Annotated in this window: 97 protein-coding genes and 5 pseudogenes (1 of these 102 running past the window's edge); 19 read left to right on the top strand and 83 right to left on the bottom strand. The window is 44.4% G+C overall.

The genetic code is table 11. The features are described 5' to 3' along the window. Window positions 1–253, bottom strand: the 5' portion of a protein-coding gene (locus Q0110_RS02130; protein ID WP_297901650.1) for a hypothetical protein. It extends 71 nt beyond the left edge of the window; 253 of the gene's 324 nt are visible here — the first part of the coding sequence; it begins with the start codon at window positions 251–253; the stop codon falls past the left edge of the window. Between the two features lie 435 nt (window positions 254–688). Between Q0110_RS02130 and Q0110_RS02125 the strand changes: the two genes are divergently transcribed. Next, window positions 689–1,783 carry a LacI family DNA-binding transcriptional regulator gene (locus Q0110_RS02125; RefSeq protein ID WP_297901647.1) on the top strand — a complete coding sequence of 365 codons (1,095 nt, stop codon included), beginning with the start codon at window positions 689–691 and terminating at the stop codon, window positions 1,781–1,783. Window positions 1,784–1,811: 28 nt separating this feature from the next. On the opposite strand, the gene Q0110_RS02120 is transcribed toward Q0110_RS02125, so the two are convergent. The 42 genes from Q0110_RS02120 to Q0110_RS01920 all read right to left on the bottom strand — a co-directional run bounded on the left by Q0110_RS02120 (window position 1,812) and on the right by Q0110_RS01920 (window position 54,755). Beyond that, window positions 1,812–3,446, bottom strand: a complete 1,635-nt coding sequence (locus tag Q0110_RS02120; RefSeq protein ID WP_297901644.1) for an ABC transporter ATP-binding protein — start codon at window positions 3,444–3,446, stop codon at window positions 1,812–1,814. Continuing rightward, window positions 3,447–4,568, bottom strand: coding sequence for a nucleotidyltransferase family protein (locus Q0110_RS02115; protein ID WP_297901641.1), 1,122 nt, complete (start codon window positions 4,566–4,568; stop codon window positions 3,447–3,449). Then, complete coding sequence (locus Q0110_RS02110) at window positions 4,565–4,834, bottom strand: PqqD family protein (protein WP_297901637.1); 270 nt, start codon at window positions 4,832–4,834, stop codon at window positions 4,565–4,567. The genes Q0110_RS02115 and Q0110_RS02110 overlap by 4 nt, the downstream gene beginning before the upstream one ends. Before the next feature lie 36 nt (window positions 4,835–4,870). Further along, window positions 4,871–5,308 (bottom strand): S24/S26 family peptidase, encoded by a 438-nt coding sequence (locus Q0110_RS02105; protein ID WP_297901634.1) that lies wholly within the window; start codon window positions 5,306–5,308, stop codon window positions 4,871–4,873. Next, entirely contained in the window at window positions 5,305–6,183 is an 879-nt protein-coding gene (locus Q0110_RS02100; RefSeq protein WP_297901631.1) for a hypothetical protein, read from the bottom strand. The genes Q0110_RS02105 and Q0110_RS02100 overlap by 4 nt, the downstream gene beginning before the upstream one ends. A gap of 137 nt (window positions 6,184–6,320) precedes the next feature. Then, on the bottom strand, window positions 6,321–8,405 hold the full coding sequence (locus Q0110_RS02095; protein WP_297901628.1) for a hypothetical protein: 2,085 nt from the start codon (window positions 8,403–8,405) through the stop codon (window positions 6,321–6,323). A gap of 20 nt (window positions 8,406–8,425) precedes the next feature. Next, entirely contained in the window at window positions 8,426–8,611 is a 186-nt protein-coding gene (locus Q0110_RS02090) for a hypothetical protein (RefSeq protein WP_297901625.1), read from the bottom strand. Between the two features lie 26 nt (window positions 8,612–8,637). Next, the gene (locus Q0110_RS02085) at window positions 8,638–9,849 is read right to left on the bottom strand and encodes a hypothetical protein (RefSeq protein ID WP_297901622.1); all 1,212 of its coding nucleotides are present in this window, start codon (window positions 9,847–9,849) and stop codon (window positions 8,638–8,640) included. A 5-nt stretch (window positions 9,850–9,854) separates the two neighbouring features. Beyond that, a complete protein-coding gene (locus Q0110_RS02080; protein WP_297901619.1) occupies window positions 9,855–11,096 on the bottom strand; it encodes an OmpA family protein in 1,242 nt (413 codons plus the stop codon). Between the two features lie 68 nt (window positions 11,097–11,164). Further along, window positions 11,165–12,109: a GDP-L-fucose synthase gene (locus Q0110_RS02075; RefSeq protein WP_297901616.1), complete on the bottom strand. Its 945-nt coding sequence runs from the start codon at window positions 12,107–12,109 to the stop codon at window positions 11,165–11,167. Between the two features lie 146 nt (window positions 12,110–12,255). Then, window positions 12,256–13,344: a GDP-mannose 4,6-dehydratase gene (gmd, locus tag Q0110_RS02070; protein ID WP_297901613.1), complete on the bottom strand. Its 1,089-nt coding sequence runs from the start codon at window positions 13,342–13,344 to the stop codon at window positions 12,256–12,258. Between the two features lie 12 nt (window positions 13,345–13,356). Continuing rightward, the gene (locus tag Q0110_RS02065; RefSeq protein WP_297901610.1) at window positions 13,357–14,130 is read right to left on the bottom strand and encodes a glycosyltransferase family 2 protein; all 774 of its coding nucleotides are present in this window, start codon (window positions 14,128–14,130) and stop codon (window positions 13,357–13,359) included. A 5-nt stretch (window positions 14,131–14,135) separates the two neighbouring features. Beyond that, entirely contained in the window at window positions 14,136–15,044 is a 909-nt protein-coding gene (locus tag Q0110_RS02060; protein WP_297901607.1) for a glycosyltransferase family 2 protein, read from the bottom strand. A gap of 84 nt (window positions 15,045–15,128) precedes the next feature. Beyond that, the gene (locus Q0110_RS02055) at window positions 15,129–15,686 is read right to left on the bottom strand and encodes a putative colanic acid biosynthesis acetyltransferase (RefSeq protein WP_297901604.1); all 558 of its coding nucleotides are present in this window, start codon (window positions 15,684–15,686) and stop codon (window positions 15,129–15,131) included. Further along, window positions 15,679–16,824, bottom strand: coding sequence for a glycosyltransferase (locus Q0110_RS02050; protein ID WP_297901600.1), 1,146 nt, complete (start codon window positions 16,822–16,824; stop codon window positions 15,679–15,681). Before Q0110_RS02050 ends, Q0110_RS02055 begins: the two co-directional genes overlap by 8 nt. Before the next feature lie 44 nt (window positions 16,825–16,868). Further along, on the bottom strand, window positions 16,869–17,699 hold the full coding sequence (locus Q0110_RS02045; protein WP_297901597.1) for a glycosyltransferase family 4 protein: 831 nt from the start codon (window positions 17,697–17,699) through the stop codon (window positions 16,869–16,871). A gap of 3 nt (window positions 17,700–17,702) precedes the next feature. Then, entirely contained in the window at window positions 17,703–17,981 is a 279-nt protein-coding gene (locus Q0110_RS02040; protein WP_297901594.1) for a hypothetical protein, read from the bottom strand. A gap of 66 nt (window positions 17,982–18,047) precedes the next feature. Beyond that, window positions 18,048–19,160, bottom strand: coding sequence for a glycosyltransferase family 4 protein (locus Q0110_RS02035; protein WP_297901590.1), 1,113 nt, complete (start codon window positions 19,158–19,160; stop codon window positions 18,048–18,050). Then, entirely contained in the window at window positions 19,157–20,242 is a 1,086-nt protein-coding gene (locus tag Q0110_RS02030; RefSeq protein WP_297901587.1) for a glycosyltransferase family 4 protein, read from the bottom strand. The genes Q0110_RS02035 and Q0110_RS02030 overlap by 4 nt, the downstream gene beginning before the upstream one ends. A gap of 20 nt (window positions 20,243–20,262) precedes the next feature. Further along, window positions 20,263–21,537, bottom strand: a complete 1,275-nt coding sequence (locus Q0110_RS02025) for an EpsG family protein (protein WP_297901584.1) — start codon at window positions 21,535–21,537, stop codon at window positions 20,263–20,265. A gap of 28 nt (window positions 21,538–21,565) precedes the next feature. Next, the gene (locus Q0110_RS02020) at window positions 21,566–22,747 is read right to left on the bottom strand and encodes a glycosyltransferase (protein ID WP_297901581.1); all 1,182 of its coding nucleotides are present in this window, start codon (window positions 22,745–22,747) and stop codon (window positions 21,566–21,568) included. A 2-nt stretch (window positions 22,748–22,749) separates the two neighbouring features. Continuing rightward, window positions 22,750–23,811 carry a polysaccharide pyruvyl transferase family protein gene (locus Q0110_RS02015; protein WP_297901578.1) on the bottom strand — a complete coding sequence of 354 codons (1,062 nt, stop codon included), beginning with the start codon at window positions 23,809–23,811 and terminating at the stop codon, window positions 22,750–22,752. Then, window positions 23,808–25,016: a Coenzyme F420 hydrogenase/dehydrogenase, beta subunit C-terminal domain gene (locus Q0110_RS02010; RefSeq protein ID WP_297901574.1), complete on the bottom strand. Its 1,209-nt coding sequence runs from the start codon at window positions 25,014–25,016 to the stop codon at window positions 23,808–23,810. The genes Q0110_RS02015 and Q0110_RS02010 overlap by 4 nt, the downstream gene beginning before the upstream one ends. Before the next feature lie 2 nt (window positions 25,017–25,018). Continuing rightward, the gene (locus Q0110_RS02005; protein WP_297901572.1) at window positions 25,019–25,747 is read right to left on the bottom strand and encodes a hypothetical protein; all 729 of its coding nucleotides are present in this window, start codon (window positions 25,745–25,747) and stop codon (window positions 25,019–25,021) included. Then, complete coding sequence (locus Q0110_RS02000) at window positions 25,737–27,275, bottom strand: lipopolysaccharide biosynthesis protein (protein ID WP_297901569.1); 1,539 nt, start codon at window positions 27,273–27,275, stop codon at window positions 25,737–25,739. Before Q0110_RS02000 ends, Q0110_RS02005 begins: the two co-directional genes overlap by 11 nt. A 28-nt stretch (window positions 27,276–27,303) precedes the next feature. After that, on the bottom strand, window positions 27,304–28,266 hold the full coding sequence (locus Q0110_RS18260) for an acyltransferase family protein (protein ID WP_366139631.1): 963 nt from the start codon (window positions 28,264–28,266) through the stop codon (window positions 27,304–27,306). 122 nt (window positions 28,267–28,388) lie between these two features. Continuing rightward, on the bottom strand, window positions 28,389–29,150 hold the full coding sequence (locus Q0110_RS01995) for a beta-1,6-N-acetylglucosaminyltransferase (RefSeq protein WP_297901567.1): 762 nt from the start codon (window positions 29,148–29,150) through the stop codon (window positions 28,389–28,391). 38 nt (window positions 29,151–29,188) lie between these two features. Then, window positions 29,189–29,857, bottom strand: coding sequence for a CpsB/CapC family capsule biosynthesis tyrosine phosphatase (locus Q0110_RS01990; RefSeq protein ID WP_297901564.1), 669 nt, complete (start codon window positions 29,855–29,857; stop codon window positions 29,189–29,191). 44 nt (window positions 29,858–29,901) lie between these two features. Next, window positions 29,902–32,298 carry a polysaccharide biosynthesis tyrosine autokinase gene (locus tag Q0110_RS01985; protein ID WP_297901561.1) on the bottom strand — a complete coding sequence of 799 codons (2,397 nt, stop codon included), beginning with the start codon at window positions 32,296–32,298 and terminating at the stop codon, window positions 29,902–29,904. Between the two features lie 68 nt (window positions 32,299–32,366). Continuing rightward, the gene (locus tag Q0110_RS01980; protein ID WP_297901558.1) at window positions 32,367–33,194 is read right to left on the bottom strand and encodes a polysaccharide biosynthesis/export family protein; all 828 of its coding nucleotides are present in this window, start codon (window positions 33,192–33,194) and stop codon (window positions 32,367–32,369) included. A 31-nt stretch (window positions 33,195–33,225) separates the two neighbouring features. After that, window positions 33,226–34,356: an MraY family glycosyltransferase gene (locus Q0110_RS01975; protein ID WP_297901554.1), complete on the bottom strand. Its 1,131-nt coding sequence runs from the start codon at window positions 34,354–34,356 to the stop codon at window positions 33,226–33,228. A gap of 117 nt (window positions 34,357–34,473) precedes the next feature. Beyond that, window positions 34,474–34,977 carry a UpxY family transcription antiterminator gene (locus tag Q0110_RS01970; RefSeq protein WP_297902449.1) on the bottom strand — a complete coding sequence of 168 codons (504 nt, stop codon included), beginning with the start codon at window positions 34,975–34,977 and terminating at the stop codon, window positions 34,474–34,476. Window positions 34,978–35,896: 919 nt separating this feature from the next. After that, a complete protein-coding gene (locus tag Q0110_RS01965) occupies window positions 35,897–37,105 on the bottom strand; it encodes a site-specific integrase (protein ID WP_297901551.1) in 1,209 nt (402 codons plus the stop codon). Between the two features lie 423 nt (window positions 37,106–37,528). Then, window positions 37,529–38,869 (bottom strand): FGGY family carbohydrate kinase, encoded by a 1,341-nt coding sequence (locus Q0110_RS01960; RefSeq protein ID WP_297901548.1) that lies wholly within the window; start codon window positions 38,867–38,869, stop codon window positions 37,529–37,531. Between the two features lie 35 nt (window positions 38,870–38,904). Beyond that, window positions 38,905–40,065, bottom strand: coding sequence for an MFS transporter (locus tag Q0110_RS01955; RefSeq protein ID WP_297901546.1), 1,161 nt, complete (start codon window positions 40,063–40,065; stop codon window positions 38,905–38,907). Window positions 40,066–40,090: 25 nt separating this feature from the next. After that, entirely contained in the window at window positions 40,091–41,569 is a 1,479-nt protein-coding gene (locus tag Q0110_RS01950) for a family 43 glycosylhydrolase (protein ID WP_297901543.1), read from the bottom strand. A 15-nt stretch (window positions 41,570–41,584) separates the two neighbouring features. Continuing rightward, on the bottom strand, window positions 41,585–43,111 hold the full coding sequence (locus tag Q0110_RS01945; RefSeq protein ID WP_297901540.1) for a glycoside hydrolase family 32 protein: 1,527 nt from the start codon (window positions 43,109–43,111) through the stop codon (window positions 41,585–41,587). A 52-nt stretch (window positions 43,112–43,163) separates the two neighbouring features. Then, on the bottom strand, window positions 43,164–44,894 hold the full coding sequence (locus Q0110_RS01940; protein ID WP_297901537.1) for a RagB/SusD family nutrient uptake outer membrane protein: 1,731 nt from the start codon (window positions 44,892–44,894) through the stop codon (window positions 43,164–43,166). 15 nt (window positions 44,895–44,909) lie between these two features. Then, on the bottom strand, window positions 44,910–48,089 hold the full coding sequence (locus tag Q0110_RS01935; RefSeq protein ID WP_297901533.1) for a TonB-dependent receptor: 3,180 nt from the start codon (window positions 48,087–48,089) through the stop codon (window positions 44,910–44,912). Window positions 48,090–48,533: 444 nt separating this feature from the next. Then, window positions 48,534–50,567, bottom strand: coding sequence for a hypothetical protein (locus tag Q0110_RS01930; RefSeq protein WP_297901530.1), 2,034 nt, complete (start codon window positions 50,565–50,567; stop codon window positions 48,534–48,536). A 470-nt stretch (window positions 50,568–51,037) separates the two neighbouring features. Beyond that, window positions 51,038–53,626, bottom strand: coding sequence for an ATP-dependent chaperone ClpB (gene clpB / locus Q0110_RS01925; RefSeq protein ID WP_297901527.1), 2,589 nt, complete (start codon window positions 53,624–53,626; stop codon window positions 51,038–51,040). Between the two features lie 496 nt (window positions 53,627–54,122). After that, the gene (locus tag Q0110_RS01920; protein WP_297901524.1) at window positions 54,123–54,755 is read right to left on the bottom strand and encodes a DUF4858 domain-containing protein; all 633 of its coding nucleotides are present in this window, start codon (window positions 54,753–54,755) and stop codon (window positions 54,123–54,125) included. A 151-nt stretch (window positions 54,756–54,906) separates the two neighbouring features. Here Q0110_RS01920 and yaaA point away from each other — a divergent pair, with 151 nt between their 5' ends. The 5 genes from yaaA to Q0110_RS01895 all read left to right on the top strand — a co-directional run bounded on the left by yaaA (window position 54,907) and on the right by Q0110_RS01895 (window position 60,869). Next, a complete protein-coding gene (yaaA, locus tag Q0110_RS01915; protein WP_297901523.1) occupies window positions 54,907–55,671 on the top strand; it encodes a peroxide stress protein YaaA in 765 nt (254 codons plus the stop codon). A gap of 97 nt (window positions 55,672–55,768) precedes the next feature. Next, a complete protein-coding gene (locus tag Q0110_RS01910; protein WP_297901521.1) occupies window positions 55,769–56,842 on the top strand; it encodes a 6-bladed beta-propeller in 1,074 nt (357 codons plus the stop codon). A gap of 52 nt (window positions 56,843–56,894) precedes the next feature. Continuing rightward, a complete protein-coding gene (locus Q0110_RS01905) occupies window positions 56,895–57,146 on the top strand; it encodes a DUF4160 domain-containing protein (RefSeq protein ID WP_297901519.1) in 252 nt (83 codons plus the stop codon). 12 nt (window positions 57,147–57,158) lie between these two features. Then, window positions 57,159–57,392 carry a DUF2442 domain-containing protein gene (locus Q0110_RS01900; RefSeq protein ID WP_297901517.1) on the top strand — a complete coding sequence of 78 codons (234 nt, stop codon included), beginning with the start codon at window positions 57,159–57,161 and terminating at the stop codon, window positions 57,390–57,392. A gap of 234 nt (window positions 57,393–57,626) precedes the next feature. Continuing rightward, on the top strand, window positions 57,627–60,869 hold the full coding sequence (locus Q0110_RS01895; protein ID WP_297901515.1) for a S41 family peptidase: 3,243 nt from the start codon (window positions 57,627–57,629) through the stop codon (window positions 60,867–60,869). 132 nt (window positions 60,870–61,001) lie between these two features. On the opposite strand, the gene Q0110_RS01890 is transcribed toward Q0110_RS01895, so the two are convergent. Next, complete coding sequence (locus Q0110_RS01890; protein WP_297901512.1) at window positions 61,002–61,223, bottom strand: hypothetical protein; 222 nt, start codon at window positions 61,221–61,223, stop codon at window positions 61,002–61,004. Window positions 61,224–61,529: 306 nt separating this feature from the next. Then, on the bottom strand, window positions 61,530–62,711 hold the full coding sequence (locus Q0110_RS01885) for a glycosyltransferase family 87 protein (RefSeq protein ID WP_297901509.1): 1,182 nt from the start codon (window positions 62,709–62,711) through the stop codon (window positions 61,530–61,532). 115 nt (window positions 62,712–62,826) lie between these two features. Here Q0110_RS01885 and Q0110_RS18255 point away from each other — a divergent pair. After that, window positions 62,827–62,907, top strand: a pseudogene (locus Q0110_RS18255) (IS3 family transposase); the annotation flags it as partial. 177 nt (window positions 62,908–63,084) lie between these two features. On the opposite strand, the gene Q0110_RS01880 reads toward Q0110_RS18255, so the two are convergent. From Q0110_RS01880 to pheT, 5 genes are all read right to left on the bottom strand, one after another. Then, entirely contained in the window at window positions 63,085–64,491 is a 1,407-nt protein-coding gene (locus Q0110_RS01880) for a DUF5723 family protein (protein WP_297901506.1), read from the bottom strand. 36 nt (window positions 64,492–64,527) lie between these two features. Beyond that, window positions 64,528–65,586, bottom strand: a complete 1,059-nt coding sequence (locus Q0110_RS01875; RefSeq protein WP_297901503.1) for a DUF4621 domain-containing protein — start codon at window positions 65,584–65,586, stop codon at window positions 64,528–64,530. Window positions 65,587–65,722: 136 nt separating this feature from the next. Continuing rightward, complete coding sequence (locus tag Q0110_RS01870) at window positions 65,723–66,481, bottom strand: hypothetical protein (protein WP_297901500.1); 759 nt, start codon at window positions 66,479–66,481, stop codon at window positions 65,723–65,725. Window positions 66,482–66,635: 154 nt separating this feature from the next. Further along, entirely contained in the window at window positions 66,636–67,367 is a 732-nt protein-coding gene (locus Q0110_RS01865) for a YebC/PmpR family DNA-binding transcriptional regulator (RefSeq protein WP_297901497.1), read from the bottom strand. A gap of 120 nt (window positions 67,368–67,487) precedes the next feature. Next, on the bottom strand, window positions 67,488–69,950 hold the full coding sequence (gene pheT / locus Q0110_RS01860) for a phenylalanine--tRNA ligase subunit beta (RefSeq protein WP_297901494.1): 2,463 nt from the start codon (window positions 69,948–69,950) through the stop codon (window positions 67,488–67,490). Window positions 69,951–70,222: 272 nt separating this feature from the next. Between pheT and trmD the strand changes: the two genes are divergently transcribed. After that, a complete protein-coding gene (gene trmD, locus Q0110_RS01855; protein ID WP_297901492.1) occupies window positions 70,223–70,930 on the top strand; it encodes a tRNA (guanosine(37)-N1)-methyltransferase TrmD in 708 nt (235 codons plus the stop codon). Window positions 70,931–71,173: 243 nt separating this feature from the next. On the opposite strand, the gene Q0110_RS01850 is transcribed toward trmD, so the two are convergent. Continuing rightward, entirely contained in the window at window positions 71,174–72,127 is a 954-nt protein-coding gene (locus Q0110_RS01850) for an NAD-dependent epimerase/dehydratase family protein (RefSeq protein WP_297901489.1), read from the bottom strand. Window positions 72,128–72,307: 180 nt separating this feature from the next. Between Q0110_RS01850 and kbl the strand changes: the two genes are divergently transcribed. Together kbl and Q0110_RS01840 are read left to right on the top strand one after the other, a co-directional pair. Further along, window positions 72,308–73,498, top strand: a complete 1,191-nt coding sequence (gene kbl, locus Q0110_RS01845; protein ID WP_297901486.1) for a glycine C-acetyltransferase — start codon at window positions 72,308–72,310, stop codon at window positions 73,496–73,498. A 365-nt stretch (window positions 73,499–73,863) separates the two neighbouring features. After that, complete coding sequence (locus tag Q0110_RS01840) at window positions 73,864–74,709, top strand: histidinol-phosphatase (protein ID WP_297901483.1); 846 nt, start codon at window positions 73,864–73,866, stop codon at window positions 74,707–74,709. Here Q0110_RS01840 and Q0110_RS01835 read toward each other — a convergent pair. From Q0110_RS01835 to Q0110_RS01825, 3 genes are all read right to left on the bottom strand, one after another. After that, on the bottom strand, window positions 74,706–75,278 hold the full coding sequence (locus Q0110_RS01835; RefSeq protein WP_297901480.1) for a cob(I)yrinic acid a,c-diamide adenosyltransferase: 573 nt from the start codon (window positions 75,276–75,278) through the stop codon (window positions 74,706–74,708). The two genes, Q0110_RS01840 and Q0110_RS01835, sit on opposite strands and share 4 nt — an antisense overlap. A gap of 74 nt (window positions 75,279–75,352) precedes the next feature. Then, entirely contained in the window at window positions 75,353–76,507 is a 1,155-nt protein-coding gene (gene dnaJ / locus Q0110_RS01830) for a molecular chaperone DnaJ (RefSeq protein ID WP_297901477.1), read from the bottom strand. 30 nt (window positions 76,508–76,537) lie between these two features. Beyond that, the gene (locus Q0110_RS01825) at window positions 76,538–77,122 is read right to left on the bottom strand and encodes a nucleotide exchange factor GrpE (protein WP_297901474.1); all 585 of its coding nucleotides are present in this window, start codon (window positions 77,120–77,122) and stop codon (window positions 76,538–76,540) included. Window positions 77,123–77,340: 218 nt separating this feature from the next. Here Q0110_RS01825 and Q0110_RS01820 point away from each other — a divergent pair, with 218 nt between their 5' ends. Then, a complete protein-coding gene (locus Q0110_RS01820) occupies window positions 77,341–78,774 on the top strand; it encodes a PDZ domain-containing protein (RefSeq protein ID WP_297901471.1) in 1,434 nt (477 codons plus the stop codon). 15 nt (window positions 78,775–78,789) lie between these two features. Continuing rightward, on the top strand, window positions 78,790–81,258 hold the full coding sequence (locus Q0110_RS01815; protein WP_297901468.1) for a Smr/MutS family protein: 2,469 nt from the start codon (window positions 78,790–78,792) through the stop codon (window positions 81,256–81,258). Window positions 81,259–81,311: 53 nt separating this feature from the next. Here Q0110_RS01815 and Q0110_RS01810 read toward each other — a convergent pair whose 3' ends face one another. Then, window positions 81,312–81,911 carry a recombinase family protein gene (locus Q0110_RS01810; protein WP_297901464.1) on the bottom strand — a complete coding sequence of 200 codons (600 nt, stop codon included), beginning with the start codon at window positions 81,909–81,911 and terminating at the stop codon, window positions 81,312–81,314. 111 nt (window positions 81,912–82,022) lie between these two features. Between Q0110_RS01810 and Q0110_RS01805 the strand changes: the two genes are divergently transcribed. Continuing rightward, window positions 82,023–83,081: a winged helix DNA-binding domain-containing protein gene (locus tag Q0110_RS01805; protein WP_297901462.1), complete on the top strand. Its 1,059-nt coding sequence runs from the start codon at window positions 82,023–82,025 to the stop codon at window positions 83,079–83,081. 62 nt (window positions 83,082–83,143) lie between these two features. Continuing rightward, window positions 83,144–84,418 carry a WG repeat-containing protein gene (locus Q0110_RS01800; RefSeq protein WP_297901460.1) on the top strand — a complete coding sequence of 425 codons (1,275 nt, stop codon included), beginning with the start codon at window positions 83,144–83,146 and terminating at the stop codon, window positions 84,416–84,418. A gap of 225 nt (window positions 84,419–84,643) precedes the next feature. On the opposite strand, the gene Q0110_RS01795 is transcribed toward Q0110_RS01800, so the two are convergent. From Q0110_RS01795 to Q0110_RS01720, 17 genes and pseudogenes are all read right to left on the bottom strand, one after another. After that, on the bottom strand, window positions 84,644–85,333 hold the full coding sequence (locus tag Q0110_RS01795; protein WP_297901456.1) for an SIMPL domain-containing protein: 690 nt from the start codon (window positions 85,331–85,333) through the stop codon (window positions 84,644–84,646). A 971-nt stretch (window positions 85,334–86,304) separates the two neighbouring features. After that, window positions 86,305–86,940, bottom strand: coding sequence for a vWA domain-containing protein (locus tag Q0110_RS01790; RefSeq protein WP_297901454.1), 636 nt, complete (start codon window positions 86,938–86,940; stop codon window positions 86,305–86,307). 313 nt (window positions 86,941–87,253) lie between these two features. Further along, the gene (locus Q0110_RS01785) at window positions 87,254–87,934 is read right to left on the bottom strand and encodes a protein phosphatase 2C domain-containing protein (protein WP_297901451.1); all 681 of its coding nucleotides are present in this window, start codon (window positions 87,932–87,934) and stop codon (window positions 87,254–87,256) included. Between the two features lie 98 nt (window positions 87,935–88,032). Further along, window positions 88,033–88,245: a hypothetical protein gene (locus Q0110_RS01780; RefSeq protein ID WP_297901448.1), complete on the bottom strand. Its 213-nt coding sequence runs from the start codon at window positions 88,243–88,245 to the stop codon at window positions 88,033–88,035. Window positions 88,246–88,356: 111 nt separating this feature from the next. After that, complete coding sequence (locus Q0110_RS01775) at window positions 88,357–88,923, bottom strand: hypothetical protein (RefSeq protein ID WP_297901445.1); 567 nt, start codon at window positions 88,921–88,923, stop codon at window positions 88,357–88,359. Then, complete coding sequence (locus Q0110_RS01770; RefSeq protein WP_297901442.1) at window positions 88,916–89,488, bottom strand: hypothetical protein; 573 nt, start codon at window positions 89,486–89,488, stop codon at window positions 88,916–88,918. The genes Q0110_RS01775 and Q0110_RS01770 overlap by 8 nt, the downstream gene beginning before the upstream one ends. Next, the gene (locus Q0110_RS01765; RefSeq protein ID WP_297901439.1) at window positions 89,469–90,365 is read right to left on the bottom strand and encodes a M48 family metallopeptidase; all 897 of its coding nucleotides are present in this window, start codon (window positions 90,363–90,365) and stop codon (window positions 89,469–89,471) included. Before Q0110_RS01765 ends, Q0110_RS01770 begins: the two co-directional genes overlap by 20 nt. Window positions 90,366–90,374: 9 nt before the next feature. Further along, window positions 90,375–91,343 (bottom strand): hypothetical protein, encoded by a 969-nt coding sequence (locus Q0110_RS01760; RefSeq protein WP_297901436.1) that lies wholly within the window; start codon window positions 91,341–91,343, stop codon window positions 90,375–90,377. A gap of 6 nt (window positions 91,344–91,349) precedes the next feature. Then, entirely contained in the window at window positions 91,350–92,666 is a 1,317-nt protein-coding gene (locus Q0110_RS01755; RefSeq protein WP_297901433.1) for a hypothetical protein, read from the bottom strand. 12 nt (window positions 92,667–92,678) lie between these two features. Next, window positions 92,679–93,725, bottom strand: a complete 1,047-nt coding sequence (locus Q0110_RS01750) for a hypothetical protein (RefSeq protein WP_297901430.1) — start codon at window positions 93,723–93,725, stop codon at window positions 92,679–92,681. A gap of 64 nt (window positions 93,726–93,789) precedes the next feature. Continuing rightward, entirely contained in the window at window positions 93,790–96,177 is a 2,388-nt protein-coding gene (locus Q0110_RS01745) for a hypothetical protein (protein ID WP_297901427.1), read from the bottom strand. Window positions 96,178–96,224: 47 nt separating this feature from the next. Beyond that, complete coding sequence (locus Q0110_RS01740; protein WP_297901424.1) at window positions 96,225–96,812, bottom strand: hypothetical protein; 588 nt, start codon at window positions 96,810–96,812, stop codon at window positions 96,225–96,227. Between the two features lie 5 nt (window positions 96,813–96,817). Further along, complete coding sequence (locus tag Q0110_RS01735) at window positions 96,818–97,393, bottom strand: hypothetical protein (RefSeq protein WP_297901421.1); 576 nt, start codon at window positions 97,391–97,393, stop codon at window positions 96,818–96,820. Between the two features lie 41 nt (window positions 97,394–97,434). Further along, window positions 97,435–98,418: a DUF445 family protein gene (locus Q0110_RS01730; protein ID WP_297901419.1), complete on the bottom strand. Its 984-nt coding sequence runs from the start codon at window positions 98,416–98,418 to the stop codon at window positions 97,435–97,437. 13 nt (window positions 98,419–98,431) lie between these two features. After that, window positions 98,432–99,484 carry an ADP-ribosylglycohydrolase family protein gene (locus Q0110_RS01725; protein ID WP_297901418.1) on the bottom strand — a complete coding sequence of 351 codons (1,053 nt, stop codon included), beginning with the start codon at window positions 99,482–99,484 and terminating at the stop codon, window positions 98,432–98,434. A 397-nt stretch (window positions 99,485–99,881) separates the two neighbouring features. After that, window positions 99,882–100,064 (bottom strand): annotated as a pseudogene (locus Q0110_RS18250) (transposase); the annotation flags it as partial. Window positions 100,065–100,245: 181 nt separating this feature from the next. Then, window positions 100,246–100,680 (bottom strand): annotated as a pseudogene (locus Q0110_RS01720) (recombinase family protein); the annotation flags it as partial. 271 nt (window positions 100,681–100,951) lie between these two features. Between Q0110_RS01720 and Q0110_RS01715 the strand changes: the two are divergent. Further along, window positions 100,952–101,098 (top strand): hypothetical protein, encoded by a 147-nt coding sequence (locus tag Q0110_RS01715; protein ID WP_297901416.1) that lies wholly within the window; start codon window positions 100,952–100,954, stop codon window positions 101,096–101,098. 93 nt (window positions 101,099–101,191) lie between these two features. On the opposite strand, the gene Q0110_RS01710 is transcribed toward Q0110_RS01715, so the two are convergent. From Q0110_RS01710 to Q0110_RS01660, 11 genes are all read right to left on the bottom strand, one after another. Beyond that, window positions 101,192–102,955 carry a RagB/SusD family nutrient uptake outer membrane protein gene (locus Q0110_RS01710; protein ID WP_297901412.1) on the bottom strand — a complete coding sequence of 588 codons (1,764 nt, stop codon included), beginning with the start codon at window positions 102,953–102,955 and terminating at the stop codon, window positions 101,192–101,194. A 19-nt stretch (window positions 102,956–102,974) separates the two neighbouring features. After that, on the bottom strand, window positions 102,975–106,226 hold the full coding sequence (locus Q0110_RS01705) for a TonB-dependent receptor (RefSeq protein WP_297901409.1): 3,252 nt from the start codon (window positions 106,224–106,226) through the stop codon (window positions 102,975–102,977). A 335-nt stretch (window positions 106,227–106,561) separates the two neighbouring features. Continuing rightward, entirely contained in the window at window positions 106,562–107,749 is a 1,188-nt protein-coding gene (locus Q0110_RS01700; RefSeq protein WP_297901407.1) for an aminotransferase class I/II-fold pyridoxal phosphate-dependent enzyme, read from the bottom strand. Between the two features lie 283 nt (window positions 107,750–108,032). Then, a complete protein-coding gene (locus Q0110_RS01695) occupies window positions 108,033–108,404 on the bottom strand; it encodes a hypothetical protein (RefSeq protein ID WP_297901404.1) in 372 nt (123 codons plus the stop codon). A 12-nt stretch (window positions 108,405–108,416) separates the two neighbouring features. Next, on the bottom strand, window positions 108,417–108,572 hold the full coding sequence (locus Q0110_RS01690) for a hypothetical protein (protein WP_297901401.1): 156 nt from the start codon (window positions 108,570–108,572) through the stop codon (window positions 108,417–108,419). Between the two features lie 192 nt (window positions 108,573–108,764). Further along, window positions 108,765–109,208, bottom strand: coding sequence for a DUF4313 domain-containing protein (locus Q0110_RS01685; RefSeq protein WP_297901398.1), 444 nt, complete (start codon window positions 109,206–109,208; stop codon window positions 108,765–108,767). Window positions 109,209–109,286: 78 nt separating this feature from the next. Then, window positions 109,287–109,715 (bottom strand): hypothetical protein, encoded by a 429-nt coding sequence (locus Q0110_RS01680; RefSeq protein ID WP_297901396.1) that lies wholly within the window; start codon window positions 109,713–109,715, stop codon window positions 109,287–109,289. A 109-nt stretch (window positions 109,716–109,824) separates the two neighbouring features. Continuing rightward, window positions 109,825–110,154, bottom strand: a complete 330-nt coding sequence (locus tag Q0110_RS01675; RefSeq protein WP_297901393.1) for a hypothetical protein — start codon at window positions 110,152–110,154, stop codon at window positions 109,825–109,827. Between the two features lies 1 nt (window position 110,155). Further along, the gene (locus tag Q0110_RS01670; protein ID WP_297901389.1) at window positions 110,156–111,331 is read right to left on the bottom strand and encodes a hypothetical protein; all 1,176 of its coding nucleotides are present in this window, start codon (window positions 111,329–111,331) and stop codon (window positions 110,156–110,158) included. Window positions 111,332–111,335: 4 nt separating this feature from the next. Further along, the gene (locus tag Q0110_RS01665) at window positions 111,336–111,605 is read right to left on the bottom strand and encodes a hypothetical protein (RefSeq protein ID WP_297901386.1); all 270 of its coding nucleotides are present in this window, start codon (window positions 111,603–111,605) and stop codon (window positions 111,336–111,338) included. Window positions 111,606–111,632: 27 nt separating this feature from the next. Then, entirely contained in the window at window positions 111,633–111,974 is a 342-nt protein-coding gene (locus Q0110_RS01660) for a tyrosine-type recombinase/integrase (protein WP_366139629.1), read from the bottom strand. 123 nt (window positions 111,975–112,097) lie between these two features. Here Q0110_RS01660 and Q0110_RS01655 point away from each other — a divergent pair. From Q0110_RS01655 to Q0110_RS01640, 4 genes and pseudogenes are all read left to right on the top strand, one after another. Then, a pseudogene (locus tag Q0110_RS01655) lies at window positions 112,098–113,309 on the top strand (site-specific integrase). Window positions 113,310–113,329: 20 nt separating this feature from the next. After that, window positions 113,330–114,395 (top strand): annotated as a pseudogene (locus tag Q0110_RS01650) (hypothetical protein); the annotation flags it as partial. 398 nt (window positions 114,396–114,793) lie between these two features. Further along, window positions 114,794–114,943: a hypothetical protein gene (locus Q0110_RS01645; protein ID WP_297901384.1), complete on the top strand. Its 150-nt coding sequence runs from the start codon at window positions 114,794–114,796 to the stop codon at window positions 114,941–114,943. Window positions 114,944–114,955: 12 nt separating this feature from the next. Beyond that, the coding region (locus tag Q0110_RS01640) for a phage integrase SAM-like domain-containing protein (RefSeq protein ID WP_297901381.1) at window positions 114,956–115,343 on the top strand (388 nt) is incomplete at its 3' end.

Genomic DNA, 115,343 nt, shown 5'->3' with positions numbered 1-115,343 from the left:
CGAACTTACCCACACCGTCTTTCCGGGCATTCTTGATTACATAATCTACAACTTCTTCCTCGTCTATCTCAATCTCATCATCGCCATCGTCTTCCAACATGCCATTGGATTCATAGAAGTCGTAGATTAAGTCTACGATATAATTGATATCGTCATTACTAAACTTTCCCTTCAGCTCTTGGGGAAGATAATTCTGGATAAATTTTACGGAATCATCCTCATCATAAAGTAACTCATCATTGTTCGTGCTCATAATTAATCTTGTTTTAATTAGTTTGAATGGCTACAAATGTACAGAAATATTTCCATGTTAAATCAGGATAGATGTTACTTTTAAATAATAACCCTGATTTATCCCGATAAAAAAGGGGGAAGCAACTGCTTGAAAAGAGCCAGCTCGGAGTATCAGAGATAGCTTATGAAATGAGACTCTCGCCTAAACAATTCGCCAAGTATTTCAAAGAGGCCTATGGGGAGTCTCCATCGTCATTTAAAAAGAAGGAGAACGAGCATAAAAAAGAATGATGTCTGCCGGTATCTGTAACTCCGCTTGATGTGAATATTGCGCAGCTGATCCTTCTCCGGCAGGAAAAGACATAGATAAAAGCAAATAATATTTTAACATAACATATATGCTATATAAAACAAATCAATTATATTTGTCATACAAAACAAAAACGCACCTGCCATGAATGACAAATATAATTATAAAACTATTTATACAACTGTAAAAGAAGATATTCAAAAAGGTATATATCCAACAGGTACACTTCTCCCTACCGAACTTACATTGGCTGACAGATATTCGGTCTCTCGTCCAACGATCTCTAAGGTGTATAACCAACTTCAGAAAGAAGGATATGTAAATAAAAAGAAAGGGCTCGGAACTCTTGTTCTTTTCAAAGGAAATGTAAAAAAAACATATACATTTGGATTATTACTCCCTGGCGCCGGAGAATCCGAGATATTTTCCATTATTAACGACCAGATATTAAAACAATCCGAGCTTATGCAATTTAATTGCCTTTGGGAAGGGGCGACCGCCAGTAACGCAGACATCCGAAGGAATCTCATCGAAACCTGTTGTGACAGTTACATCGGAAAAAATGTTGATGGTATCTTTTTCTCTCCCTTGGAACGAGTACCCGACGCAGACCGTATTAACGAAACAATATGCAATAAAATACAACAAGCCGGAATCCCCCTGATTCTTATTGACCGGGATATTGTTCCTATACCACAGAAAAGTCCTTTCGATGTCGTATGCCTTGATAATTACAGCGCAGGCGCAATAATGGCTCAACATCTGATCCAGGCGGGTTGTAAACATATTTATTTTTTCTATCGTCCGGACTCAGCTTATTCTGTCCATATCCGTTTTCTTGCGGTCAAAGACACGATACAGGAACAAGGCCTTACATTCAATGCGCAAAATGACTTTTGTGGTAATCCCGAGGATTTGGACTTTGTTAAAACAATTCCCGTGATAAAGGGAGAAACAGGCATTATCTGCGCAAACGATTCAACAGCAGCCGTCCTTATGTCATCATTAGAAGCTATCGGACATAAAATAACCTCGGATCTTCTGATTTGCGGATTCGACGACATGAAATACTCACAACATTTGAAATGCTCGCTCACTTCATTCATCCAGCCATGCAAAGAAATCGCCAACATCAGCATTGATTTAATGATGAGAAGGATCGAGTGCAATGACAGGTTACCCGTAAACGTCTACCTAAACGGTCAAATTATCAAAAGAGAATCTACCCGGTTCATCTAAAAAAACTCTTGGGAAAAGTATGATGATATCATCCTATGGTCAACATGTCATCACAATAGTCGGCAATACGTCGTCTGTGAGTAATAAAAAGCATGGTACTTCCCGGGAGGTTGGTAATGATATTTTGTATCAAAGATTCTTCAGTTTTTTCATCTAAAGAAGAACTCAGTTCATCAAACAGATAAATAGAACCTTTGCGCAACAAGGCTCGGGCTATGGCTATACGCTGCGCTTGCCCTTCACTTAAACCGCCGCCTTGTTCTGCGCAAAGGGTTTCCAATCCTTCCGGCAACTCAAACACAAACTCAGCGACAGCCGTTTTTAGCGCCCAATACATGTCTTTCTCTGTGGCATCAGGATTTCCCAACAAAAGGTTCTCCCGGATAGTGCCGCTCCATAAGGTATTCCCTTGCGGAACATATATCAGATTACAAAGAGTGGAAGATGAAACTTGTACTTCCCTACCCTCTTTATCATATAGCAGGATTTCCCCTTCTTGTGGACGCAACAATGATAATATCAACCGGAACAATGTCGTTTTGCCGGTTCCGGTCACGCCCGATATAGCTGTCCTAGAACCTGGTCTAAAATCATAATTGAATTGCTTCAAAATATATCGGGATGCTCCTGGATAGCAAAAAGAAACATGTCGGAAACGAATCCCTAATCTTCTGGATAAATGAAGCGGCACAAATTTCATTTCCACCACATCATCTTCTAGTTCCCTCAATCGGTCTATGGAGGCTGTAGCATGAACAAGAGCGGGCAATTGCCTCCCCAGATCGGCTAACGGATGTTGGATTTGTCCTATTAATTGTAAGAATGCCGTCAGCATCCCAAAGGTCACGGTTCCGGTATAAATCCCATGTACCCCCCACAAGAACGCAACGGCATAGCCTCCGGAAAAGGCACACATCACCATTAGCCCGGAAAAAACAGATATTCTACTACGTTTCATCTCCCAGCGGTAAAGATTTTCCTGAAGTATGTTTAACTGCTTTTTCATCCACTCTTTCCTTTCAAAGACTTGCAACAGAAACAAGTGTTGGAAACTTTCCTGCAAGAATGCCTGTACCTTGCTGTCATCCTGCCGGATGGAAAAGGTCAAGCGACGAATCTCCCTAACCGAGAACTTACTCAATAACAGGCAAACCGGTAGCACGGTAAGAATAATCCAAGCTAAACGGATATCCAAATAAAAAAGATACGCAAACGCCAAGGTAAACCGAGCACTGGATGACACGAATGCCGGAAAAGACCGGCTCAAAGTATAAGCCGTCACCCGCACATCTTCCGTCAAACGGCTCAGAATGTCTCCCGAATGGTAACGCATACGGCTTTCATAGCCCATACCAGACAGCCGGACAAACATACCGTACCGGAGAGCGTTTCTGATTCGTATATCATTTCGGGCAGACAGGTAACCTTTCCCAACTGATAAGATTATCAGAGAAATCACACAAAACACCATTACCCAAGCATATAGATGAAAGTCTAATAAAAGTCTTCCTGTCGCAATATCAACGAGTATTTTACATACATGGATAAAATACATAGAAAAACCTGCATGTAAAAGTACCGCTAGACAGCACAACAGAAGTCCACATCGGGTCTCCCGAGAAACTTTCCACAGCCAATCACCTAATAAAATCAACCGTTTCATTTACCGATGTAGTAAAGCCACCTTCAAACTATACAAAAAAGAATAAATAACCCAACGGATAAGTAGGCTGGGATTTAATGGAAAGACGGACAACCACCAACGAAACCGTTGTTTCATGCCATGTAGTTTACCTAGATAATAACCTTTGGGACGAAATGATTGGCTACGGAAATATGTACACTGGCCAAAATTTCCAGATTTGAATATTAAGGAAAGAAGATATTGTGATAATTTTTTCCTCTCCTTAAAAAAACCGGGGAATTCTTCTGGTGGCAACCCTAAATAATACACGGCTATACAACCAAATATTTCCCAAAAACGCCTCATACCCAAAAGATCAACCTCACACAGCAACCTTTCCCTGTCAATGTCATCAACATGGGCATGCAGATACAATGTCCAATCGCAAACTTGTCGTAACCCCACGCCCTCTTGAATAAAATGCCGGACAAAATGCAGGAACAAAAATAACGCATCAAAATTCACGGGTGGAAGTATAATGTCCGTTCCTTGCAACTTTTCACCAGAACAGGCCTCTTCTCGCAGATAGATATCCGAGATTACCTGTAAACGCTTATCAATTCGGGGAATTGTCAAACAACAAGCCTTTCTGTGTATTTCCACATCCACCCCACTGTAACAAAATTGTCGGTGAGAGGGATGTTTGTTCATAGTAACATTTTCTATCCCGCCACAACCAGACAAAATCTTACAAGCAAGATCATAGTATCTCACTCCGACATACAAATCAATATCCCCACACTGCCGTTGTTCGGGGTATAAGTAGTTCTGTGCCACTCCTTGTCCTTTCAATAAGACTGGACGGATGCCTGCATAGCTCAATTCCCCATAGACCTCTTTCAACACATGATTTAATACGGTATGCCCATGACGGATTCGTATCAGTTCCTTTTGCAAATCCCGAACCATACTTGTTGGAGGGCGCATGGACAACGGTAAACTCCCTATTCCATCACTCAGCACACCAACTACGGTTTGTTCTCTCGCCAAACTCAAGATGGCCGGCCAATCCACACCATCCTGGAAAAGTCGCTCGTCAACAGCCTTACCCCATAGCCCGGCACGAAGCAAAGACAAAAATTGTTCTTCAGTCTTTGTCATTCTTCCGCAATTCCCAACTTTTTCCAAGTCTCACACAAAGAAATGGTATCTTTCAGAGCCTGTTCTTTTGTTATGTCATATTTTTTTTCCAACAAGCCTGCCAACATTTCTTGATCAAATTCTTTCTCTCCTAAACATTCCCACAGATAAGCCGCAGAATCGTTTAATGTAATCAGTTTATTGAAATTTACCAGATCCAATCCATCTGCTGTCACCACATACTCTCCACACATTTTACGAAGTACAAATCCTTTTTTGATATGCATATTACTACGAATATTAAATTGTTTTAATAATACTATTTAAAACCGTCGGATAAATATCAGCAGGAAACGGCGTACCGGAAGAAGTTTTTGCCAAAGCCGGGATTTGCGACGAAAACCTAAACAACCACAGTCCTCATATTGCCCCTTATGAATAATTGCCTTCACCCTAGCGATAACATCCCTTGGCAAACACCATTCTTTTCCCCGAACATTACCATCTCCCATCAAGATTAAATACCGCCCTCTTATCTCCATCAGTCTATGCAGCACATATGTTCCCGGTGCCACTCTACATAAAAGAATGTCTCCCTTCACATATTCGCAAACCGATTCCAGCACTACATTATCACGTCCTCCCCGGATGAAAGGTAACATGCTACATCCTTTAGCAGTCATTACCACACATTTTCCTTCAGACAATATCCGTCTGATCTCCTCCACCAATATTTCCGTATTTTTTTCCTTTATATTCATAAAGCCGTCACAGTCCGAAAACAAAGTAAGGCAGCCATTTTATCAGGTAAACACTCCAATTGGTAATTCGAACAACGAAGAACCACCTGTTCGACCGTACGATAAACATTATCTGCCATCCGACGTTCCCACCTCATACACGAGCAAGAAGGAAGAAGAGAAGCATATGCTTTTAGATTTTCCAGTTCGATTATTCGGTTAAAGGGAGCTTGCGAGAGTCGCACGATAGCCTTCAGTTCCGCACGTCGATTCTTATAACAAGGAGTTTTTCCACTCCAAGGGGAACCATAAACATATACTTTTCCATCGTCCGACAATCGAATCACCGGATTATCATCATTTAATAACTCCGCCCCCTCAATATGAGTAAGCCAAAGATTCCCATGGGTACTTTTCCCGGTACCACTACGTCCTAGGAATAGATATCCCATACCTTCCTTCTCAATGGTAGATGCGTGGACTAATAATGTATCTTGTGAAGCAGTACTCAGAGCATAAAGAAGCATCAAACTATTATTTAAAGCAAAAGCGATTTGTTCCGGCGTATCTCTCGTATAAACATACAAAACAGCCGGTTGTCCGGATAGAGCAGGTAGAAGCAGAGCTTCTGGCTCCTGAAACGTGTTGGAAAAGCCAAAAGCATAACCTTCTTCTCTGCGATAAAGCCAAGTGCAAGGCATTTCCTCATGGAAACACTGAAGGCACTCTCCCACTTTCTCTATCGGAAGCCGCTCACTCCTCTTTATCACCAAAGTAAATATCGGCATCACGTCCTTATCCTCCCGGAAAAACGAGTAAGGACGTAATACTTCGGAAGAAAAACCCTCCGGCCACTCTAGCCCGAATGTATGGTGGGCTACGGTATAAAGTCTCATATTCTTACAAGTTCCATCAAAATTTACAGACGGGCATGTACGCAACACACCGTCACATCCGTGCCTCGCAACATAGCACAACGGATATGACGGTGCAGAACAGACTTGCCTACATTCCGGCAGCTTATGACATTTTATTATCTTTGCGGAATGGTCGCCTTATAAGGGAATCTCTGATTATCATCTCCACCATTCTCCTCATACTGATACGTAACACCATAAGTATAGTCTGAGTCAGAGGCTACATCATCAATCACTTTGTTCATTGAGTCTATCAGATCTTTGGTAAGGCTTTCCTTCACGGAACAATCCCGAATCAGCCCGTTTTCCTCACCTTTAGCAATAACAGGAGTACTCCCTTTAATCCAATAACAACCACTGAAAGTAGGTAGTACAACATCATCAGCATTGTTCATATTTTTCTTGACCTTGTAAATTAAAGCGGTAGCTTTTGCATTCGCATAACAACCAAAGATATCTCCATAACTTTCACCAGCCAAAGCACCGCTGAAATCCCCATTCATAGAACCGTTCGCGGCACAACCGATAATTGTGCCATTGTTGGCTCCGGCAATACCCCCTGCATAACGAGTATCCAGCCCTTCTCCGAAATCACCTTCAACTACCACATCTGCCGTACACGCCACAATACGTCCGGAGTTGTTCGTACCGACAATACCTCCCAAACGAGCCTCTGATGGCACATCGAAATGTGAGATGGCAGTTCCCGACTTCACATGACAATTCTCGACAACACCTTCTATATTTCCTACGATACCACCTACAAACATATGCCCAGACAACTTTCCTCCAGAAACCGTACATCCCTCGATGATATCACCACGTCCGTAACTCCGTCCTACAATACCTCCAACATTCTCGCTACCACTTACATCCGGATTAGTCACATGGCAATTTTTGATAGCCGCAGATGTATAATTGAATATGTCCGCACAATTCATCCGGGCTACTATCACTCCGGCATAACCATCATCAAAAGGATTAGTCGTATTTCCCACATACTTGGTAGATATCACAGGACTATCAAATGTCAGGTTCTCAACAGCCCCACCTTCACCCATGACCGCAATAAATCCCGCATAAGGAAAGTTCTCATCACCTTCAATATGGAAATTGGAAATCTTTTTCCCGTTTCCAATTACCTTTCCGGTAAAGGGCTTCTCATCTGTTCCAATTTGTGGCCATTTACGTACATCCCCTTCGAAATCTATGTCTGCAACCAAATAGCAGCCCAACCCAATTTCTCCATTTTCCACACGCTCTGCCCATTCATACAGGCAATCCAAGTTTGTCACTATGAAAAGTCCATCTTCTGTTATCGTTCCACATTCATCTCCGCTAAATTCAGCGTTTTCCACTTCAATCGTAACTATGTTGTTTTCCGTGAAACTGGTTGACTCATCATTTTTTATCGTAGCAATCTGTCCTTTTTCATTTACCAAAGTAAGTGTATAGCCTTTTACCATGTTTACCGGGGCCAATACAAAATAATAATCCTTACCGGGATAACAAATTTCTCCTCCCTGTACTTGATCTAGATAGATTGTCTGTGACGCTTGCTCATTATCAATCACCACAGCTGAAGTTTCATTCGGATCATATACGGATATGGTCACATCTCCAGCCAATAGTTCTCCATTATTCCCACTCAACCGCATAGAAGAGATAGCATCACCTTTGTAATCCGAGGATATGTGTACACGTAGGTAGGAAGCCGAGTTGTAAAACGCCAGATCCTGTGCATCCTCTTTGGTCGAGCGTGATACCGCAAGGTTCATTCCGGAAGCATAGCTACCGGGTTCCGCATACTGACGTATGTAAAGCTGTGTAGTAAAAGTATATGACGAAGGGTCAAATTCAGCACGGCTGTTATAGGGATAAAGTGCACAATACCAATCAGTGGTAGCAGATACCGTACCCCTAAAATCCGTCATGATACCTCCATCCTTCGTAATGAACGGATTATTTTGATTGTTACCATCGAAAACACTAATCCTGTCATTGGCTACCCACATGGTTTGATTACCTTCACGAACCAGTGTCCGAGTATTTACCTGATATTTCATTTCACTACTCAAGGCACTGAAAGTCAAATCTATTGGTCCAGAAGAGGCACTCCCCCCTTCCTGCATGATACTTTCCGAACAAGAGGTGGCCCCGAATAACAAGGCTACACTCAATAGCAAGATACTACTTTTCATAATGATGCAATATATTAAGTTTAAAAATACGTATCTTGTCCATCCTCGGTATGTCCTCCGTCACCATCACCCCAATCAGGCAAGCCGCCTCCACCACTCGCTCTCAGCAAAGCCCCCTCGCTCTGCAATTCCATCACCTCACATTTAGGAGATACATAAACACTTTGTTTTCTTTTTTGCTGAACATTTGTTTCCTCTGTTTTCATACTAAATCTTTTATATGGTTAATGATTTATTTAACTATCGTGAAATTCACAGATTGATCATAGCCCGTAACACCGTACTTATCATTCATATCATAAGCTTGTATCTCCATGCGTTCAGGGAAAATACCATATTTATTGACCAGCAAATCACGTACTTTTTCCGCACGTTGATGGGCCAAATGTTTATCCGTGCCACCCGTATTTCCCACAATGGCAATTTTCGCATCCTCATAGCGCATCATATAATGTGCGATATGAAAGATATTGACCATCTGGAGTTCTTCGTTGAATTCATTTCTTCCCGGATAAAAAACAACAGAAGGAGTCAGCAAACTACCTATATCCATACGTTTCTTTATCACCTCGATCGTATCACCAGCTATTGTCTGTTCGCTACGGATAAGCGTCACGGCATGATTCAATGCCGCAAGTTGTTCTTCAGGAACCAGACGCACGACTTTATACCCTTGGCGTCCGATACGGAAACTTATACCGACAGAACCACTCAGGATACCGGCGAACTTTCTCCCCTTACCCAGTTCGCCATCAAAGCTAGAATTGGTGATCTCACTTCCGAGGCTCATGTGTATCCCCCAACGGTTGGTGATATTATAATTTCCAATCAATCCAAAACGGAATCCAGTCTTTATATTATCTTCCATTCCATGATATTTGGCGGCACGAAGCATTCCTATACCTACATAACCTTGTGCTGTCCATTTACGATTCAGACGGTTGTTGGGAGTAAACACATTATATAGGTCAAAAAGAAAGTCCGCATTCAATTCATAGTATTTCAGGTCTTGTCTGTAACCGTTCTTCGTATCTCTCCCTTTACTATCCCAATATTCCCGGACTGGGTCAAAATCATCTATCCAACTATCTTTATAGGCATAAATACCTGTCGCACCACTATTCCAGCCTTTCAACCGGGAACCTCCGAAGTTTAACCGGACCCCGAAATCTGGATGTAACCATTTACCAACGGTTATACCAAATCCGGGTTTCAGACGTTTTCCGAAAGACAAGTGAGAATCATCCTCTCCCATCAACATCCTTCCCGCAAAATCAGCTTCAATATAGAAATTATCCCAAAATGAGGAAATATAACGGGTCTTGTAATCAACCTGTAACGTATCCGTGAGCACGGTTTTATTCACTTCCTTCTTGGGAGCTTGAGCCTGTACCGCAGAAAAACCGCCTAATATGATTGCTACTGCCATTATTATTTTTTTCATACGTCTTATTCTTTATTGTCATTTTCAATTATTTGCATTACCACAGCCCTGTTCCAACGATAATCTTCGTTATACGCACGCTTAGTGTCTCCTTTGGCATCTAATACAAGGCGTTCAGCAGATATACCACATTTTTTCACCAGATAATCACGCACAGCCTTTACACGACGTTCACTGAGTTTCATATTGTATGCGGGATAAGCAGTTTCTTTATCGGCGAAACCTACCAATTCTAATCGGGATTCGGGATGCCGCTTCATATAGCGAGCTATACGATCAATATTCAGTTTCTGGTCTTCCTCGATATTGTACTTGTCAATAAGGAAACGCACGGCAAAGGTAGTGACCACATCCTCTACAGATACAGGTTTCTCCACTCTTGTCGGTGGCAGGATGTAGCGTACCGACTCATAGGTTACCGGATGGACCTTAGCATAACGGGCAAATTTACGTCCACCGAACTTGTAGGAGATACCTACATTCAGCCCAGCATAACCCTCCACCGTGAAATTACGCTGTCCAGGTTGACCACCAATCTGTCCATCGAAAGTTTCATCAACAATGTTTCCTTGCAATTCCGCAAAAATATCCCAATTTTTATGCACACTAACATTCAGCATGATACCGGCATTAAAAGCGAATGAATTAGTCGCAGACAGCCCCTGCGAAGCGAATCCATGAGCAAATCCCGGACCAGCGGACAAAATCAGTCCGACAGGTTTCTTCTCCTTGGTAAACCAACGGACAGCATCAGTCATCAGATTAACAGACCAGTCCATATAAGTAAATTTACGGTGAAACCAAGTACGGCCATCCTTCTCCGATAAATAAGGGAGCATACCTTCTGGCATGACAGAGTGATCGGCTACCTGATCATACATATTATAATAGTTCAATAAAAAGGAATGTCCAGATAGTTTTCCAACCCCCATCTGTACACGGAATCCCCAAACCGGCGTGAACCATTTACCGGTACTTAACCGGAATGATAATCGTGCCCTATTGACAAAATTATCATAATCACGATTAGCTTCCGCAGCCAAGGAATTAACTCCTCCGGAAAGGCTGATAAACCAGTTTTTCGTGCCCTTACCCGCAACAACCAAATCGGTCGTGTCACCGAGTTCTTCCAAAAAGTCAGATCGCAGTTCCGTATGGATCGTGTCCGACTTCAAAGCTTCCTGTGCCACCGCACCTAAAGGCAGCGTGCCAAGAAGCACTCCAATCAAAATCACTTTTTTATTCATAAACTTATTTGATTAATAATTCTTACAATTATCCCATCGTTACCGGCCTGGCTAGATTCCTCGGATGGCTAACGTTCTGCCCGCATCGGGTTATTTAGGAAATCTTCATAGGCGAGACGTATTCCTTCTTCCAATTCAGTTTTGTAGGTCCATCCCAGTGATGTCGCTTTTGACACGTCTAGTAACTTGCGAGGCGTGCCGTTGGGGCGTGATATGTCCCAGCGAATTTCTCCGGTATAGCCGATTATCCTCGCAACTAATTCAGTAAGCTCCTTTATTGTCAATTCCTTACCCGTCCCAGCATTCACCGTCTCGTTACCGGAATAATGGTTCATCAAGAACACACATAAGTTGGCAAGATCATCCACATAAAGAAATTCCCTCAACGGGCTACCATCCCCCCAACAAGTCACAAATGGAAGGTTTTGTTCCTTTGCCTCATGGATACGACGGATCAGAGCAGGGAGCACGTGCGAGTGTTCCGGATGGTAATTATCGTTCGGGCCGTAGAGGTTGGTAGGCATGACACTGATATAATCCGTACCGTATTGCCGATTCAAGAACTCGCAGTATTTCAGTCCGGAAATTTTTGCCAAGGCATACGCTTCATTTGTCTTTTCCAGTTCCGAGGTCAGCAGACAGCTTTCTTTCATCGGCTGGGGTGCCATGCGAGGATAGATGCATGACGAGCCGAGGAACTCCAGCTTCTTGCATCCGTTCTGCCATGCGGAATGGATGACATTCATCTCCAGTATCATGTTGTCATACATGAAGTCGGCCAATGCTGTCTGGTTGGCGATGATACCGCCCACCTTGGCTGCTGCGAGAAAAACGTATTCCGGCTTTTCCTCGGCGAAAAAACGCTCCACGACATCCTGACGGGTCAGGTCAAGCTCTTTATGGGTACGGGTAATGATGTTCGTATACCCCTGCCGTTGTAATTCCCGGACAATAGCCGAACCGACCATACCCCGATGTCCGGCCACATATATTTTTGCGTTCTTTTCCATCATTTATATAATAAAGGAAAAGGTTTGGATACCTTTGTATCCTCAATCTTACAATTATCGGCAACAAGTTTGGACAAAGCTATCTTGTCCTCTTCCGGTAGATCGGATATTGTAATCCTTATTTCTTGCATAACCGTAGTTTTTATTGGTTATTTTACGATTCCTTTCTCGAGATATTCGGCAAGGTTAATTCTTACCTGTTGCGATGCACGTTCCACGGCCACTTTTGCCATATCGGCATCCACCATAATTTTCACAAGTTTCTCAAACGATGTTTTCTGCGGATTCCAACCCAGTTCACGTTTCGCTTTCGATGGATCTCCCCAAAGATTTACCACATCGGTCGGGCGGTAAAAATCGGGAGAAACTTCGACAAGTACTTTTCCGGTCTTGCAGTCAATACCTTTTTCGTTTTCACCTTCACCCTCGAAATGCAGTTCGATTCCGGCATAATGGAAAGCCAATCGGCAGAATTCACGTACCGAATGCTGCTCGCCGGTAGCAATGACAAAATCTTCTGGTTTATCATTTTGGAGAATCAGCCACATGCACTCCACATAATCCTTGGCATAGCCCCAGTCACGGAGAGATGACAAGTTACCGAGCAACAGCTTGTCTTGTTTGCCTTGAGCGATACGTGCAGCGGCTAAGGTTATCTTGCGGGTAACGAACGTTTCTCCGCGGCGTTCCGACTCATGATTGAACAGAATACCTGAACAGCAGAACATGTTGTATGCCTCGCGGTATTCCTTGGTAATCCAGAATCCATACTGTTTTGCCACGGCATAGGGAGAGTAAGGATGGAACGGGGTATTCTCGTTTTGTGGTACTTCTTCCACTTTCCCATACAGTTCGGAGGTAGAAGCCTGATAGATACGGCAGGTATCAACAAGGTCGCACTGGCGAACGGCTTCTAAAATGCGTAGTACGCCGGTGGCATCGATATCTGCGGTAAACTCCGGGGAGTCAAACGACACCTGTACATGACTCTGTGCGGCGAGGTTGTATATTTCGTTTGGCTTTACTTTTTTCACCACTTGTAAGATGCTCATCGAGTCGCCAAGGTCGGCATAGTGGAGGTGGAAGTGTTGGTGTCCCTCCAAGTGTGCGATACGTTCGCGGAAGTCCACCGACGAGCGGCGTATGGTGCCATGCACGTCATAACCTTTCTCCAATAGGAACTCGGCCAGGAACGACCCGTCCTGGCCCGTGACACCAGTAATTAAGACTGTTTTCATTTTTATTTACGATTAAATATGTTCTATTTTGGTTAATGCTATCTCGCAGATTTTGTAGGGATAGCGGAGGGCTAGGAACAGGAGGTTGGAATACACCCCGTTTTGCTGCAAGGCCCTCAGATGGTCATGCATGATTTGCCTGTGGCTGCGCAACCCCGAGGAGGATGCACCGCCTGTGCGCATCGTCACGAAGTCCTTGGCTATGTAACGTGTGCGGATGTGGTGGACAAAGATGAGTCTAAGCAGGTTCTCGAAATCGGCCGCCACCTTGTACGACAGATTGAATGTCCCGAATTGTTCATAGATGGAACGGCGGCAATAAAACGACGGATGCGCCGGCATGAAACCGAAACGCATCCAGCTCCTATGGAATAGCCGCGAACTGTAATAGCGGACGCAGTGTTCCAAGTCGCCTTCATTCACATAATGCACGTCGCCATACACGGCATCGAGGTTGGTATCGGTCAAAACATTGGCAACTTGTTCCAATACATCGGACGATGTGTAGAAATCATCGCTGTTGAGTATTCCCACCACATCGCCCGTAGCCATCGCAATACCCTTGTTCATGGCATCGTAAATGCCCCGGTCTCGCTCGCTGATGTAGCACATCCGCCCCTCAAACAGAGGCTCGTAACCGCACACAATATCCATCGTGTCGTCAGTCGAACCTCCGTCAATGACAAGGTACTCAATATCCTTGTGTGTCTGGCGCAACACGCTTTCCATTGTGTCACGCACCGACTTGCCGCTGTTGAAAGTGGCAGTGATTACAGAAATTTTCATCCTAATTACTTCAGGCTGATGCCGTATTCATCTTTGATGTATTGTGTGATTTTCTCCTTGTCGTTCCCGCACCGTTGTTTGATTTCAAACACCTTGGCATCGACCAGTGTACGGTACCACCAGCCTTGCAGGAATGTCCAGATGAAGCCGACTTTGCCGTCAAGGCAAGCCCCTTTCAGAAAATAGCGGTAGCAGAAGTAGGCAAAAGACCGCCAAAACAGCGGTTGCCGTGCATAGTGGTGTTTCTTCATCCGTTTTGCCAAGGCTTGCGGGCTGATTTCTTTTTGACTGTCCGTTTCTGCTGCACCGGTCAAATCCAGTTCGATGTCGAGCAAGTCAACTGCTTCGCGGATGGCATAATTCACATGTTTGTGGCAGAACCAAGACAGGTTGTTCAGGTTGTGGTCGCAGAAATCATGTTCAAATTCCACGGCTCGCCCTTCGGTCAGCTGTATATGCTCGTCCATCAACCGCTGCTCGCACATCCCCTTGCCGTAGCGGAACACCCTGAGCAGCTTGACCGGGTAGATGCCCCGCCGCATCCACATGCCCATGAAGATATGCCGCCGGTTGAAAATGCCCCCCGTCACATCATCGGGCAAAGTCGGCAATTTTTCCTGCAACTCCTGCACCAATTCAGGCAACAGATACTCGTCTGCATCAAGCCGCAACACCCATTGAGTCGTTATTCCAGCATTGGCCAAACCCCAATTAAATTGCTTGGCATAATTGTTTTCCCATTTGTTTTGCAAGATATGCACATTGAAAAAACCTTTGGCGATTTCAAGAGTGGTGTCTGTCGAAAAGCTGTCTATGATATAGACTGCCTTGGCAAACGGTGCTACATTCTCCAAGCATCGCCGGATGTGCATCTCCTCATTGTAGGTGAGGATGATAACTGAAAGGTCGAGCATAAAAAGTCAAAGAACTATGCGGTTGTATCTAATAGCAGTAAACACCCATTCCGATGCAACCTGATTGAAAATATAAAAAAGGATTTATTCCTTGATAATCCGCTTTTTGAGGAACTTGGCAGGATTGCCGCCTACGACAGTCCACGGTTCAACATCTTTATATACCGAGGCCGTTGCGCCCACTACTGCACCTTGCCTGATGGTTACGCCCATGCCGATGAACGCTTTTGCCCCAATCCACGCTTGGTCTGCAATGATAATCGGAGCGGTAATCAAGTGGTTGAGCGGGTCGGTGATGTCGTGGCTGGCGGTACACAGGTACGCCCCTTGTGACACCGTGGTATTTGCTCCAATATAGATAGGTGCAACGTTGTAACAGTCCACATCGGAGGCAAGGCAAGAATAGTCGTCCATCACGAGATTGGCCGGATAATACACCTTGGCCGACGAATAGACAACGGCTGTAGAAGCAATCTTAGCCCCAAACAGCCGCAACAGCCATCGCTTCCAGCCACTCCCCACCGAGCGCGGTAACGGTCGTGCAAGCCCCCCCCAAACGATAGACCAAATCAAACGTATGATTTGGTTTTTTCTGCTTAATGCGTTGTGGTACTGCGACAAATCAACGATTGTTTCACTCATACACAAATTCCGGCTTTTCGCCGCCATTTAACATCCACACGTATAATTGTTGCATCATTCGAGCCACTTGGGGGGCTGCATACTTTTCATTTACCAGTTGCCGCCCTCGTTCATCCATTGCAAGCAAATCTGCGACGGGCATTTCGATTACCTGCTGCATCACTTGGGCGATGTCTTCAGGTTTGCGGTCAATCCACCAGCCACACCCGATGGTGTTCAGTTCCTCCCACGGAGTACCAAGGCTTGCCATTACCGGAGTACCGACCGACAAGGCTTCGGTGACAATCATACCGAAGTTCTCGAAGTCGCTCGGCACAAACAGGCACGACAGCTGCGTCAGTTGCTCATATTTTTCTCTGCCGCTAACGAAACCGCTGAATGTCACGTTTGTCAGTCCTAGCCGCCGTACCTCGTTGCGTAGGAATTGCTCATAATTGTCGTCTCCCTTGCCCATAATCACGAGTTCGCACTCCTGCGGATGGGGCAGCATAGCCACCCCATAAAGAAGGTTCTCAACCTTCTTTCTGGGGTGTAACCGCCCGAGGAAGCCAAGCTTCCTCAGCCGGTTACACCCCAGAAAGATTGGCTTCTGTGAAGCCACTTCTTCTATATAATCAGGGAGGTTAGCCGGGTTAGGAATTATGGCAATCGGACCTTTGTAGCCGAAGGTTCGCACATGTTCCATCTCGGCCTTGCACGTAACGTGCAGGCAGTCGGCAAGGTTGATGTCCTTGCGGAAGTACATTTGGATCAGCGGCCACTTCTTCCAATACGAGCGATGCAATGCAGCGGGATATAGCATCCCATGCGGAGTGATGATATATGGCTTGCGCTTTTTGCGAGCCGTGGCACAGGTGACATGGTTGCAGTGCATCCACAATCCGTTGGTATGATAGAGGTCGTAGCCTGACTGCCGTAAGAATCGTCCAATGTTGCGTGAATAACCGTAAGGGGTAACGGCATCATTAGGTAATGCTTTTATCCAACTCTCACCCTTCCTCATCAAGTCGGGCGAAGAAAGTGTGAGTAAATCTACGGGGCAACCCACTTTGTACATGGCCGTAATAAGGTCGTAGGTGCAAGTGGAAGTACCTCCGCTATGCGACCCAAACCCAGAAATAGTTTGCAGTATATTCATTTATTAAAATCCTTATATATAGTGAATTCATTCCGATAGTATAATCATCGCCATGGAACAGTAGGCTTTGTTCTTGACTTGCCATTGTAGTATTCTACTATTTTTATGAAATACTCGGCTTCAGTCGCTGGACAGATATTTCGACTCCATTTTTTAATGCTCTCTTTTGCGGTTTTGACTTTTAGCTCCATAACCAAGCACTTTTCTAAATCCGCCCAATCACAATTTTTAAATACTTGCCCTCGTGTTCCCTCTTTGTCTATAAGAGCACGTGCGCCTACTACATCTGAAACAATCACTCTACATCCCGCCATCAGAGCCTCATTGACAACACATCCCCAACCTTCAAGTTTGCTCGGCAAGATTAATGTATCAGCTTGTTCTAAAACATCTCTCACCTCGCAAGGCATCATTTTTCCTAAAAAATGAATCTTATCATTCTCTTGGATTAACGCTTTTACATGTTGCATCATTAGCCCTTCACCAACTATATTAAACTCGTATTCTCCTTTAATCGAATTTAGGACCTTGATTAGTTCAATGATGGATTTCCTGTCAATTAATGAACCTACGAATACAAACTTTTTACCCCCCTGTGTAATATTTTTAACATTTGTATGGCTGTCATATTTAATCAAATATGAATCGGATGTTGGCACTGTATATATAAATTCAAACAATCTATTTTGAATAACCCATGCTTTTCTATGAGCCATTATGCCTGTACTACCACAACATCCTATTGCACGTATCTTCCGCGCATAGCCTATATTGAACAAGTAACCCCATTGTAACCGACACAATAATCCTTTGATACCCCAATAGTAGTATTGCTCCATATAAAGAGAGATGACAAAGTAATTCAGCTTCAACATCCTTCACAAGGCATAATTGAATATCCTGACACCATCGTCATCATATAGTTTGAACGTACTGTTTACGTGAATACAATCTTTGCTCTCATCGATTATCCGGTCCGCATCGTCCTTGGTTGATATTCGTTTTAAATTTAGGTACTTTATCGTCAAATCTCCATAGTTCCTGTTAGCTCTGCTATAATACAGTGCCATAACTTCTACTCCAAATTTGGCTAATTCCTCAAATGAACTCACTATGTGCATATTCAAGGTTTGTGCCCAAAATATAACTCGCTTCATAAAACTTTATGAGAAATGTGTGTTGTTATTGCTTTGCGTAGCAAAATTTCAAGTGCCAGTGGAAATTCACTCACTATGCACACTATTCATGCTATCCACGCTACTATTCGTTCTCTTTAAGTGGCTGAAAAAATCACAGAACCGATCCGCTACTGTCTCAGGAGCTTGTTCATGCGATATATTATGTCTCGCTGCTTCGCCTAATTTCTTCCTTTGATTCTCGTTCTTCAATAGAAAATCTATTGCATCAGCCATAGATTTGGCATCCTGAGGTGGAACAAGAATCCCATCTTCATTCTCAAAGACGATATCTGGTATTCCTCCTGTCTTACATGCCACGATAGGTAAACCAACGGCTTTTGCTTCAAGCAGATTGAATGGTGACATTTCTATAAAGGACGGAGATACATAAATGTCATACGATGGCAAAATATTGCGCAGTACCGAATTATCTATTCGGCCTTTTAATGAAATGTATTGACCTAGATTATGTTTTCGAATATATTCTTCCAACTGTTCCTTATAATCTTCATCTACAAAATCTCCCACTAAATCAATATGCAAGGGTTGTTGCCTCTCAACGAGTAATTTTACTGCTTCAGCCAAAACTATTTGCCCTTTTTTCGGATAAATCACGGCTGTATATATCAGTTGGGGTGTATCATTTAGTTCATAACTGCTTTTCACTGCGAATGTGTCGTATTCAACGGTATTGGGTTGTAACAATAAACGCTCTGACTTCAGCCCATTATTAATGAGATGCTGATACACGAACGAAGAAAGTGCCACATATCCATCCGTACACAGTTTTACAGCGATGGCAAATTGGTGAATTCGACTTGGATCCTCCCAACCATAAGAACTGTGAGATGTGGAAATTAGCAATGGCCTTCTCCTCTTAAGTATTGAAGCCAAACGCGCTGCTATCATAGAATACTTGTCATTGCTAAATACGATATCGGGCGACAAGTCTTTTATCCACTTTCTCAACTCCTTCACCCTTTTGGGGATGGAGTGAGCGCTACGGATGTCTGTCATACTTTCAATGACGGAGAAGTTGGCATTTTCACTATATTGGCGGTACGACTCTATATTTTTGTCTATCATCATTGTAACTGTCGCAAAACGGCAGAAAACATCTGCTAACTTTGAATTCTGCCCAATGATTAGGATTTTCATACGTTGATGTGATTGAAAAGAGATAAATGACTGTTAGCGCAATACGATATGGTGTATCTGTTAGCATCGGACAAAGCCTGTTCCCTAATCTCTGCTATCCTTTGTGTGGAGAAATGAAGCACCTTCTTTAAAGTATTGTATATGTCCTGCTGATTTTGTGTGGCTATGATAAAACCGTTTCGTTCGTTATCCACCACATCTGCGCATCCCCCTACAGGGGTGACAATGGGAATACACCCGACCGACACAGCTTCAAGCAAACTTATGGGCAAGCCCTCAAAATGTGAAGCCAACACGAAATAGTCCCCATGGTACATATAATCCACGGGATTTGTCACTTCACCTACATAGTGTATCCGTTGTGAGGTGATGTCTTTTAACTGTTGAGCGTACTGTTTGTCGGCATCTCTACCGGCGATTACAAGAACTATGTCTTCACCTTCATCAACCAATTGTTTGACAGCCAAAGCTACAGCCAGTTCATTTTTTACAGGAGTTACTGCCGCTGTCATAATGAATAATTGGGTGTCGGGTGTAGCTTTATATTGCTTCAATGAAAAACCGGATGTTGGATTGTATGTGGGTACTCCATTGTAAATCACAGTTGTAGGAACCGTATTCCCATACAATTGGTGGAACGAGACATCAGACTGATGGGAAATGGTAATAGGGCATACTTTCTTTGATTTAAAGAGAAAGCGGCGTATGAATAGGTGAACACCCGAAGCTTCACGATAGGCATCATTGTGGATGGTGGCATAGCAACGACACAGGTTCTTAATTGCAGGCAATATGGCGTAAGCTATGGCATTGACATGGAAATGAGCGATATCGTATCCTCCATCTTTAATGAAGTCACATATACTATACATTAGTTTAAAATCAAGACCTCTTGATTTTGGAATGTATGCAAATGTAATGGAGGGGTCGAGCTTCTTACGTAGAAAGCTGTATTCACTATCATAGAAAGTCAGTAATGTAATGTGCACTCCATTATGACGACACATTTCATTACAGAGGTTGACGAGGAAAACTTCCGCCCCACCTGCTTGAAGGCTGGGTATAATTTCTAAAATCTTCATTATGAACGTTCCTTGACAAATTACCAAAAAAGTCCCTTTCCCAAGAGGTAGGGCAATGGAGAATAAAACAAATCCGGATGTGTATTGACAGACAATGCCCCGCCAAGAATATAACCATATCGCACCATTATATTCCAGCTACTTACACCCAACAGGCATAATAATATTCTGGGGTTGTTGGGATATACAGCCTTGAACCATAGGAAAATAACAAAAATTTGGGTGAAGCAGAAATAACGTTCGCCTAATGCGGGTACTGAATGTAATACGTTGGTAACGAAGAAAATAAATAAAATAAACGGATATAACCGTTTAGATGTTTCATTGATTTCTTCATCCTCTTTCTTGAAGTATTTTATAATATATATTAGCATCACCCCATACATGATTCTCTTAGCAAGTGCAAAACTGGCTCCCAACCACCAAAAACCGCTTCTTCCTGCGCCAGCCAAATTAGCGTATGCTTCATCGGTATTATGGTAAGTTGACCACCGATATAATGAAGGCGGTAAGAATTGCGATAAATCAATCTGCCGGAAAATATCTGTAGTAAAGAACATAAGAGGCAGAGTGCATATTGCACACCACTTTAGTATGGTTACATTTTTGGGTATAAGCAAATAAATTACAATTACGATGGCATATAGCCATAATGCCGAATGGATGAGAGGTGCTAATAATATGGGCAACAAGAAAAGAATGCTTTTCCTGTTACTGCATAGGTAATACAACGTACAGGCAATGCACAACCAAAAGCCTGTCGTGAAACGCGGGTTTTGAACGGTGAATATATCGCGTGGAAATATGAAAAAGAAAACCACAATTAGCCCCATCCATGTTCCTGCCTCAAACTTGTTGTCATCAGTTATAAGTTTGAGCGACTTTAACTGGAAATATGCTACAGGAATTGAACAGACAAGGAAATAGAAGTGATAATTATTAGTGAATTGCTTGACTAACCATATTACGACTATCTCGTATATTTCTTTAGGGGCTTCTCTGCTAAATGTGAAGTAAGCATGAACTTGTCTGGCCATCTCGTCAGTTGTTATTTCAGTGTTCTGAAAACGCTGATAAATACCGATGAAGTCATCGTACATATCCGACAATGAAACAGGAGCCATGTGCCAACATATCAGCAGACTGAAAAGGAAAAATATGGCATAAGATTTCCTTTCATTGACGTACCGAAGGCAATATAACCAAGCACCGAATGGCCAGACAATGAAAAAGAAAAGAAAATGGGTAAATGGCTGATGTGAACCACTGCCTATTTTAAGATACTGCTCCCTCATAATATAAGAAAAAAAGTCAATCCAATTCTCAAATAGCAATAGATTGCCTAATTAAGTCTTCCCACTGGTCAACAATGTCCGTTACTGAAAACTTCTGAACCTTTATCTGCGCCTGTTGTGACAATGCAGAGTAATCGAACTTTCCATCAATGCATTGCTGAATGCACTGAGCCATCGCTGACGGTTTCTTGGTGACAATAAAACCATTCTTTTCATCATCAATTATATCATATACAGCCTCAAATGTGTCGTAAGAAACTGGTACACATCCGAGTTGCATCGCTTCCACCAGAACCATGGGCCACCCCTCGTAATTGGACGTACAGCATATAAACTTGGCTTTTGCACAGTATTCTCCCACATTCGCTTGGTTCCCCTTAAACGAAATGCGTTCCACTGCCAACTTTTGGGCAAACGCTTTCATTCGTTCCAAATCCGAGCCATCACCCACGACTACGGCTTCCCAATCTGGATTATGCTTCATTAACAGCTTCCATACACGGACAAAGTCGAAAACATTCTTAGAAGAATTTTCTATTCGTCCTACAAACAGCACTACATTTTCACGCTTGCATTCATTCGCTGTGCCAATATTGGAGAACGTATTAGGGTTGTTTATCGCCGTAAGCTTTGAAATAGGGGCATCGGGTAAAAAACGCTTGAATCGGTCTATATATGTTTCTGATAGCAAGCAAAGTTTATCCGTTGAATCAAGCAATCGCCTAAACACTCTCCTTGCCCCATTGATGTAATAATTCCTCACAAGAGCAGGAACAATAATACCGGTATACTTGAAGATGGTTCCTGCCAATGAATTTGTTTTCGTTAATCCTTGCAGTATGAATCTTTCTTTTTTATAAGTCGCGAAAGGCTGGCTATGAAATACTTGCACCTTAAATACGCATTGAGGAAATGCTCTTAATATCGGAACAGCCTCATTACTGAAAGACTGATTAATGACCATATCGATACTAAGTTTTTCTGCCAATTCTCTGACTTCGTGTGCGACATCCGATTTGCCGGAAAGGTAGTATTGCATACAAGGAGCATCTTCTATCTCACTTGTATCTTGGTGCCCGGTTATGGAGAGACACAAGAAAGAAACCTTGTGCCCACGCTTCACAAACTCCTTTGCCAAAACATCCGTGACTCGTTGTACACCTCCATTATGGGCAATGATTGGGAAATCGAACATAAACATAATATTCATAGCTACAACATTTTATTGAGGTAATCAATAGAAGCAGAACGCAACTCCAAAAGTTTATAAGAGACAGTATCGTAATCAATAGTTTGCTCCCATATCTTTATCGCTTTCGCTCGTTCAATTGAGTCGAAATACCTATCCGCCAAACCCAATTTGTCAAGCAAATCCGTCATGCGGACTTTCCGCTCTTGATTGATGTTGTTATTCACAATGATAAATTGCTTACGAAACAGCAGGCTGAACGCAAGTCCATGGAATGAAGGGGTTATGACCAGCGACGCCCTGGCAATGCCTTTGATCCATTGTTCCACACTGGGACGGTTCCATGCGATGGTGTTTGTAAGGTGCACTTTTCGGTTTATATTGTTGGGATATAGACCTAATTCATGAGCCAACTCCGTAGAGAACTTCGTCAATTCGTTGTTGTCTGAAAGCGGATAGTATGCCAATGTGCCATCTTCCGAGGCATTCTGACAATCCATCCCAAAATATTCATCAAAGAGCAGTGTCGGGTCAAGCACTTCGACGGCTTCGATGTTAAACTTTTCTTTTAGAATTCTGACCCCAGATGCTTCTCGGCAAGATACAGCAGTAAATTTATTCAGCATTTGCCTTGCCACAGAGGTCAGTTGCTCGTTTGCGTTCCATTCTCCCATTCCAAAGCTCGATGCATAAGACGCTCGTTTCACTTCATCTGTGCCAAATACTAGAAAGAACGCTTCGGCTTTTTCTGCGGTAATCTTGTAGTTCCACACTTGGTCGCTACCCACAAGGTATAAGTCTGCTTCCGGTGGATTGGCTTTCAATTCCTCATAACTGTGGTAATGACGAGTCTTGTTAGGAAAGTATTTTTTCCAAAAAGTCGAAAACTTGAAATGAGACAATGTGCATGAAGAAATACAGCGTGCCAATTTGCTCTTAAAAGATTCGTTCTGACTCTCGTTCTCTCGGAAATCAATAATTGTCACGTCATGCCCCAAATCCGTCAAGATACGGCAAGTAGCATAAGCCTGCAATTCAGCTCCATAATTCCCCACATGCCAAATAGTCAACAATGCGATTCTCATTTGTTCAAAAGTTTAATTTGGTCGGCAAAAGCCTTCTCTATTTTCCTTTGTGACAGCATCCCATATAACTGCATTTCGGTTGATAACCTTGATTCATAATCAACCAAAGGAGTGACATAACGGTAGAGTTCATTCCTAAGGAAGAAAAAGGCCAAATGGCGGCTAATCAATCTACGCACACCTTTAAAATTGCCATAGTACAGGTTCGGGTTACCCCTTGCCACTTTCTCTATCTCTACCTCGTTCACGGTGAGGTTTGCACTGTGAAGCAGTTTAAACATCCGCTCCGAATGGACTATAACGGATGATACTCCCTTACTATGTTGGGCGGCAAAATCCGTATCTCCCCAGAAATCTCCTATCGTAAGATCGCTTTGGCGATAAAAACCCACAAAACGACAATTCAAGCAAGAAGAACGCTTGGTTATTTTTGCGGAAAAGCATTTCAATGCGAGATTTTGATTGCCCAAATTCTTGATAGTGCCATCTGCCCCTTTCAGTTTTAAGGAGTATGCAAACCCCTTCGCTCTCCAACCATTAATTTTGTCCCGGAATGATATGATGCCCTTATATTTGCCTGACTTGGCAAGCGAAATCATCGGAAGCATAGACGACAGTCCTCCGCAGATAGTATCTACGGTAAAAAGATGGTCGTATTTCTGTTTATGGAGGAAGGCGTACAAAGCAACGACTTGGCATCCTAATCCTGAAAATAAGACTGTCTTACCGGCCTTTAAATCTTGTCTCACTAACTTGTAAATACCAGCAGTTATGCTATGTTGGTATTTTGAATTTTGCAATAAGTGCAGGTCTGCAACATCATCTATCCGTACATGTTTTATCTCAAATCCATCTATGGCAGCACCGTAAACGACTCCTCCACAGTTTAATACATAAGAGGCTAATGCCGCAAATACTCCACCAGAAGCACTCCCTTGTCGTTGGGTATCATCATTGCTCCATCCTGCGTATGCTTTTGCCATCATGCTCGTATTATATTCGATGTCATTGAGACCGGGACAAACCTTACGGCATGCGCCGCAATCGGTACAAATGTTGGCATCAACAGACATACGAGTGAATCCGTTTTTGTCAATTGTATGGCTAATAGCCTTATGAGGACACACGTCAAGGCATACCATGCAAGCCGTACAGTCGTTCGATTTGGCAAATCGAGAAATACTATTGCATCGATTGTTTGCCATATTTACTCGTCAGTATATTTTTCAATGGTGTCTTGACCGATTATGCGCATCACATTCCTGCTCAACACCCTCAGAGGCGAACCACCATGTACGCAATACGATTCAAATTGACATCCCCGAGTAACCACACTGCGGGCACCAAATATGCAGCGTTCAGGTGTCTTTACACCAGGCATAACCAAGCATTGTGAACCAAACCAGTTGTAATCTCCAATATCAATCTTACCATAGGCTCGTTTGAACCGCTTTTTCTCCATGTCGAATAAAGGGTGGAAATTGGAATCCATCAGCATGACATCGAAACCGACACGGGCGTGTTGCCCGAACCTAATCCCTATATATGCCATGATACGAGCCGATACCGTTGCAAGAAAATCATCACCAAATTCCAACTTTCCCTCTTTTCCTGTGATAATCGAGGAATTATTGCCTATTATACATCGCCCATGGAAAATAAGTTCTCCCTTATTCCAGATTTGAATGCCGTTGTTGGGATACATGTGTCCTCCCATAAATCCAAGGCGAATCATTCCCGGGCGGATTTCTTTACTATTTATCACTACTTTTCCACTAAAGCAATCGTAAAGTTTGGCTTTATACAACCAAATGGGAAATTTGATTGCCTGCTTGAAAGGCAGGTGGTAGAAATTAAAGAATAAAGTTTTGAAAAACACATGCGGGTTTAATAGATTTGCCGCAAATGAAATATACCCAATAAATTTATTTGCCATGAAATTTACTTATTAAGCCAAATACTTTTGAATATATATATGTGCGTTCTGATGCGGCCATTCCTATATAAAGTATAGAAAGTGATGTTGTCAGAATGCAAGTTATCACAACGATGACCATACGTTGTAATGAGGGTTCCAATAAATAGGTAATGATTAAAGGCAGCACCACCGAACTGCAAGCAACTACAATCACATTTATTACGACTTTACGAACGTAATGGAAGATGACCACGTTTGCTAAATGATTGGCAAACAGTAATCGGCACACCAAACATAAGACGTTTAATGATATAGAAACTATATAAGTTACTAAAACCGGAAAGCCTAAATACAACAATAGCCATGACAAGGGCATATTAAGCAAGTTTATGCCTCCTACCACTAATTGGTAGTTCCTTATTTTGCCAGTAGCCAACAGAACTATGACTAAAGTCTGGGACAGTGACACTACCACAGCATCAATTAGTTGTAGCCGGGCAAAAGTCGCTGTGTGAAGTGGCACGACTTTCAACCATAATTGCAGCAACGTATCCATTTCTAAAATCAGGGGGATAGTAAGGAAAAGCAATAGATACCCCGAAAATCGGGCTCCCTGTTCAACCAAAAAGTTCAAATGGGCTCCGTCGTTTGCTGCGTAGGTTTTTATAATCTGCGGTCTGAGTGCCGTGATAAAATTTTCAGAAAAATTTGTCACAGCGGAGTTTACTTGGAGAGCTATACCCCGTGCGGCATTTATGGCAACTCCTGTGAAGATATTCACAATAATATCTACACCTTGGTTTTTCAAAATACCGGCCGATGTCCCGATGAAATTCCAGCTGGCAAACCCTGCCATTTCTTTGAATAATTTTTTGTCAAATGTGGGTTTTGCCATCTGAGATAAGAATGCTCTTTTACAATATGTATATTGCATCGTCACGTATATTAAAACCACAACCGACAACAGAAAGCCATACATAATCAGTTTGTCTACCGGAAAAAGTTGCAAGACAAAAACAACTGCTAGCTGCAACAATACCTCGCCGATGCCGAAGTATGCATAAACTGACATCCGCTCATTTGATATGATTAATGCATTAAAAGGGACACTGAAAAGCTTGATTATAAAAATGGCAAGCGAAAACTGAAAGAGAATATTAGCTGCTTCCATTCGGCCTTGTGGAATATTCATCTGTGTGTTTAATAAATACAAGCCGACAATTTCTGCACAGACAATAATCAATGTACCGATGCAAAACTGTATAGTTACAGCTACACCGAATAACTTCCTTACTTTTTCTATATCCCCTTGACCTAATGAAAAGGTGATGAAACGGGATATTGCCCCAGACATTGCATTCGATAATATGGAGAACGACACGACGACGACGCCTACAATGCTATATATACCATAATCTTCCACACCAAGAACCCGTAGAACAACTCTGGATGTATATAGCGTGACAAGCATTACCAACAACATTCTGGCATATAGCATCAAAGTGTTTTTGGCTAAGCGTCGGTTGTTCGAAAAATAATCCATCATAAATGATATTCCTTGATATTGCCTGTTTTCAGAACCTCCCTATGAACCAAGGAAGTTTGGTGGTGAAGAATATGGATAATGGGTAACAAAGGATGATTATGATAAGAGAACCTAAATAGGGACCAACTCCTATTTCATACAAAACAGTTATCATCAGTCGGTGTAAGCATAATATAAGAATAGTGCTATTAGATAGTGTAACGAGTATTTTACCCCCTATTTTAACTTTATTAACATAATAAAAGAAGCATAAGCATCCACAAAGAGTTATTTGCAAATAAACAAGCACACTATAACCGAATTGGTATGAATATATACCCGTTCTCCCATTGAAATAAACGCCTGCTATATACATCAATAGGAATAGTATCGCAACAAAAGGCGAAATGTTAGATATTCGCAACATCCAATCTTGCTTTTTGGCATAATACCCAAGTGCGACAAATGGGAAGCTGGCGCAAAGTCGTTGTACATAAAACAACAAACCGAAATCATTTATACCTTCAAAAGTCCAAACGCAAGTAGCCACAACAGAGAGCAAACAAAAGATGAATACACTGCGGTGTCCTATCTTCAAGAAGGAATCAAGGAGGATTTGGCAGATAAACAAAATTTCTAAGAACCAGATAACCCCACACTGTGGAAAAGCGATATTCCTATCATAACAAACTATGCCTAACAATGGCCGAAGAACATTATCTTCAAGAGTAAGCGGCTGATGTTTTACGATTATTTCTATGGCTGTATAGAATCCCCAACAAACTAATGAGAACAAAAATGCAGGTACGAGCAATCGTTTTGTATTCTTCAAAAGGGAGTCCTTTATGTTAAGCGGTTTGTGTAAGTATCCCGATATAAGGAAAAAGGCTGGCATATGGAAATGGCAGATTAAACTATCTGCATAGTTACCAATGTTGCCATAGTGAGCCAGTACTACCAAGTAAATAAGTAGTACTTTGCTCCAATCTATCCAAGCTATTCTATTCGACATTATGACGTTTGATATTAATAGGTTCGTGAAGAAAATTACATAATTTTTCTACAATCTGTGGGTACGTAGTTATGTCAAACTTTCTTGCAAAAAATCTATACATTTTTATAATTATCTGAAAATCAACTAATTTTCTCTCCCCCCCAAGTATATAGACTGCCTCTATTCCAATCTATTAATCTCATACACCCATGAAACAAATCCTCTTTATCATAGATGTGTTCTTGAAAAGGGGAGTTCCAGACAATAGTTTGGACAAACACTTCATCACAACAATATGATCTTTTGAAAAATGATAATGCCCATTTCTCCTTGTCTAAAATTAAATTGAGGCAATTATGGGTAACGCTTATCCAGTTAGCTCCCTTTTTGAATTTAACTCCATCTGGTATCTTTTTGGGAAATAGATTGACAATCGGCTCAAAAATGATCCTTGCTAAATGGAAACTCCCTCTAATAAGCCTGCTTTTGTGTCTATAATACTTGGTAAACAGGTGATACTTAGTGCATCGCTCGGGTACATCTTTTCCATATCCTACAAATTCCTTCCCATTATTCTGTTTGAAGAAATCTTGTATGTAATCATTCGACTTTATGGGCAAATCATCCCCACTTATCAGATGATAGTAGTCGTAGGGGCCATTGTTGAAGGCCATCCTAAAGAGCCTATATTCTGCTTTAATTTGAGAAATATCTCCCCAAGTTACATTTACCCGATTCTCAACGCGATAAAGTTTCGACTTGACAGTATTAAGGGAAATTGTTCCTTTAACCTTCTTGTCAATGTGAACATATATATCATTTTCCACTTCGTCCAACATATTGAGTAATAGTTGGAGTTGTGAAAAATTATGATGTGCTAATATCAAATATGCGAATTTCATATAAACTTATTATATGGTTTGTTATCCTGCTTCTCTGTTTATATCTTTTCATGCAGCATTGCTTTCAATATTTTCAACCTATGCAGGTCTGTGCCCGCAAAGTCATACATTCCTTGCTTCTGCAACCTGTAGGCTTTCTTCTTTATCCTCGCACCGTATGCGCCGCCCAACGAGAAAAGGTTGAGCTGGAACTTCACGTTCAGCCCTTTCAGTTGGCGGTAGTCCGATTCTCCCATATAAACATATCGTTCCGGGTGAGCTAAGACGGGGTGATAACCTTTGGCTTTGATGCGGAGCAGGATGTTGCTCAATCCTATCGGTGGGCTGAAGTAGGAAGTTTCAACAAGGAGATGGTCACCGTTTTTTCCTATTGGAAGCAGGTCATTATGTCTCAGTCGTTCTTCAAACAAATTGTCCAGCATGTTCTCTGCCGCTAGATGCAATGTCACCCCCCCTGTATAATTTGCCTGTAATTCCTTGAAGCGTTCTTTTAAATGGGTCGTTGTATTCGGGTTATCCTCCATGATATGAGGCGTCAGCCATACCTCTTTTATACCCAACCTTTCATATTCCACAAGAATTCTCAAGGCTTCCTCCATCGTCTGTACCCCATCATCCACACCTGGTAAGATATGGCTGTGCCAATCAATGAATCCTTTGAAGAATCCACTGTTCTCCAATGAATAACGTTTTCTAAACGGCCACAAAATGAATGTAATTTTAATTATCTAATAAGAACTATTCACTATACTTATTTTCCATCAATGGAATAATGATATCCCGCCCCGTAACCATAACGATAGCCATACTTATATCCATTATATCCTCCGCTAGCTACAGTCCCGTTCAGAATCAAAGACATGTTTTTGTATTTCTTCTCAGTATAAATATTTTCCAGTTCAGCCAGCATGCTACGTTCAAGCAATCCCGCACGAATGACGAAGATAGTACGGTCGGCCAATTTTTCTATAATCAGGGTATCCGCTACCAAATCAATGGGGGGACAGTCAATAAATACATAATCATACTCATTCCTTGCGCTATCAATTACTAATTTTAATCGTTTGTTGAATAATAATTCCGTAGGATTTGGTGGTATAGTTCCCACAGGCAGGACATGTAGGTATTCATGTTTTTTGTCTGTTACGATAATATCACTGATTTTTTCAATGCTACCATTCAAAAAATCACTCAATCCTTTTTGTGGAGAATTCATGTAAAGGGAAATTGAGGCATGGCGCATGTCACCGTCGATCACCAGCACTTTTTTGTTTTTAATCGCCAAGCTCACTGCCATATTCATTGTCAAAAACGATTTACCGCTACCCGGGTTGAAAGAAGTGATGATTACAACATTCGACTTTTCACCTTTATCCGACATGAACTCCAGATTGGTGCGCAATACCCGAAAGGCCTCATTGATAATGTCGCGACAGCCTTCTTTCACGACCACAATTCCAGTTTCAGGAAGCGGCTTTCCGAACAGCCTCTTTTTTGTTGAAGGATAAAGAGGAATCTCACCTACAAAAGGCAAGGATAATTTTTCCAAATCCTTCCGACCGCGTACTTTAGTATTCATATTCTCACGGACAAAGATGAATACTGTCGGTATTAAAAGACCGAGAGCGAAAGCTACTAACATGATATTTTTTCTGACCGGAGAGGTCGGATTTATACTGCCTGTAGGAGGTGTGACAACCCGGGTGTTATAAGCGGTAAAGGCTTGTGAAAGTTCATTCTCCTCACGCTTCTGCAACAAGAACAAGTACAACGCTTCCTTTACTTTTTGTTGACGCTCTACAGAGAGAAGATATTTTGCCTGAGTAGGGTTAGCGGCGATACGTGCGGTAGTCTGCTGTTCGCTTCGCTGAAGGTCTCGAATCCGAGTGTTGAGCGTCACCTCCAGATTCTCTATAGACGAAAGAATCGCTCCTCGCATCGTAGCAAGCGAGTGGTCAATGTCCGCTACCAACGGATTCTGCTCGCTACTATTGGAAACCAAATTATTACGTTGTAATTGCATCGTGTTATACTCGGTTATCTGTTTCTCAATCCCAGCACTTTCCAGCCCCGAATTGGCAGGGATCAACTGATTACGACTCGTCGCTGTCGCCAAATAGTTACGGATGTAACGAGCCATGGATAACTGTGTGTTTAATGCAAGGATTTGAGCACTGGTCTGGCTGCTTTGCGCCATATACATATTAGAAGCCGCTTGCACATCGGGTAACAAATGTTCACTTTTGTAAGACGAGATATTCTCGTCTACATTACCCAACTCATTTTCGATCACAGCTAAGCGATCATTTATAAACATGCTGGTACTGACCGCTATCTGGTTCTTGTCATTCACCCAATTTTCGTTGTAAACGGCAATTATCGTATTTAGTATATCTTCGGCACGGGTTATCGAGACATCCCGGTACGACAAACTAAGGACAGTGGATTCTTCATCATTTAAAGCGACAGAAAAACGGGACGCATAGGAATTAACAGTTCCATATAAACCGGAACGTACAACACGAACCTCATATTCCTCACCTTGGGAATAACCTGGCATCACATCCAAGGTTATCTCACCTAAAGGGGTTTCCATCGTACCCGGCAATTTTCCTTTTACGAGACTTACTTCTTTAATGGGTTCACCTTTACCGATAAAATCAGATAATGTCACGCTACCATCTTTATGGATATTTACAGTAAATCTGACAGTCTCGTTTTCTTGCAAGCTGGCAATCTTTACTTTAAAAGGTAAGGCTGTTCCATAAAGAACTTTATCGTAAAACTTTCCCGGCATATAATAGTTCATATCCAAGTGCAGGCGTTTTACAACCTCCGTCATAACCGCAGGCGACTGTAAAGCTATCATTTCATTATTGACATTCGTATTGGAACGAACAAGCCCGAAATTCTCAAACCCCTCAATATCCGACGATATCGATCTTCCTCTTGAGTCCCTTTTGACAAGAAGCTCTGCAGTGCGTGTATAAACAGGAGGAGTTTTCAGCAAATAAAAGGTCGCTACTCCAAATGTCGCTACCAAGGATAAGACAAACCATCTCCAATGTTTCACGCATAAATAAAGCAGGTCTTGTAAACGTATGAAGTCATCACCTTGCCCTAGTCTTGTATTGTTTTGAACTACCATATAGTAATATAAAGTAACTGATTAATTAGATATTATCATTTCAAATTTTTGCCCCAAATCTTCAATTTTTACTTGACAATCAATACAGCGACACTAGTCAGGAGTGAAGCAAGCGATATCCAAAAGGACGTACTACGCACATTGTTCCCGTTTACGGTTGACTGCCTCGCTTTTGTGCCATTAGGTTCCACATAGACCACATCGTTCTGCCGCAAGTTATAGGCCGGAGAGGAATACACCTGTTCCCCGGAGGTTAAATCTATGCCATAAACCCGCTGTTTTCCCTCTTCCTGCCGCAAGACAAGGACTTTCTCACGACATCCATAAACAGTGAGGTCTCCCGCCATACTTAATGCATCCAAAATGGTAATATGGTCCCTGTCGATGCTGAAACGTCCGGGATTATTAACCTCTCCCAAGACAGAAATACAAAGATTCATAAATTCCACCGTCACCACAGGATCTTTGACCAAATTACTATCAATTAACTTATTCTTAATATATGAGGCAATTTCTGTACGTTTCATTCCTGCCACATGAATTTTCCCTAATACTGGAAAGTCTATCTCCCCACTACTATCTACCGTATAACCAGCTATGCCTTGACTACTACCCGCACTTGATAAACCGTTACGCAATGATACGCCTATCTGCCTAGATACGATAGGTAAATTAAAAAGATCGGTCAACTTAGGATCGCGACTATTGACCAAGATAGATATTTTATCTTCCGGCTGGACAGTAATATCCAAGGAACGGGTTATTTCCATCTCACTTTCTCCGGGGCGCAAATCTTGGAAATAAACAACTTTTTTTGCCGTAGAGCAGGAACTTAATAAACACATCACTATAAATAGTAATAGAAATGTGATTTCAGAAAAATACTTAAATCTCATACAAATAGGATTTTGTTTATACGAATTTTTTCTATCCGAACACATCTTTATCATGTTTTTCGTGGATACGGATGGCCCGATTAATACCCAACTGCATCCCTATCCATAAAATAATGTCAATCAGTAATAGCAAGGTTATATCTATCTTGTTTATCAGCAGCCAATTCAACCCGACAAAAAAAAGTGAAACACATAAAATGGTAATCATAACCATACGGGTACGCATTCCTGTACGGAGCAGTTTGTGGTGGAAATGATTCTTGTCTGGCAAGAACGGATTTCTCTTTTCCCGCAAACGGTGTAACACAACTCGTACGACATCAAATAACGGTACGATAAGTGTTGAAAAAGCCAATACCAGATTGGGGTATGTAGCATGGTCGGAAGCCATGTCTGCACGACTCAAATGTATGACCAGCAAACTGATGATATAACCTAACGTAAGACTTCCCGTATCCCCCATAAACAACTTGCGCCCACGTTGGGCGTTACCGAACACGTTGTAACCCCAAAACGGAACAATAACACCGAACGTAACGAACGCAAGCAACGCAAAAATGTATTCGCCTTGCATGGCACATATACTTCCTAATATAACCAAAGCAATACAACTCAACCCGGAGGCCAAGCCATCAATACCATCTATCAGGTTAATCGCATTAGTGATATACACTACGGTAAATAAGGTAAAAGGCACTCCGATATAGAACGGCAACTCATAAAAGCCAAACAACCCACCCAATGAGTTGAACCATTCTCCGGACCAGACAAGCAACAGCGCCGCCACTATCTGAACCAGAAATTTATACCTGTATCCAACACCGATCAAATCATCGACAATTCCCACTAAAAAAAGAGCCATGCACCCTACGGCAAAAAGAAGAAACTCATAAAGCACTTTATCGTTAAAAAGCCCTGCCAAAGGAATTCCCAAATAATAACGCATGCCCAGCATAAAACACAAAGAAATAAGTATCACAGGGAAAAACGAAAGTCCTCCAAGCCGTGGTACAGGTGTAGTATGTACCTTGCGGTCATCAGGCAAATCAAATAGTTTCTTTTTATACGAGATCACCAATATCTTGGGGATTATCACCATACCCAGCATCACAGACAATAGGCAGCTACCCAATAAGAAGAGATGATTTATAAAATCTTCCATAATTTTCCTCTTAAATTAATACGTACCACCATAATTAGAATAACCAGGCAAGCCTATACGCCAACTTTACCATTCATTCTTCTTTTTCCAATATCCCCACGCACTACTATGCCGCGGTTATAACAACTGAATATATTCCGGTTTCACTTCCACTGATACGGCAATCAGCATAGGCAATTCTACTAATAACCGCTTGACTTTCGAACCTCGTGTCGTTAACAAGACACCTATATAACCATCAAACGATCCACCGATAATACGTATCTTGCGCTTACACATTTCGGGAGTAACTTCATTGGGTTTATAGAAAAGGGGATGTTCCGACTTCTCTGCAGCCTTGATGAATTGTTCCATTTCCCTCTTTCTTATGGTCATAGGGGTACGGCTCGTATTGCGGAGAAAACGATACTGTAACGTATTTATTTGATCAACAATGGAATCTACCTTTTTACGGGTATCATAAATAAACAATAGATCATGAATGAACGGAACCTCTCTCAGTTCCCGCTTACCACGCACGACAAACAATTTCTTCGTCTTCGGTGTAAAACATTCTACCCCCATTTCTTCTAGAACCAAGTAAGCCGGTCGCTTGATGTTGGCACGAGTTAAGTCACGCATCACGAACCAAATCTTGTTATCTCCATTGTCAAGAACCTCTTCCTCTGCCTTCAGTACTTCGCACGCCTTCGAATGGGGCGATAGAATCTCTCTCATTTCAATAAAGGACATATTTTCTAATCCTGCCTGTTTATATATTTAACTAAATAACAGGAAGTTACGATATTTCACTTTAAAAGTTCGATACAGATACCATTATTTTATTTCTCCATATCAACATTACAATACACCTTCTATACAAAGAAATCTTATGATCTTACTTAGTATATCTCTTCATAAGAGAAGTATTCGAGTACAAATTTAGGGAAAAATCAGACAATAACAATAAAAAAGGATGGAAAAAACATTGCTTGGATGTGAATTGGAATAGATTTGTATAACAAATGATAAACAAAAAACACTTCTGAAAAACATTTAAAAATCCGAAAATCAATAGATTATATACTTTACTTATTTCAGGTACATCTCTTATGAAGAGAGAATAAATCTTATTATATTTTCAAAATACATTCTTCCCTAAGGTCTCTACGATCACATTAAAATGTATTTAGGATAAAAGAATTCGGATAGTTTTTTCTAGATTGTAGAACCTTTAGTATTATTGATAACGATCTCCAAATAATAACCGAACCGTTATTTCTTATAGGCTCATCATTTAATTTAGTATTAATACACTATGTCTTTATTTGATAGTAGATCTTTATTTATACCTAAAATATTCAGACTTATAGCTTTAATAATTTTGAGTATGTGAATAAAAAGTATTGGTTGAAAATTATTTTTACATGCCAGAATCTTATACAATAATAGAATCTGTTTGGTCGTAAATCACGATATATATTTGAAATGAAAATGATTTATTCTCCAAACAGACACTATATATTTTCACAGGCAAAATATGCCTATAACGAACACGGCCTCACAAAGATTTAATTACCAACATATTAGCTTTATCCACCACAGAAGAATCCAAAGAGGTAAGATAAATCCGTGTAGTATTCTCCGAGTCGTGCCCCATAGCCTCACTGATGACCGATAAGGAGACGTTCTTGCTTTTAGCGATACTGGCCCAGGCATGGCGGGCAACATATGTGGTTAAAGCGATTTGGAGACCTAACTGCTTTCCTATCAATTTTAATTTTTTGTTTACAAGATGGGAAGCGTTTTTATATTGCCGCCTTACGTCGTCGTCACAATTCTTTATAATAGGCAATAAGTAAGGAGTTCCCCCTGTATCGTATTTGTCTACGATCTCTTGCATAGGCGATTCCCATTTTATAAGCAATTGCTGGTTCGTCTTTTGACGGCGATATGACAAAACTCCGTTTTTGAGGTCTTTCTTTTTTAAGAAAGCCATATCGATAAATGACATTCCACGCGTATAAAAACTGAACATAAAAATATCCCGGGCATAATCCAACGTGGGTGACGATTTCAAATCCAAATCCCTTATCTGACGGATGACGTTCGACGTAACAGCCCGCTTGACAGTTTTATCTATACCGGTGTATACATGTTTAAACGGATTTCTCTGTAGCGTCAGCTCTTTTTCTACCGCACGGTTGTAAATTGCCCGTAGGTTGCGCATATAAAAGGAAACGGTATTTAGGCATATCCCTTCGGATTTCAGATAAGTCTCATACTCTACCATCAAGCTGGAATCTAGCTTATGTATGGGAATATCTCCGTTTCCACCACGAAAGCGGATGAAACTATTAAGCGCGGTCGTATAGGTCTCCGCCGTACGACTGCGACCGATTTGTTTCAACTGTATTATGGTCTCTTTCGAAAATGCCAAAAAGCCGTCTTTATTTATGGGTAACGAATATGCTTCCACTACTTTGTCGGATGTGTAACTCTCTCCCAAACTTTCAAAATTTGAGATAATACCTTGTAAACGTTCAACATCCAACTCTATGCGTTTTTTTAAGGATATAAGATAGTCATACCGGGGAGCGCCTTCCTCGGGAAGTATAATTTCATGAGATGGGCGGTCCCACTCCGAAGGAAACAGTTTGTATCCCGTATTTATCTGCCTTACCAATCGTAAATGAATTATTTGGTAAAATAATGTCCCTTCTTTTAATTCAACAGAAGATGGACGAAATTTAACTTTTATCGTAGCCATATAATTATTTTTTAGTTTATGTATATACGTCCAGTTGTTATCCGTCTATTACATCCCCAACACTTCCCAACTGAATTTGTTTGTTAAGGAAGCATCTATTTATCGACGAGGTATATAAATATCAGGACTAATCGGAAGGCGTCGGAGTAAAAATTTACAATCAGGGGGGTTCTTAAAAAAATTCTTACCGAGGATTCATAGTTAAAAATCAAGGTAGAGGTTATACACACCACTCAATAATAAAATCAGTATAATCCGGTTCTTAAAAAGAAAGCACATGTACGGTGAATATGATAACCGTCATGCGCTTCTTTTCTCTATACTCCAAGGGACTTAACATAAACATACAAGGCAAAAAACTATCTTTCAAGCACATAAGATATGCTCATATTGTATATCGTTGTATTCCGCAAATTTCCTCTCTCAAAAGAAATCAGTAAAGTTGCCGATATAACCATTCCCTACCATACCGCAAATACAAGCACCCAAAGCCGCCTCTTCCCGGCAAGAAGAAACCTGCAAATGGCAATTGAAACGTTCTTCCAAGATTCGGCATAACAGAGGATTTTTCTTAATCCCATTTCCCGAACCGACCAATATCGTTTTTTTCTCTCTAACAGAGTCCGGCAATAATTGGTAAAAATCATATAATTCCTGGCTCATCCCCTCCAGAAAACCACGTATTAAATTTTCAGGATTCCAATTCTGGCGAGATATATTCATTATTTTCCCCCGTTTTTCGGGATGCTGCCTTGTTCCATCAAACAGCGTGTCCACTCGTATGTCGTCTGTCTGGCTTTTTTTATACGGAACCGAAACCATAATCTTATACAAATCCGTATCAGTCATTTCCTTCCCGGCACATAACCGGATCGTCTCCGCAAAAAATTTCTTCAACAACGCAAATGAACAACCACCACATAATGCGGCGCCTACCAAAATATACCCCCCACCGGGTAAAGGACGTGTATCTAAAAGCGGAATATCCATATATGTATCCGAATAAACCGAGAGCTGGCTACTCGTTCCAACAGTTATATGGATAGAACGCTTTACGTCGCGAATAGAACCCAGGAAACTGGCCTGATTATCACCGATGGCAGTGTAAACCGGGATATCTTTATAATGTCCGACCCGGGAAAAAGCCTCACCTACTTCCGGCAAGATGGAACAATCAATTTCTACGCTCCTCAAGGCTTCTTTATCAAAAAGTAATTTCTCCTTATTAAAGAAGCCGAGACTTGCCGCGTTGGAACAATCGATCAAAGGTTCGCGTTTGCCGGTTAATCGCATCGCGACATAATCCATAACAGTACATAGTTTCACCGCATCTCGTGGAATTAGGCCATTTACTTTATTGTAATAATGCGTGACCAAACCAAAACCTGTCGATAACGGGAATCCGGTCTGCCCTGAAAGATAAGCCGCATAACTTATACCGTCTTTATAAAGAAGGCTGCCCCGCATATCCTGCCATGTATATAACGGACTAACAGCCAGACCTTCGGCATCGACATACAATATACCATGCATTTGCCCGGATAATCCGATCCCTTTGATATCCGGATATTGGATCCGGAGCTCTTGAATCAGCTCCAACACGATATTGACTATAGCTGTTGCGTCTTGGGTCTTCTCCCAAATATCACGAGATTGTATATCTGTATTATTAGCCTTCGTTATTGATACGATATTTTTAGAAACAGTATCGCAAACCACTCCACATATCGAACTTGTTCCTATATCAATTCCTAAAAAATTCATACATAATTTATATCTATAATTTTACACCCAAGAGATTACTCCAATACCATTTTTTTCATTTTAAACACCAGGAATAACAGATAAATGACACATACCGTCAGAACAACTACAGCCCCGATTTGTCCACCCAATATATCAGACATGATACCCATTAATACAGGGAAAACAGCTCCACCAAAAATCCCCATGATCATCAGGCCTGAAATTTCATTATTCCGAGACGGCATATATAACAATGCTTTAGAAAAAATAATAGAGAATATATTTGAATTTCCGACTCCAATCAAAGCTACACAAATATAAATACTCATGCTATCCATACTTATATAGAGGCCCGAGACACCAATAAGTATCATAACAACACTCACAATAAAAAACTTTAAGGGGGAAAACTTCGCCATAATAAATGTCCCGGATAAACAACCGAATGTTCGAAACAAGAAATAAAGGCTAGTCGCGTATCCTGCCTCAGCCAATGACATTCCTATTTTCTCCTGCAACAGCTTCGGCGCGGTTATATTCACACCTACATCAATACCAACATGTACCAAGATTCCAACGAAAAACAGAAGAATGGTCGTGTTTCCCAACAACCTAATGCACTCTTTAAAAGATGACGATTCATTTTTCTCTTCCGCTTCCACAATATCCGTCATAAACAAATAAACGATCGCTATGATATCTATCGCCGCAAAAATATAAAATAGCAACTTCCAATCACCATAACGCAACGCAGCATGTACGGCTATTAACGGAGCGATAAACGAAGCGATAGCCTTTATAAATTGTCCCAGTGTTAAATAACTCGGTAATCGGTCTTTACGCACCATATTAGCCAACAGAGGATTCAAAGAAACCTGCATAAGTGTATTTCCGATTCCCAAACACGAGAAGACAAAAAACATAGCCACATCATTATAAACAAAGATAGGGATCAACAATCCAATAAACGTAATGACCATACTTAACAATACAGTCTTTTTCCGTCCGATCTTGTTCATTAACATTCCTGTCGGAACCGAGAAAATCAGAAACCAGAAAAATACCATTACTGAAAATGAATTGGCAGCCGTATCAGACAATCCAAAATCTTGTTTTACATAATTAGTCGCAATGCCAACCAAATCTACAAATCCCATCGTAAAAAAAGTCAACATTACCGGGATAATATGACTTATCCTATTTTCATTACCCATAATCACAATTTTAAATTTGAGACAATCACAAAAGCGGAGACACTTTTATATTTCTAAACTTAACAGTTCCTTGTTTCGCGTAAAACCATAAATAGTTTCCTTTCTTTTCCGGTAACCGATTTACGATACAACGACGATCGCCTATACAAACATCAATAATGTCATTTTTCATAATTATATCTACTTTAACCGGTTCGTCCAATCCAGATACCGCCTCGATAAAAGCATCCTCACCCAAACGAACCGTACGTTTATTAGGATTTAAGCTAAGCTTATAACCATCGTTTGCTTTATCTTTCGCTCGTAAGAATAAACCATATTCATCACTATTGCTTGCCGGTTCAATCTCCAAAGTAACCCGACAATTATAAGGCATATCTTTAATATAAGCACCACCGATAGCTCCCTGGGCATCAAGCGATACTTCCCCGTCTGATACCTTCTTGGCGTTTTCGGCCTCCGTCAAATTCACACGTAAAGGAGATCGAGTATCCCAAATAGCTTCTGCCAGGAACTTAGTTGCCAAATCGCCATTCGGCAACTGATAGGCTTCACGCAAAATAATACTGCCGCCAAAACGTTCCGGACCATAATCTTTATTATCTCTTTTGCTCGGAACCCATCCCGCTACAATCCGCCGGTTACCCTTGAATTCCGCTGTTTTAGCAACATTAACCCATTGTTCCAGCAACGCCTGCGATTCCGGATATTCCCACGGGCCATACGGATTCCGGGATTTCACATAATAGGTATCTCCTCCCTGTCCATAAACCAGATAATACCAATCGTTCCATTGAAAATAATCAGGGCATTCGGGAACATCTCGCATTCCGGAAATAAGGGGTTCCTGCACTTGCCAGTTTTTTAAATCTTTCGAAGTCAAATGCACCAAACATCCACGCCCCTCACTGATGACATAATTATCAGTCTCGCTGGAAACAAACAAATGAAATACACCCTCTTTATCAATTATCACTTTCGGATCACGAAAATGCCGCTTACTATATCCGGGAGCAGAAGTATAAAAAGGATTCGGTTTCTGCTTCTTGAAAGTTAAACCATCCTTACTGACAGCATAACTCAACTGCTCGTTAATCTGATCATCTTGGGTAATCAAGCGAGTCGCATAGAATGCATAATATTGCTTACCGTCAAAAGTAACCGAACCGGTACATATAGACTTTTCCCAGTTCTCGTCTATCCCTATAGCAATCGGATGATGCGTCCAACTCTTTAAATCCGAACTAGTACTCACGCACCATTGGTGACCACCTAAGCCATTCAAGGCCGAATGATGTCCTTCATCGAGCAACCAATACAAATAAAAAACCCCATCCTTATAAAAAGGGATACAATCACCAACAAACAGATTATTTCCCGCTGGTGTAAAATATTGGATATTATCTTTAGGTTGAACTTCCGAATCATATTTTACCGAAAACTGGACCTGTCCTACCGCACAACCAGCTATCATCAATGCTATTGAAATAAAAATCTTTTTCATGCCATTAAATTTGTATTATTTAATTAATTCGTTTTTTAACTGTATAATCGATGCCTTCAATAAGTTCACAGATCCTGATTCGGCATACAATTCAAATGTCGTGAATTCATCATCCGGATAACATAGAGAGGTCATGGCCACACGTCCACCCGAGGCAAATAATTCTATCGAATTTTGATCGAATAAAATAAGCCAATCCGATACCGGCGTCTCCGAGCGGTAACCTGCGCCCATTAATTGTTCGAAACCTTCGACAGACGGTTCAATCTCTAATCCACAGCGGTCTATATAATAATAACTCAACTCATTTTGGTAACCGATGGTCAGAACTTTTCCTGATCTCGTTTTTAAGCGGATTCCATAATTATCAGCTTTCCAGATAGCCCTATTATCGCTATTATCAAAATTCAACCGCATAACAAAAGATTCTCCCGGATAAGGGAACTCTTTTCTCAAACCGTTTTCATCCGAAAGTTTCACAGGCCCGACCCAACAAGAATCCGCATAAAAAGCAGATAATCCGGAAGGAATAACAGAGGCCAACATATAATGTCGCCCTTCCTCCGCTAAACCTAACCGACGAGGAATTATCATATTTCCACGGCCAACCGAGGTTGGTAATAAATTAGCATATTCCCAGCAATTCATCCAACCTAGAAATATACGATCATCCCCATTAAGCCCGCTAAATGTAGATCCCGCGTAATTATCTTTTCCATAATCCAACCACAATTCCTTCGTTTGTGTTATTTGAAATGAAGTTCCATCAAAATCACCGATATAATAACGGGTTGACGGTGTACCATTTCCCAACCCGTTCTCCATATTTACCAATAGTACCCATTTCTTTATCTCTTTACCTTGTACCTTCATCGGGAAGAAATCCGTCCCTTCCCAATTAGCACCTTGGCTTGTCGCATCTTTAAACTCACTTAAAAAATGCCATTCTTTACAATCCGAAGACGCATAGAATAAGACTGAAGAACCCGAGGAAACGGTCATGATCCATCGCCCGTATTCTTCGTACCAAGAGACATGAGGATTTCGGAGATCACATTCAACAGGATTAGGCAGATCTATTTCCCCCTGTTTTATCCAAGTCCGGCCCTTGTCCAAACTATACGCACTGAATAAAGTTTTAGCTAAATCTGGATTAGCATAGGTATAGAATGCCAGAAAAGGACGCTCCATCTCGGATCCAAAGCCGGAGGTATTCTCCCGGTCTACAACAACACTTCCGGATTTAAGATACCCCAAACTATCAGGAAACAACGCAATAGAATCTCGCTGCCATCGAAACAAATCCCGGCTTACAGCATGTCCCCAATGTATATTCCCAAATACATTTCCAGAAGGATTATACTGATAGAAAAGATGATACAATCCATCATCATATACCAAGCCCACCGGTTCTCCCGTCCAATTCATAACTGTCGTAAAATGAAACAGAGGGATATGATTTGTCTCTACGTTAACCGCTTTCCGGCAACCACTTAATAAACACACCAATCCTATAATGCCAAATAAAAAAACTTTATTCATCGCATATCATTTAATCGCTACATATTCGTATACCTAATCACGATTACAGCTTTTACCATCCGTAATTTTGTTTATATAACCCTTTCACATAACTGATCTGCGTCTGAGGAATAGGAAAATACTCATCCCTGTTTTTTGTAAATTTGGCATCTTTCAAATAAGAACGTCTCGTTTTTTCGATCGTAAAATAATTATTCATGTACGTATCGGCAATACCCCAACGAACCAAATCAAAAAACCATTTTCCCTCTGTCGCAAATTCCAGATGACGTTCCCAACGTAATGCCTTTAACGCAAATTCTTGTGTCCATGCCGGACAATTCTTTCCAGGGACATAAGGCTGTACATCAAAATTACCAGTCGGAGTTCCATCCGCGAACTTCAAACGCCCGGTACTCGTAGCCGCCCTCATTCTAAGCTGGTTTATTAAATCCAAGGCTTCGTTCAAATTCGTATTCAACTGAATCAATGCTTCCGCACGCCAAAGCATTACCTCGTCCAAACGAAGCACATCCCAGTTCAACCCACTCCCCATAAACGGATTGGTTTTCCGGAAGCAATCGCAGGTCGGCAATACGATCAGTTTCTGGCTCATCGTATATCCATACACTTCTGGCGTACGAGCCCAACTGTTTTCCATAATGTAATTCGGATCATACTTCCAAGGCATCTCCGGCACACAAGCCGTATGCATCAAACGAGGATCCATTGGGATTCTGGCGAAAGCATCTTTATTATCTAACGTCTCACCTTCATCAAAATGATCGAAATCAGGGACTCCGTCTACCGTCTTGAAATGATTCAGCATATGTATGGAGGGTTGAAACGCCCCACAACAACCATAGTCACTATTCATCGGATAAACCAGCCATGAATTAAGACGCCCTATAGTAGACCCGTCATTATTAGCCGAATATTGGATAGCCCAAATAGATTCTGAATTATTCTCATATTCACACAAGAAATTCTCCGCGAAATCAACCACCAAGCTTTTTCCTGAATTATCAATAATATCCTTACACAAACTGGCGACCTCTGTCAGTTTCTCTTTGTTGATATTGATAACATTATGTTTCTCATCCTGCTCATAAGCGGCAAACAACAATGCCTTTGCCAAATAGGCTTTTGCCGCAAACTTGGTAGGACGGCCTACTTCTTCTTGCGTTTCCGGAAGGACTTCGACCGCATAACGGAAATCATCGATCAACTTACCCCAAAGTTCTTGATCCGTAAGTTCATCATTACTTACCTTATCGTACTCATCGGTTGGCGTATTCTCATCGATCCAAGGGAAAAATTTAAAGCATAACTTCATATACATATAAATGTGGGATCTCAAAAAACGCAACTCCCCGATACGCTGTTCCCGCAAGGGATATTCTTCCTCGGTCAAAGCCTGTGCTCTTCGCAAAGCGTCGTGAACACGACCGACACCGACATAATGTACCCACCACAGGTTATCCAAGTCATCCGACGTGGTAGGTTGCATATACACAAAGGTTTCCCAAAGATGTCTTTCAGCGTTGTCGCTAGTACCCGCCGCGCCTTTATAAGCCTCACCTCCTCGCAAAGAGCCTTCCTCATACGGCATTCCAAACTGTTTGTTGAAATGGTTCTGCCCACAGAAAGAATATGCGGCAGTTACCATTTGTTCCACTTTATCGACTGTGTTCAAATCTTCGTCCGAAATAATACCCTGCGGGTTTTCATCCAATATGGAAGAACAAGAAACGCTTCCCAAAAGTAAAAAAAGACTACAACTTATAATATTTATCGTTTTCATAGATTTCTCGCTTATTTAGAATGTTACATTTAAAGACATTGTCATAGAAAATGGCATCGGATAACCACTTCCCGGAGTTTCCGGATCCAAGCCTGTATACGCATTATCACCCCATGTTTTCATCAAAGTCACAATATTATCCGCCCTTAGCGCAACTCGGGCACGTTGTAACTTCAATTTGCTCGCAAATGATTTCGGGATAGTGTACCCTACCTCCGCATTACGGATTTTCAAGTACGAGCCACTTTCCACATAATAAGTAGACATCCTTCCTTCATCATTATAATTATTGACCGACAGGGCAGGTATTGATGTATTCGTATTAGTTGGAGTCCACGCATCCAATAAACGAGTACCATAATTCTCGCCAGCCGTACTTAACGCATAAATATCGGTCCAGCTCTTCCATCCACTTACATTCAGATCCTTGCCAAACACGCCGTTAAAGAATACGCTAAAGTCAAAGTTCTTATATGTCACACCTACAGAGATACCATATTCCAAATCGGGATCCTCACATCCGATCCAAGTACGATCTTGATCGTCTATCTTCCCATCATCGTTCAAATCCTTATAACGAATACGGCCTGGCGCAGCTCCCGTCTGTGTCGGGGCATTATCCACCTCCTCTTGCGTTTGAAACAAGCCATCCGCTACATAACCATACAGCGAGTTCAAGGAACGACCTATCACGTTATCCTCTTCGCCATTCCCCGCAAAATTATTGATTACGTCATCAGGTACTTTTACCACTGTTTGTTTATTATGAGAAAAGACACCGCTAATATTCAACCCAACATCACCAAACTGATTGTTGTAGTTCAACGTTAGCTCAAAACCTTTATTATCTATATCTGCCCCATTCAACCATCTTTGAGCCCCTTCGCCCAAGGTGGCCACCGTACCAGGTTTCATCAAGATATCTCTCGTATATTTCAAGTAGTAATCAAAAGAACCGCTCAACTTTGAATCCAGCACGGCAAAATCCAAGCCAAAGTTGTGCTGCGATGTCGTTTCCCATTTCAAGTCCGGATTCGCCATTTGCGTACGCCTATAGCCGGAAGGTAAAGTTCCACCCTGTCCGGTGAAATCATAGGCTGTTCCCCAATTCCAGTCATCAATAGCCCCTTTGTCGTATAATGTTTCATAGAACTGATAAGACGAATAAGCGTCAATGCTTGAGTTACCATTCTGTCCCCATCCATAACGAAGTTTCAATAGGGGAATCACTGACCTAAGATTTTCAAAAAAGCTCTCGTTATTGATCGACCAACCCACCGAGAAGGCCGGAAACGTCGCCCACTTGTTATTCGTACCGAACACGGAAGAGGCATCCCGCCGAAGAGTCACAGAAGCCAAATAGCGGCTGTCATAATTGTAGTTAATCTTACCAAACCAAGAAATCATAGTATTCCGGTACTGCTCACTGCCATTATCCTTTTCAGACTCACCGGAACTTAGCCACATATAATCGTCGTTTTCCAAGGCATAATCCCGACGGCTGCCCCAATGTAATTGGTATGTATGTGTTATCGTCTCCTGCCCCACCATAACATCGAAATTATTTTTATCGATATCGAACACATACTGTAAAACGTTACTGTTCGTAGTGCTCAAATCAAAATAAGACTCTTGCCTTACCTTGTTCCTTGTCTCGCTCAAGAATCCAGATTCATACGTATAATCCATCGTACGTTTCCAAGAGCCAACGCCGTCTACACCAAAAGAGGTACGGAAACTCAACCCCTTGATTATATTAATATTCGCATATACATTACCGAATATACGGAGATTATCGTGATGGTTTTGCTTATTGTCCTCTATCAATCGAACCGGGTTTTGCCGATCGCTCATACCTCCGATCGGTCCACCCCAACCTTCACCATCCACAGTATAAACCGGAACGATCGACATCAGAGATTTACAAGCATCTATATTGCCGGTCCCGATATTATCGCTTTCCCGCCATTTAGAGACCGTGAAATTTTCTCCCACCGTCACACGTCCATTCAAGAAAGTATAGTCAGAATTGATACGTCCATTAAAACGTTTAAAGAAACTACCATCAATCGTTCCTTTATTATCGTAATAATCAGCCGCAAACACGACACGTCCCGCATCCGTTCCTGTAGACAACGTCAGGTTATATTGCTGGATTTGCCCTGTTCTCAATATCTCTTTCTGCCAGTCTGTATCTGCCGACCGCATCGTATGATCATCATCCAACCACTCTTTCCAAGTTACTTTATCCAACACATAGTTGCCATTGGCATCCTTATGATCTTGATATTGATACAAACCTCCTATTCCCACGGTATTCGGATCAGCGTTCGGATCATCATTCTTTATAGCCCAATATTGAGCGATACCACGTTGTTCCGTGTTCATCAATTCATAAGGTTTTTTCTTGCTCACGATCGTATAAGAGGCATTGAAATCGACAGTTGTTCCCTTTTTCCCTTTACGGGTCGTGATGATAATCACACCATTCGCGGCACGAGATCCATAGATAGAGGCAGAGGAAGCATCCTTTAGCACTTGTATGGACTCAATATCCAAAGATGCCAATTCAGACATGGAGCGCATAGTAGGCATCCCGTCTATGATATACAACGGATCATTGTTATTCAGCGTACCTTCACCGCGTATCCGGATCGTAGCATTCGCGTTAGGAGAACCATCCGTCGTGACAGACATACCCGCTACTTTTCCTTGTGCCGCTTTCATCGCGCTGCCATAAGAACCCGTCTTCAACTGATCCACCTTGACAATAGATACAGACCCCGTTAAATCCGCTTTTTTCTGAGAGGTATAACCTGTTACCACAACCTCGTCTAAATTCAACGCATCTTCTTCTAATACAATAGTTTTCCCGTCTACCTCATTTGCGGGATATTCCGTACTTTTATATCCTATGTAACTAAAAACCAATACGCTGTTATCCCTGACATTTATTGAGAAATTGCCATCTATATCCGTTATTGTTCCATTGTTTGTATTACGCTTATCCACAATTGTAGCTCCTAAAATAGGCTCTCCTTTCTTATCCAACACACGTCCTTTAACAAGTCGTTCTTGTTGTTGAGACATTTGCCATGCGACATCCGGCATAGCAGCATATGCACCAGGCACTTGCATACCACACAAGCAAGCAATCAACGCGCACCGGTACAGTGATCTTTTTTTAGTATTCATACAATCCATATATTTGAAATAATTAGAATTAGACTTAAGCTAAATTTATATATAATCAAACCTGTATCTCCCTATATGACACCACAAAGATAACATATATTTTACAAAAACAAAACAAATAAGCTACATTTTGGTTATAAATTAGAAATTTATATATTACATATATGATAATATATTAAAATAAAAAAGTATGATTTTATGAATTTCACTCACAAATAGGGAAATGGATCATAATTTTATTTACATATGATACATATACAACCAGAAGACCTAAGAGTAGAAATATAAAGAAACACCAATATAACATTACATACCTAACAATATTATTACATATATGATAACACACACAATTTGAATGTCATAATACATCTTTACAAAAAAATCCCGTATAAAACATTCACGCGAGAATGTTTATACGGGACAAAAAGTCAGTAATAATAGTTCCTAATCACACAATGGCGCAAGATTTATATCTTGTACGGAGACCCCTTCCATGCAAAACCGCAAATTACCGACAGTAAGTTCCGGACGATACGAGATCATCGTTCTTTGAGCGGCAATTTCCGTATCAATCAACGATCCCCCGAATTTGTCAGAACCATCGACAAGTATACGAACCGTAAACGGCTTGCTCGTATCTATACCATTTTCAATGGCATAATTACTCGCCGTCTGCGGGGCACCACCTTCTCTCAACGTTTTTTCACTCGAAGCATAGGTATCGGTCAAATCTGTTCCGTACTGGGCACGTGCCTCGTCTAGCTGCAATTGCCATCCACAAGCGGCTTCCTCTCCCTTTTCCGGCAAGAACAAAACCTTCAAATTACCTTGTCCCGGCTGATCCGGATATACTTTAAAAGTCAACATAAACGACTTGCTTGAAACGGGAAAATCACCTGTCCCGGCAAGTTTAGCTGAAAGCTTTTCCGGAGTTTCCGTCGCCGGAATTATCTCATCCATCCATTTCGTTCCGATACGTCCATCCGGATATTGTATTAACTCGTGGATCACCAACGGGCCTCCCCAGTTTTGCATTTTCAGCCACCCTGCCATCAAAAAACGCCCTCCGGGTATTTCTGTTATCGCAGGAACAGACAACCCGTTATAGAAATCCGTTCCTTCAGCCACGATGTCTTTATAGGCAAACTCCGGATCCTTGGCCAATTTAGACCAAAGACGGGTAAAACCACCAATGATATAATCGTATTCGCCCCAACGGAAAAAGAAGGTACAATCGCCGCCTAGCGGGAAATCGGCATTCAAGCATTTCCATCCACCATTCACGGAATCAGCCTCCCAAGTTCCACGAGCGCCATAGTTAGCCAACATTTTCAAATTGCCGTCAGGATCAGTATAGATACTCGGATTCTCACAAGGATGGTATAATATATGTGTCTTTTTGAAGTTGGTAACACCATCCTCGCTTATCGAATAAGTAGAGCCTGCCGGTACAAGTCCCTGGATCGTATCGTAATTAAACGAGCCCGTGTAACCATTCTTCTCCAGATAAGCCCATTGCATCGGGAGCGTGGTTTCTTCCTTAGGATAAATACGGGTAGTATGCAGCCCATAACTAATACAGAGTTTGCCATTAAAAATAAAAGGCGTACCGGTTCCGAACGTCTCCCATTGATATTCCAGAGGAGTCGCCGGCTTATGTTCTACCCATGTTTGAAAATCCGTCGTAGACAAATGCTCGAAATAATGTCCACCTCTCCCAAATTTACTTGCGTGGCCACGGCGATCAAACAAATAAAACACATGGTAACGTCCATCATGGAAGAATGTAACCACATCTCCTACCCAAGCGTTATGGTAAGGAGGTGTCCAATATTGGATATTAGAGGCGATTTGCGGTGTTGGCGCCGCTATCTGCTCCGGCTGGATAGCAGGCTCATACAAACTAGCCTCGCTCACATAATCGGGGTTTAAGTTCCACGATTTCATCCGGCTCGCCAACGGATAACCCAGGGCGAAGTCATTATCATACAAGCGTCCATCTATGTAAATAGTCCACTGGACCCCAGAGAATTGAAGGATAATATCATGTTTTCCCTCCGGTTTATCTAATATCGCTAAAGGTATGCCAACCGTCATATCCTGGAATTTTTTCGGGTCCCAAGGAGACTGCAAGGAAAGACTCGCTTCTAATACGGGAACCGAACCGTCCGGCATTTTATAAGCCGGATAATTTTGTATTTTCCGATCATCCGGATCATGCTTACGAAGATAGACTTTAAGTACCTGAGGTATCTCAAGCAAAGTTTGCTCCCGGGCGACCGATTTTATATCAGCGGTAAACCGGATCGTAAAACCTTTTGACTGATCGTCCGACAACGAAAGCCCTGCCTCCGGCACTGTTCCGGACAAGCTGCTTTTGGCTGTCCTTGAAGTATTAAAACTCCAAAAAGGACTTTGTAATTCGACTTTTACTTGCCTAGAGACAGCTTTTTTCTCTTGGCAGGCCATCATACTCATTAGAGTAAAGATTAACAAAAACAAGGGCATAGACCTCCTGTTTATCACCAACGTAAATCCGCGGTTGAAAATAGAACCCTGATTCATGATTTTAAATGTTATTATTCAATTAATTAACTCGTAATTTCATTCCACAGTATCCCTAAAGCCAGAATATCAGGAGAACAGCTCCCGGTATTTTCTAATAGCATGTAGTCGCAAATATAGTGATATTTATTTATATGCAAACAATTTTATTGCATAAATTGCAAAAATTGTTTATCATAATAATAACATATAAGGCAAATAATAAATATATAATGTAATAAATAACCTATCTTTCTCCCTCTCCGCATATACATAAACAGGTTAGCCAGGTTGAGCTTCCATCTGCTTGGTTATCCTTATGAAGAAAGGCGGGATGACCCTTTTTAGGATCATCCCGCCTTTACATCACAGCGATCTGCCTTATACCCAACAGACGGCTTCCTTTAATTCTTAAATACCAAACCATTGTCTTCTCTATCGATCACGATCGGACGGTCGCAATCTACTGTTCCACCCAGCAAGGCTTTGGATAGCTCGTTTAAGACGTATTTCTGGATGACACGTTTCACTGGACGGGCACCGAATTGAGGATCGAAGCCCTTATCGGCGATAAAGTCTACAGCCTCGTTCGTGAAGTCCAAGGAGACACCATTCGTAGCCAGCATCTTCTTCACGCTGTTCAACTGCAAGGATACGATCTGGCGAATCTCCTCCTCGTTCAGCGGAGTAAACATGATGATATCATCGATACGGTTCAAGAACTCCGGCCGGATCGTCTTTTTCAATAGTTCCAGCACTTGGAGCTTCGTCTCGTCTACCACCTTGTCGTGCGTAGCGGGAGTCATCTTCTCGAAGTTCTCGCGGATCAAGGAAGAACCCAAGTTACTTGTCATGATAATGATCGTGTTCTTGAAGTTGACAACACGGCCTTTATTATCCGTCAGCCGTCCGTCATCCAAGACCTGCAACAAGATGTTGAACACGTCCGGATGCGCCTTCTCGATCTCATCGAACAAGACAACCGAGTAGGGTTTCCGGCGAATCGCCTCGGTCAATTGCCCGCCCTCATCGTAACCGACATATCCCGGAGGCGCTCCAATCAAACGAGTCGCGCTGAATTTCTCTTGGTACTCGCTCATATCGATACGGGTCATCATATTCTCATCGTCGAACAGATACTCGGCCAACGCCTTGGCCAACTCCGTCTTACCCACACCGGTAGTTCCGAGGAAGATGAAAGAACCGATCGGCCGCTTCGGGTCTTGCAAACCGGCACGGCTACGACGCACGGCGTCGGCGATAGCGTTGATAGCCTCTTCCTGGCCGACCACACGGGTATGAAGCTCGGATTCCAAGCGTAGCAACTTATCTTTCTCGCTCTGCATCATCTTGCTGACCGGGATTCCAGTCCAACGAGATACTACATCGGCGATATCGTCGCTATCCACCTCCTCCTTGATCATAGCGGCGGCACCTTGCATCGTCTTCAACCGGGCCTGTACCTCCTTGATCTCTTCCTCCTTTTGCTTGATCTTGCCATAACGGATCTCGGCAACCTTGCCGTAATCGCCCTCGCGTTCCGCTTTATCAGCCTCAAACTTCAGGTTCTCGATATCGATCTTATTTTGCTGTATCTTATTGATCTGCTCCTTCTCGCTTTGCCACTGGGCCTTTTGCTTGGTCTCCTCCTCCTTCAAGTCGGCGATCTCCTTGTTCAGTTGCTCCAGCTTCGAGGTATCGTTCTCACGTTTGATCGCCTCACGCTCGATCTCCAACTGCTTGATCCGCCGGGAAACCTCATCCAACGACTCCGGCACGGAATCAATCTGCAAACGCAAACGGGCGGCGGCCTCATCCATCAAATCGATCGCCTTGTCCGGCAAGAAACGATCCGTGATATAACGGGTAGATAATTGCACGGAGGCAATGATAGCGTCGTCCTTGATACGTACCTTATGGTGATTCTCGTATTTCTCCTTCAATCCGCGAAGGATAGAGATCGTATCCAACTCACTCGGCTCATCCACGATAACGGTCTGGAACCGACGCTCAAGGGCCTTGTCTTTCTCGAAGTATTTCTGGTACTCGTCCAAGGTAGTAGCGCCGATCGAACGTAACTCGCCGCGAGCCAAGGCCGGCTTCAAGATGTTGGCGGCATCCATAGCGCCCTCGCCTTTACCAGCCCCTACCAAGGTATGGATCTCATCGATAAAGAGGATGATCTCGCCTTCGGATTTCGTAACCTCGTTCACTACCGCTTTCAAACGTTCCTCGAACTCACCTTTATACTTAGCCCCGGCGATCAACGCACCCATATCCAAGGAGAAGATTTGTTTAGACTTCAAGTTCTCCGGCACGTCGCCCCGGACGATACGATGAGCTAACCCCTCAGCGATAGCGGTCTTACCTACACCCGGCTCACCGATCAAGATCGGGTTGTTCTTCGTACGGCGGCTCAAGATCTGCAAGACACGGCGGATCTCATCGTCGCGCCCGATCACGGGATCTAGTTTGCCGCTACGGGCACGCTCGTTCAGATTGATAGCGTATTTTCCCAAGGCATCGTACGTGTCCTCGGCGGATTGGCTTGTCACCTTATTCCCCTTACGCAATTCCTCGATCGCCTGGCGTAACTCTTTCTCTGTCACGCCGGCGTCTTTCAGTATTTGTGAAGCGGTGCTCTTTTCCGTGAACAACGCCAAGATGATCGGCTCCAACGATACATATTGATCCCCCATCTTAGAGGAGTAATCGATCGCTTTCTGCAAGACAGCGTTCGACTCGCTGGAGAGATAAGGTTCGCCTCCCGAAACTTTCGGATACGATTCGATTTGGCGATCCAGTACCATATTCAGGTTTTGAGCGTTTACCCCTAGTTTCTGAAAGATAAAATTAGTAACATTCTCGCCCGTCATAATGACAGCCTTCAACAAGTGAGCAGGTTCGATAACCTGTTGGTTATTTTTGGTAACCAACTGTACGGCTTGTTGAACGGCCTCCTGCGCTTTAATTGTAAAATTGTTTAAATTCATATATTTAAGCTCCTTTCTTATATTCTTTTCTAATTCGTTTTACACCTATATCCTTACAAAAGCAATACCAAAACAAAAATATGACATTTTGTCTTGCTATTATAAAACCGGATTATAAATTCCCCGTCAAAGCGTCCATCCCCGATGTCATTAATGCTTATCCCTTGGAAAGAACAAAAGAGTGGAAAAAAGGTTTTGGAACAGCCTTTGACATCCGGCAGGAACACTGGTTTTAGGCGGTATAAAAAGGGGTTATTGTAACAGGAACCCCGGTTATTGTCGCGGAAACCGGGGTTTCTGTCACAAAAACCGGTACAAAAGGAAAAGGAAAAGAAAAGAAGAAAAGAGAAAGAAAAAAATAAAGAAAAAAGACCGAACAAACCGTTTATGTTCCCTACCAGAAAACACGTACATGAATTTCAAAAAACATGTACGAGATTTCAGAAAAACATGTACGTGCTTTTTTTGAGTGATTATATCCCTTCATCTCAACAGATTATGGATAGTCGTTGTAATATTTCCATGTATTCTCGCGTTTTTTGTTTCTCTTCTTATCACGGGCACTCTTCCAGAAAATGGTCTCAAGCAGATCTTCCATACTGAAATAAACCTTCACGGTGGCAAGCGCTCCTCCCCTTCGCTGCCCATCCTTCACGACATCCGAATAGACATTAGCCAGCCTCACATTGGCAGCCATACGGATCTTTCCAACCTTGAACTCTTTCCAATCCCGATTTTCAAGGACGCTAACCGTATGCGCCTGCCTCCGCACGTCCAAGGCACGTGAAGGAGCCTTAAAATTCAGCAGCATGAATACAACCGGGGTTATCGAATCATAGTTTATCAACTCACGTAAAGTATCTAATTGGATATATTCCGAGAAGTCTTTTGTAATCGGCAACTCACTGGGTGAAGACAACATCGAGGTTCCCGGTTGCTCGGGGCGCAGGAAAGTCCCGCTCTCTATCGCTTTCCGGAACTCAGGGTTCAAACGTATCTCCTCTTCGCCGGATAGAAGCTCCCGCAGACGCAAGGAATCTTGTTCCGTCCACTGCGCACGGGCCATCACAGGTAGGATGGATACAAGTAAAAGTAATACTAATCGCATTTTCACGTCTCTCATCTTCATGATCCTCAGTACATAATCCTATCACCAAGACTCACCCGTCCGTTAAAACCCCTATTCCACTCGAAAAACTTTAAGATTTATTTGGACGCTTATACCCTATCGAACCCTAATATGAATTACCTTTATGCGATCAATTCAAACGAAATCAGATATGTTGACACTATTATCCCCGGCTAAGACAATGACCGGAACATCCAAGATAAAAGCACCGCAAGGCACGACTCCACGTTTCCTGAAAGAGGCGAACGAGATCGCTTTGCATATGACCCAATTCCCCGTTAACGAATTAAGCCGCGTCCTTAGGCTCAGCCCGAAATTGGCGGCAGAATGTTACCGCAGATACCAGGACTTTCACGCGGAAGATAACCGGCCTTTGCAAGCGATACTCGCTTATACCGGCGTCGTATTCAAGAATATCAGCCCGAAAGACTTTACGGAGGAGGATTTCCTTTTCTCGCAAGAACATCTGCGTTTCGTATCGGGATGCTACGGATTACTTCGCCCGCTAGACCTCATCAAGCCTTACCGGATGGAGTTCGACGTAAAAATCCCGGAGTTAGGCGACGGGAATATGTATGCGTTCTGGAAGGACAGGCAAACAGATACCCTTATCCATGATGTCCGGCAGGGAGACGGTATCTTATTGAACCTGGCCAGCTTGGATATCCAGCCCTCTTTCCGGTGGAAGGAAGTGGAGCGATCCGTCCGGATCATCACGCCCGAGTTCAAGATCTGGAAAAACGGTAAAGCGGAGACGATCGTGATCTATGCCAAGATGTGCCGGGGGCAGATGAGCCGCTATCTCATAAAGAACCGGATCACAGAACCGGAGGCACTGAAAGCTTTCACGTGGGAAGGTTTTTCTTACAAGGAATCCATGTCTGAAGGCGATAATTGGGTATTTCTACAAGAATAATTCAAGGTTCATCCAATAAAAACGGATTATCTACGTTCAATAAGGACAGCTCGTAAAAATCATAAAAGAGTTTGTTTTTCTTTAATCTAGCGATGATATGAAAAGAACTTTCGCATATTTGCTGCTAATAGTCCTCTTGGTTTGCGGAAAGCAGGCCTATAACCTGTTAGTCTCGAAGGAAGTTGTCCGGAGTAATCATACAGGGGCCTTGTCGGACATCGCGGACGAGGTAGTCGCCATACCCTTACAGGATTCGGAGAAGTATTCGATCAAGGAGGCCAAGTATATCCGTCAGGAGGGCAATAACTTATTCCTCATCAGTAATGAGACACTTTATCGCTTCAACCGCAAGGGGGAATTTATTTGTCGCGTCACCCATCCGGATGATATACGGGTGGCGGGGTACGTGGTGAACCCGGCCAACCAGCAATTGATCGTATTAGGAAACACGGACGATATTTTCTATTACTCATTCAACGGCGACCTCCTTACCCGGAAAAAACTGAAATGTGACCTTCCGGAGAACAGACACATGTTATCCATATCCATGCACAACAACCGGATACTTACCACCGAGGAATACATTCAAGGGGATACTGCGGCAGGGCAAACCGCCACGATCGAGAAACAGATCGTGGAATACGATTCCTCTTTCCACAAATTACAATCTCACACGATCCGTCCGGTCGATCTGGAACGTTCTGCATGCCCGATCGGTTGCCTCACACCGGAAGTAGCCGTGGAACCCGGAAGCGGAACGGTTTACGCCTACGCCCCTTACTGCCAACCCGGGAACTTATTGCGGGATACCGTCTATATCAAGCAAAAACGGCAAAGCCAAGCTTTAAAAGACCTGGCCGGAGGCAATGCGCTCCCCTTGCTTCCGATCCGAATGGGAAGTCGTTTCTGGGTATCCACTTACTATGACACGGAAGACGATTCCAGAAATTACACGTTCTGCTACGACACGCAAAAAGAACGGTGCTGGCAGGTGAAAGATGGCTTAAAAGATAATTTCTATCAAACCGGCAAGGTACGGCGAATGTACCCTATCGACCCTTACTGCCATTCGTATTGCTTCAGCAAATCCGGAGAAGAACTGAAAAACACTTTCCCCCTACAGGCCCAAGAAGAAAACCTCGTGTTATTTATCGTGAAATTGAAGGTTTAAATACAGATTTATACTACCTTTGTGTTTGTATCAAAATAACAGAAAATCAGTTATGGGTTCGATATTCGTCATACAAGGATTGTTGATATACATTTATGCTTTCGACCACAATCCACCCCACATACATGTGCGAAGTAGCAGTGGAGATTTTACTATTACGCTGAAAGATCGCATCGTGGAAGGCAGAGCTAAATCGAAAGCAATCCAAATAGTCAATCAGTTCATAGATCAACATGAGGCTGAGTTACTTGAAATCTGGAACAAAGCCCAGCGAGGCGAAAAAATAGAAAAAGTGAAACGATAAAAAAGATAGTTTATGTTACTAACAATTACAGATGTAGAATATTTGGGCGATTACACCCTACTTTGCACCTTCAATAATGGCGTAAGGAAAAAGGTAGACCTTAGCCCTTTGTTGCAATATCCAGCATTCGAAGAGTTACAGGACAAAACACAGTTTATCCAGTTCGGCTTACAAGATACCATTTTTTGGGCCAACGGCGCCGATATCGCTCCTGAATATCTCTATGAAAAAGGTATTCCGGCCTAGGTTGACCCACCTCATTACTCCGTCTGTACCCTGCGAGTAATCTCGTAAAGAGCAGACGGTTTCTTATATCAAGTGTCGAATGTGCCAATTGTATTTTGACAGAAACCGTATAACGAATAGTTGCCAACCTGTTTCACTAGTAATTTCCAATCCTCTTAATATTTCAATAAAGAGCTGGCTAATGGGTACGAAATAATATGTATCTTCGCACCATTCTAAAAAAGCATTAAGTACATGAAAAAACTTTTAACCTGCATAGCCTTGGGCTTAGCGACCACTAGTTACGCGATAACCCCTTTGTGGATGCGTGATGTACAAATCTCTCCCGATGGAACAGAGATAGCGTTTTGTTACAAAGGAGATATTTATAAAGTACCGGCCAAAGGAGGTACAGCGACACAACTTACCACCCAAGCGTCGTATGAATGCACGCCAATTTGGTCTCCGGACGGAAAACAAATCGCTTTCGCCAGCGATCGTAACGGCAATTTCGATTTATTCGTAATGTCCTCCAACGGTGGGACGGCACAATGCCTCACCACCCATTCGGCCTCCGAGATTCCCTCGGCCTTTACCCCCGACGGTAAATATGTACTCTTCTCCGCATCCATACAAGATCCGGCCCAGAGCGCCCTATTCCCGACCTCGGCTATGACGGAACTTTATAAAGTGCCGGTCGGCGGTGGACGAACCGAGCAAGTATTGGGTACACCCGCCGAGATGGTTTGCTTCGATAAATCCGGAAAAACATTCTTATACCAAGATCGCAAGGGCTTCGAGGATGAATGGCGCAAACACCATACCTCATCCATCACCCGGGATATATGGATCTACGACACACAAACAGGTAAACATACCAATTTGACCGATCATGCGGGAGAAGACCGCAACGCCGTATTTACCCCGGACGGGCAGACGGTTTATTTTCTAAGCGAACGTAACGGAGGCTCTTTCAATGTATATTCATTTCCTCTCAACGCCCCGCAATCTATAACAGCGGTCACCAAATTCAAAACACATCCCGTACGTTTCCTCTCTACGAGCAGTAGCAATACGTTGTGTTACACTTATGATGGCGAGATCTATACACAACATCCGGAAAGTAACCCGCAGAAAGTTAAGATTGACTTGATCCGGGACGATCAAGATCAAATCGCCGATCTGAATTCCAGCAAAGGGGCTACCTCTGCTACCGTATCTCCCGATGGCAAGCAGATCGCCTTGACCCTGAGAGGCGAGATATTCGTTACCTCGGTCGATTACGTCACGACCAAGCAAATCACCCATACCCCAGCAGCGGAAACAGGTGTATGTTTCTCACCGGATAACCGTACCTTGGCTTACGCCAGCGAGCGTGGCGGTAACTGGCAGCTTTACCTGGCCAAGATTGCACGTAAGGAAGAGGCCAATTTCCCAAACGCTACGATTATCGAGGAGGAAGCTCTCCTGCCTTCCAAGACCGTAGAGCGCGGTTATCCTCAATTCTCGCCGGATGGTAAGGAGCTCGCTTTTATAGAAGATCGTATGCGGCTGATGGTAGTCAACCTTGAGACGAAGAAAGTACGCCAAGTCACGGATGGCTCCACATGGTATAGCACAGCCGGCGGTTTCGATTACTCATGGTCGCCGGATGGTAAATGGTTCACGCTCCGGTTTATCGGCAACAAGCACGATCCTTATTCGGATATCGGCTTAGTCAGCGCGCAAGGTGGGGAGATCACCAACCTGACCAATAGCGGCTACACCAGCACCTCCCCGCAATGGGTACTGGATGGAAACGCCATCTTATTCACCACCGAACGTTACGGAATGCGTGCGCATGCCTCATGGGGCTCCTTGAATGATGCCATGCTGGTATTCATGAATCAAGACGCTTACGACAAATTCCGCTTAAGCAAGGAGGATTACGAGTTGCTGAAAGAATTGGAAAAGGAGCAAAAAGAGGTAACCGGGGATAAAACCGACAACAAGAAAAAAGAAGATAAAACCGACGGGAAGAAAGACGAAAAAACTGAAAACATCATAGTGGAGCTAAAAGGCATCCAAGACCGTATCCTGCGTCTTACCCCTAACTCCTCCGAAATGGGTAGCGCCATCATTTCGAAAGATGGCGAGACTTTGTATTATTTCTCGGCTTTCGAAGATAAATACGATTTGTGGAAAATGGATTTGCGTAAGAAAGAGACCAAGTTACTCCACAAGATGAATACCGGATGGGCAAACATGGAAATGGATAAAGAAGGTAAGAACCTGTTCTTGCTGGGTAGCAACTCCATGCAAAAGATGGATATGGGATCGGAGAAACTAACGCCGGTCACTTACCAAGCCAACCTGAAAATGGATTTGGCCGCCGAGCGTGAGTATATGTTCGAACATGTCTATAAACAAGAGCAAAAGCGGTTCTACAACGTGAATATGCATGGCGTGAATTGGGAAGCCATGACCACCGCCTACCGTAAGTTCCTGCCACATATCAATAACAACTATGATTTCGCGGAGCTACTAAGCGAATATCTGGGAGAACTCAACGTTTCTCACACCGGAGGACGCTTTCGCCCGAGACCAAGCGGCAACGTTACCGCCAGCCTTGGCTTGCTTTTCGACTGGAACCATAATGGCAAAGGCTTATCTATCGCCGAGGTTGTGGAGAAAGGGCCGTTCGATCACGCACGTTCCAAAGTAAAAGCCGGCACTATCATAGAGAAAATAGACGGGCAGGAAATCACCCCGGATATGGATTACTCCAAGCTCTTGAACAATAAGACCAAGAAGAAGACCTTGGTTTCCCTTTACGACCCGCAGACCAAGGAACGTTGGGAAGAAGTAACCGTACCTATCAGCAATGGCGAGTTAAATGACTTGCTTTATACCCGCTGGGTGAAACAACGTGCCGCAGATGTGGATAAATGGTCGAACGGACGGTTGGGTTACGTACATATCCAATCCATGGGAGATCCTAGCTTCCGCTCCATCTATTCTGACATCCTGGGCAAGTATAATGACCGGGAGGGAATTGTTATCGATACCCGTTTCAATGGTGGAGGACGTTTGCACGAGGATATTGAGATCTTATTCAGCGGAGAGAAGTACCTCACGCAAGTAACACGCGGCAGGGAAGCCTGCGATATGCCTAGCCGCCGCTGGAATAAGCCGTCTATCATGTTGCAATGCGAGGCTAATTATAGTAACGCACACGGCACTCCGTGGGTATACAAGCATCAACACATCGGGCGTTTGGTCGGTATGCCCGTACCGGGAACGATGACTACCGTCTCTTGGGAAACCTTGCAAGACCCGACGTTGATATTCGGTACGCCTATCACCGGTTATCGCCTACCGGACGGTAGCTATTTGGAGAATACGCAATTGGAACCGGACGTTAAAGTCGCTAATTCTCCAGAAACAGTTGTCGAAGGGGAAGACACTCAATTAAGGACTGCGGTAAAAGAATTGTTGAAAGAGATCGATAAAAAGTAGCTTGAAGCGAGAGCACTCTCACCAGCCAACGAGAGTTCCCGCATAAGCCCGTCATAAGATTACTCGTATAAACGAACAAGACTACTCTCATCACCTGCTGGGAGTAGTCTCGTTTTATTATGTAACTTCCTATTAGAAACCCAAACAATACTCACCCGATTTAAGTAACTCTACCACCATGCCATTCTTCTCCAGATCGGTGAAGGATACCTCTTCTTTCAGGTCCACTTGAAATCGCACGTCCAGTTCAGCCGACACCGGAAACTCCCTATTTAACCACCAATAACAATTAGGATACAAATGAATATCGAAAGATACTTTAATCGAATCCGGAGCTGCTTGGTAATATTCCATACAAACTAGCAATATTCCATACAAACGATAAACGGATCATCCATTGATTTACAACGCAATGTCGCCTTACTATATTTTGATTATATACGGACCGAATCAATCCATACCCGCTCGAAAATGGAAGTTTTACAAATCCGGTAATTCGCATCCGCAATCCCAAACGAAGGATCGAAAGGTAACCGGATCGTATCATAGCTTACCTGTAAGGTATAATAAATCTTGTAATCGTTTGCCGCATATAAAAACTGAACAGCAAACAGGAATAGGAATAAAAACTTCTTTATTTGTTTGCTTTTTAACCTGTTATTACGATTCCAACTCTATTCCCTTCGGCTTGAAGTCGAGGAAACACATCTCATAGCAAACGGTCAGCCACACGACAATACATGGCCAAGCCTTTATCACATAGGGACGGATCAACCCATTCCGAATAATCGGTGGAACTAGCTCTGTAGTGGATAAACCGACAATTACCAAGGTAGCTATCCAAAGCCAATAAGTATATTTTTTATGGGGTGACACGCTGCATATATACCAGATAGCGACTCCTATCATCGCTATGATATATCCACTCGCCTCACTCCCGGTACTGAATAATACGACAAACAACAAGGTACTAGCCAACAACATAAAGCGAAAAGCCGGATATTTATATTGCGAGATCCTTAAATACGGAACACTAAATAGAACCAAGCCCGGTATAATAAGCCACATATCGCTATAACCCGGATTCCCGGATATTTTGCGGACAACTCCCAATAACGATATATTTTGCGGGTCCGCAAACATATTTAACGCGTTTTTTATCTTCAGCCGCTCAAACCAATCCAGATATTGAGATATCACATACTCAAACCCCGGTGTATAAAGCACCGGGATCATGAAGCAAACCAATCCCCAGAAAAGACAAGAGACCAATAACCACACTTTCTGCCTTGAGAAGAAAAAGAACGCCAATCCCACGATCGGATAAATCTTGATAAATGTACCCAACATAATAAGACCCGTGGCCCAGAAATCCTTTTTCTCCAGTATCAAGGTAAACGACAACAAGATAAAGGCAGCTACCGATATATTGAACTGTTGTACCCCTTGCGCCGTCATCAACTCACAATACGAATACCAGTAAATGATGATCTTCTGTGTACCCGTCAATGGTAACCGGCTGATCGCATAAAACAACAGGGCGGTATTCGCCATTATCCATAAGATCATACCTAGCCATTCCGGTAACAGGGCGAAAGGGGCTATGACTAGGCTGAATAAGATCCCATAATGGTTCGAGTCGTAATATTCCGGATAATGATCTCCATACAAGGTCAGGCCCTCGATAGCATGCCAGTAGACTCCCTCAAATATCTTATAATTATTATATTTCCCGATCAGCAACTTGACTATAGCGAAAATAACACCTGTCAACATCCATACCCCGAATATAGTACGGGGCTCTCTCCATATCGGATGGGTGGCTAATGCCTTTAATCTCATGTCTTGATTCCTCTTTTTCAATTTATCTACAAAGATAAAAAAGTAAATGAGAACAGGATTAATAAAAAAGTAAGTGAGTGTGCCAAAACTAAAATGACCTCCTCGAAAAGTTAGAGATTATAACTATAAGAGAATTAAATCCCGCTTAAAAGGAAAGAGCCCGGTACAATACCGAACTCTTTCTCAATACGGATAATATTTAACCCGTCCAACTTTTGGGGGTCACTTCATTTTGAGTAATGATACGACTCTTCTTTTTGCCTTTAAGGATGTTCAAGTTTCAAATCAAAAGCTCATCTGGACTAAAATTGAGTTTTGACACACTTTCTTTTTCCTTTATGATATTATCAACTCCGTCTTTCCGAATCCGTTATCAGTCGGCGAATGATTTCAGCGGTACGCTTACCCCCATGTAAAGATTCATGGCGTTGCCGCTAACCGGCAAACCTTGCGGAGTTATCTTCGTCAACATATAATCCGATCCGATAAAGAAATTGATCCAAGAAGGAGAAAAATTCAACGCGATACCATACGTTTTGAACTTACTATGAATAAATGAGTAACTCAACGTAGCCTCAAACCATTTTACCGGACGGTAATTGCCAGACAAAGTCAATTCCGTATAAGCTTTCGGGGAATAAAGACGAGTACTTGACAATAAACCGATACCTAACTTATTTTTCAGCAAACGATACTCACCACCGATATTGATTGTCGAACGAAGCCGAGTAGTATTCCCCGACTCACCCTCTTTCTTGAAATGAAGCAGGTTGTCGAAATCCTCCTTGATAGCGTCAAACTGATCGCCCATACTCGGTATGTCACCGTTATTCTCGCCGATAGCTAGGTCAAAGCCGTTAAAGTCGAATGTTCCATCCAGCTTTCCTACCGTGCTGCCCCCTTTACCCCAATGGATAAAACCTAAATCGAGTACAGCCGCAGATAATATGATGTTCTCGGTCAATTGGTACGTAGCTCCCAAGTCTACTCCCATACCGAAACCGCTAAGCCCCGGGGAGTCGAAATCAAAGCTATTATAATAATCACGGCCTTGCTCATCTACCTCCATTTCCGGAACCAAGCCTTTCATGTTCGTCTGCAAAGTACCGGTAGAGGTTATTTTCCAGCTCGTCTCTCCCATCTCCGCATACATCTGATCGATCGTAGCGTCCATAGAGCCCACGCCCCATAGTAATTTGACCTTACCTCCGACCGTCAACTTATCCGTGATAGGACGAGAATACCCCACGCCTGTCTCCAAATAGGCCTCGGCATACGCCCGGATGTTACGGATATCATATGTGCTTTGAGATCCGTTACCCTTTTTCATGAACTCGAACAATGTCTTCGGAGCACGGATATTCGCCAATCCTTTGATAGAGACATCCACCGTCCAGAAGCCCTTGCCAGCGTACCAGCCACCGGATAGAACCTGCGTGCCGAAATCCATGTTTATCTGATTCTCGTCTTTCAAGCCATTCAGGAAAGACTCGGTATTCACGGAGTTATCCATGAACGTAACGGTCTCGCCGTTCTTCGGATAGATAAAATTATTCACGGCTACTCCATTCGTACCATACGAAACACCAAAGGCGCCTAATACCGGAATGGAAACATAGCCTCTATCGGGACGAAACGCCGGGTTCATTGTCGTACGTGCCGTAGATGATTGCATGAAGTAAGAAGTCCGTATTTGCTGAGCAGACACCGACATCCCTACAGTGGCCAATAAACACAAAGCGCACAGACCTTTCTTATACATATTATATATAGTATTCATCTTTCTTTTTCGTAATTTAAATGGTTAGTACTGGGATCAAATAGAAATACCGCCTTCTTTCTTAAGCTTTAAGTCAAAGGAAATCTTCTGGCCTTTTTTCAAGGCCTCGTTTTGATCTCTACCTTTTAAATGCAAGTTCAGGTCTATATGGCGCGCGTCCTTCATTTTCGGCATATCCTCCTTCGTGATCTCGAAGACAACCTCCCCGGACTGTCCTTTCACCTCCTGGGCGGGGAATTGGATATCCACCGGCATGTTGTTCTCATCCATTATCACCATCTCGAGAGATATGTCGAAAGGCATATCATTCGTAACCTCTCCATAGATCTTCGCGCTTCCGTCCGAGAAGATATAATCTACGAAATCCTCATCAAAAGCGTCCTCGATCCGCTCGACGGATACGGCGCTAAACTCCGGGGCGGGAGACAGCGGAAGCTCCACCGAGTAACGTAGCTCGCTTAAGGCATCCGCGGGAGCGTTCGCCCATTGCTTGCTATCGGCAGACAAAGACAAACGTATTTCCCGAGGAACAATTTGTACGATCCCGGGCAATTTCTCGTTCTTGACAAACTCAAAGGCTTCCGTCTTCGGGTCCAGAGGGCCGATCCATATATTCGGAGAAGCCGCAGATAAGGTAAAATCGGAGGAAGTCGTCTCCTCTTGATTCACGTTCTTTGCCTCGATAGCCAAACGACAATCCAAAGAGGCTTTCGTCGCATTCGACATTAACGTAACATGAGGATTGGCCAGCGCCAATACGAAATTACCATCGAACAGGCCATCAATATCGCCAGTCGTTATATCCTCCGACGCGATCTCCACTTTATCCGAGACCGCCCGCAAGCCTGCCCCCTTGATCTTCATCTCTCCATCATAAATCATGACATAAGCGCCATCGACCTCCCGGATAGAAGGTACTTTCTCTACGTTCACCACGTCATCCGACGTCACGTAACCCGTACCAAGCGGAGCGATCCAAGACTCACCCATTACCACTTCGTCCGTACTGACATTGCCTAAATCATACTTGCTATCCACGCATGCCGCTAAACAACAAGACGACAGCAATAGCATCACCAAATGTTTGTTCTTCATATAAAAACCATTTTATCAAAAACCATACCACTAACGGCGTGCGAAAATAAGCAAATAAATGAAATAAATAAAAGTTTAAACAAAAAAAGAGTGGCATCTAATAATGCCACTCTTTCTCCACAAATATCCTTGATTATCAAAATATCTTTCCACACAAACGAATCTTCATGACCGGATATACGGTCACCTTATCTATAATCTTCGTAAATGTATCATCTTCATCCAATTCACTCAGAAGATCGTCTACATTCCCAAAGTTCGTATATACTTCCGGCCGTCCATGGAACTGTACACCCAACTCAAACATCACGCCCAGACGTTTCTTGGGAATCGCACGACCGAATCCCAGCCCGACATACGGACGGAAACCGGAGACTTTCAAACCTCCCGATACATTACCGTTCTGGTCTACCGGCAACACATAATCGCCAATAACGATACCCGCGTCTTCTCCCTGGGCGATCAAATCTTTCAACTCATCGCTATGCCCATCGATCTTCACGAGCTTCGAACCGCCAAAATATGCGCCCACACCTATAAAAAAGGAGGATAGATGCGGAACCGGGTAAACATTCAGCAAGATCTGCCCGGAAGTACGCTTCAAGCTTCCAGTCAAGTCAATCTCACTAGGTACAGAAACTCCTGCCGGAGCATTTACGTCGACATCAACGTCCACACCTGTCGTCAGGCTGAAATTAGGCATGACAGAGAGGCCTCCCCGCAATGCCAAAAAAGGCGTAATAGGAGTCGCCACCTCTACATCGACACCTGTTAAGCCAACACCCACTCCTACCGACAACGAATTAAAAATCCCCAACTCCTTCTGAGCCGAGACTAAATTACACGTAGCAAACATGCTCACGAGCGCACCAAACAGAATAAATAACCTTTTCATTTTATATATAAGTTATAATTGTTATTCGTCTTAGAGTTGCAAAAATAAATAAAAAACATGAAACATTCGTTGTAAAAAAGAAAAAGCGATATCAAAATTGCTCTGATATCGCTTTTTCACGGATAAGGTATACAATTTTACGTATAAGCGTACATTATTCCTCCCCCGAATCTTCTTCTTTCATGTTATGGAATACGTTCTGAACGTCTTCGTCTTCCTCTAGTTTCTCGATAAGTTTCTCGATAGACTCACGTTGCTCCGGGGTAACCTCCTTCAAATCATTAGGGATACGGACAAATTCACTGCTTAAGATCTCGAAACCGTTCTCCTCCAAATATTTCTGGATCGCGGAATTCTGGGCGAACTCACCGTAAAGAACGATCTCGTCCTCGTCTTCCTCAACCTCATCCACACCAAAGTCGATCAATTCCAACTCTAAGTCCTCCAAGGAAATATCCTCTTTCTTAGCGATATGGAACACACACTTATGCTCGAACAAGAACTCCAAGCTACCCGATGTCCCTAAAGAACCGCCATTCTTATTGAAATAGCTACGGACATTGGCTACCGTACGAGTCGTATTATCCGTCGCTGTCTCAACGAAAATAGCGATACCGAACGGGCCATATCCCTCATAGTTCATCTCCTTATAATCCGTGAATTCCTTGGATACGGCACGTTTAATGGCACGTTCCACGTTCTCCTTCGGCATGTTCTCCTTTTTGGCGTTCTGCATCAACGCACGTAAACGAGGATTGTTCTCAGGCTCCGGTCCGCCTTGCTTTGCCGCGATCGTGATTTCCTTACCCAACTTCGTGAATACACGGGCCATATTGCCCCAACGCTTAAACTTTCTCGCTTTACGAAACTCAAACGCTCTTCCCATATTATGATATTTATGATTTATGATTTTATATATGATTTATGATTTATAATTCTTGACATCAAGGGGCTGGCCCGGGAAATCACAAATTATAAATCATAAATGAATTTATCTCAAATAAATTTATCTCAATTGAGCACCCAGCTTTTGTTCCAGGTTCGTCTGGATCTTCTTCATGATAGCGTCGATCTGCTTATCGTTCAAAGTCTTGCTCTCATCTTGCATGAAAAAGCTTACGGCATACGATTTCTTGCCTGCCGGCAGGTTCTTGCCCTCGTAAACATCGAACAGAGAGACTTCCTTCAATAATTTCCGATCACTATCTTTCGCTATTTTCTCTATCTCGCTAAACTGTACGCTCTTATCGAGCAGCAAAGCCAAGTCTCGCTTAACAGCCGGGAACTTGGAAATCTCGGAGAAGGTTACTTTCGCCTTCTTGATCTCCTTCATCAATTGTGTCCACGACAACTCAGCGTAATAAACTTCCATATCGATATCCAGCATCTTACGAAGTTTCTTGCTTACGATACCTAACGTACCCAATTGCCGCCCGGAACCGGTCGTGATACTTAACCCCGATGAATAGATATCGTTCGTCAAGTTACCGAATATCACGCGTCTCATATCCACTCCCAAGCGAGCCAGGATGTTCTCCACGTAGGCTTTCAACTCATAAACGGAAGATTTCTCGTTTGGATGCGCCCAATTGTTTTCCACACGGTTTCCGGCAACCCAGATACCTAGACGGTAGTCCTCGCTAAACTGGGCCAAGGTCTCATCCTCCTTCTTATTATCGACATTATAATCATAGCAATTACCGAACTCATAGAAACGGATATTGCCATTCTTACGTTTCATATTATACTCGATGCTCTCCAAGCCGCCGAACAACAAGGTCTGGCGCATACAATTCAGGTCGGCGCTCAAGGGGTTCATCAGCATGACACAATGAGCTTCCGGGTAAACAGACAAATCCGTATAATAGGCGGAACGCGTCAAGGAATTGTTCATGATCTCGTTGAAACCGCAACCGCAGAGTTGCTCAGAGATCAAGTTCTGCAAATTCCAGCTACGATCCGTCGGGGTCTGGTAACTTAGGTTGGATTTCACGTTATCGCTGAACTCCACGTTATTATATCCGTAGATACGAAGAATATCCTCGATCACGTCTACATCACGCTGAACATCGATACGGTATACGGGAACACGCAAAGTCAGCCCTTCCTCGGTCTCGGCTACGATCTCCATCTCGAGACTAGCCAAGATACTTTTCACGGTCTCTGCCGGGATCTCCTTACCGATCAACGTATTAATCTTCCGGTAGGCTACCTCAACCGTATACGGCTCGGCTACCACAGGGTAAACGTCTTGTACGGCACCCGTGATCTTACCTCCTGCCAACTCCTGTATCAACAACGCGGCACGCTTCAGCACATACATCGTATTGTTGGGGTCCAGGCCGCGCTCGAAACGGAAAGAAGCGTCCGTGTTCAAGCCGAAACGACGGGCGGTCTTACGTATCCACGTAGGATGGAAACAAGCGGATTCCAAGAACACGTCCGTGGTCTCCTCCGTCACGCCGGAATCCAAGCCTCCGAATACACCACCGATACACATCGGTTCCTCGGTGTTGCAGATCATCAGGTCGCGATCGGTCAACGTGCGTTCCACGCCATCCAACGTGACGAATTTCGTACCCGCCTCGACTACCTTGACGATCACTTTATCTCCTTTGATCTTACCCGCATCGAAAGAGTGCAAAGGCTGCCCCAATTCGTGCAGGATAAAATTCGTTACATCCACTACGTTATTGATCGGACGGAGGCCGATCACACGCAAGCGATTTTGCAACCACTCCGGGCTCTCCTTCACCGTAACCCCCTTGATCGTAACGGCGGAATAACGGGGGCAGGCCTCCGTATTCTCTACCACGACCTCTATGCCCGGCGTCTCGTCGTCTATCTTGAAAGCGTCTACCGAAGGACGTTTCAGCTCGGCAGGCTTGCCGTTTTGCTTCAAGTACGCGGCCAAATCGCGAGCGACACCGAAATGCGAAGTGGCATCCACGCGGTTCGGGGTGATGTCTACCTCCAACACGTAGTCGCTCTTCACGTTATAATAATCTTTAGCTAACGTACCTACCACGGCGTCGGCGGGGAGTACGATAATGCCGTTATGGTCGGTACCGATACCGATCTCGTCCTCGGCGCAAATCATGCCGTTAGACTCCACGCCGCGTATCTTGGATCTCTTGATGGTAAAGCATTCATCGCCATCGTACAGTTTCGTGCCGTTCACGGCTACGACTACCTTCTGCCCGGCCGCCACGTTCGGGGCACCGCATACGATTTGCAGAGGAGCCTCGCCACCTACATTCACGGTCGTAATATGTAAATGGTCCGAATTCGGGTGTTCCTCACAAGTCAGCACTTCGCCGATAACCAATCCCTCAAGTCCGCCCTTAATGGTTTGAACTTCCTCTACTCCACCGGTCTCCAAGCCGATAGAGGTAAGCGCCGCAGCGACTTCTTCTGGCTTTAAATCGAAATCAAGATATTCTTTCAGCCAATTGTAAGATATATTCATCGTTATAAAATTTATTCCCTAAAGAGACGGCTCATACCAACAGCCGCCAAATTGACGGACAAAAGTACGAATAATAATTCAAACGATACAAGTGAACTTCAAGAAATCAGGACAACCGCCCCAAATTTCATCCACGACCTGATAAGCAATCACGTCACGAACAGACCTGAGCGAATTTAGTTACGGCCACCTTTGGTTTGAGAAGGGTTTATGAGGCTATCCGAAAATAATGACGTATTTTCGCGGAAGGTTTAAATATTACAACTATTTTTATGCGTATAGATATACTTACCGTGCTTCCCGAGATGATCGAGGGAATGATTAATTGCTCTATCGTAAAAAGGGCACAAGACAAGGGATTAGCCGAGATTCATTTGCATAACTTACGGGATTATACCACCAATAAATGGCGGCGGGTGGATGATTACCCGTTCGGTGGCGAGGCCGGTATGGTCATGCAGATCGAGCCGATAGACCGGGCCATCTCCGCGTTGAAGAGCGAACGGGAATACGACGAGGTGATCTATACCTCCCCGGATGGCGAGACCCTCAACCAACCGATGGCCAACAGCATGTCTTTATTGAATAACATGATTATCCTTTGCGGGCATTACAAAGGCATCGACTATCGTATCCGCGAGCATCTGATAACGAAAGAGATATCTGTCGGAGATTATGTCCTTACCGGAGGAGAACTGGCCGCCGCTATCATAACCGACGCCGTGGTGCGCCTGATCCCCGGGGCGATCGGCGACGAGCAAAGCGCCCTTTCCGACTCTTTCCAAGACAACCTGCTGGCTCCTCCCGTCTATACCCGCCCGGCCGATTACAAAGGGTGGAAAGTACCGGAAATCTTATTGTCCGGACATCAACGCAAGATCGACGAGTGGCGTTTGCAACAGGCGCAAGAGCGTACCGCACGCCTCCGGCCGGATTTATTGGAACCCGACCCGCGTGCTTCCGGAAAAACACGTACATGAATTTACAAAAACACGTACGACTTTTCACAAAAACACGTACATGTTTTTGAGGAAGCATGGCGGCATTCTTAATACACTTATTATCATGCCATTACAAATACTCAAATAATCTTCGGATTATCGTATTTTCTACGAACGTCAGGATAAAATAAAAAACCGGGGATCATCTATCACGATGATGCCCCGGTCTATGTAAAACGTAAGTGACTATAACTACAGTCACCCCCATACTCTCATCAAATTTTATTTATTGAAACGCTCTCTCAGTTTAGATAGCATATCCTTTGTCATGGCATCCAAGTCATACTCCGGCTTCCAGCCCCATTCCTCGCGGGCACACGTATCGTCCAAAGAGTTCGGCCACGACTCGGCGATAGCCTGGCGCAGAGGATCTACCTCATACTCCATCTGGAAGTCGGGCACGTATTTCTTGATATTATTAAAGATGATCTCCGGATCGAAACTCATCGAGGCGATGTTGAATGAGTTACGATGCACGAAATTCGTAGAATCCGCTTCCATGATCTCGATGGCGGCACGCAGGCCGTCCGGCATGTACATCATATCCATGAAAGTACCGGCGGCGATCGGGCAAACGAATTTCTCTCCCTTGGCGGCCGAATAGTAAATATCGACAGCGTAGTCCGTCGTTCCGCCACCCGGAGGCGTTACATAGGAAATTAATCCAGGGAAACGAACCGAACGCGTATCCACGCCGAAACGGATATTATAATAATCGCTTAACAACTCTCCGGATACCTTCGTTACGCCGTACATCGTACGAGGGTTGCGGATCGTGTCTTGAGGAGTCTTGTCTTTCGGGGTGTTGTTGCCGAACACGCCTATAGAGCTTGGCGTAAATACAGCGCAGTGCATCTCACGGGCTACCTCAAGCACATTGAACAAGCCGCCCATTCCGATCTTCCACGCCAACTGGGGTTTTGCCTCCGCTACAGCCGATAAAAGAGCCGCCAAATTATAGATCGTATCAATATTGTACTTTGATACCGTCTCTGCGATCTGCTGCTCGTTCGTGATATCCACGATCGCGGAAGGCCCCGACTCTAATAACTCGCCTTTAGGCTCCGCACCCGGGATATAACCCGCTACTATGTTCCCACCGTAGATACTTCTTAATTTCATGGTTAACTCTGATCCGATCTGACCGGTAGAACCAATTACTAATATATTCTTCATCGCGTTTAATGAGATTTAAGTTTTTTTCCAGCGGCAAAGGTATAGAGAATAAAACAGTTTAGACATGAATTTCTTCTCTTTTTTAGTATTAAAATTCAAAAAAAAAACAGACCTTTGTCTGTCGCTTTGACAACGAAGCTACTACTCACATCTATAATACTAATAAAAAACGAAGTTTTTATGTACGGGAAACTTAAAGAATTCTTGACAAATGAACTTGAAGGCATCAAAGCCGCGGGTTTATACAAGAACGAGCGTATCATTACAACGCCGCAAAGAGCCGACATCAAAGTAAATGCCGGAAGTGATGTTTTGAACTTCTGCGCCAATAACTATCTTGGCCTGTCTGATAACCAACGACTGATCAAGGCCGCGAAAGAAGCCATGGATACACACGGTTATGGTATGTCGTCCGTTCGTTTCATCTGTGGAACGCAGGATTTGCACAAGCAACTGGAAGCTGCCATCTCCGACTATTTCAAGACTGAAGACACGATCCTTTATGCCGCATGTTTCGACGCTAACGGCGGTTTGTTCGAACCGTTGTTCGGCGAGGAAGACGCTATCATATCGGATGCCTTGAACCACGCCTCCATCATCGACGGCGTCCGTCTATGCAAGGCTAAACGTTATCGCTACGCCAACGCCGATATGGCGGACTTGGAGCGTTGCCTGCAAGAGGCGCAGGCCCAACGTCATCGTATCATCGCTACGGACGGCGTATTCTCCATGGACGGCAATGTCGCCCCGATGGACAAGATTTGCGAGCTTGCCGAGAAATATGACGCGCTGGTCATGGTAGATGAATCTCACTCCGCCGGTGTCGTAGGACCGACGGGCCACGGCGTAGCCGAGCAATTCGATGTCTACGGACGTGTAGATATCTTCACAGGTACGCTGGGTAAGGCGTTCGGTGGCGCCATGGGAGGTTTCACTACCGGTAAGAAAGAGATTATCGATATGTTACGTCAGCGTTCCCGTCCTTACTTGTTCTCTAACTCTGTGGCCCCGGCTATCGTGGGCGCAAGCTTGGAGATGTTCAAGATGCTGAAGGAGAGCGACGCTTTACATACGAAATTAATGAGCAACGTAAGCTACTTCCGCGACAAGATGCTGGCTGCCGGTTTCGATATCAAGCCGACCCAATCCGCGATCTGCGCCGTTATGTTATATGACGCTAAGTTGTCTCAAGATTTCGCCGCCAAGATGCAGGAAGAGGGTATTTACGTAACCGGTTTCTATTACCCGGTAGTACCGAAGGGACAAGCCCGTATCCGCGTACAATTGTCCGCGGGCCACGAGACGGAGCATCTAGACAAGGCTATCGCCGCGTTTATCAAGGTAGGAAAAGAGCTAGGCGTTATCAAATAACACCTTTCCCATCCATACAATAAGGCCACATCCGGGCACGATGATCTCTGGATGTGGCCTTTTCCCAAAATGCAATACGAAATGGCTACATTTGATAACAAGGACTAAGCAAGGACTAAGCATGGAAGTAAAATGGTTCTCTTTCGCAAGTCTCGATCTATATCATAATGCGTCATTATCGTGAGGCGGGCCTCGGTAAAACAATACCGCCGCTTTAGGAGATACCGGCCAACGTCTTAATCGACTCGCGGGCTACACCGACAGTTCAGCGGAAAATAGACCTTCCGTCGTAAACTCTCCCATAGCTCCCTATATCACGATACCCAAGAATATAAAATAAAACCCTATATAGCTACAAAACGATCATGCAACTCAGTAACTACCATAGCCATTGTACTTTTTGTGATGGAAGAAGCATTCCGGAAGATTTCGTGAGATTCGCCATAGCGCATGGGTTCCGTGCGTACGGCTTTTCCTCCCACTCACCGCTTCCGTTCGAGACTTGCTGGAATATGTCTAAAGACGATATGCCGGAGTATCTGCAAGAAATAGAACGGTTGAAACAGAAATACAGCGATCAACTGGAAATATATGTCGGACTAGAAATTGATTATCTGGATGAGACCTACAACGCCTCTATCCCCTATTTCCAAGAGTTACCCTTGGATTACCGGATCGGCTCGATCCATTTCCTGCCCATGTCAGAGCATCTGGCCGAAAAGAACATGGTTTGCATAGACGGTTCGTTCAGGGAATACGCCCACTCCGTGGAACGTCATTTCGAGGGAGATGTCCGGTTACTTGTGAGGCGTTTCTTCGATAGCACGATGAAAATGATAGAGACCGGAGGCATCGATATCGTCGGGCATATGGACAAGATCTATATGAACGGACAGAAATATGAGATTTTCAATTTTGAGGAAGATTGGTACCGGAAGCCTTTCGAGGCTTGCCTGGATCTGGTAAAGGAGAAAGGACTGATGGTGGAGGTCAACACCAAGAACTGGACCAAAAAGAAAGAGCTTTATCCCCGTGTGGAATACCTCTCACGCATGCGGGAGATGAATATCCCGGTCATGGTAAACTCCGATTGCCATTATCCGGATTTGGTGAACGACGGTCGTACGGAAGCTTTCGAGTTACTGAGACAAGCCGGTTTCAAGTCTACCCGTGAGCTTGTAAAAGGCGAATGGCAAGATATTGCCTTCTAAGACTTCTTTTTCCGTTTATAAAGGAAAGATTGCCAGCGTTCCTCAGCGTTCCCTTGGCGAAACAGGTCATAACGTGCCATCATAAAGAACAAATCCGATAAACGATTCACGAATGCCATGATTCCGGCGGGAAGCGGGTCCTTCCGGTTCAATGTCCACAAACGGCGTTCGGCCCTACGGGTTATCGTACGAGCCAATTGGAGGTGCGCGGATACAGGCGTGCCTCCCGGAAGGATAAAATACCCGTTATCCTCCATCTGGGCAGACAGATCATCGATCTGGGACTCACAAAAGGCGGCTAAATCATCGGGAAGCGGATTCGGGTTCTTGTCGCGGATCGCCGAGGGAGTCGCCACATGAGACATCACGGTCATCATCTCCCGTTGTATCCTGCCCAGCAACGCCTGCCACTCATGATCGGGAGACAGCAACGAGCGGACAATGCCGATCTCGGCGTTCAACTCATCCAGCGTCCCATTCGCCTCAATACGGATGTCATCCTTATCGACACGCTCACCGCCATGTATGCCGGTCTTTCCCTTATCTCCTCCACGGGTATATATTCTCATAAGAAACTCGTTTTATGGCTTATAAAAAAAAGACTACCGTGTTCTCATACGAACACAATAGTCTTTTCTATTCGTTAATCAAAGAAGTGCTTAAACTTACTGAAGATCTTCTCTTTCATCGTCTTATTAGGCTGGAAGTTCGGTGAATTCTCCAAACCGTTCAGCGTCTCTTTCTCCGTAGACGATAAAGTCTCAGGGATATATACGCTCACGTTCACCAACAAGTCGCCCGTACCATAGCTATTGATGGAAGGAAGCCCCTTGTTACGCAAACGAAGCACCTTGCCCGGCTGCGTACCCGGCTCGATCTTCAATTTCGCCTTCCCATCGATGGTCGGGACCTCCACCGTGGCTCCCAAGGCAGCTTGCGGGACACTCAACAGCAAGTTATACAACAAATCGTTCTCGTCGCGAATCAACTCAGGATGCGGCTCCTCCTCGACCAAGATCAATAAGTCGCCGTTGATTCCGCCATGCCGCGCGGCGTTGCCTTTGCCGTTCATGGAGAGCTGCATGCCCTCGGCTACACCGGCAGGGATGTTGATCGTGATAATCTCGTCGTCGCGAACGACTCCCTCCCCGTTACACTCCGTACATTTCTTCACAACGACCTTACCCTCGCCACCACAGGTAGGACAAGTCGTCTGCGTCTGCATCTGCCCTAAGATCGTGTTGGCGATACGGGTAACGACACCGCTACCCTTACACGTATCACACGTCTTCGCGCCATCCGATCCTTCCGCTCCGCTACCGTGGCAATGTGAGCAAGGCACATATTTCTTCACCTTGATCTTCTTCTCCACCCCGTTAGCGATCTCTTTCAGGTTCAGTTTCACTTTCACGCGCAAATCCGATCCGCGGTTCACGCGGCGTCCTCCGCGAGAACCGCCAAAACCGCCAAAGCCACCGAAACCGCCAAAATGTCCACCAAAGATGTCACCGAACTGGGAGAAGATATCCTCCATCGACATACCGCCACCGAAGCCACCACCTTGTGAAGCCCCGCCGACACCCGCATGGCCGAACTGGTCATAACGCTGACGCTTTTGCGGATCGCTCAACACGTCGTATGCCTCAGCCGCCTCCTTAAAGTTCTCCTCCGCTTGCTTATCGCCCGGATTCTTGTCCGGGTGGAATTGTATCGCCTTCTTGCGGTACGCTTTCTTTATCTCATCTGCCGAGGCATTTTTCCCAACGCCCAGCACTTCATAGTAATCCCTCTTAGCCATCCTTGTATTTGTTATTTGCCGATTTTCCGATTATTCTCCCACTACTACTTTCGCGTGACGTATTACCTTGTCGAATAAGGTATATCCTGTTTGCACACAATCCAACACCTTTCCCTTCATGTCGGGTTCCGGAGCGGGAATCGTAGCGATAGCCTCAAATTCCTCCGTATCGAACGGCTTGCCTACAGCCTCGATAGGTTTCACGCCCTGCTGAGACAGATAACCCATGAACTTACCGAAGATCAAGTCCACGCCTTCTTTAACGGCCTCTACGTCCTCAGCCGTACGGACGTTTTGCAAGGCACGCTCGAAATCATCGATAATGGGAAGAAGGTTCTTTAACGCGCTCTCGCCGCCGGTCTTGATCAAATCGGCCTTCTCACGCATCGTGCGCTTACGGTAATTGTCAAACTCTGCCATCAAGCGTAAGTGGGAATCATTCAATTCATTATATTTTTTTTGCCAATCTTCCTGCTCACCCGACATATTGTCAGAATCCACGGTTTCATCTGCCGTATTTGACTGTTCTTCCTGCAAATTTGTCGCTTCCTCATTATTTACTTTTTCATTTTTTGAAGCGCTTTCTTTTTTCTCGTTTGGATTCATCTTGCTCATAATCTATATTATTTTTTTCGTTACTAACTAATTGTAAGCAAAATACAGTACCACATAAATATCATTGAAAGATATATATACAGTATCTATATCAGGTTCATACACTATTATAGCTGCAAATATATTGCCAACTATTCCACTACATCAAAAATATCTTTACCTTTGCCAATGTTTTTAGACAAGACAGGTATTTTTTAGAATAAATAAAAATCCAGTATATGACAAGAAATATAATTTTATCAACGTTGCTACTCATATTGGCGGCCTTTACGGTTTCTGCCCAAAACAAGAATACATCTATTATCTGCCGACTAGGTTTCACATACGATATCAGTCAAAGCAAGAATTGGGGAAACAACAAGCCGGTGATAAAAAGTGTCATCCCTTACTCTTCCGCCGAGCAAGCTGGTATCAAAAAATACGATGTGATCGAGGAGATCAACGGCGTACCTGTAACAGAGGTATCTGTCGACGAGATTCCTCAATTGCTGAACCCCGCGGGCAGAAACGATGTCTTATTGACCATCAGCAACCTTTCTTCGTCATCCAAGCAAGTATTGGTAAAAAAGGATTGCAAGAAAAGCAACGCTATCACGGAAGATCAACTGGCTTCAGCCTACTCGATGTATAGCTTGGAGACTACGAATGAGCAAGAATTCGTATGTCCGTTCAAGACTACCGTGACCTCTGATAGCGTGGATTTCGGCAATTTCAAGACATTCGCTTTCTCTACTATCGATGAGAATAATCGCAAACTGGAAACGGTCATAAATGAATGCATCGAGAACGAGCTGACAAAAAAAGGACTTACGGTAGATATCGTAAAGCCGGATCTATTGATACAGACTTTCTATTTTTTCGATAAGAACCCGAACTATCTGGGAGCGAATAAGGTACAGGTAGAGAAAGAGCCGACTTTCCGTTATAACTTCTCACATAGCAAGATGGAGCAATTCCCGTTCTTGAGTTACTCTGCCGCCGAGGCAGAAGCCGAATATCTATTGCAATTCGGTATCCGTATCATCGATCAAAAGGATGTTCCCGGACGTATACTCTGGGAATGCGAGGCGAACGAGTTGCTGGAAGACTCCTATCTTTTGGACGAATACGCCCGGGTACATGTACCGTTAATGTGTATGCAATACCCCTACGTTAAATATGGACGTAACGTGCCGTTCAAGGTGGACAAGAAAACTTATAATTACACGGGAATTAGCTACGATATCGATAAATTAGAACTAGTGGCAGACGTAGACCGTAACTCCCCCGCCTACGCGGCGGGTATTCGCCCCCGCGACATCATAGAGAAAATCGGTCGCCATAAGATGAATCACTCGGCAGAAGAGTTCTCTTCCGCGTATAAACGTTTCATCACGAATACGATGCAATATCGTAATCCGAAGACAATGTTTACGGATGCGAACGGTTTTAAGTATTGCATGCTCTGGGATGTATTCAAATATCCCCAAGTAGCGGATGCTTCGCAAAATTCCGATTACCTGCCGGCATTTTCTTACTTATATTATTTCGCTCCTTATATTAATCCATCCGGCAATAATGCCTGTACGTTTAATATAAAGCGCGGTAAGACAAAACAAGAAGTAATCATCCGTCCTACCATTCGCTCTGAAGTAACGGTAGAGATTAAATAAAGATTTTACAAACACGTGATATACCCACAAAATTTTGAACAAAAGACGGGATTTGATAAAGTCCGTCACCTAATTACAGAAAAATGTTTAAGTCCGCTCGGGGAAGAGCGGGTAGCGGAGATGGGATTTTCCTCCGATTTCGAGGTCGTATCCAAGCGATTGGAGCAAACCGACGAGTTCATCCGTATCCTACATGGTGATACGGAATTTCCCGCCAACTACTTCTTCGACGTACGTTACTCTTTAAAACGCATCCGCCCGGAAGGTACTTGGCTGGACGAGCGGGAGTTGTTCGATTTAAGACGCTCCCTACAAACCATCAATGACATCGTGCGCTTCTTCAAGCCCATGGACGATGAGGAAATCAAATATCCGGCCTTGACAGAATTAGCGGGAGATATTTTTGTCTTTCCACAGTTGACCGGAAAGATCGATGGCATCCTCGATAAATTTGGCAAAGTCAAGGATAACGCTTCCCCTACCCTGGCGCAGATCCGCAGGGAGATGACAATTACGATGAGCGGTATCTCCCGCAGCCTGCAATCCATCCTCCGTGCGGCACAATCGGACGGGGTTGTCGATAAGGACGTGGCTCCTACCATGCGCGACGGACGCTTGATGATCCCGGTAGCCCCGGCTTTCAAACGAAAGATAAAAGGCATCGTGCACGACGAGTCCGCCAGCGGTAAGACGGTCTTTATCGAGCCGGAGGTTGTCGTGGAAGCAAATAACCGTGTCCGGGAACTGGAAGGGGAAGAACGTAGGGAAATCATTAAGATATTGACCGAATTCACAAACATAATCCGGCCTTTAGCCCCGGATATCCTGCGATCATATGAATTTCTCGCCGATATCGATTTCATTCGCGCGAAAGCATTATTCGCGGAGCAAATCAAAGCGATCAAGCCGATCTTGGAAGATAAACGGCAAGTGGATTGGGCACATGCCATACATCCGCTATTATTCCTGTCTCTGCAAAAGCAGGGTAAGCAAGTGGTTCCCTTGGATATCGAACTGACAGAGGAAAAACGTATCCTGATCATATCCGGCCCGAACGCAGGCGGTAAATCTGTTTGCTTGAAAACGGTCGGATTACTTCAGTACATGCTACAATGTGGTTTGCTGATTCCTTTGCACGAACGTTCACGAACCGGTATTTTCGAGCATATATTCATCGATATCGGAGATGAGCAAAGCATAGAGAACGACTTAAGCACCTACAGCTCCCACCTTACCAACATGAAGCATTTCGTGAAGAATTGCAACGAGCGGACTATCATCCTGATCGATGAGTTTGGTAGCGGTACGGAACCTCAGATCGGCGGCGCTATCGCCGAGGCCTTATTGGATCGTTTCAACAGGAATCATAGCTTTGGCGTGATCACGACCCACTACCAGAACCTAAAGCATTTCGCCGAGGATACAGAGGGTATCGTAAACGGAGCCATGCTGTATGATCGTCATTTGATGCAACCCCTGTTCAAGTTATCCATCGGGAATCCGGGTAGCTCGTTCGCCGTAGAGATCGCACGCAAGATCGGATTGCCCGAGGACGTGATAGCCGACGCTTCCGCGAATGTCGGGGCAGATTATATCAATATGGACAAATACCTGCAAGATATCGTCCGCGACAAGCGTTATTGGGAAAGCAAACGGCAGAATATCCGCCAACGGGAGAAAAAACTGGAAGACATCACCTCCCGTTACGAACAAGATCTGGAGGCCGTAAACAAACAACGGAAAGAAATTATCCGGGAAGCGAAAGCCGAGGCCCAACGTATCCTTATGGAGGCCAACGCAAAAATTGAGAATACGATCCGCGAGATCAAGGAGGCGCAGGCAGAGAAAGAGCAGACCAAACTGGCCCGCAAAGCTTTGGAGGAATTCAAAAGCTCCGTAATGGCGACCGAGGAAGAGGATGATAAGATCGCACGCAAGATGGCGAAGCTCAAGGAGCGAAATGAGCGGAAAAGGCAAAAACAAAAGGTCACGACCCAGCCTGTATTCAATAAAGACGTGATAGAGATCGGAGACAATGTACGCCTTAAAGGACAGGTTTCCGCCGGGACCGTCATGGAACTACAAGGGAAGCAAGCGGTCGTAGCGTTCGGAATGATCAAAAGCACGGTTAAGCTGGAGCAACTGGAGAAGGTAAGCAAGGGCCAGATCAAGCGGGAAATCCAGAAAAGTACGTTCGTTAGCGCCCAGACCTCCGATGATATGCATGAGAAGAAGATAAACTTCAAGCAAGAAATCGATGTCAGGGGTATGAGAGGTGACGAGGCGTTGCAAAGCGTGACCTATTTTATTGACGATGCCATCCAAGTCGGGGCAAGCAAGGTTCGCATCTTACATGGAACCGGTATGGGGATCTTGCGCCAGTTAATCCGGGATTATCTACGCACGGTTCCCGGCATACGTCGTTTCCAAGACGAGCACGTGCAATTTGGAGGCGCAGGCATCACTGTCGTCGAGTTCGATTAAGCATGACACTATTTATCCCCCCTAAACATAAGGATTGGTTTTGACACCAATCCTTATGATCTGAAAAATTTCTTCCTATACTTATAAAAAGTGTTCTTGGAGACGTTGAAATGCTCGCAGATCGATCCCACCGACTCTCCCCGTTCCAACATATCCATGATCTCCCCTTTATGGGAGTCCAAGAAAAACAACTTGGATTCCGAGCCTTTAGGCCGTCCCAACCGCTTGCCCGAACTTCTCACCTGCTCCAAGGCATCTTTTGTACGTATAGAGACCAGGCCGTGATCAATCTCGTCTACCTGTTTAAAGATATTAATCATTAATTGGCGATCCATCCGGTCATCGAATATATAACGATCGTCTATACAATATACCGTCACGTCCCTTTCCATGCAAACAGTAAGTATCCTCATCAACTCATACAAGGTAAGACACAAACGGGTGATATCCGATACGATCAAGGCATCCCCTTTCTTCAAACGCTCGAGAACAAGTTTTAACTTTGGCCCCGGTAGTTTCGCCTTCTCCCCGGATACTTCCATGACCCATTTATCCACACGGATACCTTTGTCCAAAGCAAAAGAGGCAATCTCTTCCCTTTGAATATCCAAGTATTGCCGGTCTGTAGCCACATTTAAATACGCTATCGTCATAAATCTCACTAATTATTTCTAACGTGAAAATACAAAAAGAATGAGTATATCTATAAGATTATGGGATGTTTAACGCTTTATTTCGTACATTTGCGTTTATATCCATATATTATGATAAAGCATATACGAGTAGCCAGCCAACAGTTGGAGCATCCCCGGTTCGAGACCCCCAAAGAACTGATCTCTTGGATGGGCGCTATCCAGGCGCAAGAATATGAGATGGCCAAATGGGCGATCGGAGTCCGCTTGAGATCCTCTACCCTTGAAAAGGTAAACGAGTCTCTGCGCAAAGGCGAGATACTGCGTACCCACGTGATGCGTCCCACATGGCATTTCGTGGCGGCCGAGGACATCCGGTGGATGCTTATGCTATCTTCCGAACGCATCAAGGCCGCTGTCATGTCATACGCCAAGGGACATTTCGGGCAGATAGAACAATCCCTATTCACAAGATGCCTTGATCTGATCGGAAAGATCCTGGAAGGCCATAAAAGCCTGACCAAACAGGAAATAACGGTGGAACTGGAAAAATCAGGAATCCTGCCTACCACAAATCACGCGAATCTCTTCCTGACATGGGGCGAGCTAGAAGGCATCGTTTGTAACGGGATCGACAAAGGGAGAAAAACGACTTATGCTTTATTAGACGAACGTGTACCTCCTGCCCGTGAGCTTTGCAGGGAGGAGGCCCTGGCGAGATTGGCTTCCAGATATTTCCAAAGCCACTCCCCTGCCCAATTGCAGGATTTCGTTTGGTGGTCCGGGCTAACCGCCACCGAATGTAAGCTCGCCATAAATCTGATCCAGGAGGAATTAATGGTCGAGACATCGGGTTCCCGCGAATATTTCATCCATCAGTCATGGAAGGGGAAGCATAAAAGCGAGCCCGTCCTGCGTTTCCTCCCCTCTTTCGATGAATATCTGATCAGCTACAAAAACCGAACGGATGTACTGCCTTTGGAACATCATCCGAGAGCGTTCAACCGGTTCGGCACCTTCTATCCGGTTATCTTATATGATGGAGAGATAATAGGCAATTGGAGCCGTTCCGTCAAAAAAAATACCACTCAAATAGAAATGAGTTTTTTCGGGAAAAAGCCTCGTATTCCTGCCGGGTTGATCCGGGAGGCTGAAACGCAAATAAACGCTTTTTACATGGTTTCTCCATAAATATATTTATCCCGGTATTTATAGAGGTAACTAATTACTCATCTTGAAAAAAAGATAAGCTTATGCGCATAAATAAATATTCTATCATACTTCTGTTTTCGTTTATCTTTTTACAAATAAAGGCAACAGGGCTATCGGATGATATTATTTATATCAATGGCGAAGAATGGAGATTAATGGCGAAGCCGATAGATACAGATTCCACCCTATACGCGCGATTGAGAGATTTTCTTCCGGAGAATCATTGTGTGTCAACCGCCAACTGGAATGGCTACACCGCTTTTTGGGAAATACGGCATGATTATCTTTATCTGCGACGCATGGAAATCCGCGTGTATGACAAAACAAGCCAGAAAGACTCCACATTGGTTTACAACACGGACGCATTGAAAAAACTCTTTGTCTCTTATTATGAGGATGGAGAGATTCCGGCTCGTTGGTTCAGCGGCGAGCTCCGGGCCGGGCAGGGTGATCTTGTGAGATATGTACATATTGGTTTCGATCGCAATATGGCAACAGAGATGGTGATGAGAATGAAAGATGGCAAAGTTCTGAAATCAGACATTTATCACAATTACAAGAACGATGGCCTGAATCTATCTAAGGCGCAAGACGAGATTATCAAACGGTTCCCTTGGAAGCAGTTTCCCGAATATAAAGGACAACGGCTTTCTTTCTTCATCGGTAATTTTCAAATGACAAATGACGGACATTTACTAGATCTCGACGTATATGCTATTTTTATCCGCCCCTCACGAGAAGAGATAAAGGATGGGAATCATCCGCTGGCAGTCGCTTTTAAGGAAACATTGAAATCTATTTACCCATGGGAAACACTGTTTATCAACGGTAGATATACGGTGGAATATCCACGCTTCGTAATGCCGATTTACGAGAAATATTTAATAGCACACACAACCGAGGCACATTTGGAAGTAGGTGTTCCGGTTTGTTACCTAAATGAACGCGGAGACACCATCATCCCGTATGGCAAATACAAATTCTGCCATACGGATACCATACGGACCATAGGATTTGTATACGAGAATAAAACCGACGCAAGAATTGTTTGCGTAGATACGAATGGACGTAAGTTGTTTAATGTATTCAAATACGACAATGGCGCCGACTATGTCGAAGAAGGACTTTTCCGTATAACAGATGATAATGGGTTAATCGGGTTTGCCGACACATCGGGCGTCGTAATTATCAAACCTCAATTCAAGTTCGCTTTCCCATTCAAGAACGGTAAAACAAAAGTTACGTCCTCCGGCGAGTTCGAGGAATGGTTTTACATAAACAAACACGGCCAAAGATTATCCACCTCCACAAATTAAAGGATCACGAAAAAGACGATTCTTCACCTCGTTGCCAACCCGCATCACTTGCCATATCGATAATACAAAAGGATGGTTTCTACGACCCGCTTTTTTGTGACGAATAAATATGGAGTACCTTGCTCAAAGTACCGGAGTACTATGCCTGAAGTACTACAGTACTTCGCAGAAAGTACTGTACGGATCTTAATGTTTTTACCTCGCCTGTCATACGGCAACAATTTATTAGTCTACAATCTCAAACCGTACCAGCATGGAATAATTTTTCTTTATCGTACGAAAACTGTCGAACGAAGCCACATTGGAGGACATGACATTGCTTTGCGCAAATGAAATGTCGTTCATATTATTTCCCTCTACGATACGAATAACGCCACCCAACTTCTTGCCTAATGCTTCGACTAAATAGGCGGCTTTCCGTTGCGCCGCTTTTAGCGCGTCTATTTTTCCTTTTTGATGATATGCCAACATATTTTTATTCTCCAACTCACCGATGCGCATCGTGTTAATGCCTTTGGTGTCTATGCGCCCAACTATTTCATCTATTTGTTTGAAATCGGTCAGTGTAATGTCAAATTGCTTGGATACCAAAAAGTCTTGTCCCTGTTTTCGCCAATAGTCGCCAATCTCTTGTGTACGGATCGCATCTTGCGGAATACCTGCCTCGGCAAGATTTTTCCTTAACCCTTGCTCTATCCGCGACAAGGGTACTTTGGTGTGATATTCTTCGGGCTTAGACTTTCCGTCAAATTCTTCCTCGAAATATTCACGGATTTCAACAATATAATGGATCTTGTCCGGTACGATTTCTATTTCCGACGTACCGGTCACCTCAATATAGCGTTCGCTTGTCTGCGCTTGTAACGAAAACGCTACAAACATCATAATAGCCGATAATATGACTTTCGTTTTCATGATCATCTTGTATTAATTTATTTCGATTCTACTTTTTTACCTCCCCTGTTTATGCATCGGTAGAAAGAGGATTTCCACCCTCCGCAGGCATATGTGGCGAAACACAACATGTTTTCTATCTATCTGAAAATAAAACAATTATTAATTATTTTACCGATCACAGGTAACATTCTAGAAACGAGCGAAATTCAACCGATTATTCCATTCTGCATATATTCAAAGAACTTTTTCGTAATGCGAATATAAGATTTACAGGTGATAAAAGCAATATTATTGACTTTTACTATCCTAAAAAATGCCGTTGAGAGGAGTCTGTTCCCCCCCCTCTCAACGAAACTTCCCACCCGTCAGATGATGCCGTATTTTCTCAACTTCTCATACATGGGTGGTCCGGCTGATGTTCAGTATCCATGCGGACTTTGCACCGTTGTTTCCGCATAACCATACGTTATAAATTCCGTTTTTAATTATAGTTCTTATTGAGCTAATTATTGACACGATGTAAGTGAATAGCTACTATTTAGTGTTTAATAGATAGATGATGCAAATATTCTGTTTACAATGGGCAGAAATTTGCGACTTATTCCTAAGTTGCTTCTTCAACCCAGACATGACTCAATACATCCGTCAACGAGCGTAAAGGTGAATGCGGGTTTAACGATTTTAATACATCGTCGATGTCCTTGCCGTTTTTTTTATCGCCAAAAGCATATATATTGACATCATGTTGAATGAACTTTGTTTCACACTATCATGGTAGCCAGCCGTCAGAGCATTGTAAGCTTCGACTTCTCCATTTCTGACCCGTTGGACGAGTTTGCCGACTTTGAAACTCAGATCAACTGCATCTTGAGTCACAAGATTGTTACCAATATCCATATGCCGCTCGCACGAGTTTGGAACAGCAATGCCAAGGCACAACATAACAGGATAAATATCTTTCGTATGACTTATTGATTTTATAAGTGTTGTTATTCGTTTTCATCATCAAAGAAATGTTCGTTCTCTTCCACGGCATTGAAACATTTACTAGACAGACGGGCAAAGAAACCTTCTCTGCTCCTGTTTACACGCTGTGTCATATGTTTGGTTCCTTCAGATGTGGCATGAAATATCATTGTATTGGTGATAGAAATGGTCGCAGCTACCTGTTCTACGTCCTGATTAGCTCCGATATAGGCAAACACCCAGCCTTTGCCTTTTAACTCATCCACCAATGCTTTAATCGCTTTACCATTGTACTCTTGCGAAGAGTTCTCACAGCCGTCGGTAACGATAGTCACAAGCACTCGATCATCTTCTGCCACTTTGAGACGAAGGGCATTGAGCGACATTCCCATGGCATCGTACAAGGCCGTGCAGCAATCCGGACGGTAAGTTTCTGCCGTAACTTCTTTAACATCTTTGGCCGGAACGCAATCATATACGGTCTTTATGTTGTCATTGAACGTGACGAGCGACACACAGTGTTCCTGGTCTTCGTTCTTCTTTTCGGCGAAACGAATAGTCTGTACAGTTTCGTTCACGCTGTCAATAGCTTCTTTCTTAATGCTCTGCATCGAACCACTCTCGTCGAGAATGATAAGATTAAAAACTTTTATCTTCATTGAATTGCTAATATTTTGTTTAATATTTTTAACATACTTCCTTTTCCGTTACAACCACTACTTCTTCATCCAGCTTTAACAGCCTGACCATTCCTTAAATCTGAGCGTTGACAACAGGAGAAAGAGAAAAACTTTACAATAAACTATATACCCAATTATCCGAGATTTTGAATAGCCGATACTTCATTTAATGATAATGCGTTGTTGCTCTATAATAAGTATTACATAATCCCGAATCATATCTTTTGTCAACCGATGCCCTCCGGGGAATAAGAAATATTTGGTGTAATGCTCACAATATTCTACAGTTGTTTTAACCTGTTTGCACCAAAATCCCCGTATAGTTGTCGTCGGAATTTTTCTCACACAAGAACTTTATCACATCCGCAACATCCTCCAAGGGTTTGTTATCCATTAATCTGGCTGTCAAAATTTCCGGAGCGATCGTTTTATACACTCCATCGGAACATAAAAAGATTCTGTCGCCTGGCTGTAATTCAAATTGTTCTATATCTGGCCGGACAATTTCAGGGCGATAAGAGAAAAAACATTTGCTTACCATTTCCCATCCAAAGCTAAGTTCGATATGGTCTTTCGTTTGATAAACCACGTCACCACCACGAAGCAGATAACAACGGCTGTCACCACAATGGGCGATGGTCACTTTATTACCTTCTATGCTTGCCAATACCAAAGTGGTTCCCATTTCAACACAATTCAATTTGTCAGCACGCTTATCCATAGCCGATGATGCCGCATAGCAGGCAGCTTTGACTTTGATATCACCATCATTCTCCTGCGGATTAGTTTCCCAATAAGATGCAATGGCTTCACATACAGTCTGTGCTGCGACATCACCCATAGCATGACCGCCCATGCCGTCACATACAATAAACAATGTCTTATGCTGATCCGGACAGGTAATAACTTTAAAGACATCCTGATTGATAGCTCGTATACCTTTTTCTGTAAATGTAATATATCTTATTTCCATAAGTCATTCAATGTCTATCCTTGAAACTTAGCCAGATGTTTTGCAATACATTGTAGCCATTTCGCGCTTTCCGTACTCAGGCAGGCGTACTTGTCGGCCTACTCGAAACAATGTCTGGCTTTTTCCAGCAAATGTCGGTCGTTTTCCGCCACACCCCGGTCGTAATAAAACTTACCCAGCAAATTATAAGCCATCGGTATCTGAGGGGCGGTTTCTTCCAGCCACTTTTCATACTCCGAATCCGGGAGCCGCTCTGCCCGGCCTACGGCATAGTTGATTTTCGCCAAGGGGTAACCACGTTCCGAAGCCAAGAGCAAGAGGATACGTTCTCATCCGGTCTCTCAAGTTTTCCTGAGCGGCAGCGGGAAGGAGCCAATAGGCTAAAAACAAATAAACCCACTTTTTTATTTTACGCTACATATTTATTTACAAAAAACACGGAATGGGCATCGCTTCCGGTAACACATCCAGCCGTCAGCCGACTCGACCACTTTGTCCACCGAATCACGGATTTCCGTTAATATCCGGCAAAATTCCTGTTCCGTCAGAATCGTCTTGTAAGGATCAGCCGCTCCCCTTGTATGGAAAAGCTGCTTTCCCCGTGTCAGAAGCAAGGCATTCCGGAATCGTTCGTTCTGGTCGAACATCGCCCGGTAAGCCCTCCGCAAAAGAAGCTGGAACGAAGCTCCGTTGCGCTCTATCACTTCGCCATTCCAAAACACCTGCTGCTTTACCTTCCAGGTATTCGTGCTCTTCTGCCTGGCTTTCCGGCCTTTCATCTGGCATACCTGATGTTGTACCTGCCGATCGGCATATTTCAGCGACTGCAAAAAACCTTCCATCGAACCGCACAGGAAGCCGTCCAACTCGAATTTATTCCCGCACAGGTTCGACAAAACATCCGCCGGATATTCCCCTTTCGAATAAATATCGACCGCTTTTCCCCGCCGGACCAGCCACCTTACATAAAGAGATCTAATCTTATTCATCCGAACCATATTTACTCATGAGATAATCTTTCCTCAGTTCTGCCATCAGCCGGTCCATACGCGACAGAGGGCGAGGAGTTTCCTCCACCGCCCGCTTTGCCTTCTCGGACTTCGGACAATCCCTTTTCGGGATATGTTCCCGCGGCTTTTCGGGCGGGACAAAGCGTTCGACACGCCCCCGGAAAGGCACATAGACAATATCCTCGCTGCCGTTCGTCTCCATCAAGTGGTGGGCATCGCCTTCCCAATACACCATCGGCCCCAAGTCCGAACATAGCTTCCGGCAACTATAGCGTCCTTCCATCGCCCGCAAACGCTCGACTTTGGCCTTCAGTTCCTCCAGATCACGGGCAAAAACGAAATTCCAGTAAAAACGATTCTCGTACTGCCAGTCTTCACTGTCGAAACAGGGGTACGCTTTCCGTTCCCCTCCCACATAGATCCCTTCCTTCGGTTTCCCTTCCAGGAAACGGTAGACAAGTTCCTCCACACCTAAGAATGGGATGCCGTAGACGGTTATTTTGGAGTTGTTGGTAAGTTGCATATTACACCAGATCAGAGCCACAATATTCACAAGTTACACTTCCGTGGAGATTCTCCCCATGGCATACGCGGCAAATCACCGACGAGTTGTTTTCCAGAATCCGGTCGTACGCTCCGCTGTCCACCCACCGTTTCAATTCAAGGGCGCGAATTACCGTCCAAGGATGGTCATTGGAAAATAGGTTAATCGCTTTCTCCCAAGCCCTATCGGTCGTGGAGAGTTCCTTCTCGAAATCTTCCGCTTCACGAAGGAAAGCATCTACATTTATCCGGTCGAAATAACGCCCAGGTACCCCCGACATCTTGATAATCGCCTTCATTGCCGCGTCAAGATCCTGACAAGCCAGCAATCCGGCGCGGTCTGCCGTAAACTCCGACATACGCGACCAGCGCATCAAAGCGATGGAAAATAATTTGTCCGATATAAAACCAATTATCGGAACCTCACTAATGAAATTCGTCAACAAAGAACCCATCGTATGGTAAATGACGTGTTTGCTTTTGATATGCCCCAATTCGTGCCCGATAACGAAAGTCTGCTCCATATCGCTCATCAAATCGATTACTCCCGTATTCAGAACCATCATTGTCGTTTCCTTGTATCCAGTCGTATAGCCGTTAATTCCGTAATTCCACTCCAAATAAACACGGGGAAGATCCGCCACATCCAAGATAGAGGCAGCCTCTTTCACCAAATGAAAAAGTTCCGGGCAGGAATCTTCCGTCACATGGTAGCTGCTGCCTTTATGAATCACATAATTTGCCTTCACCCCTGTCCAGTTCAAAAAGGCACTTACGACATGGTCAAAACCTTTCATCGAAGTCAGTGCCTGCAACGTCTTCCGGTCTTCCGGATGTTCATAAATCTTCGAATCTAATCCTAATAAATGTGTACACATAATCTATCATTATAAAAAAAAATACATAAAAAAGGATAAGACGGCGACAACTAAAGCGATTATACAGCCTTTCTTAAGTTTTTCGTTCCCGACCGTCAACCTTTCATTTTCAGAACGTAGGTACTTTATTTTTTCTTCCGATTCCATTACTTTTCCGACCAAGGCTTGGCTTTTACTCATTAAATCCTGTATTTTGCCCTGCAACTTCCTCATTCCGTCCAAATCAGGTCCAAGTCCGGCCCTAAGCTCCTTGTTTTCTTCTGCCAATCTTTCGTTCTCGGAACACAAATCCTTTATTCTTTTTTCCAGACCTTGGTTCTCGGCTGTCAATTTCTGTATTAGGTCACGTAATTCCTTCGCATCATTATCTCCAGACTCGAAAAATTCCATTTCGGCAAAGCTGTCCAAGGATTTGTAATTTATCTTTTGGATGTCACTTTTGTTCCAACCGAATCTTTCACTGATAGTCTCGGGGCTTTTCGTATAAATAAATTTTACCGGCCTGCCGGGATTGAATATCTTCCCCGCAGACTCTTTTAACTTCCTGCCGGATAAATCCATCCAATAAGCATTCAGCCTGTCGCAATCACAAATCAGGTTGACCGTACCTGCCGAGAACATCGGTGAGAAAACCTCCGCGAACTTTTCCCAACCGGACAGATAGGCGAACAAGAACCTACTGATTTCACCCAGATTATCCCCTGCAAAAATCAGTTGGAAATTGAGCGGCCTCCCGAAAGTATCCTTCCGGTGATGTTCCGGGAGATTATTGATAGCAAGGAAATAGACCGGCTCACTGGATCTGTCATTTTCTATCAGGACCACCTCGTATTGGGCATACAGGAATAACTTATCCAAGTAATAGGATGCCTTCCCCAACACCGTTACCTCCGGCATTTCCAATTTTCCGGCTTTCCCCAAAGGTTCACCTTCAAACCAATGGTAGCCATTGCAATTTTTATTTATATAAATCTTCATACGCTGCTAAAATTTAAAATCTGAACCATCCGGGTCAAGGCTATTATAAATAACCTTATACTTTCCCAGGAAACGTTTGTCTTCCTTCATTTTACTAATAGCCCGGCACATGGCCACCAATTGAGTTTCCTGGCTAAAAGAACCAAGAATGCCAATCGTCTTCAATATAAATCTAATTATTTTCCATAAACAATCGAACAAAAACAAAGATCCAGAATTACTGGCACTTATCAAAGTGCGTACTTTCTGGTTGGCAATAGCAGCTGCGTCCTGCACCATGAATTTCATGATTTCCAGCAGCAACTGGTCGCAGTTGTCGGGTTTGTATTCCCCTACGGGCTTGAACCAAGCATACGGTATCGGGTAGCCTTCCCTAAAACAATACGGAGGACGCGGGATTTCCCGTACATCAACCAGCCTGTCTTTCCCTGTCAGGCAATAAGGTAACCCGGTTTTACCCAAAGTCACGATATTTGCTGATTTCATTTCGCAACGGATGCAATCCCGGTCGCCATCCCCCACTAAATTACGGTTGTCTTCCATGTCTTTCTGGAACACCTTTTTATCCGGATCGTACGCCAGTATCTTCATCCGGTCCGGCTCGGTATAGTGGTCGAACAGAAGCCCCCCAATGGTTTCGACAGGCATCGTCATGATTTTTACCTTCGAAAAATTCTCTGTTATGGCTATCTGATCCTGATAAACCTTCTCAATCAGTTGGTAAACCTTGTCCATCCTATTCTTCTGAACCCAATATTCACATTTGATAGGAACAAAGACCAGCAACCTCAAGGCTTCCTTCCCCCGGTTCATCCCCCAAAGGCTGACCATATCCCTCAACTCTTCTACACAATTCAATGCCTCATCGTAATATGCGTCCTGCATGTTGTCGGTATACAGCAACGAGGGAGTATCTACGGCAACCATCAGGATCTGACAATCTTTCACCAGATCACACACCTGATTATAGGCTGGATGTATCTGTTTGAAGTTCTCACCCGGTATATCAATAAAATTCACAGTCAACGGATCCACCCCTTGGACACTTGTAATAGTCAGCTGAAACCGGTATTCCGAAAGTTGTTGGCTACCCGTCAGGTCCCCCAGCCTGGGTTCTGGGCTCCAATCTTTCTTCAACAAATTTTCCATACCTAGTTTGCTGTCGTTCAACGTAGTCTTACCGTCAGTATAATCCGTCTTGTCCTGTAACAGCAGGTTGTAATCCTTCGACAAATAAGTACGGCTCACCGTCAGCATACTCGACAAGATGGAAGTCTTCCCCGAACGGCTCGCCCCAAATAACATGACATTTATAGAACTCATCTCTTTAATTTATTAATCATTTTTTGAATAGAACAAATTAGACCCGCAGATCATTTTATACCCGTTACCTTCCTTCAGGCGTAACTTATCCACTTTCACCATCTCGACCAGGAAATCCTCGTTCTTGTCGAGAAAATCGAACACCGACTGTAACAGCATCCCGAAGAAGCCCGCCTTGTTGCGGTATCGCTTATATTTCATCGCCACAAACGAGAGCAGATATATGATTGGCTGGGCACAGAAAACTGGAAAGTATTTGGCATCCGCGCCATCTGCAGTTATGCCATCGTAGAACTTGAATTTCGAAACATGCATCTGCCCGTCGTACACGAAACGGTCGAATACAACGCCTCCCACTGTCAGGATTGGAGCGACGACAACCGCCACTTTCCCTTTCGACTGCAACAAACTGATTAGCCGCATATAGAATTTGTCACAAATCAGGCGGAACATCTCTTCCGAACGGTTCTTCCGACGGCTTTCTTCCACCAGCAAATCCAAGTATTTCTCGCATTTCAGGGGGACAAGCATCACCAGCTTATCATCGAACGAGTCCAAATTGTCTTCCACAAATTTGGTCACCAAGGCCACCTGGTTCTTCTCCTCGTTGTAAGCCCCTCCATCCTCCATCAGATAAGGTGCATCGATGGCGATAATCACCACCTCCGATTCCCGGATTTTCTCCGATACGTATTCCGGCTCCTGCTCCAGTTTCTCGCCTGGATAATCCGTTACGGTCAGATCCACGCAAGGCGTGCAGCCGAGAAGCCCCAAGTCGAACTTGAATATGTGTTCCCCCTTGCTCGGCGGAATGACGGCTATGTCCGTCCGCTTGCTGAACACTTCCAGCAGCTTGTCCCTGTGTTTGGCAAGTTCCGTCCGGGTTTCCGGTTTCGCCATCATCGAAATCCGAGTCCGGGCAAAACCGTCCTTACTACGGGAATCGTTGAAAATTGACGTCAGTACAGTTGTCTTGCCCACTCCCCGGGCGCCCAGCATACAGATATTCAGCGACAAATGGGCATGTGCCTTATCTTTAAATTTATCAAAAAAACTCATAATCCTTTTTATTTTTATCCATTATTATTCCTCGAAAAAACGCATCGTCCGGAAGCCATTATTTTCAATTCACATATTGGCTGAACTGGCAACAGGCGTTCATCTCCTGCGAAAGAGTTAGGATATCGCCCACTGCTTCCCGGATGTTCTCCTGCATTCGGATTTCCTTTTGCCAAATGCGGGTGGCGTATTCGGCATAGAAACCGTAAAGCTCCTCGCCGTTCCCGGTATTGACCAATTCCTGCATGAACGTTTCGACCATGCACCAGACGAGCAGGTTCGGCATCGACATCTCCTGTACTTCCACATCCAGTATCGAAAAGCTCAGTCCGAATTCACGGGACAGGTTTTCCTGCACTTTCAGGATAGCCGAACATACAGCTTGCCAGATACGATCCACCCGTTCCCCGACACTTCCTCCATCCGAGATGAAAGTTTCCGCCTTCATCGGAGCACAAGCCTTAACACATTTCGCATACAGGAAACCTTCGATATTCATCCGGAAAGCCACTACCGAACGGAAAGCCGATCGTAATGTCTTGTAAGCGCCCAGTTTTTCCCGGCAGAAGGCGTCCATCCATTCCACCGAGGGCTTCCCGTTCGATGCGGTCGACAAATTCAGGCATCCCAACTTGCCATCATCGAACAGGATCCGGGCGATTTCATTCTTCACCCCGTCCTGCACCTTCCGGATACTACCGGCACTGACAACCTTCAAGGCCGAGAGGATTTTAGCCCGGGCATTGTCTGTAAAATTATTGAAAACAAGCTGCGTATGCTTGGCACCCATCCGGTACAAGGCCTCTTCTATTTCAGGCTTGGTAGGCACGAACTCCAGGACTGAATCCACCATCGGCCTCAAGTCCTCGACGATGGTGCCGCAAACCTTGTCTTTTTCCCCTTCCAGCTTTTCCACGTACTGTTCCAGGGCAAAACGCAATCTCAGGTTCTCATAATTCCGGTTAAACTCCGTCTGGTAATTCGGATTCGTTTTTTCCAGCGAGCCGATAGCCTTACCCAGCGTCTCGCATACGGAATTGTACTCGTAATACAACTCTTTCGCACGCTTGTCGGCCGATACCATGAACGAGCGGTCTATGTCGTCGATATTATTCTGAATGAGATCTAGGACAGGGAACAGAATATTCCGCGTCACATCCTCTTTATCCGTATTATCCACCAGCCCCCAATAAGGCATCGGTTTCTTCACCCCGTCTTTCGAACCGTATTCCGTATGGGCAAGACCGTTCCTTACGTATTGACAGGTACTGATGTAACCGTCATATTTAACTTTATTATTCTTAAACAACGGGTAATCAGGCCCAAAATGATTTACGTTCCCCACTATCCACCGCTCCGGGCTGTAATCGGCCAGAGTTTCAAATATCTCATTAAGCTTATCCACTTCTATCTCGGGCAAGCTACTCAGCCCTGTTTCTGGTACCAGCAACGTATAAATGGCTACATCCGTATCGTTGGCAAGCACGTCGAACATCTTCGCCTTATCTTTATCCGAAGTATGCCCGTTCCCCAAACCGATCGTATCCACCATGACAATTTTCCCGGCTTCACTAAACGTATATTCTTTCTTGACATAAGCTGCCTTTACAGCCACGAATTTATTGAACAGCACCTTCGTCACAGATCCGTGGACTTCCCGTTCGTACTTGTCGTAACGGGAAGGGATAGGGTCGCCCGTTACAAATTCCTTATATTTCGCCACATATTCTACAACATTCTCTTCCCCGTTGAAAAGCGAAGGCTCTTTTCCTTCCAGGCAAGAACGGTACACACCCACCCCTTGTATGTAATCTCGGTAAAAGACCCTCTTTATGTCTTCTTTCGACAGATTTTCAACCTCGACGATATTTCCCCTGAGCCGCTCCACATCGTCAAGGGAAGCCACCCGATACCGGTTTCCGAAATATTCTTTCAATTTCGTATTTACGGCGTTCAGAAATTCAGGGATCGTATAATAATCCAAATTCAGGGAAAAAGGTTCCTTTGAGTTTTCAATAATGGAAACAGCCCCCGTACAGTCGGTCAGGCTGGAAGTGGGGATTACGTCGTCGCCCAAGCCTGAAACGGATTGCAGGAAACAGCTTTTCCCCTTCCTCGCATAGCCTATCAGAGCTATCTGGATGCTCTCGCGGGAAAAACGCCTGTGCAGCCGTTCCAGTTCTTTCCGCAAGGCTTCCAGCCTGTTCTCCAAAGTTTGCAGGTTCAAGGTCTCGAGGGTATCGGCCAGCATCGGGGCATAATCCAAAAGAGCCAGCATATTCCCCGTTCCTGCCTGCTTTTGGTAACTCAGCTTCTCCTGCAAGGCTCGAAGCCTGCCTGCCAAAACAGATACGTTACGCACCAATTCCAGCTTCCGTTCTATCTCCGGTAACCGTGTATCCTTGCGCTCTTTAATAATCGCATCTATGCGTTTTGATATTTCTTCTGCCATAAGATTTAAGTTTTTAAGTTTTCCTGTTTCTTATACTTTCATGGAAATCAACTTTTTAATTTCCGATAAAGTTTCTCGTATTCCACCTCTGTAATCTTTACTCGTATCCGATAAAAATATGAATTATCATAATCCGGATTCAACACATCTTCCGCCTGCATACGCGAAGCCCACTGCATCAGGGCATAGCCTGCCATTTTTGTTTGCGGTACAAAAGACAACACACCACCTGCCGCCACACCAAGACCCTTCAACATATTCTGCCCCAAGCCGGTAGGATTGAGCCGTGCAAGGTAGTTGCTCCTCGGTTTCAAGTCCTTTACCTTCCCTTTTACAAGGCGGTCGATGGCATCCAGGTCGTCCAACACGTAATAACAGGTTATCGCTCCCAGATATGCAAATAACTTCACGTCGGAGTCCTTACTTTGACCCGCCGCACTAAGGAAACACCGGCAAGCCTCTTCCAGCCGTTTCCGGTTCACCCCGGCAGCGTGGACAGCTCCCGGCAAGAGGTCTTTCCCTTTATGAAAATCCTGTGGAAAGTCTAATTTGGGTATTTCCAAATCCACGAATCTCCGGAAATTCCAAAGGACTCCCCCACGGTTTTCTGTATCGAAAATATTTTCTACTTCCATGACTGTCAGATAAAATTCAAAGCCATAATAGCTTCCTTAAGATCATTGAAACTCATCTCCCGGGCTTTCAGTTCTCTTTCCGAATTGGCCTTGTCTTCCTGCAACATACGGCTTCCATACGCAACTGTCGCAGCCACCGGGGTAGCCAGCCCCCCCGAAGCCACCGTAACAGCCAAAGCAACCAAAGCTGCTATCCCGGTCCTTACATCTGAACCGTTCTTTTCCCAAAAAGAAGCTTCGAAAGACAACTTGGCAACTCCGGACTGTATCACCTTCACCGCCTGTCCTTCGCCAAGATAAAAATAACACATCATCAGCCCTAAATATGAAAGTAATAGCCGTTCCCGCGTTTCAATCGCCGTAGCAGCGTTGAAATACCCGACAGCCGCGACCAGCATCTCCCTGTACGTGTCGGGATGAGATACGTACTGTGCCTGCCCTAACAACATCATAGCGGATTCGTATTCTTTGCTCAGCAGTTTGTTTATTTTTGCATCCACACTCTCCACCAGTTTGAAATACGTCATAATAGAAACACCCAAATTCTTAGCAGCGAAAATACCGCTTATCAATGATAGCATAATTTTTCCCTCCTTAATTATTTAACGTAAAACCTCCCTCTTCAGATCAAAAAACAATTCACCCCGCCCATCAGCAAGCCCAGCAAGGCCCCCAGCCAGACGATTGCCTTCAGTTCCTTGTCCATCACTTGGAAAATCAGCTTTTCAGTCTCGTTGACATCCATTTCCTGTATCCGTTCACGGATGATTTTCGATATATCCACCGATGCCAAGATACGGGGAAGATGTTCGCAGATTATCGTAGAATATACAGACACTACCCCGTCTGCCAACTGCCGAAGCTGCTCCTCCTTCCCTGCCAAGACATCCCTGACCGACGTATTCAGAAAGGTCTGCACTTCATCCCCCAGCAATTTCCCGACCATCCGTCCGCCATCCTCACGAAGCATCTTATTAATGTGGTTTCCCAAAAATTTCTCGGCAGGTTTACGGAGAAGTTCCAGGAACTTACTTACCACGTTCTGGCCCAACAAAGCCGTAGTCGCCCCGCCAATACCGCCCATCATTCCGCCTAATCCGACCAGGATTTCCGAGGCGCCGTCGCCATTCAGCTTTGCCGACACCCGGTCCATCGTCAGACGGGCAATGGTTTCCCCAACCGACGGGTCAAGCAATTTCGCCTGTATCTGCCCTGTCAGGTTTTCATTGACGCTTCGCACAATCCGACCCACCTCCTCTTCCGAAAAATAATGACCCAGAAATTGAGATACGGTTTCGGGATTTTCCTGTTGCTCGCCGAGGAAACCGCACACCGCCGCCCGGACTTTCCCTACCATCTCATCCGCCAACAGATACTTCGTCAGCACCTCGTTGTTCATAAAATTCTCGCTCACCACATTTCCGATGGCCTCCGAGATCCGCCTTTTTTCTTTCGGGATAATACCTGGCGTAAAGGGAATATGTATACCCCAAACATACTTTGCCCGATGCGGGCGGAACAGCATACGTATCGCTATATCATTAGTTATATAGCCAATGACTCCTCCTATCAACGGAGTCATGATATAAGTCAATTCATCTGCCATATCCGTAACCTTTTTAACATTTCCTAACTCTTCCTTCATAAAGGTCATCCGCCACCTGCAAAATCACCTCCCGGAGTTCCAGCCCCGCCTTGAATTTCCGGGGGATAGCATCGTACCCCACAACCGTACCTATTATATTGCCCGTCACGGCCCCTGTGGAATCACTGTCTCCATTGTGGTTTACCGCCGCGACCAGGGCCGCCCCGAAATCGCCGAAATGGGCCAACGAGCAATAGATGGCTATAGCTAGGGTCTCCTCGGAAACCCAGCCTTCGCCGATCCCGCCTGTAATATTCTCCACATCGCTTTTACCGTTACCGGCAAGGGATACGGTTTTCTCCACCAAACGGGCAAGGTAGTCCACATCCCCGCCATTATCCGGAAACAGTTCAGGCAACAGGCTTATCCCCTCCCGGATATATAGAAGCATATTTTCACGAGTGGGCGTTTCGTCCGTCGCCAAACGGTAAATAAGATGGAACAACAGGGCAGAAGGTATATAGCCCAACGGATGCTGGAGGGTCAGTTTCGAAACATCAGCCGCCAACAAATCTATTGCCTTGGCATCCTTTATCCGGCATTGGGACGCCGCATATAAAGGAATGGGGGCAATGCGCATTACGCCTCCGCAACCTTTGCTGTTATTTTCCGGCTTACGGCCCGAAATGATCTCACGCAAGGCGCACAAGCATGTATTTCCTGGCGCACGTTGCTCATTCAGCTCTGGAATCGCAGAGATCCAGCATTTGTCGAACCGACTGCTCTTCATGCCGATTTGGGTATAATACCATTCCATATAGGCTTCGCACACGCTCGGGACGGGAGCCGCCCCGGTTTGTTTGGCATTCAGAATGCCACAAGCCGTAAACAACGTCATTTGCGTATCATCCGAGACGAGGGCTTTTCCACCTCCCATGTCCGTAGCGAAACAGGTAATTCCCTCTGTACCATACCGGGACAGAATCATTTCATACGAAAGGAACTCGACCGGATACCCTAATGCATCGCCTATCGCTCCACCTACCAAGGATCCTCGAATTTTATCTATTTGCTTATTTGTTTCCATTCCTACTCAATTTAATCATTCAACCCAAAATATACTTTGCCCCATGCGGGCAGAACAACGTTCGTATCGCTATATCATTTGGTCATATAGCCAATAACTCCTCCTATCAACGGAGTCATGATGTAAGTTGTAAGTTAATTCATAGCGTATTATACAATTTATATTAGTTATTTTCGTTAGGTGCAAGTATATAAATTTTATAGATGAAAAGAAAAAAATCATAAGATATTTTTATGAGTATAAGTGAAAAAAGGTACATCTTTACCCAAAAATACTCTTCTATATAACTACTCCGCCTCACTTCAGAACAGTATATCTCATTCTTCCGACAAGCCTCGATTCTGTCGTAAAAAACAAAAATGGAATAGCGCAATTTATATTTCATCATTTTGCTCGATCACGTTCTTGGCAACCTCAACAAGGATAGAGTAAGGATCTTGTTTGTTTTTCTGGCCGTATTCACGATCGAACGGATTACATAGAATACCACAGCACTTTCATCCGATTTGAACGGTCTACTCACTTTCTGTTTGATTTTCAGAGGTCGGATGGCCTGCTCCGAGACGTTATTGTCAAAGGGAACGTTTTGTCTTTCCTAAAAGAAGAAGAGATAGTCAGAATAGGAAGCAAGGCCATTGCAGAATTCTCGAAACTTGTACTTCTGATGGCTGATATCTTCATCCATGAGATCCCAGTAGCGCTTCTTTATTCAGAACCTTTTTACGATTGTTGGTAAGAATTTTTCAGCTTGGTACAGTTACCTTTTTCCGTTCTAAAATCGAACCTTCAGTCCGCAGAGCGCCAAGGCTTCCTTGACATACATGAAGATTAGGTTACGTTCTAGTTCCGCAACCAGACCAATAGCACTTTACTACCAATGGAATTGTCAAAGCAATAATTCTCCTTAGTGGTGTAAAAGTTGATACTTTTGTTCTGGCATTTACCTATGATGACTATAAGGTCGGAGGGTGTGCGGCTCAACCGGGAGATTTTAGCGATGATGATAGTGTCTCCACGCTTCATAAGCCTCCGCAGCCTACCAAGTTTACGGTCACGCACTTTCCATTTTCACTGCCCACTTCGGTCACCCAACTGTCTACCTTGAGATTCCGGCTCTCGATAAAGCGACGGATTTCGTCTTCTTGGTTGGTAAGCACTTGTTTTCTCGTGCTTACCCGTAAATATCCTATGATCATAATTGGTGATAAGTTAGATGAGAGCGAGATTGCTCTCAACAAAGGAAAGGTAAGCCTTTAAAAGTGATATACAGCATGGAATGTCAAAGGTTTGTATAAAAGCGCATGCGATCTCCGGAGCATTGGGGAGGGACGGTTTGTCGGCGTTTACGCCGTTAAACCGTCCGGTTTTCGTTTAACGAAAACACAACTTGCTATTACCTTTGTGGTAATAAGAGCCAGTTCTCCATTTCATGTCGAACAGTCTCATCGCAACCTGTTGGTTACGATTTTGATAAAATTGATAAATCGCATCGAATTGCGTAGCGAGAAAGTGCGGAATATTATCGGGGAGATGCCGCCTTTCCTGATCCGCTGGGGAAATACGGTCTTGGTAGTCGTATTTCTTTTATTGTGGGCGTTTCTGTATTGGTATTGACGCTTACTTCGGTTATACCAAGAAAAATGTCAGACCTTTCCACAGAGAAGCCCGACATTTCTGATTAAATAAGGGATATATTTCCGGGTATACTTACCAGCCCGGATTTTGTTTCAGATTTTCATTCAGCGTAATGGCTGATTCGGGGATTGGGTAATAATATTGCCGTCCGTCTTCGTACCATACACGCGACGGGTCGTTGTCGTACCAGGTCAAGTTGCCGGAGTTCGAACCAGTGATACCCTGCTGGGTAACATCGCCCCCATCGACGGCTATTGGTGTACAGGTTGCCGGCAAGCCGGTAGGCGTCTCTCCTTTATAGAAGATGACATCGGTTGTACCGTCGTGGTCGAGGTCGAGCTGCTGGTTCAGGGCCGGAACATAAATACCTGTCCAACGCATGGCCATCAGTTCGCCGTGTTTCCAGCGGAGCAGGTCGGTGAAACGGAAACCTTCGAGAGCCAGTTCGACCGAACGTTCGCGGCGGACTTCCAACAAGGTCGCATCGTTGATATCCGGGAAATAGGCTGTTTGGATATATTTGTCTACTTTAGTTGGCTTGACTGTCAGTCCGCCGGTGATGCCGGCACGGGCACGCAGTACGCCGACCGTATTTGCCCAATCCTCATCGGTCAGGGTTCCTAATTCGGCTTTTGCTTCGGCGTAGTTCAGCAATACCTCGGCATAGCGGAACAAGGGGATTGAGTTGGTGTTGAAACCGCCAGCATCGTAGTAAGTATCATCCAAGGTGTATTTAATGGGCTGGTAACCGGTATAAGAGTATCCGTTGAAATTCGGAGCCGCCGGTTTGCCGTCGCGCTGGTATCCCGGTGTACGGATAGTCTGTGCCAAGCGGGCATCACGATTCTGACATTCGTCGTAGAACTCGATCTGTTCGTGGTTGGGCTTGTCGGTAAACGGCGTTCCGTCTTTCATCAGGAACAGGTTGATGAATTGGCGGATCATGCTGAAGCGGGGTCCGTAGGTTCCCGAAGTCCACCACCAGTTGGCTTCGCCCAAGATGCCCAGGCCTTCGTCGGCTACGCTGGCAAGCATCACTTCCGAAGTAATCGGAGTGTTGCTGGTGAACAAGTCTCTCATCGAAGATCCTGTACCGCCGCCGGTATAGATACTGTGTCCGCTTTCTCGCATGACGATTTCGGCAGCCGAGGCTGCTTCCTGTAACCATTTGTCGGCCGTGTCAGTCAATCCCAATTCGGTGTGGTATTTGCGGAAAGTCCCTTCAAACAGGCAGATGCGTGATTTCAGGGCATACGCCACCCATTTGGTAACCAGCGATCCGGTTTCGTCGCTTGTACGTGTGATATTTTCGCAGGCGAAATTCAAGTCTTCCAGTACATGATCCATGACCAAGGTACGCGGGTCGCGCGGAGCGTACAGCAATTCGTCGTCGACACTCAGCGTGCGGTCTACCCAAGGTACATCGCCGAAGCGTACCACTTTCTGGTAGTAGAAGTATGCCCGGAAGAAGCGGGCAAGCCCGATATAATTGTTGCGTACGGTTTCATCGACCGCTTCGCTAGTACAGTTCTCAATGAAGTAGTTGATGTTGCGCAAGTCTTCCCAATCCCAACCGCTGCTTAATTCTGATGAATAGGCATTTTTACGGATGAAATCATCGTAGTTGTTTACGGCTCCATAGTCGCACATAGCATCCTGACGGAAACCGTTATCGACCGAAGGCAGCATATTGTAGAATGAATACGAGTAGGTCTCCAATCCTTTTTCGTTGCTGAATACGGTTTCTTTGTCGACCGAGGCCTGCGGTATTTCGTCCATCGAGCAGGATGCCAGGAACAGGCAGGCTGTTACAAAAGGTATGATAGCTTTTTTCATGTTCATTGTTGTTTGTTTGTTAGAATGTTACTGATACGCCTAAACTGATGCTTGTCATTTGCGGATAACTTTGTCCGTCGCCGCTGTTTCCGTCGGTCAGGTCTGGATCGGAACCTTGGATATTCGTCACGTCCAAATCGTGTGTATGTTTATACAGTGGAGACCAGCACCAGAGATTCTCGGCCGAGATATAGATGCGGGCGTTTTGCATATACATCTTTTCGATGATGTTTTTCGGCAGGGTATAACCGAACTGGAGATTCTTCAGGCGGATGTAAGCTACATTCTGTAAGTAGCCAGATTGCGGTGTATCTTTCAATGACGAATTGTAACCGGCATAGCGGGGCAGGTAGGCATCGCGGTTATCCTCGGTCCAATAATTACCCAAATGCCAGGTAGGCAAATTGTTGTATGGGCGGTTGTACTGCCCCCAGAAGATACATTCGCTGCTCGGATACCAGTCTTGTTTACCTACTCCCTGGAAGAAGGCCGATACGAAGAAATTGTTCCAGTCGGCACTCAGGTTCAGGCTGTAAGTGAAACGGGGCAGGCTGTTACCGATAACGGTTTTGTCGCCGTGATCACTTACGGTATTTTTTCCGTAGTCGATGACTCCGTCATTATTCAAATCCTTAATCTTGACATCTCCCGGATATGTTATTCTCTGGGCCGAAGACTGGATCAATGTCTGGTCGGCATGGTTGTCGATTTCTTCCTGGCTTTGGAAAAGACCTTCGGTTACGTAACCCCAGATTTCACCTACGCATTGTCCTTCGTAATAGTCATTCAGATTACCAGCCTGATTATTGTAACGGTCGATGGTTGATTTGTAATCCGACAAGGTTCCTCGAATTTCATAATTGAACGGTTTGCTGGCCAGTTGGAACTGGTCTCGCCAGGTCAGGGTGATTTCCCATCCGCGGGTGGTCATATCGGCATAGTTGCCTTTGGGTGAATCGGCACCGAAGATATCCGGCAGAGTTTTTCCTACCGTGTACATGTCGGTTGTCTTACGGATGTAATAGTCGCCCGAGAAGCGCAGGCGTCCGTTCAGTGTCCCGAAGTCGGCGCCTACATCAGTCGTGGTGGCCGTTTCCCAGGTCAAACCATCGGGCATTACGCCGGGAGCTTGTGTGTATTTGTTTTTCAATCCGTTCAGTACACGGTCAGAGGTGCTGATGCTCAACAGTTCCATAAAACTGTATGGATCTACGTTACCATTTCCTAACGAACCGTAAGAAGCGCGGACTTTGATATCCGACAGGATTTCAGGTTTCACATGCCAGAAACTTTCTTCCGACAGACGCCAACCGCCGGAGATAGACGGGAAGAATGCCCATTGCTGATCCATCGGGAATTTGGAAGAACCGTCGTAACGGCCGTTTACTTCCACCAGATAACGGTCTTTGAAGGCATAGTTCAAGCGGAAGAATCCGCCGGCTACCCGCCATTTGTTGTATTCACCCGACGTGGTGATGGCATCGCCCAACGCCATATTGATGTTCTCGGAATCTTCGAGTAGCAAGCCGTTGCGCTGTACCTTCAGGGCATCGTACGTGGATTGTTCGTAGTTGTAACCTACCATTCCCTTGAAATAGTGTGCGTCGTTGAAGGTATTTTCGTAATCGGCATAGATGTTGGTGGCAAGATAATTGGTCTCTTTCTTGTATTCCTGCAAGTCGTTGTATTCGGTGCTCAGCAGAATGGTTTCGCCTTCCACTTTGCTATAAGGAACCGGGACACGGCGCTGGGTCTGGCCTTCGTCGGTATTACGAAACGTAAAGTCGCCCCGGACATGCAGTTTGTTATCCAGAAAAGACGCCGTAAAGCTGGTCGTATTTCTCAGCATCCGGTTGTTGGTGTCGATGCCGTTCTTGCCGTAGATAAAGTCGCCCAAGGTATAGGCGGCAGAATGCGTGAAAGTTCCATCCGGGTTGTAGATCGGCGAGCTCGGGTGTCCTTCATCGGAGAGGTTTCGCCAAATACCTCCACCTTCACCTACGTTGATCGGGTTGTGGTAGTCCATGTTCGAGAACTCCATGTTGTTTTCCACCTTCAGCCAGTCGAATACCTGGACCGAACCTTTGGCTCGCAGGTTCATTGTCTTGTAGTCGTCGGTATTGTACTTGAACAGACCGTCGTAGCCGTAGAAACGTCCGGAAACGTAGTAGTTCAGTTTCCCGTTGTTACCGCTTACCGAAAGGTTGTGGTCTTGGGCGAACGTATTTTTCTTGTATAATTCCCCGTACCAGTCGGTATTGCCGTAATAAGTATATTTCCCGTTTTCGTCGATGTCCCATTCCTGGGTAATACCTTGTTCTTTGCGCTGGCGGAAATTATCCAGCCATCCCAAGGAAAATTCCTGGGATTTGTTGATGTTTTTCGGATCCGACGAGTAATCGTAATAGGCGTGGTAGGCCTCGTAGAAATGGATGGCGTATTCGTAGCCGTCGGTTACGAAGTCTGGCGTAGTGGCCGGACGTTGCAGAGAGAAATTGCCGGAATAAGTCACCGAAGTCTTGTCTTTGTTCGGTTCTTTGGTAGTAATCAATACCACACCGAATGTACCACGTGCTCCGTAGATGGCAGCCGAAGCGGCATCTTTCAGTACGGAAACGCTGGCGATATCGTTCGGGTTCAGGGTCGATGGGTCACCTTCCACACCGTCGATCAGTACCAGAGCGTCTCCACCTTGACCGATCGATGTTGTACCGCGCACGTTGAAGCTTGCCGTGCGGTTTGGTTTACCGTCGGTGATGCTGATGTTCAAGTTCGGGATGGAACCTTGCAGGGCTTGGGTCACGTTGGGTACGGAGCGATTGTCGAATACTTCGCTGGTTACTTGCTCCACAGCGCCGGTCAGGTTTACTTTCTTCTGTGTACCGTAACCTACTACCACCACTTCATCCAAAGCCTGGGAATCTTCTTTCAGGATAATGTTCAGTTGGTTGTTACCCTTTACTGCGATGTCTTGTGATACATATCCGATAAAGGAAACCGACAGGATGGCGTTTTTCTTTACCTGTATGGAGAAATTGCCGTCGAAATCGGTCACGGTTCCGTTGGTTGTTCCTTTTTCAATGATATTGGCGCCGATGACAGGTATTCCCGCCTGATCAATCACTGTACCTGTCAGTGTGTAGACGTCATCCTGCTGGGTTGTTGCCGGAATCATATCTGGGACAGCTGCGAATGTGGAAGGTATTCCCTGTAATGTTCCTGCTACACACAAAACTCCGGTAAACCGGAGAATCTTACTTGAAAATTCCATGTTTTAGAAATTTTGTTTAAGCTAATATTTTTTTCTTTTCGGGTGCAAAGGAACGGGTCTCAGATTATAATAGCGTTTATAAACGGTTACAATGTTGCTACAATTTGTTCACAAAAAGGTTTCGGCAGGTATATTGAACACAGAGACACGAAGATTCAGAGTTCAATATATATCCTCTGTATCTCCGTGTCTCTGTGTTTAATTCTACATTCAGACAGAAGAACAAAAGAACAAATTTTTTGTCAATTTAAAATATGTTCTTTTGTTCTTCTGTCTAAATCCAATATCTGCCTAGTTTTGATATGCCCTTTTGCTATATCCGGAAATGGATAAGATTATCCGATGATATGGTGTTTCTTGAATACCTTCTGGATAGCTTCCAGTGCATAGTCGAGCTGCGACTGTGTATGAGTCGCCATCAGCGAGAAGCGGATCAGCGTATCTTCGGGAGCAACGGCCGGCGATACAACCGGGTTGACGAAGATGCCGGCATCGAACAATTCTTTTACAACCAGGAATGTCAGGTCGTTGTTGCGGATGAAAAACGGAATGATCGGGGTCGACGTATGTCCGATTTCACAACCCATGTTGCGGAAACCATCGAGTGCATAGTGTGTCAGTTTCCACAAGTGCTCGATACGTTCAGGCCCGTTGAGCATGATGTCAAGAGCTGCGCCTGCGGCAGCTGTTGCAGCCGGCGTGTTGCTGGCACTAAAAATATAAGAGCGTGAGTTGTGGCGCAAATAGTTGATCGTATCTTTGTCGGAAGCGATGAAACCGCCGATCGAGGCGAACGGCTTGCTGAATGTACCCATGATGAGGTCTACATCGTCAGTCAGGCCAAAGTGGTTGCAAGTACTGCGTCCATAGTCGCCCAATACACCGATACCGTGGGCCTCGTCGACCATGATACTGGCATTGTATTTCTTGGTCAGTTTTACGATTTCAGGTAGGTTGGCCGCATCGCCTTCCATGCTGAATACACTGTCGATAACAATCAGCTTCACTTTGTCGGGGGTACATTTCTGGAGTTGCTTTTCCTGCGATTCCATGTCGTTGTGTTTGTATTTCAGTTTGGTAAAGAACGACAAGCGATGGCCTTCGATGATGGAGGCGTGATCCAATTCGTCCCAGATGATGTAGTCTTCCCAGCCTGTCAGACAAGAAACAACACCCAAATTCACTTGAAAGCCGGTCGAATAAACGATGGCTTCTTCTTTGCCAACAAATTCAGCCAGCCATTTTTCCAGTTGGATATGTAAATCTAAAGTTCCATTCAGGAAACGTGAACCCGCACAGCCCGTACCATATTTCTTGATGGCTTCGATGGCTGCTTCTTTTACTTTCGGATGGTTGGTCAAGCCCAAATAGGCATTCGAGCCGAACATCAAGACTTTCTTTCCGTTGATTACTACTTCTGTGTCCTGATCGCTCTGGATTTCAAGGAAGTAGGGGTAAATCCCCGCGGCCATGGCACGTTGCGGGGCATCATACTTTGCTAATTTCTTTTGTAGAAGTTTCATATTATTTATAAAGAGAATGATTTATCTTCTTTCCACATATTGTTTCAGCTTGCGAAACTTGAGTTTAGTCAGCTTCATTATAAAAAATGACAGCCCGATTCCGCATATGGCGAAACCGGGCCTGTATCATGGAAAGATTTTTCAGTTATTATAGGAAAGCAACAGTTCTGCCATTGCTCCGTTCTGCGGAATCATGGCCGGAAAGTCGGTCTTTCCCGGCTTGTATCATAGTAAAGACTTACATACCGTGGGATATAGTCGGTAAGTTGTAATGATGTCCTGTTCATGATTTTTGTTTTTTAAAGTCGTTATACAAACGAAAAAGCCCTGCTTTTGTCGTGCAGGGCCTGATTCTTGTGGAACTGATGCCTTTGGAACTCCTGTTTGTATGGTATCTCCATGTCTCAATCAGATATTCCTTGGTTTCCTTGATATTCCCGTGTACCATACAGCCTTTCTCGTCATACAGATAGCAGGTGTTGAGAAGGAGCGGTATGCCGTCATGCATTCCGTACATGTACAGCTCAATATCATTTTTTATGGCATTTGTCTTTCCCTTTTCCACTTTTTTATCTATTTCCCTGCGTATCTTGTTTATATCAGGGGATGTGAATCCGATGATTTCGGAATGGAATGTAAACTGATACTGTTTCATAACCCCTCTCGTTTAATCTTCCGTTACCAGTTCGTCCTCGTATACTTCAAACTCAAGCCCACTGTCAACAATCCGTACCAGCCAGCGGTATTGTAGCTTTTCAATCAATTCCACAACCCTGTAACCTTTGTAGGGTATTCTCAGAAATACAATGTCTCCGGTTTTCATTGCTTGTTCCTCATTTTTTATTGTGCGTGTATTATTTCTATCAGTTCTTCATCCGTAAGGTAACGTAGTTCCTGTGTGGAGCAGAACAGGCAGATGTCTTCCTGCAGTTCATTTGCCGTGGCATCCAGATTTCGGACTCCTTCGATTAAGGCTTCCTCCAGTTCCTTGGTCGAAACAATATATGTATCGTAGTCATCGCAGACCGTGCGTATGGGGGAAACGTTCTTCCCGATAGACAATGTCCTTTATCATGTCACTCTGTGGCGGCAGTCTGGTACTGATTGTCTTGAACTGTTCGGGTGCAAGGTCTTTCAGCCGATCAGGATTGAACCGGAACATCTTGAAGCCCTGACATTCGAGTCCGGCAGATTCCGCTATCCTGTTATGGATAAGGAAATCATGTACATGCCTGTTGCAGTCTCGGCTGTCCACATAGGCATGAAACGGTGGAAGTGAATGGCAGTTTATGGTGATGTCCGTGTAGGCTTCCCAGCGTTCCGGATTATTTTCAGACCGGGACTCAAGTCCTACGTACAGGTTGTCATTGTCGGTATAACTGTTCAGAACGAGTCTGACTTCAATGTGTTCAACCGGATATGCGGCGGTTTTCCAGTATAGTTTGTTGGATTTGTTCATACTTGTCTTGTTTTTAGACGGGAACACGGCGGTCATTCCACCGTATTCCCTTTTGAATTATGATTTAATGATTGTCGCTCACTGTGCGGATTCTTTTTTCACAGTTCTCAGTCTTTTAAGGAGATACAGGAAATATTTGCGGTCGTATATACGAAAAAGGAATTCCTCGCCTGTTTCCTTGACTTGTCCGATAAATGTTACCGACTCTCTGTTTGGAGGATATTGGAAAAAGTTACCGCTTGACGCCAGGGTAAGTCTTTTACGGGATACATAATCTATAAGTTTATCCGGGGTATCATGGCTACCTTTTCCTCTGTAAAACAAATAATGGTTGTTACGGAGACTCTTCTGCGTTTCTGCCATATCTGCCCTCGCTTGCTTGCGGCCCGCTCCTATAACAAGGTTGCCGATAAACAGGCTGTGTTTTTCATCCAATGAAAAGTAATAGGATATAAGTTTGCTCTCGTCCTGATTATTTCCAATAGGATGTACGGGACACTTCTTCATGATAGTTGCCTTTCTGTTTATTATTTCCATATGTCGGTCAATCTGTCTGTCCAGTTCATTTTGTGTAGTCCTTATTGAACGCAGTCCTTGAAAATAGCGGTTATCTCGTTCAAAACAGAAGGGATATATATTCGCATGGTATGTCGCCGACAAAAAATGAGTTTTCTTTTAAGCGTAAAGGTGGCAGAATATCCATCATACAGAAGTAGTCTTCTTCTGTGATTTCCTTGAACGGTCCGGCCTGGCTTTGATAATAAACACATAACATCTTGCTGACTTTAGCCAGGGTAACGGCAATCAGAAACGGATTGTTTTCCCGTACGCGTAATTCCTCAATCGTCTCTCCTCCGAAATCGCTATGGTTTCCGTCGGTCATGCAGGTCAGGCAAGTTCCATCGAAGTAACGTGAGTCTATAATGTATTTTGTCTGTCGGTCCATATCAGAATTGTTTGGTTTGAAGGTTCAATACTCTTTTGGCGGCGCATACGGCATTCCGTGTGAGTTGGCGTTGCCATGCCTTGTTTTTGGGAGACCATCGGAAACCGGAGGATTTCAACTCTTTCCGCTTGTCGTCTTCCGGAATTTTGTCAAACAGGATTTGCAGACGGTCCTCTCCGTAGTTCCAGACCAGCGTTCCTTCTCCGAAAGAAAATACCTTATTTTCCTGTCCTTTGGCAATTTCCAGCTTTTCCCTTATTTCCCGTGCCGTTTCCGGCAGGCTGAAAAACTTATTGCGGGCGGTGATGATGGGCTTCTTTACCCTGGCGTTGTATTCGGAAATGAAATTCACGGCTTTCTGGACAATTTCCACCTCACCTTTACCGGCATAAGTGCTGACCTTGTTGAGGATGCTGCTGACGAACAAGGCACGTCTGTACCCCTTGCATTTGCCCGTGTCGAGTTCATGAATGGTATTTGCGCTGCTCTCGATATCCTGTTTCAGGGAAAGCCAGGCTTTCTCCTGTTTCTCCTCTTCCGGCCGGTTTTTTTCTTCCATGCGCTCTGCCGCTTTTAAGACCTTATCCCGCCAGTTCCGTAATTCCTCATACCTGTTCTGGTAAGCCCGATTGGCTTTTTCCTGTTTGTATATATCGAATCCGCTTCGTCCTGTGACCATCGGGTTGGCACATCGGGAAAGGGCGGCAAGCTGCGCGGCGAACTTCTGTTTATAAGCGGCGATGTAGTCCTCGTGCTTTTTCTCCGGTATTTTCTTCAGGTCACCGTGAATTTCCTCCTCGTAAATCATGATGTCCGATTCTCCCCGGATGTCCGGGTCGAAGGAACTCCACCTGTAGGCATCGCAAGCCTGTTCCCACAAGGATTCCAGATAACCGGGGTATTTGAATTCTGTCACTTCCCAGTCTTTGAATTCTGCCGGATACAGTTCGCTCTCTTTTCTCGGATATCCGAAAAGATGTACGAAACTTGCCATGCCGAGATGCTTTTTCCTGAAGAGGAAAGGGACGGGCGGCTCTTCGCTTCCTCTTTTGCGTATCATGGCAGCCCGATGCGCATTTCTCACACTCAGCGGTTGGATATCCACCGGCATCCCGTCTCTCCCTGTCCGGTCGGTTACTTGTCCTTCGCCGACTTTGTTCGCTTTAATTTCAGTCATATACTTATTTTTTAATTGATACATGACCGGCTCTACAGCCGGTATTTTTATTTCTTACATGCTTCCTGTCTGTCTTTTGCCTTGATTGCGGCAAGGCTTGGCGGAAAAAAATACCGGAGCGCAGCGAAGATGATTTTTTTTCAGCCAACCGGCCCGAAGGGCCGCCTTGCGCAATCGAAGGCAAAAGGCTACCTTTGCAGGTAAGAAATGGAAATACTGACTGTTTGGGAAAAAGAAAAGCTACCCTATTTTTGAACAGGATAGCTTCTTGCATGTAAATATCAAATCGTTGTGTTTGGCTCTATCGAACAGCAAATTTGTTTCTCATTTCTTTCATTTCATTGGATATGGTCTTATCTAAAATCCGTACATAAATTTTGGTCGTTCTAATATCTGTATGGCCAAGCATTTTAGCGATGGATTCTATGGATACCTTATTGGCAAGAGCAACAGTTGCAAAAGTATGCCTGGCGAGGTAAGTAATATTTAGAAATGCAATAAAAAACAGAATGGCGATAATTAAACGTAAATCGTTTATAATTAAGTATTTTACAAGATTTGCATAATAGACAGACCTGCAAAAGAAAACAAAATATTGCAGCGTTTCAGTTACCAGACTGTTAGCCGTCTGTTTCGGGAACAACGACAGGTAACCGAATTTTTACCGATAGGAACAAAGCGGATTTGTATTCACTGTTTATCAATGTTTTGCATGCCAAAGAACGCTTTTCAAAGGAGTATTTTTACAACCTAAAAAAGAGCGTTTATGAAAGTGGAAAAATTCAAGGTACTGCTCTACCTGAAAAAGAGCGAGCCGGACAAGACCGGCAAGGCCCCGATCATGGGACGGATCACCCTGAACCGTACGATGGCGTAGTTCAGCTGCAAGCTCTCCTGTACCCCCGGACTATGGAACGCGCGTGAGAGCCGTGAAGCGGTGAAGACCAATGAAAAAATAGAGAGACTGCTGCTTGCCGTACACTCGGCCTTCAATTCCCTCATGGAAAGAAAAAAGGATTTCGATGCCGCCGCGGTCAGGAACATGTTCCAGGGTAACGCGGGCATGCAGATGACCCTGCTCAAACTTCTCGACCGGCACAATGAAGGGATGAAAGCCCGTGTGGGTGTGGACCGTGCGCCGACAACAATGTCGACCTACGTCTACACCCGGCGCACCCTTGCCGAATTCATCAAAACGGAATTCAAGGTCTCGGACCTTGCCTTCGGACAGCTCAACGAGCAGTTCATCCGTGACTACCAGGACTTCTGCCTGGAAAAGAAGGGACTAGCGATGGAGACGATGCGCCATTACCTGTCCATCCTAAAGAAGATCTGCCGCATCGCCTATAAAGAGGGGCATTCGGAGAAATACCATTTCTGCCACTTCAAGCTGCCCAAGCAGAAGGAAAGTACGCCGAAAGCACTCAGCCGGGAGAATTTCGAGAAACTGCGTGATCTGGAGATACCGGAAAAACGCAGATCACATGTCATCACCCGGGACCTCTTCCTCTTCGCCTGTTACACCGGTACCGCCTATGCCGATGTGGTAAGCATCACCCGGGAGAACCTTTTCACGGACGACGGGGGCAGCCTCTGGCTGAAATACCGGCGAAAGAAGACCGACTACCTCGGACGTGTCAAGCTGCTGCCGGAAGCCGTTGCGCTGATCGAGAAGTACCGTGACGATACCCGCGTCACGCTCTTCCCGCCGCAGGACTACCACACGCTCAGGGCCAACATGAAATCCCTGCGCCTGATGGCGGGGCTCAGCCAGGACCTTGTCTACCACATGGGACGGCATTCTTTCGCCTCCCTGGTCACGCTCGAGGAAGGGGTGCCGATCGAGACCATCAGCAAAATGCTGGGACACTCCAACATAAAGACCACTCAGATATACGCCCGTGTGACCCCGAAGCGACTGTTCGAGGACATGGACAGGTTCGTCGAGGCAACCCGCGATTTGAAACTTATTCTTTAATCCTAAAAAATATCATTATCATGTGCAGTACATTCAAACTCTTATTCTACATCAACCGCAACAAGGTCAGATCGGACGGCACGACCGCCGTCCTCTGCCGGATCAGCGTCGACGGGAAGAAGTCGGCCGTTACCACCGGTATCTATTGCAAACCCGGTGACTGGGACAGTACGAAGGGAGAAATCAAAACAGTCAGGGAGAACAACTGCCTTGCCGCCTTCCGCAGCCGGCTGGAAGAGGCGTACGGGAACCTATTGAGGAACCAGGGAGTGGTCACGGCCGAACTGCTCAAGACCACCGTGTCAGGTGCCAATTCCGTGCCGGAATACCTCCTGCAGGCCGGAGAGGTGGAATGCGAACGGCTCAGGGTCCACTCCAAGGAGATCAACTCCACCTCGACCTACCGCCAGTCGAAGATCACACAGCTCAATCTCAGGCAGTTCATCGAATCCCGCGGGATGAAGGACATCGCCTTTTCGGACATCACCGGGGAGTTCGCCGAATCGTTCAAGGTCTTCCTCAAGAAGGAGCTGGGATACAGGAACGGGCATGTGAACCACTGTCTGTGCTGGCTCAACCGGCTCATCTACATCGCCGTGGACCGGGAGTATTGCGGGCCAACCCGATAGAAGATGTGACATACGAGAAGAAAGATGCACCTAAACTAAGGCATATCAGCCGCAATGAACTGAAGCGGCTGATGGAGACCCCGATCCCGACCCGATGATGGAGCTGGCGCACAGGACGTTCATCTTCTCCTGTATGACCGGACTTTCATACGTGGATATATGCGAATTAACAAGCAATGAAATACGTTTGGCGTTCGATGATAATTTGTGGATTATAAAGAAACGGCACAAAACAAAGGTTACATCAAATATCCGCTTACTGGATATTCCGAAAGCCATCCTGAATAAATACGAGGGGAAACTTAAAAACGGTCAGCTATTACCTGTTATCAGTAATCAAAAGATGAATGATTATTTGAAAGAAATTGCCATCGTATGCGGAATTGACAAAAACGTGACATTTCATCTTGCGAAACATAGTAAATTTTATATCTAACTGATAAACAGTTGTTTATAGCATATTATTCTATTTATAGGTAACGATTTAGAAACGAGCGAATTACTATATTCAGTTTTCTTTTGCATTAATCAAAGAACGATTTCAACGCTGCAAATATACATTTAGCCAGCGATAAAAGCAAGTGTTTCCTGCCGCATAAATATCTCAAAACCAGTTATGGACGAAGGAGGGCTGATTCCACGCCTCCCTATCCAATGAGTAAAGCATTTTCCTCCCGGCAAAAAGCGACATTACATTCTCCTTTTTATATTTAGTCATTACAAGATTCTTATTCTCTGAAATACAATATTTTGCGTAAACAGGCAAGTGATTGTATCTGATAATTTTGCATCCTGTAAAAATTTAAAATCAGAGAGTTTATGGCTACAGTAAAAGTCAAGTTCAGACCCTCCTCCGTGGACGGCAGAGAGGGCACGGTTTATTATCAAGTGATTCACGGACGTGTGGCAAGGCAGATCAACACTTCCTACAAGCTGTTTCCAGCCGAGTGGAGCAAGCGGCATTCCCGGATTGTCATCACGCCATCCGATGAGGACAGGCGATAATATCTATTGCTATTGGATAAAAGAATAGCGGAGGATACCGACCGGCTGGAGAATGTCATCACGGCCCTGGGATGGAAGGGAGGTACTTTCACCGCCAATGACGTAACCTCCGCCTTTCACGGCGAGCATCGCGGGCTTTTCTTTCTCGTTTTTATGCGGGAGGTCATAAACGGCCTGAGACGTATGGGAAAGGTACGTACCGCTGAGACCTATACGTCCACGCTCAACAGTTTCATACGGTTCATGGATGGAAAGGATATACCATTAGGAGATATGGATTCCGACCTGATGACCGCATACGAGGCATGGCTGAGGTCTAAAAAAATCTCCATGAACACGATATCCTTTTACATGCGTATTTTGCGTGCCACCTACAACCGTGCCGTGGAGAAGGGACTCG

The sequence above is a fragment of the uncultured Parabacteroides sp. genome (assembly GCF_947855115.1).
Taxonomy (GTDB): Bacteria; Bacteroidota; Bacteroidia; order Bacteroidales; family Tannerellaceae; genus Parabacteroides.
The sequence above is the reverse complement of the archived record's forward strand: the minus strand, read 5'-3'. Positions and strand labels throughout refer to the sequence as shown.

Bases quoted from the DNA above. Each gene is read 5' to 3' on its own strand.
- Q0110_RS01865 (WP_297901497.1), bottom strand. From the start codon at position 67,367: ATGGGAAGAGCGTTTGAGTTTCGTAAAGCGAGAAAGTTTAAGCGTTGG.
- Q0110_RS02105 (WP_297901634.1), bottom strand. From the start codon at position 5,308: ATGAATATAAAGGAAAAAAATACGGAAATATTGGTGGAGGAGATCAGA.
- Q0110_RS01920 (WP_297901524.1), bottom strand. From the start codon at position 54,755: ATGAAGATGAGAGACGTGAAAATGCGATTAGTATTACTTTTACTTGTA.
- Q0110_RS01735 (WP_297901421.1), bottom strand. From the start codon at position 97,393: ATGCTATCATTGATAAGCGGTATTTTCGCTGCTAAGAATTTGGGTGTT.
- Q0110_RS01810 (WP_297901464.1), bottom strand. From the start codon at position 81,911: ATGACGATAGCGTATTTAAATGTGGCTACAGACCGGCAATACTTGGAT.
- Q0110_RS01980 (WP_297901558.1), bottom strand. From the start codon at position 33,194: ATGAGATTTAAGTATTTTTCTGAAATCACATTTCTATTACTATTTATA.
- Q0110_RS01945 (WP_297901540.1), bottom strand. From the start codon at position 43,111: ATGAATAAAGTTTTTTTATTTGGCATTATAGGATTGGTGTGTTTATTA.
- Q0110_RS01840 (WP_297901483.1), top strand. From the start codon at position 73,864: ATGCAACTCAGTAACTACCATAGCCATTGTACTTTTTGTGATGGAAGA.
- pheT (WP_297901494.1), bottom strand. From the start codon at position 69,950: ATGAATATATCTTACAATTGGCTGAAAGAATATCTTGATTTCGATTTA.
- Q0110_RS02040 (WP_297901594.1), bottom strand. From the start codon at position 17,981: ATGAAGCGAGTTATATTTTGGGCACAAACCTTGAATATGCACATAGTG.
- Q0110_RS02075 (WP_297901616.1), bottom strand. From the start codon at position 12,109: ATGATGGAAAAGAACGCAAAAATATATGTGGCCGGACATCGGGGTATG.
- Q0110_RS01905 (WP_297901519.1), top strand. From the start codon at position 56,895: ATGGGTTCGATATTCGTCATACAAGGATTGTTGATATACATTTATGCT.
- dnaJ (WP_297901477.1), bottom strand. From the start codon at position 76,507: ATGGCTAAGAGGGATTACTATGAAGTGCTGGGCGTTGGGAAAAATGCC.
- Q0110_RS02120 (WP_297901644.1), bottom strand. From the start codon at position 3,446: ATGAAACGGTTGATTTTATTAGGTGATTGGCTGTGGAAAGTTTCTCGG.
- gmd (WP_297901613.1), bottom strand. From the start codon at position 13,344: ATGAAAACAGTCTTAATTACTGGTGTCACGGGCCAGGACGGGTCGTTC.
- yaaA (WP_297901523.1), top strand. From the start codon at position 54,907: ATGTTGACACTATTATCCCCGGCTAAGACAATGACCGGAACATCCAAG.
- Q0110_RS02020 (WP_297901581.1), bottom strand. From the start codon at position 22,747: ATGAATATTATGTTTATGTTCGATTTCCCAATCATTGCCCATAATGGA.
- Q0110_RS01955 (WP_297901546.1), bottom strand. From the start codon at position 40,065: ATGGGTAATGAAAATAGGATAAGTCATATTATCCCGGTAATGTTGACT.
- Q0110_RS01670 (WP_297901389.1), bottom strand. From the start codon at position 111,331: ATGACTGAAATTAAAGCGAACAAAGTCGGCGAAGGACAAGTAACCGAC.
- trmD (WP_297901492.1), top strand. From the start codon at position 70,223: ATGCGTATAGATATACTTACCGTGCTTCCCGAGATGATCGAGGGAATG.
- Q0110_RS01890 (WP_297901512.1), bottom strand. From the start codon at position 61,223: ATGGAATATTACCAAGCAGCTCCGGATTCGATTAAAGTATCTTTCGAT.
- Q0110_RS18260 (WP_366139631.1), bottom strand. From the start codon at position 28,266: ATGTCGAATAGAATAGCTTGGATAGATTGGAGCAAAGTACTACTTATT.
- Q0110_RS02110 (WP_297901637.1), bottom strand. From the start codon at position 4,834: ATGCATATCAAAAAAGGATTTGTACTTCGTAAAATGTGTGGAGAGTAT.
- Q0110_RS01900 (WP_297901517.1), top strand. From the start codon at position 57,159: ATGTTACTAACAATTACAGATGTAGAATATTTGGGCGATTACACCCTA.
- kbl (WP_297901486.1), top strand. From the start codon at position 72,308: ATGTACGGGAAACTTAAAGAATTCTTGACAAATGAACTTGAAGGCATC.
- Q0110_RS01760 (WP_297901436.1), bottom strand. From the start codon at position 91,343: ATGAAGATTTATATAAATAAAAATTGCAATGGCTACCATTGGTTTGAA.
- Q0110_RS02065 (WP_297901610.1), bottom strand. From the start codon at position 14,130: ATGAAAATTTCTGTAATCACTGCCACTTTCAACAGCGGCAAGTCGGTG.
- Q0110_RS01680 (WP_297901396.1), bottom strand. From the start codon at position 109,715: ATGAAGAAGTGTCCCGTACATCCTATTGGAAATAATCAGGACGAGAGC.
- Q0110_RS02010 (WP_297901574.1), bottom strand. From the start codon at position 25,016: ATGGCAAACAATCGATGCAATAGTATTTCTCGATTTGCCAAATCGAAC.
- Q0110_RS01960 (WP_297901548.1), bottom strand. From the start codon at position 38,869: ATGAATTTTTTAGGAATTGATATAGGAACAAGTTCGATATGTGGAGTG.
- Q0110_RS01795 (WP_297901456.1), bottom strand. From the start codon at position 85,333: ATGAAAACGAAAGTCATATTATCGGCTATTATGATGTTTGTAGCGTTT.
- Q0110_RS02000 (WP_297901569.1), bottom strand. From the start codon at position 27,275: ATGATGGATTATTTTTCGAACAACCGACGCTTAGCCAAAAACACTTTG.
- Q0110_RS01940 (WP_297901537.1), bottom strand. From the start codon at position 44,894: ATGAAAACGATAAATATTATAAGTTGTAGTCTTTTTTTACTTTTGGGA.
- Q0110_RS02115 (WP_297901641.1), bottom strand. From the start codon at position 4,568: ATGACAAAGACTGAAGAACAATTTTTGTCTTTGCTTCGTGCCGGGCTA.
- Q0110_RS01755 (WP_297901433.1), bottom strand. From the start codon at position 92,666: ATGAGTTCTATAAATGTCATGTTATTTGGGGCGAGCCGTTCGGGGAAG.
- Q0110_RS02005 (WP_297901572.1), bottom strand. From the start codon at position 25,747: ATGGCAAATAAATTTATTGGGTATATTTCATTTGCGGCAAATCTATTA.
- Q0110_RS01910 (WP_297901521.1), top strand. From the start codon at position 55,769: ATGAAAAGAACTTTCGCATATTTGCTGCTAATAGTCCTCTTGGTTTGC.
- Q0110_RS02035 (WP_297901590.1), bottom strand. From the start codon at position 19,160: ATGAAAATCCTAATCATTGGGCAGAATTCAAAGTTAGCAGATGTTTTC.
- Q0110_RS02030 (WP_297901587.1), bottom strand. From the start codon at position 20,242: ATGAAGATTTTAGAAATTATACCCAGCCTTCAAGCAGGTGGGGCGGAA.
- Q0110_RS01850 (WP_297901489.1), bottom strand. From the start codon at position 72,127: ATGAAGAATATATTAGTAATTGGTTCTACCGGTCAGATCGGATCAGAG.
- Q0110_RS01750 (WP_297901430.1), bottom strand. From the start codon at position 93,725: ATGAGTTTTTTTGATAAATTTAAAGATAAGGCACATGCCCATTTGTCG.
- Q0110_RS01700 (WP_297901407.1), bottom strand. From the start codon at position 107,749: ATGAAACTTCTACAAAAGAAATTAGCAAAGTATGATGCCCCGCAACGT.
- Q0110_RS02050 (WP_297901600.1), bottom strand. From the start codon at position 16,824: ATGAATATACTGCAAACTATTTCTGGGTTTGGGTCGCATAGCGGAGGT.
- Q0110_RS02095 (WP_297901628.1), bottom strand. From the start codon at position 8,405: ATGAAAAGTAGTATCTTGCTATTGAGTGTAGCCTTGTTATTCGGGGCC.
- Q0110_RS01820 (WP_297901471.1), top strand. From the start codon at position 77,341: ATGACAAGAAATATAATTTTATCAACGTTGCTACTCATATTGGCGGCC.
- Q0110_RS02045 (WP_297901597.1), bottom strand. From the start codon at position 17,699: ATGTTGAAGCTGAATTACTTTGTCATCTCTCTTTATATGGAGCAATAC.
- Q0110_RS01740 (WP_297901424.1), bottom strand. From the start codon at position 96,812: ATGGAAGTAGAAAATATTTTCGATACAGAAAACCGTGGGGGAGTCCTT.
- Q0110_RS02100 (WP_297901631.1), bottom strand. From the start codon at position 6,183: ATGAGACTTTATACCGTAGCCCACCATACATTCGGGCTAGAGTGGCCG.
- Q0110_RS01685 (WP_297901398.1), bottom strand. From the start codon at position 109,208: ATGAACAAATCCAACAAACTATACTGGAAAACCGCCGCATATCCGGTT.
- Q0110_RS01875 (WP_297901503.1), bottom strand. From the start codon at position 65,586: ATGAAGAACAAACATTTGGTGATGCTATTGCTGTCGTCTTGTTGTTTA.
- Q0110_RS01705 (WP_297901409.1), bottom strand. From the start codon at position 106,226: ATGGAATTTTCAAGTAAGATTCTCCGGTTTACCGGAGTTTTGTGTGTA.
- Q0110_RS01790 (WP_297901454.1), bottom strand. From the start codon at position 86,940: ATGAAGATAAAAGTTTTTAATCTTATCATTCTCGACGAGAGTGGTTCG.
- Q0110_RS02125 (WP_297901647.1), top strand. From the start codon at position 689: ATGAATGACAAATATAATTATAAAACTATTTATACAACTGTAAAAGAA.
- Q0110_RS02055 (WP_297901604.1), bottom strand. From the start codon at position 15,686: ATGAGTGAAACAATCGTTGATTTGTCGCAGTACCACAACGCATTAAGC.
- Q0110_RS01995 (WP_297901567.1), bottom strand. From the start codon at position 29,150: ATGAAATTCGCATATTTGATATTAGCACATCATAATTTTTCACAACTC.
- Q0110_RS01825 (WP_297901474.1), bottom strand. From the start codon at position 77,122: ATGAGCAAGATGAATCCAAACGAGAAAAAAGAAAGCGCTTCAAAAAAT.
- Q0110_RS02025 (WP_297901584.1), bottom strand. From the start codon at position 21,537: ATGAGGGAGCAGTATCTTAAAATAGGCAGTGGTTCACATCAGCCATTT.
- Q0110_RS01725 (WP_297901418.1), bottom strand. From the start codon at position 99,484: ATGGAAACAAATAAGCAAATAGATAAAATTCGAGGATCCTTGGTAGGT.
- Q0110_RS01950 (WP_297901543.1), bottom strand. From the start codon at position 41,569: ATGAAAAAGATTTTTATTTCAATAGCATTGATGATAGCTGGTTGTGCG.
- Q0110_RS02060 (WP_297901607.1), bottom strand. From the start codon at position 15,044: ATGCTCGACCTTTCAGTTATCATCCTCACCTACAATGAGGAGATGCAC.
- Q0110_RS01885 (WP_297901509.1), bottom strand. From the start codon at position 62,711: ATGAGATTAAAGGCATTAGCCACCCATCCGATATGGAGAGAGCCCCGT.
- Q0110_RS01695 (WP_297901404.1), bottom strand. From the start codon at position 108,404: ATGAAACAGTATCAGTTTACATTCCATTCCGAAATCATCGGATTCACA.
- Q0110_RS02080 (WP_297901619.1), bottom strand. From the start codon at position 11,096: ATGAATAAAAAAGTGATTTTGATTGGAGTGCTTCTTGGCACGCTGCCT.
- Q0110_RS01805 (WP_297901462.1), top strand. From the start codon at position 82,023: ATGATAAAGCATATACGAGTAGCCAGCCAACAGTTGGAGCATCCCCGG.
- Q0110_RS02015 (WP_297901578.1), bottom strand. From the start codon at position 23,811: ATGAGAATCGCATTGTTGACTATTTGGCATGTGGGGAATTATGGAGCT.
- Q0110_RS01730 (WP_297901419.1), bottom strand. From the start codon at position 98,418: ATGGCAGATGAATTGACTTATATCATGACTCCGTTGATAGGAGGAGTC.
- Q0110_RS01775 (WP_297901445.1), bottom strand. From the start codon at position 88,923: ATGAATAAGATTAGATCTCTTTATGTAAGGTGGCTGGTCCGGCGGGGA.
- Q0110_RS01935 (WP_297901533.1), bottom strand. From the start codon at position 48,089: ATGAATACTAAAAAAAGATCACTGTACCGGTGCGCGTTGATTGCTTGC.
- Q0110_RS02085 (WP_297901622.1), bottom strand. From the start codon at position 9,849: ATGAAAAAAATAATAATGGCAGTAGCAATCATATTAGGCGGTTTTTCT.
- Q0110_RS01765 (WP_297901439.1), bottom strand. From the start codon at position 90,365: ATGTGTACACATTTATTAGGATTAGATTCGAAGATTTATGAACATCCG.
- Q0110_RS01675 (WP_297901393.1), bottom strand. From the start codon at position 110,154: ATGGACCGACAGACAAAATACATTATAGACTCACGTTACTTCGATGGA.
- Q0110_RS02090 (WP_297901625.1), bottom strand. From the start codon at position 8,611: ATGAAAACAGAGGAAACAAATGTTCAGCAAAAAAGAAAACAAAGTGTT.
- Q0110_RS01975 (WP_297901554.1), bottom strand. From the start codon at position 34,356: ATGGAAGATTTTATAAATCATCTCTTCTTATTGGGTAGCTGCCTATTG.
- Q0110_RS01985 (WP_297901561.1), bottom strand. From the start codon at position 32,298: ATGGTAGTTCAAAACAATACAAGACTAGGGCAAGGTGATGACTTCATA.
- Q0110_RS01880 (WP_297901506.1), bottom strand. From the start codon at position 64,491: ATGAATACTATATATAATATGTATAAGAAAGGTCTGTGCGCTTTGTGT.
- Q0110_RS01800 (WP_297901460.1), top strand. From the start codon at position 83,144: ATGCGCATAAATAAATATTCTATCATACTTCTGTTTTCGTTTATCTTT.
- Q0110_RS01690 (WP_297901401.1), bottom strand. From the start codon at position 108,572: ATGAAAACCGGAGACATTGTATTTCTGAGAATACCCTACAAAGGTTAC.
- Q0110_RS01785 (WP_297901451.1), bottom strand. From the start codon at position 87,934: ATGGAAATAAGATATATTACATTTACAGAAAAAGGTATACGAGCTATC.
- Q0110_RS01895 (WP_297901515.1), top strand. From the start codon at position 57,627: ATGAAAAAACTTTTAACCTGCATAGCCTTGGGCTTAGCGACCACTAGT.
- Q0110_RS01965 (WP_297901551.1), bottom strand. From the start codon at position 37,105: ATGGCTACGATAAAAGTTAAATTTCGTCCATCTTCTGTTGAATTAAAA.
- Q0110_RS01710 (WP_297901412.1), bottom strand. From the start codon at position 102,955: ATGAAAAAAGCTATCATACCTTTTGTAACAGCCTGCCTGTTCCTGGCA.
- Q0110_RS01970 (WP_297902449.1), bottom strand. From the start codon at position 34,977: ATGCGTGACTTAACTCGTGCCAACATCAAGCGACCGGCTTACTTGGTT.
- Q0110_RS01870 (WP_297901500.1), bottom strand. From the start codon at position 66,481: ATGAAAAGGTTATTTATTCTGTTTGGTGCGCTCGTGAGCATGTTTGCT.
- clpB (WP_297901527.1), bottom strand. From the start codon at position 53,626: ATGAATTTAAACAATTTTACAATTAAAGCGCAGGAGGCCGTTCAACAA.
- Q0110_RS01930 (WP_297901530.1), bottom strand. From the start codon at position 50,567: ATGAGTATGATGGCCTGCCAAGAGAAAAAAGCTGTCTCTAGGCAAGTA.
- Q0110_RS01835 (WP_297901480.1), bottom strand. From the start codon at position 75,278: ATGAGAATATATACCCGTGGAGGAGATAAGGGAAAGACCGGCATACAT.
- Q0110_RS01665 (WP_297901386.1), bottom strand. From the start codon at position 111,605: ATGCAAGAAGCTATCCTGTTCAAAAATAGGGTAGCTTTTCTTTTTCCC.
- Q0110_RS01745 (WP_297901427.1), bottom strand. From the start codon at position 96,177: ATGGCAGAAGAAATATCAAAACGCATAGATGCGATTATTAAAGAGCGC.